The sequence below is a fragment of the Roseomonas sp. WA12 genome (assembly GCF_054165765.1).
Genome location: NZ_JBSTUI010000003.1, coordinates 1 through 113,738, shown reverse-complemented (window position 1 = coordinate 113,738; position 113,738 = coordinate 1). Strand labels below are relative to the sequence as shown.

The 113,738-nt window shown below is 65.7% G+C and carries 97 protein-coding genes and 4 pseudogenes (1 of these 101 running past the window's edge); 61 read left to right on the top strand and 40 right to left on the bottom strand.

The features are described 5' to 3' along the window. Positions 1 to 962, top strand: the 3' portion of a protein-coding gene (locus ACVBD7_RS26400) for an MFS transporter (protein ID WP_458098490.1). Its footprint begins 253 nt before the window's first position; 962 of the gene's 1,215 nt are visible here — the last part of the coding sequence; its start codon lies beyond the left edge, outside the window; the stop codon is at positions 960 to 962. Positions 963 to 1,159: 197 nt separating this feature from the next. Here the strand turns inward: ACVBD7_RS26400 and ACVBD7_RS26395 are convergent, their stop codons facing one another. The 4 genes from ACVBD7_RS26395 to ACVBD7_RS26380 form a co-directional block, all read right to left on the bottom strand. Continuing rightward, positions 1,160 to 3,076: an NACHT domain-containing protein gene (locus tag ACVBD7_RS26395; protein ID WP_458098489.1), complete on the bottom strand. Its 1,917-nt coding sequence runs from the start codon at positions 3,074 to 3,076 to the stop codon at positions 1,160 to 1,162. 484 nt (positions 3,077 to 3,560) lie between these two features. Continuing rightward, on the bottom strand, positions 3,561 to 4,562 hold the full coding sequence (locus ACVBD7_RS26390; protein WP_458098488.1) for a hypothetical protein: 1,002 nt from the start codon (positions 4,560 to 4,562) through the stop codon (positions 3,561 to 3,563). A gap of 645 nt (positions 4,563 to 5,207) precedes the next feature. After that, positions 5,208 to 6,158: an IS481 family transposase gene (locus ACVBD7_RS26385; protein WP_458098487.1), complete on the bottom strand. Its 951-nt coding sequence runs from the start codon at positions 6,156 to 6,158 to the stop codon at positions 5,208 to 5,210. Between the two features lie 221 nt (positions 6,159 to 6,379). Then, positions 6,380 to 6,982, bottom strand: coding sequence for an NYN domain-containing protein (locus tag ACVBD7_RS26380; RefSeq protein WP_458098486.1), 603 nt, complete (start codon positions 6,980 to 6,982; stop codon positions 6,380 to 6,382). 37 nt (positions 6,983 to 7,019) lie between these two features. Between ACVBD7_RS26380 and ACVBD7_RS26375 the strand changes: the two are divergent. Both ACVBD7_RS26375 and ACVBD7_RS26370 read left to right on the top strand, forming a co-directional pair. Next, positions 7,020 to 7,171, top strand: a pseudogene (locus ACVBD7_RS26375) (YrrC family ATP-dependent DNA helicase); the annotation flags it as partial. 580 nt (positions 7,172 to 7,751) lie between these two features. After that, entirely contained in the window at positions 7,752 to 8,930 is a 1,179-nt protein-coding gene (locus ACVBD7_RS26370) for an alpha/beta hydrolase (protein ID WP_458098485.1), read from the top strand. 179 nt (positions 8,931 to 9,109) lie between these two features. On the opposite strand, the pseudogene ACVBD7_RS26365 reads toward ACVBD7_RS26370, so the two are convergent. After that, a pseudogene (locus ACVBD7_RS26365) lies at positions 9,110 to 10,031 on the bottom strand (IS5 family transposase). Further along, positions 9,971 to 10,471 carry a hypothetical protein gene (locus ACVBD7_RS26360; RefSeq protein ID WP_458098484.1) on the bottom strand — a complete coding sequence of 167 codons (501 nt, stop codon included), beginning with the start codon at positions 10,469 to 10,471 and terminating at the stop codon, positions 9,971 to 9,973. Before ACVBD7_RS26360 ends, ACVBD7_RS26365 begins: the two are co-directional and overlap by 61 nt. 202 nt (positions 10,472 to 10,673) lie before the next feature. Here ACVBD7_RS26360 and ACVBD7_RS26355 point away from each other — a divergent pair, with 202 nt between their 5' ends. Beyond that, entirely contained in the window at positions 10,674 to 12,206 is a 1,533-nt protein-coding gene (locus ACVBD7_RS26355; RefSeq protein ID WP_458098483.1) for a M81 family metallopeptidase, read from the top strand. A gap of 448 nt (positions 12,207 to 12,654) precedes the next feature. Here ACVBD7_RS26355 and ACVBD7_RS26350 read toward each other — a convergent pair whose 3' ends face one another. The 3 genes from ACVBD7_RS26350 to ACVBD7_RS26340 form a co-directional block, all read right to left on the bottom strand. Next, the gene (locus tag ACVBD7_RS26350; RefSeq protein ID WP_458098553.1) at positions 12,655 to 13,602 is read right to left on the bottom strand and encodes an SMP-30/gluconolactonase/LRE family protein; all 948 of its coding nucleotides are present in this window, start codon (positions 13,600 to 13,602) and stop codon (positions 12,655 to 12,657) included. Between the two features lie 132 nt (positions 13,603 to 13,734). Further along, on the bottom strand, positions 13,735 to 14,601 hold the full coding sequence (locus tag ACVBD7_RS26345; protein ID WP_458098482.1) for an SDR family NAD(P)-dependent oxidoreductase: 867 nt from the start codon (positions 14,599 to 14,601) through the stop codon (positions 13,735 to 13,737). Between the two features lie 40 nt (positions 14,602 to 14,641). Further along, entirely contained in the window at positions 14,642 to 16,219 is a 1,578-nt protein-coding gene (locus ACVBD7_RS26340) for an AMP-binding protein (RefSeq protein WP_458098481.1), read from the bottom strand. A gap of 117 nt (positions 16,220 to 16,336) precedes the next feature. On the opposite strand from ACVBD7_RS26340, the gene ACVBD7_RS26335 reads away from it, so the two are divergent. Genes ACVBD7_RS26335 through ACVBD7_RS26325 form a run of 3 tightly spaced genes read left to right on the top strand, consistent with a single transcriptional unit; the run spans position 16,337 to position 19,394 of the window. Continuing rightward, positions 16,337 to 17,503, top strand: a complete 1,167-nt coding sequence (locus tag ACVBD7_RS26335) for an iron-containing alcohol dehydrogenase (protein WP_458098480.1) — start codon at positions 16,337 to 16,339, stop codon at positions 17,501 to 17,503. Further along, on the top strand, positions 17,503 to 18,567 hold the full coding sequence (locus ACVBD7_RS26330; protein WP_458098479.1) for a CaiB/BaiF CoA transferase family protein: 1,065 nt from the start codon (positions 17,503 to 17,505) through the stop codon (positions 18,565 to 18,567). The genes ACVBD7_RS26335 and ACVBD7_RS26330 overlap by 1 nt, the downstream gene beginning before the upstream one ends. Next, positions 18,564 to 19,394: an SDR family NAD(P)-dependent oxidoreductase gene (locus ACVBD7_RS26325; protein ID WP_458098478.1), complete on the top strand. Its 831-nt coding sequence runs from the start codon at positions 18,564 to 18,566 to the stop codon at positions 19,392 to 19,394. The genes ACVBD7_RS26330 and ACVBD7_RS26325 overlap by 4 nt, the downstream gene beginning before the upstream one ends. An 81-nt stretch (positions 19,395 to 19,475) precedes the next feature. Here ACVBD7_RS26325 and ACVBD7_RS26320 read toward each other — a convergent pair whose 3' ends face one another. Together ACVBD7_RS26320 and ACVBD7_RS26315 are read right to left on the bottom strand one after the other, a co-directional pair. After that, on the bottom strand, positions 19,476 to 21,587 hold the full coding sequence (locus ACVBD7_RS26320; RefSeq protein WP_458098477.1) for an acetate--CoA ligase family protein: 2,112 nt from the start codon (positions 21,585 to 21,587) through the stop codon (positions 19,476 to 19,478). Next, on the bottom strand, positions 21,584 to 22,732 hold the full coding sequence (locus ACVBD7_RS26315) for an acyl-CoA dehydrogenase family protein (protein WP_458098476.1): 1,149 nt from the start codon (positions 22,730 to 22,732) through the stop codon (positions 21,584 to 21,586). The genes ACVBD7_RS26320 and ACVBD7_RS26315 overlap by 4 nt, the downstream gene beginning before the upstream one ends. A 200-nt stretch (positions 22,733 to 22,932) precedes the next feature. Between ACVBD7_RS26315 and ACVBD7_RS26310 the strand changes: the two genes are divergently transcribed. The 3 genes from ACVBD7_RS26310 to ACVBD7_RS26300 all read left to right on the top strand — a co-directional run bounded on the left by ACVBD7_RS26310 (position 22,933) and on the right by ACVBD7_RS26300 (position 25,821). Continuing rightward, positions 22,933 to 23,751: an IclR family transcriptional regulator gene (locus ACVBD7_RS26310; RefSeq protein WP_458098475.1), complete on the top strand. Its 819-nt coding sequence runs from the start codon at positions 22,933 to 22,935 to the stop codon at positions 23,749 to 23,751. A gap of 97 nt (positions 23,752 to 23,848) precedes the next feature. Then, entirely contained in the window at positions 23,849 to 24,823 is a 975-nt protein-coding gene (locus ACVBD7_RS26305; RefSeq protein WP_458098474.1) for a Bug family tripartite tricarboxylate transporter substrate binding protein, read from the top strand. Between the two features lie 11 nt (positions 24,824 to 24,834). Next, positions 24,835 to 25,821 carry a Bug family tripartite tricarboxylate transporter substrate binding protein gene (locus ACVBD7_RS26300; RefSeq protein WP_458098473.1) on the top strand — a complete coding sequence of 329 codons (987 nt, stop codon included), beginning with the start codon at positions 24,835 to 24,837 and terminating at the stop codon, positions 25,819 to 25,821. A 90-nt stretch (positions 25,822 to 25,911) separates the two neighbouring features. Here ACVBD7_RS26300 and ACVBD7_RS26295 read toward each other — a convergent pair whose 3' ends face one another. Then, positions 25,912 to 26,892 (bottom strand): Bug family tripartite tricarboxylate transporter substrate binding protein, encoded by a 981-nt coding sequence (locus ACVBD7_RS26295; RefSeq protein WP_458098472.1) that lies wholly within the window; start codon positions 26,890 to 26,892, stop codon positions 25,912 to 25,914. 77 nt (positions 26,893 to 26,969) lie between these two features. Further along, the gene (locus ACVBD7_RS26290; RefSeq protein ID WP_458098471.1) at positions 26,970 to 27,617 is read right to left on the bottom strand and encodes a TetR/AcrR family transcriptional regulator; all 648 of its coding nucleotides are present in this window, start codon (positions 27,615 to 27,617) and stop codon (positions 26,970 to 26,972) included. Positions 27,618 to 27,861: 244 nt separating this feature from the next. On the opposite strand from ACVBD7_RS26290, the gene ACVBD7_RS26285 reads away from it, so the two are divergent. The 9 genes from ACVBD7_RS26285 to ACVBD7_RS26245 all read left to right on the top strand — a co-directional run bounded on the left by ACVBD7_RS26285 (position 27,862) and on the right by ACVBD7_RS26245 (position 36,641). Next, the gene (locus ACVBD7_RS26285; RefSeq protein ID WP_458098470.1) at positions 27,862 to 28,866 is read left to right on the top strand and encodes a Bug family tripartite tricarboxylate transporter substrate binding protein; all 1,005 of its coding nucleotides are present in this window, start codon (positions 27,862 to 27,864) and stop codon (positions 28,864 to 28,866) included. Next, on the top strand, positions 28,863 to 29,834 hold the full coding sequence (locus tag ACVBD7_RS26280) for a Bug family tripartite tricarboxylate transporter substrate binding protein (RefSeq protein WP_458098469.1): 972 nt from the start codon (positions 28,863 to 28,865) through the stop codon (positions 29,832 to 29,834). The genes ACVBD7_RS26285 and ACVBD7_RS26280 overlap by 4 nt, the downstream gene beginning before the upstream one ends. Before the next feature lie 5 nt (positions 29,835 to 29,839). Continuing rightward, the gene (locus ACVBD7_RS26275) at positions 29,840 to 30,244 is read left to right on the top strand and encodes an OB-fold domain-containing protein (protein WP_458098468.1); all 405 of its coding nucleotides are present in this window, start codon (positions 29,840 to 29,842) and stop codon (positions 30,242 to 30,244) included. Continuing rightward, positions 30,241 to 31,389 carry a thiolase family protein gene (locus ACVBD7_RS26270; protein WP_458098467.1) on the top strand — a complete coding sequence of 383 codons (1,149 nt, stop codon included), beginning with the start codon at positions 30,241 to 30,243 and terminating at the stop codon, positions 31,387 to 31,389. Before ACVBD7_RS26275 ends, ACVBD7_RS26270 begins: the two co-directional genes overlap by 4 nt. A 5-nt stretch (positions 31,390 to 31,394) precedes the next feature. After that, positions 31,395 to 32,195, top strand: coding sequence for an enoyl-CoA hydratase/isomerase family protein (locus tag ACVBD7_RS26265; protein ID WP_458098466.1), 801 nt, complete (start codon positions 31,395 to 31,397; stop codon positions 32,193 to 32,195). 69 nt (positions 32,196 to 32,264) lie between these two features. After that, positions 32,265 to 33,080 carry an SDR family NAD(P)-dependent oxidoreductase gene (locus tag ACVBD7_RS26260; RefSeq protein ID WP_458098465.1) on the top strand — a complete coding sequence of 272 codons (816 nt, stop codon included), beginning with the start codon at positions 32,265 to 32,267 and terminating at the stop codon, positions 33,078 to 33,080. A gap of 11 nt (positions 33,081 to 33,091) precedes the next feature. Continuing rightward, entirely contained in the window at positions 33,092 to 34,108 is a 1,017-nt protein-coding gene (locus tag ACVBD7_RS26255) for an NAD(P)H-dependent flavin oxidoreductase (protein WP_458098464.1), read from the top strand. After that, a complete protein-coding gene (locus ACVBD7_RS26250; RefSeq protein ID WP_458098463.1) occupies positions 34,105 to 35,625 on the top strand; it encodes an AMP-binding protein in 1,521 nt (506 codons plus the stop codon). Before ACVBD7_RS26255 ends, ACVBD7_RS26250 begins: the two co-directional genes overlap by 4 nt. Beyond that, positions 35,622 to 36,641: an MBL fold metallo-hydrolase gene (locus ACVBD7_RS26245; RefSeq protein ID WP_458098462.1), complete on the top strand. Its 1,020-nt coding sequence runs from the start codon at positions 35,622 to 35,624 to the stop codon at positions 36,639 to 36,641. The genes ACVBD7_RS26250 and ACVBD7_RS26245 overlap by 4 nt, the downstream gene beginning before the upstream one ends. Positions 36,642 to 37,341: 700 nt before the next feature. Here the strand turns inward: ACVBD7_RS26245 and ACVBD7_RS26240 are convergent. Then, on the bottom strand, positions 37,342 to 37,875 hold the full coding sequence (locus tag ACVBD7_RS26240) for a hypothetical protein (RefSeq protein ID WP_458098461.1): 534 nt from the start codon (positions 37,873 to 37,875) through the stop codon (positions 37,342 to 37,344). A gap of 197 nt (positions 37,876 to 38,072) precedes the next feature. Continuing rightward, on the bottom strand, positions 38,073 to 38,939 hold the full coding sequence (locus ACVBD7_RS26235; protein ID WP_458098460.1) for a hypothetical protein: 867 nt from the start codon (positions 38,937 to 38,939) through the stop codon (positions 38,073 to 38,075). A gap of 3,054 nt (positions 38,940 to 41,993) precedes the next feature. On the opposite strand from ACVBD7_RS26235, the gene ACVBD7_RS26230 reads away from it, so the two are divergent. From ACVBD7_RS26230 to ACVBD7_RS26215, 4 genes are all read left to right on the top strand, one after another. Continuing rightward, complete coding sequence (locus tag ACVBD7_RS26230; protein ID WP_458098459.1) at positions 41,994 to 45,176, top strand: MobA/MobL family protein; 3,183 nt, start codon at positions 41,994 to 41,996, stop codon at positions 45,174 to 45,176. Between the two features lie 386 nt (positions 45,177 to 45,562). Then, positions 45,563 to 46,561, top strand: coding sequence for an ABC-three component system protein (locus tag ACVBD7_RS26225; RefSeq protein ID WP_458098458.1), 999 nt, complete (start codon positions 45,563 to 45,565; stop codon positions 46,559 to 46,561). 1 nt (position 46,562) lies between these two features. Continuing rightward, complete coding sequence (locus ACVBD7_RS26220; RefSeq protein WP_458098457.1) at positions 46,563 to 47,060, top strand: ABC-three component system middle component 2; 498 nt, start codon at positions 46,563 to 46,565, stop codon at positions 47,058 to 47,060. A gap of 2 nt (positions 47,061 to 47,062) precedes the next feature. Beyond that, a complete protein-coding gene (locus tag ACVBD7_RS26215) occupies positions 47,063 to 48,892 on the top strand; it encodes an AAA family ATPase (protein ID WP_458098456.1) in 1,830 nt (609 codons plus the stop codon). Between the two features lie 571 nt (positions 48,893 to 49,463). Here the strand turns inward: ACVBD7_RS26215 and ACVBD7_RS26210 are convergent. Then, on the bottom strand, positions 49,464 to 49,817 hold the full coding sequence (locus tag ACVBD7_RS26210; protein WP_458098455.1) for a GNAT family N-acetyltransferase: 354 nt from the start codon (positions 49,815 to 49,817) through the stop codon (positions 49,464 to 49,466). A gap of 205 nt (positions 49,818 to 50,022) precedes the next feature. Here ACVBD7_RS26210 and ACVBD7_RS26205 point away from each other — a divergent pair, with 205 nt between their 5' ends. From ACVBD7_RS26205 to alkB, 5 genes are all read left to right on the top strand, one after another. Beyond that, entirely contained in the window at positions 50,023 to 50,718 is a 696-nt protein-coding gene (locus tag ACVBD7_RS26205) for a flavin reductase family protein (RefSeq protein WP_458098454.1), read from the top strand. 224 nt (positions 50,719 to 50,942) lie between these two features. Beyond that, complete coding sequence (gene ada, locus ACVBD7_RS26200) at positions 50,943 to 52,016, top strand: bifunctional DNA-binding transcriptional regulator/O6-methylguanine-DNA methyltransferase Ada (protein WP_458098453.1); 1,074 nt, start codon at positions 50,943 to 50,945, stop codon at positions 52,014 to 52,016. 100 nt (positions 52,017 to 52,116) lie between these two features. Next, positions 52,117 to 52,644, top strand: a complete 528-nt coding sequence (locus ACVBD7_RS26195) for a methylated-DNA--[protein]-cysteine S-methyltransferase (RefSeq protein ID WP_458098452.1) — start codon at positions 52,117 to 52,119, stop codon at positions 52,642 to 52,644. Continuing rightward, the gene (locus ACVBD7_RS26190; protein WP_458098451.1) at positions 52,641 to 53,345 is read left to right on the top strand and encodes a 2OG-Fe(II) oxygenase; all 705 of its coding nucleotides are present in this window, start codon (positions 52,641 to 52,643) and stop codon (positions 53,343 to 53,345) included. Before ACVBD7_RS26195 ends, ACVBD7_RS26190 begins: the two co-directional genes overlap by 4 nt. Then, positions 53,335 to 53,991 (top strand): DNA oxidative demethylase AlkB, encoded by a 657-nt coding sequence (alkB, locus tag ACVBD7_RS26185; protein WP_458098552.1) that lies wholly within the window; start codon positions 53,335 to 53,337, stop codon positions 53,989 to 53,991. The genes ACVBD7_RS26190 and alkB overlap by 11 nt, the downstream gene beginning before the upstream one ends. A 211-nt stretch (positions 53,992 to 54,202) precedes the next feature. On the opposite strand, the gene ACVBD7_RS26180 is transcribed toward alkB, so the two are convergent. Further along, complete coding sequence (locus tag ACVBD7_RS26180; RefSeq protein ID WP_458098450.1) at positions 54,203 to 54,445, bottom strand: hypothetical protein; 243 nt, start codon at positions 54,443 to 54,445, stop codon at positions 54,203 to 54,205. A gap of 257 nt (positions 54,446 to 54,702) precedes the next feature. Between ACVBD7_RS26180 and ACVBD7_RS26175 the strand changes: the two genes are divergently transcribed. The 13 genes from ACVBD7_RS26175 to ACVBD7_RS26115 all read left to right on the top strand — a co-directional run bounded on the left by ACVBD7_RS26175 (position 54,703) and on the right by ACVBD7_RS26115 (position 63,014). Then, positions 54,703 to 56,013, top strand: a complete 1,311-nt coding sequence (locus ACVBD7_RS26175; protein WP_458098449.1) for a hypothetical protein — start codon at positions 54,703 to 54,705, stop codon at positions 56,011 to 56,013. Then, positions 56,010 to 56,243 carry a hypothetical protein gene (locus ACVBD7_RS26170; protein ID WP_458098448.1) on the top strand — a complete coding sequence of 78 codons (234 nt, stop codon included), beginning with the start codon at positions 56,010 to 56,012 and terminating at the stop codon, positions 56,241 to 56,243. The genes ACVBD7_RS26175 and ACVBD7_RS26170 overlap by 4 nt, the downstream gene beginning before the upstream one ends. Positions 56,244 to 56,570: 327 nt before the next feature. Further along, positions 56,571 to 57,764, top strand: a complete 1,194-nt coding sequence (locus ACVBD7_RS26165; RefSeq protein ID WP_458098447.1) for an antitoxin Xre/MbcA/ParS toxin-binding domain-containing protein — start codon at positions 56,571 to 56,573, stop codon at positions 57,762 to 57,764. Positions 57,765 to 57,927: 163 nt separating this feature from the next. Continuing rightward, positions 57,928 to 58,416 (top strand): hypothetical protein, encoded by a 489-nt coding sequence (locus ACVBD7_RS26160; protein WP_458098446.1) that lies wholly within the window; start codon positions 57,928 to 57,930, stop codon positions 58,414 to 58,416. Positions 58,417 to 58,590: 174 nt separating this feature from the next. Continuing rightward, positions 58,591 to 58,944 (top strand): DUF6634 family protein, encoded by a 354-nt coding sequence (locus tag ACVBD7_RS26155; protein WP_458098445.1) that lies wholly within the window; start codon positions 58,591 to 58,593, stop codon positions 58,942 to 58,944. A 118-nt stretch (positions 58,945 to 59,062) separates the two neighbouring features. Next, a complete protein-coding gene (locus ACVBD7_RS26150) occupies positions 59,063 to 59,545 on the top strand; it encodes an antitoxin Xre/MbcA/ParS toxin-binding domain-containing protein (RefSeq protein WP_458098444.1) in 483 nt (160 codons plus the stop codon). A gap of 240 nt (positions 59,546 to 59,785) precedes the next feature. Beyond that, positions 59,786 to 59,974 (top strand): hypothetical protein, encoded by a 189-nt coding sequence (locus ACVBD7_RS26145; RefSeq protein WP_458098443.1) that lies wholly within the window; start codon positions 59,786 to 59,788, stop codon positions 59,972 to 59,974. 14 nt (positions 59,975 to 59,988) lie between these two features. Then, a complete protein-coding gene (locus tag ACVBD7_RS26140; RefSeq protein ID WP_458098442.1) occupies positions 59,989 to 60,570 on the top strand; it encodes a tyrosine phosphatase family protein in 582 nt (193 codons plus the stop codon). A gap of 424 nt (positions 60,571 to 60,994) precedes the next feature. Beyond that, on the top strand, positions 60,995 to 61,642 hold the full coding sequence (locus ACVBD7_RS26135; protein ID WP_458098441.1) for a transcriptional regulator: 648 nt from the start codon (positions 60,995 to 60,997) through the stop codon (positions 61,640 to 61,642). A 111-nt stretch (positions 61,643 to 61,753) separates the two neighbouring features. Then, a complete protein-coding gene (locus tag ACVBD7_RS26130; RefSeq protein ID WP_458098440.1) occupies positions 61,754 to 62,242 on the top strand; it encodes a hypothetical protein in 489 nt (162 codons plus the stop codon). A 63-nt stretch (positions 62,243 to 62,305) separates the two neighbouring features. After that, on the top strand, positions 62,306 to 62,512 hold the full coding sequence (locus ACVBD7_RS26125) for a hypothetical protein (protein ID WP_458098439.1): 207 nt from the start codon (positions 62,306 to 62,308) through the stop codon (positions 62,510 to 62,512). Further along, entirely contained in the window at positions 62,513 to 62,764 is a 252-nt protein-coding gene (locus tag ACVBD7_RS26120; protein WP_458098438.1) for a hypothetical protein, read from the top strand. 58 nt (positions 62,765 to 62,822) lie between these two features. Beyond that, positions 62,823 to 63,014 (top strand): hypothetical protein, encoded by a 192-nt coding sequence (locus ACVBD7_RS26115; RefSeq protein WP_458098437.1) that lies wholly within the window; start codon positions 62,823 to 62,825, stop codon positions 63,012 to 63,014. Between the two features lie 408 nt (positions 63,015 to 63,422). On the opposite strand, the gene ACVBD7_RS26110 is transcribed toward ACVBD7_RS26115, so the two are convergent. The 7 genes and pseudogenes from ACVBD7_RS26110 to ACVBD7_RS26080 form a co-directional block, all read right to left on the bottom strand. Further along, a complete protein-coding gene (locus tag ACVBD7_RS26110) occupies positions 63,423 to 63,926 on the bottom strand; it encodes an RES family NAD+ phosphorylase (protein ID WP_458098436.1) in 504 nt (167 codons plus the stop codon). Next, positions 63,923 to 64,417 carry an antitoxin Xre/MbcA/ParS toxin-binding domain-containing protein gene (locus ACVBD7_RS26105; protein ID WP_458098435.1) on the bottom strand — a complete coding sequence of 165 codons (495 nt, stop codon included), beginning with the start codon at positions 64,415 to 64,417 and terminating at the stop codon, positions 63,923 to 63,925. Before ACVBD7_RS26105 ends, ACVBD7_RS26110 begins: the two co-directional genes overlap by 4 nt. Before the next feature lie 530 nt (positions 64,418 to 64,947). Continuing rightward, a pseudogene (locus tag ACVBD7_RS26100) lies at positions 64,948 to 65,877 on the bottom strand (IS5 family transposase). A 176-nt stretch (positions 65,878 to 66,053) separates the two neighbouring features. Next, the gene (locus ACVBD7_RS26095; RefSeq protein WP_458098434.1) at positions 66,054 to 66,623 is read right to left on the bottom strand and encodes a hypothetical protein; all 570 of its coding nucleotides are present in this window, start codon (positions 66,621 to 66,623) and stop codon (positions 66,054 to 66,056) included. After that, a complete protein-coding gene (locus ACVBD7_RS26090; RefSeq protein ID WP_458098433.1) occupies positions 66,607 to 67,272 on the bottom strand; it encodes a ParA family protein in 666 nt (221 codons plus the stop codon). The genes ACVBD7_RS26095 and ACVBD7_RS26090 overlap by 17 nt, the downstream gene beginning before the upstream one ends. A gap of 415 nt (positions 67,273 to 67,687) precedes the next feature. After that, positions 67,688 to 68,161, bottom strand: coding sequence for a transposase (locus ACVBD7_RS26085; protein ID WP_458098432.1), 474 nt, complete (start codon positions 68,159 to 68,161; stop codon positions 67,688 to 67,690). Between the two features lie 1,519 nt (positions 68,162 to 69,680). Then, a complete protein-coding gene (locus ACVBD7_RS26080) occupies positions 69,681 to 69,818 on the bottom strand; it encodes a hypothetical protein (RefSeq protein ID WP_458098431.1) in 138 nt (45 codons plus the stop codon). Positions 69,819 to 70,895: 1,077 nt separating this feature from the next. On the opposite strand from ACVBD7_RS26080, the gene ACVBD7_RS26075 reads away from it, so the two are divergent. Then, positions 70,896 to 71,888 (top strand): hypothetical protein, encoded by a 993-nt coding sequence (locus tag ACVBD7_RS26075; protein ID WP_458098430.1) that lies wholly within the window; start codon positions 70,896 to 70,898, stop codon positions 71,886 to 71,888. Positions 71,889 to 72,999: 1,111 nt separating this feature from the next. Continuing rightward, positions 73,000 to 74,031: a tyrosine-type recombinase/integrase gene (locus ACVBD7_RS26070; RefSeq protein ID WP_458098429.1), complete on the top strand. Its 1,032-nt coding sequence runs from the start codon at positions 73,000 to 73,002 to the stop codon at positions 74,029 to 74,031. Between the two features lie 46 nt (positions 74,032 to 74,077). On the opposite strand, the gene ACVBD7_RS26065 is transcribed toward ACVBD7_RS26070, so the two are convergent. Beyond that, a complete protein-coding gene (locus tag ACVBD7_RS26065; protein WP_458098428.1) occupies positions 74,078 to 74,272 on the bottom strand; it encodes a hypothetical protein in 195 nt (64 codons plus the stop codon). 19 nt (positions 74,273 to 74,291) lie between these two features. On the opposite strand from ACVBD7_RS26065, the gene ACVBD7_RS26060 reads away from it, so the two are divergent. The 5 genes from ACVBD7_RS26060 (at position 74,292) to ACVBD7_RS26040 (ending at position 78,476) form a co-directional block, all read left to right on the top strand. Beyond that, positions 74,292 to 75,032: a hypothetical protein gene (locus ACVBD7_RS26060; RefSeq protein ID WP_458098427.1), complete on the top strand. Its 741-nt coding sequence runs from the start codon at positions 74,292 to 74,294 to the stop codon at positions 75,030 to 75,032. Then, a complete protein-coding gene (locus tag ACVBD7_RS26055; protein WP_458098426.1) occupies positions 74,998 to 75,855 on the top strand; it encodes a segregation and condensation protein A in 858 nt (285 codons plus the stop codon). Before ACVBD7_RS26060 ends, ACVBD7_RS26055 begins: the two co-directional genes overlap by 35 nt. Before the next feature lie 484 nt (positions 75,856 to 76,339). Then, positions 76,340 to 76,816, top strand: coding sequence for a nuclear transport factor 2 family protein (locus tag ACVBD7_RS26050; protein ID WP_458098425.1), 477 nt, complete (start codon positions 76,340 to 76,342; stop codon positions 76,814 to 76,816). Between the two features lie 40 nt (positions 76,817 to 76,856). Continuing rightward, positions 76,857 to 78,158, top strand: coding sequence for an NAD(P)/FAD-dependent oxidoreductase (locus tag ACVBD7_RS26045; RefSeq protein WP_458098424.1), 1,302 nt, complete (start codon positions 76,857 to 76,859; stop codon positions 78,156 to 78,158). A 45-nt stretch (positions 78,159 to 78,203) separates the two neighbouring features. After that, on the top strand, positions 78,204 to 78,476 hold the full coding sequence (locus ACVBD7_RS26040; RefSeq protein WP_458098423.1) for a hypothetical protein: 273 nt from the start codon (positions 78,204 to 78,206) through the stop codon (positions 78,474 to 78,476). Positions 78,477 to 78,770: 294 nt separating this feature from the next. Here ACVBD7_RS26040 and pdxR read toward each other — a convergent pair whose 3' ends face one another. The 4 genes from pdxR to ACVBD7_RS26020 all read right to left on the bottom strand — a co-directional run bounded on the left by pdxR (position 78,771) and on the right by ACVBD7_RS26020 (position 82,977). Next, positions 78,771 to 80,264 carry a MocR-like pyridoxine biosynthesis transcription factor PdxR gene (pdxR, locus tag ACVBD7_RS26035; RefSeq protein WP_458098422.1) on the bottom strand — a complete coding sequence of 498 codons (1,494 nt, stop codon included), beginning with the start codon at positions 80,262 to 80,264 and terminating at the stop codon, positions 78,771 to 78,773. Between the two features lie 3 nt (positions 80,265 to 80,267). Beyond that, positions 80,268 to 81,008: an NAD-dependent epimerase/dehydratase family protein gene (locus ACVBD7_RS26030; protein WP_458098421.1), complete on the bottom strand. Its 741-nt coding sequence runs from the start codon at positions 81,006 to 81,008 to the stop codon at positions 80,268 to 80,270. Between the two features lie 135 nt (positions 81,009 to 81,143). Then, positions 81,144 to 82,367, bottom strand: a complete 1,224-nt coding sequence (locus ACVBD7_RS26025; protein ID WP_458098420.1) for an NAD(P)/FAD-dependent oxidoreductase — start codon at positions 82,365 to 82,367, stop codon at positions 81,144 to 81,146. A 43-nt stretch (positions 82,368 to 82,410) separates the two neighbouring features. Continuing rightward, entirely contained in the window at positions 82,411 to 82,977 is a 567-nt protein-coding gene (locus tag ACVBD7_RS26020) for an RrF2 family transcriptional regulator (protein WP_458098419.1), read from the bottom strand. Positions 82,978 to 83,047: 70 nt separating this feature from the next. Between ACVBD7_RS26020 and ACVBD7_RS26015 the strand changes: the two genes are divergently transcribed. Further along, positions 83,048 to 83,284 (top strand): hypothetical protein, encoded by a 237-nt coding sequence (locus ACVBD7_RS26015; RefSeq protein ID WP_458098418.1) that lies wholly within the window; start codon positions 83,048 to 83,050, stop codon positions 83,282 to 83,284. Positions 83,285 to 83,478: 194 nt separating this feature from the next. Here ACVBD7_RS26015 and ACVBD7_RS26010 read toward each other — a convergent pair whose 3' ends face one another. From ACVBD7_RS26010 to ACVBD7_RS26000, 3 genes are all read right to left on the bottom strand, one after another. After that, positions 83,479 to 85,158 (bottom strand): electron transfer flavoprotein-ubiquinone oxidoreductase, encoded by a 1,680-nt coding sequence (locus ACVBD7_RS26010; protein WP_458098417.1) that lies wholly within the window; start codon positions 85,156 to 85,158, stop codon positions 83,479 to 83,481. 404 nt (positions 85,159 to 85,562) lie between these two features. Beyond that, entirely contained in the window at positions 85,563 to 86,177 is a 615-nt protein-coding gene (locus ACVBD7_RS26005; protein ID WP_458098416.1) for an FMN-dependent NADH-azoreductase, read from the bottom strand. Further along, on the bottom strand, positions 86,174 to 86,680 hold the full coding sequence (locus tag ACVBD7_RS26000; protein ID WP_458098415.1) for an N-acetyltransferase family protein: 507 nt from the start codon (positions 86,678 to 86,680) through the stop codon (positions 86,174 to 86,176). Before ACVBD7_RS26000 ends, ACVBD7_RS26005 begins: the two co-directional genes overlap by 4 nt. 1,221 nt (positions 86,681 to 87,901) lie before the next feature. Between ACVBD7_RS26000 and ACVBD7_RS25995 the strand changes: the two genes are divergently transcribed. Genes ACVBD7_RS25995 through ACVBD7_RS25985 form a run of 3 tightly spaced genes read left to right on the top strand, consistent with a single transcriptional unit; the run spans position 87,902 to position 89,174 of the window. Continuing rightward, complete coding sequence (locus ACVBD7_RS25995; RefSeq protein WP_458098414.1) at positions 87,902 to 88,255, top strand: hypothetical protein; 354 nt, start codon at positions 87,902 to 87,904, stop codon at positions 88,253 to 88,255. Positions 88,256 to 88,297: 42 nt separating this feature from the next. After that, a complete protein-coding gene (locus ACVBD7_RS25990) occupies positions 88,298 to 88,702 on the top strand; it encodes a cupin domain-containing protein (protein WP_458098413.1) in 405 nt (134 codons plus the stop codon). Between the two features lie 10 nt (positions 88,703 to 88,712). Continuing rightward, on the top strand, positions 88,713 to 89,174 hold the full coding sequence (locus ACVBD7_RS25985) for a carboxymuconolactone decarboxylase family protein (protein WP_458098412.1): 462 nt from the start codon (positions 88,713 to 88,715) through the stop codon (positions 89,172 to 89,174). A 361-nt stretch (positions 89,175 to 89,535) separates the two neighbouring features. On the opposite strand, the gene ACVBD7_RS25980 is transcribed toward ACVBD7_RS25985, so the two are convergent. Both ACVBD7_RS25980 and ACVBD7_RS25975 read right to left on the bottom strand, forming a co-directional pair. Further along, positions 89,536 to 90,540, bottom strand: coding sequence for an alpha/beta fold hydrolase (locus ACVBD7_RS25980; protein WP_458098551.1), 1,005 nt, complete (start codon positions 90,538 to 90,540; stop codon positions 89,536 to 89,538). A gap of 122 nt (positions 90,541 to 90,662) precedes the next feature. Continuing rightward, positions 90,663 to 91,076 carry a cupin domain-containing protein gene (locus tag ACVBD7_RS25975; protein ID WP_458098550.1) on the bottom strand — a complete coding sequence of 138 codons (414 nt, stop codon included), beginning with the start codon at positions 91,074 to 91,076 and terminating at the stop codon, positions 90,663 to 90,665. A 634-nt stretch (positions 91,077 to 91,710) separates the two neighbouring features. On the opposite strand from ACVBD7_RS25975, the gene ACVBD7_RS25970 reads away from it, so the two are divergent. Continuing rightward, on the top strand, positions 91,711 to 92,172 hold the full coding sequence (locus ACVBD7_RS25970; protein ID WP_458098411.1) for a carboxymuconolactone decarboxylase family protein: 462 nt from the start codon (positions 91,711 to 91,713) through the stop codon (positions 92,170 to 92,172). A 74-nt stretch (positions 92,173 to 92,246) separates the two neighbouring features. Beyond that, the gene (locus ACVBD7_RS25965) at positions 92,247 to 93,107 is read left to right on the top strand and encodes a sigma-70 family RNA polymerase sigma factor (RefSeq protein WP_458098549.1); all 861 of its coding nucleotides are present in this window, start codon (positions 92,247 to 92,249) and stop codon (positions 93,105 to 93,107) included. 26 nt (positions 93,108 to 93,133) lie between these two features. Here ACVBD7_RS25965 and ACVBD7_RS25960 read toward each other — a convergent pair whose 3' ends face one another. Together ACVBD7_RS25960 and ACVBD7_RS25955 are read right to left on the bottom strand one after the other, a co-directional pair. Further along, positions 93,134 to 93,841: an FCD domain-containing protein gene (locus tag ACVBD7_RS25960; RefSeq protein WP_458098410.1), complete on the bottom strand. Its 708-nt coding sequence runs from the start codon at positions 93,839 to 93,841 to the stop codon at positions 93,134 to 93,136. Between the two features lie 33 nt (positions 93,842 to 93,874). Beyond that, a complete protein-coding gene (locus ACVBD7_RS25955) occupies positions 93,875 to 94,735 on the bottom strand; it encodes a Bug family tripartite tricarboxylate transporter substrate binding protein (protein WP_458098548.1) in 861 nt (286 codons plus the stop codon). A gap of 180 nt (positions 94,736 to 94,915) precedes the next feature. On the opposite strand from ACVBD7_RS25955, the gene ACVBD7_RS25950 reads away from it, so the two are divergent. From ACVBD7_RS25950 to ACVBD7_RS25925, 6 genes and pseudogenes are all read left to right on the top strand, one after another. Then, complete coding sequence (locus ACVBD7_RS25950; protein ID WP_458098409.1) at positions 94,916 to 95,695, top strand: HpcH/HpaI aldolase family protein; 780 nt, start codon at positions 94,916 to 94,918, stop codon at positions 95,693 to 95,695. Continuing rightward, positions 95,692 to 96,702 (top strand): NAD(P)-dependent oxidoreductase, encoded by a 1,011-nt coding sequence (locus ACVBD7_RS25945; protein ID WP_458098408.1) that lies wholly within the window; start codon positions 95,692 to 95,694, stop codon positions 96,700 to 96,702. Before ACVBD7_RS25950 ends, ACVBD7_RS25945 begins: the two co-directional genes overlap by 4 nt. A 273-nt stretch (positions 96,703 to 96,975) precedes the next feature. Beyond that, entirely contained in the window at positions 96,976 to 97,452 is a 477-nt protein-coding gene (locus ACVBD7_RS25940; RefSeq protein WP_458098407.1) for a Bug family tripartite tricarboxylate transporter substrate binding protein, read from the top strand. Further along, positions 97,382 to 98,023, top strand: coding sequence for a Bug family tripartite tricarboxylate transporter substrate binding protein (locus ACVBD7_RS25935; RefSeq protein WP_458098406.1), 642 nt, complete (start codon positions 97,382 to 97,384; stop codon positions 98,021 to 98,023). Before ACVBD7_RS25940 ends, ACVBD7_RS25935 begins: the two co-directional genes overlap by 71 nt. Before the next feature lie 8 nt (positions 98,024 to 98,031). After that, the gene (locus tag ACVBD7_RS25930; RefSeq protein WP_458098405.1) at positions 98,032 to 99,357 is read left to right on the top strand and encodes a hydantoinase/carbamoylase family amidase; all 1,326 of its coding nucleotides are present in this window, start codon (positions 98,032 to 98,034) and stop codon (positions 99,355 to 99,357) included. Positions 99,358 to 99,546: 189 nt separating this feature from the next. Beyond that, positions 99,547 to 100,256 (top strand): annotated as a pseudogene (locus ACVBD7_RS25925) (IS6 family transposase). Between the two features lie 137 nt (positions 100,257 to 100,393). Here ACVBD7_RS25925 and ACVBD7_RS25920 read toward each other — a convergent pair. The 4 genes from ACVBD7_RS25920 to ACVBD7_RS25905 are packed head-to-tail and all read right to left on the bottom strand — an operon-like array spanning position 100,394 to position 111,970. Then, a complete protein-coding gene (locus tag ACVBD7_RS25920; protein ID WP_458098404.1) occupies positions 100,394 to 103,564 on the bottom strand; it encodes a CHAT domain-containing protein in 3,171 nt (1,056 codons plus the stop codon). Beyond that, complete coding sequence (locus ACVBD7_RS25915) at positions 103,564 to 107,550, bottom strand: hypothetical protein (RefSeq protein ID WP_458098403.1); 3,987 nt, start codon at positions 107,548 to 107,550, stop codon at positions 103,564 to 103,566. Before ACVBD7_RS25915 ends, ACVBD7_RS25920 begins: the two co-directional genes overlap by 1 nt. Before the next feature lie 60 nt (positions 107,551 to 107,610). After that, positions 107,611 to 109,047: a surface lipoprotein assembly modifier gene (locus tag ACVBD7_RS25910; protein ID WP_458098402.1), complete on the bottom strand. Its 1,437-nt coding sequence runs from the start codon at positions 109,045 to 109,047 to the stop codon at positions 107,611 to 107,613. Beyond that, the gene (locus tag ACVBD7_RS25905) at positions 109,025 to 111,970 is read right to left on the bottom strand and encodes an Ig-like domain-containing protein (protein WP_458098401.1); all 2,946 of its coding nucleotides are present in this window, start codon (positions 111,968 to 111,970) and stop codon (positions 109,025 to 109,027) included. The genes ACVBD7_RS25910 and ACVBD7_RS25905 overlap by 23 nt, the downstream gene beginning before the upstream one ends. Positions 111,971 to 112,662: 692 nt before the next feature. Between ACVBD7_RS25905 and ACVBD7_RS25900 the strand changes: the two genes are divergently transcribed. Beyond that, positions 112,663 to 113,265: a hypothetical protein gene (locus ACVBD7_RS25900; protein WP_458098400.1), complete on the top strand. Its 603-nt coding sequence runs from the start codon at positions 112,663 to 112,665 to the stop codon at positions 113,263 to 113,265. The last annotated feature ends 473 nt before the right edge of the window (positions 113,266 to 113,738 follow it).

Sequence of the window (113,738 nt, the reverse complement as noted above, 5' to 3'; positions counted from 1 at the left end):
CCACGGTGGTCCTGGCCTGTGGGTACGTCCTCGCGGGGCTGTCGCCCAGCTTCACCGCCTTTACCCTGGCGCAGGGCCTGCTCATCGGGATGCTTGGGTCCTCCGCGGTGTTCGGACCGCTGATGGCGGAAGCCTCCCTTTGGTTCCGGCGCCGCCGGGGTATTGCCGTGGCCATCGCGGCGTCCGGGAACTACCTGGCGGGGGCCGTCTGGCCACCCATTCTGAGCTGGCTGATCTCGGCGCATGGCTGGCGCACGGCCCACCTGATCGTCGGCGCCACATGCCTTGTGCTGATGCTGCCTCTTTCCCTGATGATGCGGGCGCGCGCGCCAGGGTTCCAGGGTGGAGCGTCACCACAGGTCTCGGACGGGGTCAGGCCCCTGGGCCTCTCGCGCGGGGGGCTGACGTTCATTCTGGCCGCCGCCGGCATAGCCTGCTGCGTGGCCATGGCCATGCCGCAGGTCCACATCGTCGCCTACTGCGGCGACCTCGGCTACGGCGTCGCGCGTGGAGCGGAGATGCTCTCGGTGATGCTCGCCTGCGGGATCGTCTCCCGCCTGGGATCCGGCTTCATCGCCGATCGCATCGGCGGGCTTCGAACGCTGCTGCTCGGCTCCGCCCTGCAGGGATCTGCCCTGTCGCTCTTCCTGTTCTTCGATGGGCTTGCATCGCTCTTTGTGCTGTCGGCCCTCTTCGGCCTCGTCCAGGGTGGCATCGTGCCGTCCTACGCCGTGATCGTGCGGGAGACCTTCCCCGCTTCCGAGGCCGGGATGCGGGTCGGCATCGTTCTTATGGCGACCCTCGCCGGGATGGCCCTGGGTGGCTGGCTGTCCGGCGTCATCTTCGACGCGACCGGCAGCTACGCTGCGGCGTTCCTCAACGGCATCGCCTGGAACATGGCAAACGTGCTGATCATCACGACACTGGTGTTGCGCAGCCGCACTCGCCTTGCCGCCGCGTAGAATGAAGTCAGGGCACCCGATTAGGAAAAGTTATCGGAGTTCATCATAGGTGTTCAGCCGCCATCGCCGTGTTTGGCCGATATCGGCACTTCCGTTTCTGGACAAAGCCTTCGGGAAAGCAGCAGCGAGGAGGCGACCCTTCCCGGATGGTCTCTGACCTTGTCTTTGTCAGATGCATGGCCCTCCCAGCCAACTTTCTAAACAGGAAAGTAAAGATCCCGATCGAGCTGCATCGGTGGCCCAGATGCACCCATAGCAGTCACATTCAGTTGGAATTCCCGCACAATGTTCTCGTATGAATTTCGAGGGCAAATGGCCGTTTGAACTCTCGCGATATGATAATCTCCACGGTACTCAACTCGATTGCGCAGCACGACGTAGAGATTAGGATTGATGGGATGTTGCTTCAGGCCCCACGACGCTGGCGAGACTATTTCAACGCAAATTTCGGCCCCAGAAAACCCGTCCAGATCGAGGTTGTAACGAGGGATTACTGCCGCCAGCGATGCGCGCCATACTCGAGACTCCATAAGTCGTGGAAGCACGTCAGAAAGCGGTGCGGTTTGATCAACAATCCTTCGTCGACTAATCGAATCTAAGATATAAACTCCGACAGCCCCCAACTCTTCCGAAACGAAAAAATTTGGCTTCTCCAATACAATTCGATCGAGAAGTGGTACAAGTCGAACGCTCGACAGGCCTCCAGGAGGCCTATCGCGATGCAGTAAGACGTTTGCAAGCCATGCATTTGGGTTCGAGGATAGTGCCGTTGCAACAGCAACTGGCGCCGGGTATGCCGAGAGATACGATGCGAGCCGATCGGAATTTGGCTCACGCACGATGTGGTATGCGCAAAGATATTCCTGAATGGACAGGTGAGAGAATTCGAATCTGTCCCGAGACACGTCAACAATGATCCCGGTGTGGCTTTCGATTTCTTGCGCCACCAGTAGAGCTTCAGACTTCGGTAAGTTGAACCGCTCATGGTTTTTCTCGTAGAAATCATGAAAACTTTGTGCAGTAAAAGATTTATTTCCTTCCTCGTAGGTGACGCTGTACGCCAAGAGCGCAAGAAAATCCACCTTAGCCTCAGCTTCGAATTGTGAGTACACCGATCGACGCACTAATCCTCGACGCCTATCCCATTCCTCCAAAGCCAGTAACATGAAGCGACGGTAAACATCTACAGCTCGCTCGGGCAAGCGCTTCCGATCTTCGAATATGACCATCAAATAAATGAGAAATAGGGGCCTGTTTGCCAAGTCTCTATACGGAACCTCAAGTATTTCTTCGCGGAATTTTTTGGGGTCGCTGAGCGTCATTTCGCTTATTTGAAAAATCTGTTCATCCGAAAGCGGAATAATCTCAAGAATATCGAAACCTTCGACGGTTGCGTTATAATCGCCAGACCTGCAGGTTACAATAATCTGCGATGTATGAAGCCGGTTTGCCATTACACTGAGTGCTGCGACCAAATGCGCTCGCAGCTGAGTGTCTACCTCATCAAGGCCGTCCAGAAGCAGCAATGCACCAGTCTCATCTAAGACGGTCAGCACAGCATCCTCGAGTTGTTCACCACCAACGAAATACCGCGTTTCTTTCACGCCACTTTCGTTTTTGTCTTCGACCCTATCAATGCGTAGTCCAAGACATCTTGCAATGGCAACATAGATATTGGCATCATTCGCTAGGTCTCGAAGGATCAATCTAATAGGATAGTTGAGAGCGTCCCCATGATCTCCTTCAGTCAACATGTGCCGTACTAGGCGCTTAAACGTTGTCGTTTTGCCGGAACCTGGATCTCCTAACAAAACGATATGTCGCCCACTTCCGAGTATGCCGAGCTCATCTGTGGTTTCCATCGGAACAAACGCCCGTGAGAAACGCCGCGGAGCGTTCGAGATCTCAAGGCTGATTGTACGCTCACTGGTATTCAACGCACCTGGCATTTCAAATATCTGTACCCGCGCACTCCAAGCCTCAATCTCTTTGAGGTGAGACGAGAGGTCAGGTCCTCGGTCAGCCTGTGGAAGGCGAGCTAACTTCAGAAACTTAAGCAGCAGATCTACGCTAGACTTAATAATAGCTGGCGTAATCGCTGCATCGATTGCCACTGCCTACACTCCGCTGTTAGCCTAGTTTGTAGCCTAGCCTAGGCGCTTGGGAGTTCGGCTTGCAACTGTGACATTTTTCCGCATCTGAGTTGGCGAGAAATCTCCATGATGGACGCTCACCAGCCAGCCAGCCAGCCTGACAGGCTGGCACCCGAAGAATCAACTCCGCTGCTTATAGGGGAACGGCCGTAATGCACGGTCAATAAACACGCTCGACCGGTGGACGAAGCAGGCCGGATTTAACCAGCATCCTGCTCATGTGGGAAGCTCACTTGTCTTGAAACTGCTCCAGACCACTAGGGCCCAAAGTCCGCAACGAATTAATGACTGCCTTCGGGGAGTTCCTCCTGGTTTTTTTGTCGGAGCTGGGCGCTGAGCCGACATGGTCGGGTTTTGGCCGATAGCAGGTATGCAGCTTTAAGGCGTGGAGTGCAGCACAGCTATCGTTGACGCAGCGGGCCCTGCGCGCCCTACCAGCGCGGTTCTATGCTTCAGGTATTTGCATTTTGCAGCGCTTAAGAAATTTTTCAGAAAATGTGATAACTGGCTTTCTGCTACCACGCCCAACAGAGTAAGTGTATATTTTCACGGTGGCGGCATCGAGTGCGGCGGCCATGTCGGGCTTAAGCGGATCTGTGTCGGGTAAGAGCATCACCGGTTCAAGTCCCGGATCGAGTCCAATCAAAAACGGATAAAGTTTGAGCTGTCCCACAGCTTCGTAAAGATCATGCGCAACTATTCCGGTCTTTATCTCAATCAATAAATTCGCTGCTTTAATCATGCCGTCCACGGCAAAGCCGCCTCTGGTAGGTTTGGTCAGCTTTTCCCCAATCTGCTGCTTGAGTGCCTCCCAAACGTAGCCCTGCAACGCACAGACCTCGCTGTTGCGGCCATGACGTTCGACCAAGACGACGCGTCCCTTCTCGTCCATGCCCAAGCTGTAAGGTTCTTCTTTTGCTGCTTCCGTTTTCCCTCCGCCCGCTCTCAATCGCGCGTTCGCGCACGCCAACGCAAATGTAGCAGTCTGCTCAACAATTTCTGCCGGGCTGGCACTAAGATCAGCTACAACGAACCACTGGCGTTTTGACGTGACGCCGGAGACAGTTACGGGAACGGGCGAAAGTTCAGAGAGAAAAGCAAATTCGCTCCGAATCTCTCTCGAGAGAGCGTTTTTTCTTAGCCAACCTTCTCGTAGTAAGAGCAGCCTGCCTTCGTCGCGCCCGATGACTGTCAGCTTGCCTTTGTCTGCTTTGAACGTATCCGGCTGTACAATCTTGACAATACCACTGCCGAAACTTGAGTCGGCGCCCAGCATCACTTGGTTTGTGATGGTTCCGGGGTCACCATGACCGTAGTTCGTAAAGACGATACCCTTGCCCTCAATGATCCAGCCATAACCGCGAAGCGAGCCGCCACCGAGCATTGCACTAGTCCACAACCGAAACGCACGGTCACTCTCTTCTTGGCTTGTCAAAAGCTCAATCATCAAATTCCCCTTTCAGTGAACCTCTTGGCTACCCAGTCGCCTGCAGATGATTGCTGACCCAACGTCATCCGGCAGAGCGGGAAAGGTCTCCTGCCCTCATTTGGTATGCTTAAAGCTGGTCCAAGGCACGCGGACAGGACCCGACCTGCCTACCGGCGCTCGCGCAGAGAGACGCCTAATAACTCAAGTAGCATGGCCGACACTATGATGCCTGAAAACTCTGTGAGGAACGGCCTCCGCCGTTCCTCACAGAGCGGTTGATAGAGTACACCCGGGACTTGCGTAGGGATGGATGACCGCTCAGTCTGGAACGTACCAACTACTCCCTGAACCGCTATTATATTCGAAACTTCGTGGAGACCGAATGGCAACGCCGTGCTCGCCTCTAGGAACGCGAACCAGAATGCCAGGCAGCGCCATGGCCTTGCGGAAGAGACATTCAGAAACAAGCATTCCTAAACGCCTTTGGCTGCTACCGCCGATGAAACTGCTGCATTCGGGCGACGTAAGAGGACGAGTGAACCGCCGCTATGGGCGCTTAGCGGCACATTCCGTGCTCTCTTCGGCGCCGGTGGTTTGTGCCGTCAGGAACAGATTTAGACGGGCGGAGCTCATGCATCGAGGCGGTCTGAACTGCATTGGCTCCTAGGTGTACGGTCCCGGGGTGTGGTGTGAAGGATCGAGCCTGAAGCGTTTGGGCTCTTTCGTCCATGTTTGGTGGATGAATTCGTTGGGTGTGAGGCCGCGCAGGGTCTTGAGCCGACGGGCATGGTTGTAGGCATCGACGAAGAGCTGGAGGTGGGACCGCAGCTGCTCGTGGGTGTCGTAGTGGTACTGCTTGACGGTGGCGTCCTTGATGGTGCGGTTCATCCGCTCGACCTGACCATTGGTCCAGGGGTGATTGATCTTGGTCAGCCGGTGCTCGATGCCGTGCTGGCGGCAGACGCGGTCGAAGATGTGCTCTGTGTCCCAGATGTCCTGTTTGCGCGGGGTGAACTGCACACCGTTGTCGGTCAGCACGGTATGGATGCGGAAGGGGATGGCCTCGATCAGCTCGCGCAGGAACTCAGCAGCCTCCATCTTGCCCGCGCTCGGGACTAGGCGGACGAAGGCGAACTTGCTGGTGCGATCAATGGCCACGAAGAGGCGCAGCTTCCCTTCTTCGGTGCTGACCTCGGCAAGGTCGATGTGGAAGTAGCCGATGGGATAGGTAGCGAAACGCTGCCGGGCAGGCTTGTCCCCGCCGACCTGGGGTAGGCGGCTGATGCCGTGCCGCTCCAGGCAGCGGTGCAGGGTCGAGCGCGTGAGCTGCGGAATGGTGGGCTGGAGGGCGTAGAGGCAGTCGTCCAGCGGCAGCAGGGTGTGCCGACGGAAGGCGACGACAATAGCCTCCTGCTCGGGTATCAGGACGGTGGAGCGGGGCTCCTTTGGCCCCATGGCGGCATCGGCCGTGGTGGCCCGCTTGCGCCATTTCTGGACCGTGGTGGGGCTGACGCCGAAGCGCCGGGCCAGGGTCCTTACGCTCTCTTGTTGTAGCTGGATCGCGCGACGAACCGCCTCCGTCGTGCGGGCGCAGCCGTGAAGAACCTGGCCCATAGCGCGTCCCTCGCAGCATGGTGGTCAAACGTACCACCACACCCTGGGACCAAACACCCCTAGAGTGGCCCCATTTCGACCGGACAGCGTTGTCAGGCCCCAATCCCTCCCCTTCCGACCCCGTCTCGAATGCCGCCCTTCAAAGCCTCTGGCTCTAGTTTCACCAGCTGTCCGTAAATCCTTGGATCCGGACGGCCACCCCTTTCGACTTTGGTCCAGCGTTAGCCGAGGGCGAGGTCCCCGATGTAGTTATCGAGTGGGTGGAAGGCTGTCGCGGCCTCTCGAAGCTCGCGTCCAGCATGGGACCAGTACAGCACCGTGACGGGGAAGCCGTCCGCGACCAGCTGCGTCACGGCGGGCTCGTAGTCGCCGTCGCCCGCTACCAGCGTGATCCAGTCCTGGCGCGGGTTGGCGAAGCGGTAGGCGTCCCGGCACAGCCGCGTCACCAGGCTCGTGTCCACCCGCTTCTCCTTGCCCGAGAAGCCCCGCTCTACCGTGACCAGCTCGAAGCCGGCCCCGGCCGCGTGCCGCCACACGCCCTCGTTCGTGTCCGTGGTGCTGCCGAAGAGGACGGCCCTGACCGGCGCCTCAGCCTGGGTCAGCAGGGCCATGAGGCGGTAGAGGTCCAGGCGGTACTCGAAGTCGAGAATGCCCCGTTGCCGGGCATCGTGCAGGCTCCTGGCCATGCCGCGGGCGACCGCGCTGACCTTCTGGGCCTCGATAAAGAGGTTGCTGCTGTCGATGTAGGCGAGGTGGGTCAGGAAGAGGTCCCAGTAGTGGCGAGGGCGGGGACGGAGCAGCTCCGGCTCGGTGCCCCTGGTCATGCTCGCCCGGAACGCCGGGAAGCACCATCTCTCCCGCATGTGCGCCCCCCGCGCCTGTCTCCAGCCCGACCGGGGCTCGGCCGGGCTGGTGGAGCAGGTCACCTACCACAACGCCGGGAACGGCTTCCTCGTGCTTCGCGTTGAGGCGCGCGGGCATAAGGCCCCGTGACTGTGGTCGGGCACGCGGCCAGCAGCCGCGGCTCTAGCGAAGGGCGGCAGACCTCAGCTCCAGCGATGGTCCTGGACCGCCTTGCCTCGCAGTCCGGCCAAATACAGACAGGCGAGTAGCCCGCCGGGCAGGAGAGCGTGGAAGATGCCGCCACTAGGGACGTGCGCTGGCCGAGCCGCGTTCAGCTGGCAGATCGCAAAGGCGACATCCAGGCCGACTGCGCCCAGACCCGTTTTCCATTAGAAGCCCAGGTAAGACGCCGTGTCGATCATGCCCGCCATCAGCCAGTGCGGCCGGTGGCATGGACATGGCCGGCGGTCACGGGGGCGGGCGGGGAACACGCGGCGGACGAGATCGACCGCTGCCTCCATGCCATGGTTCGGGACCACCCTAGCCGTAGACTGTTTGTTGCCCATGGCGGACCCTGCATAGAGCAAGGCGGTGACGCCTCCGCCCCATTCTGAACCATAGCGCCGCCTGGGCGATGAACCGGACGCACTCCGGCACGCACCCGAGACGAAGCGGCAGGAACCGCCCCGACTATTGCGCGTCGTTCCGTTATCGTTTTTTCTAAGGCAAAGTGAGGCGAGGGCGCGGTCGGTGGCGGGAACCTATACAGTCTATTTCGCCACAAACCGCATGCCGATCACCGCAGGCGCAGGCGAGCCTATTACCGGCTTTTCCTCCGACCTGGGCCCTATCGACGGCACCACTATCCGCTTCGGAAGTGCTCGGGTTCAGGTAACAGGCGGCAAACCGACTTACGTGGAAGGCTCCCTGCACGTAGAGGACGAGCAGCTCACCGGTCCGGCTATCGTGGTGGGCAGCGCCACCATCTTTGAGAAGCTGCGAGTGGATATGAAGGACGGCGGCAAGCCAACCCTCGTGCTCATCCACGGCTTTTCTAACAGCTTCCAGGACGCCTTGGAGCGGGCCGGCACCATCCGCGACTTCTACGGCATCGACCTGAACCTGTTCGTGTTCAGCTGGCCGTCGCGCGGCACGATCGGTCCCCTACCGCTCCCGTATACCGACTACATCCACGACCGGGAGAATGCCCGGGCGTCCGGCGTGGCTATGGCGCGCTGCATGCGCATCCTCTTTGAATACGTCGACAAGCTCGACCCAGCACAGGTGTGCCGTCAGCCGATCCACCTCATCGCGCACAGCATGGGCGTCTTCGCTCTGCGACACGCCGTCCAGGCACTGCTGCTCGCCCCGGCATCGCCGCCCCGGGAATACGCGCTCCCGGCGGGGTCCCAGGACAGTGCAAACGGGATGGAATTGCCGGCGCTCACCGCCCTGCCGACCGAAAGCGCCGATCCGAACCGGCTACGGCGAACCTTCGAGGAGGTCATCCTTGCCGCCGGCGATGAGGACGAGGATGCTTTCGACGATGTGAGGGAAATGAAGTACCTGCCGCGGCTCGCCAAGCGGGTCACCGTGTATCACACGGACCGCGACTGGATCTTGTCGACCCTCAGCCGGTTCACCAAGTTCAATGGGCCACGTTTGGGCATGAACGGTCCTGACAACATGGGGTCGATCAGCGACAAGATCACAGCCATCGACGTGACCGATGTCATCGACCCGACGCAGGACATCCAGAGCCACCAGTATTACCGCATTTTCCCGGCGGTGCGCGATGATGTCGTGCAGGTCCTGCAAGGTGTGAGGCAGGAGCTTGTCACCGCGCGGACGCCAACTGCGACGCAGCGCTACTGCATTGTGAAGTCATACGCGCGATCGAAGTCGCGGACAAATAGTAAGCCGGGCTAGACGCCGTCGCCTGCGCCGTTCGGAGGCAACCTGGCCCGGTGAACGACACTAGCCATCGCAACCGATCGGCCGACGCTGATCAAGGCAAGAGCTGGAGGGCCTCGTGAGCTTTCTACAGATTGCGAGGGCGTTGTTGCAGAAATTAGTGTGAGGACGCGGTTAGGTCTTTAATGTCCTGATCAGGCGCGGGCGATTGTGTGGGGCATACCGAGGGCGTTGAAGGTGTTCAGGAAGGCGCAGCGGATCTGCACCTGAGCGACCGGGCGGGCGGGATCACGAGCTGACAGGCGTTCGAGGCGTGACATGGCGGTCTCGGCCCGACTACGCTGATGATAGCCGCTCCACCGCTTCCAGAGCCGCCGCCCGATGTGCCGGATCGCACGCAGCGTCTTGTTCCGCTCGGTTGCTCCGGTGGTCCGCCTTTTCCACGGCTTGCCGTTGCGGCGCGGTAGCACGACCAAGTCGGCCTGGCGGGCCGCAAAGGCCTCGTAGACGCCGCGGGTGTCGTAAGCCCCATCGCCGCTGATGACGCCGATCCGCTCGGCGTTCGGTAACTGCGCCAGCAGGCCCGGCACGATCTCGCCGTCCCCGTGCCGGTGGTCGGTCCTCTCGAAGGCCCGCACCTCGTGGCTATCCGCGTCGATCACCAGGTGCATCTTGCGCCAGATCCGGCGCTTGTCGGCGCCGTACTTTCTGACCTTCCACTCGCCCTCGCCGAGCACCTTGAGCCCAGTGCTGTCGATGACGAGGTGCAGTGGCCCGCCCCGGGGGCGGTAGGGGATGATGACGGTGCGGTCCTTCTGACGTCGGGAGAGGGTGCTGTAGTGAGGTGTTCGCCAGTCCAGCCCAGCCAAGTCGGATCAGGCCTCCCACCATGCCCTGGGCCGCCCGCAATGGGGGCTGGTACAGCACCTTCAGCGTCAGCACCGCTTGGATCGCAGCATCCGTGAAGACCTGCGGCCGACCTCGCTTTCCTGTCCCCTCGGCGGCGTGCCAGGCCAGGCCTGGCGAGATCCACACCGTCAGATCCCCACAGGAGATCAGCCCCCGGTCGTACTCACGCCAGTTCCGCGTCCGGTAGCCGGGGCCGCGTGCCGCCACACGCCCTCGTTCGTGTCCGTGGTGCTGCCGAAGAGGACGGCCCTGACCGGCGCCTCCGCCCAGGTCAGCAAGGCCATGAGGCGGTAGAGGTCCAGGCGGTACTCGAAGTCGAGAATACCCCGCTGTCGGGCATCGTGCAGGCTCCTGGCCATGCCGCGGGCGACCGCGCTGACCTTCTGGGCCTCGATGAAGAGGTTGCTGCTGTCGATGTAGGCGAGGTGGGTCAGGAAGAGGTCCCGGTAGTGGCGAAGGAGGGGACGGAGCAGCTCCGGCTCGGCGCCCCGGGTCATGCTCGCCCGGAACGCCGGGAGGCACCATCTCTCCCGCATGTACGCCCCCGCGCCTGTCTCCAGCCCGACCGCGGCTCGGCCGGGCTGGTGGAGCGGGTCACCTACTACAACGCCGGGAACGGCTTCCTCGTGCTGCGGGTCGCCGCTCATGGTCGGCCCCACCCTGATGCTCCTCCCAGTTCCACCCGGCTTCGCCATGGACGGCGGCCACGTCCCGCTAACCACGGGGCGGGGCTCACGCCCTGGGGAAGGAGAAGTGGCTGTGGCTGCACGGGCTGGCTGGGAGGGCCTCCAGGCTCGACAGCCCGCCGGGAGGGGTGGAGGCTCCAGGCACTCAACACGGAGGCCTGATTTGCCCAAGCCGCGCGTCGCCGTCCTCGGGCTCCACCTGGAGGTGAATGCCTTCGCGCCGCTGACGACGCGGCGCGACTTCGAGCAGCTCTCCTGGGCGGAGGGTGAGGCGATCACCGAAGGTGGACGCGCGGCCGTGACGGGGCTGCCGGCCGAGGTTCCGGGCTTCTACGGACGCATGGACGCGACCGGGGACTGGGAGCCGGTGCCGCTGATCGTCATCGCGGCGCCACCGGGCGGGATGATGGAGCCGGGGCTGTTCCCGGAGTTCCTCTCCATCGCGCGGCGGCGGCTGGAGACGTCGGGGCCGGTGGACGCCGTCTATGTCGGATCGCACGGTGCCAGCCGGTCCGTGGAGGAGGCGGACACGGACGGGGCGGTGCTGGCGATGCTGCGGGAGGTGGTGGGGCCGGAGGTGCCGATCGTGGGCACGCTGGACCTTCACTGCAACGTCTCGGACCGCCAGGCGGAGCTGGCGGACCTGCTGATCGCCTACCGGACCAACGCGCATGTGGACATGCGCGAGCGGGCGGCGGATGCGGCGGACGCCATTCGGGCGCGGCTGGTGGGAATGGGGCGCCCGGAGACGCACTTCATTCGGCTGCCGATGGTGGCGCCGAGCGTGACGCTGCTGACGAGCGGCGACCTGCCCTATGCGCGGGCGATGCGGGAGGCGGCGCGGCTGCGGGAGGCGGATCCGGATCTGCTGGAGATCTCGGTGACCGGTGGGTTCGTCTACTCTGACATCCCGAAATGCGGGCTCTGCGTCTGGGCCTCGGCGAGGCCGGGACAGGGGGTGAAGGCGCGGGCCGCGGCGGAGGCGATCGCGCGGAGGATGTGGGAGGAACGCGAGCGTTTCCGGATCAACCTTGTCTCCATCGGGGATGCGGTGGCGGAGGCGGTGGCGACGGGGCTTGATCCGTCGAGGCCGCGCATGATCCTGGCGGACGTGGCCGACAACCCGGGCGGTGGCGGCGGGGGGAACACCTCGGCCATCCTGGCGGCGCTACACGGGGCGGCGACGAAGGACGTGGTGCTCGGCGTCTTCGTCGACCCGGCGCTGGCGGAGGACATCCATGCGGCGGGGGAGGGGGCGCGGATCGAGGCGGTGTTCAACCGCGTGCCGGCGCCCTTCGCGGAGACGTTCACGGCGCCGGCAGTGGTGCGGCGGGTGTCGGATGGGCATGGCGTGGGGCGGCGCGGGACGAATGCGGGGCGCGCCTTCGACCTGGGGCCGGCGGGGCTGCTGGAGTTGGAGGGGAGCGGGATGCTCGTCCTCGTCGGCTCGCTGCGGCGGCAGTGGCACGAGCCGGCCATGGCGGAGATGATGGGCGTGGAACTGGAGGCGATGCGCTGCATCGTGGTGAAGTCGCGCGGGCATTTCCGCGCGGGATTCGGCCAGCTGGCGACGGATGACCGCATCCTGGAGGTGGACGGGCCCGGGATGGTGAGTCCCGTGCTGTCGAGGGCGCCCTTCACCGGGCTGATGCGACCGGTCTACCCGCTGGATCCGGAGACGCGCTGGGAGGGGTGACGGGGCAGCAGGGTTATTCGAAGATCCAGTCCTGGGCCCGCCCGATCCGCGGGGCCAGGGTCACGGCGCGTGTCACGGGACGCTGAAAAGTCATGACGTGGTCTTGCCCTGACAGCAAGGCGAGCCGGCTTCAGCTTCGCGCTCCCCCGAGCGTCGTGAACAGGCCCTGAATGTCGTTGGCACCAGGGATCGATGACGCTGATCACGGCGGGGGCGGCTACGCCCTGGGGAAAGAAAAAGTGGCCAGAGCTTGAGAGGAATGCTGGGGGCAGCGTGACAGGATCAGAATGCAGATGCCGCAGCCGGGTCTGGCCGGAAGCGGCAGTTCCGCTTCCGGCTAGAACTCCCGGAAAAGCGGCTGATAGGGGGAGCACAATCCTCGGCCGCTTCCGACCTGTTGCGAGCATTTGAGCGTGGTACAGGGGCGAGACCGCGGTCAGGAGAAGTTCTAGGATGTGTTAATGAGGGCCTTTTGGAACGATTGCAGCGCCGCGCCCGCCTCGCGCCACGGCATGGAAACGAGCCGCCCAGTCGTCGAGAGCGTGATCCATGCCGTCCGCAGATCGACACCGCCGAAGCAGATATTCGTGGGCATCAGATCCGGAAAGCCGACTGTGCCGAGGATCTCGCCGGAGGGCGACACCGTTGTGACCTCTCCGGAGACAAGCGTTGCCACGCAGACATTCCCCGCCGCAGTTACCGCAAGGCTGTCCAGTCGCCGAAAGCCTGGCAACTGCGCCACCAGCCGCCCGCCATGTGGGCTGGGCCATACATCCTTGCGCAACTCGCCCGGCCCGATCACCTCGAAGGCCCAGAGCCGCGCGGTCTCTGTCTCCGCCACGTAGAGCGTCCCACCATCAGGCGAGAGGCCGATCCCGTTCGCACCACCCGGCACCGGATAGGCTGCCTCGACAATCCGGCTGCCGTCCATGGCCGCCCAATACACTCCGCCGTGGTCGCGCTCACGCGCACGCACCTTGCCGAGGTCCGTGAACCAGAAGCCGCCGTGGCGGTCGAACACCAGGTCGTTCGGGCCGCGCAGCGCGTGCTCGCCGCAGCGGTCATACAGGCGAGTCACACGGCCGGTCGCAGGGTCGATGCGCTCGATCCGGCCAGTGTCGTAATCCGCGGCCTGTCCGTGCGGCCGGATCAGTCCGTTCCACTCCGTCCAGCTGAAGCCGCCATTGTTGCAGCAGTACAACTCACCGTCTGGTCCAAGTGCCAACCCATTGGGGCCGCCACCCGAATGGGCCAGCGTGGACGCGGTGCCATCGGGTGCAACGTGCGTGACGCGGCCGGCCGCGATCTCTACCAGCACGATGCTGCCATCCGGCATCGCCACCGGTCCTTCGGGGAACCGTAGACCCTCGGCGACGACACGAAATGTCGTCTCTATTCCGCTCGACAACGCTCTCTCCATTTCCTTCACCCCTCGCCCCGCCTGCCGGCCGAGTCCCGGGGAACGATGGGCCAAGGATTGCAGGGGGGTCTTCCCTATATCCGGGCTACGACAATCCTTCCCCCACGTTCAGCTGCGCGAGATGCCCACGCCAAGACCCCCGTCTACCATCAAGCAGTGCCCGTTCACGTATGATGCCTCATGGGAGAGCAGGAACAGCGCGGCGTAGCCAACCTCCCACCCCGTGCCCTGACGCCCGAACGGGACCATCGCGGCGCGATCCGCGCGGTTGCGACTGGCGTCACGACCCATGGGGGTGTCCATCAGTCCCGGTGCGATGCTGTTACAGCGGATGCCCCGCGGCTCCCCGGCGCGTGCGATGCTACGGGCGAGCGCGACCTGCGCTGCTTTGGAGGATTCGTAGGCGGGGTTGCGTGAGGTGGCGCGTTGGCTGGCGAGAGATGAGATGAGCACGATTGCCCCGCCCGGCTCCATCACGCGCAATCCCTCCTGCGCGAACAGCATATTGCTGCGAACGTTGACGGCGTATACGCGATCCCAGTCCTCCACCGTCAGCGCGTCCAGGGATTGGCGGCTGGAAACGCCGACGTTCAACACCAGGCCATCCAGCCCGGCTAGCAGGCCCTGCGCCTCCGCTATGGCGCGCCAGACGGCTTCAGGATCCGACACATCGGCAACAAGCGGGGCGGCGTGCCCACCATCACTCGCGATTATCCGGCAAGTCTCCTCCGCAGCAGAAGCGACTAGGTCTAGGCAGGCGATCGATGCCCCCTCTCGCGCGAAGAGCACGGACATTGCGCGTCCATTTCCTACCGGCGGATCGGATTCGTCACTCGCACGCTGGCCGCCGCCGACAACAAGGATGCGGCGCCCTGCCAACCGGCTGGAGCGAGGGCCGCGACCCAGCGTCTCTGGGTGCACTTGTCGGCAAGGGTCCAGCGCATCGGGGGCGTGGTTCACGCCTGGAGGATTCATATTGTCAACTCTCCTCAATCATTCCTGCGGCTGGGGCGAATTAACCGACGGCGCGCGCGCGCCCTTCCCAGAAGGGCGCGCGTAATGCCTTCTTGTCGGGCTTGCCGAGCACGGTGAGTGGCAGTTGCTCTACGAAGTCTACGGTCTTTGGCGCCGACACCGCGCCCTTGCGATCGCGCACATGGCTGGACAGCTCCGCGGCCGAGACCTCCATGCCGGGGCGACGTACCACGATGGCCTTTACCGCCTCTCCCCATTTCTCATCGGGTACGCCGATGACGGCGGCGGTGGAGACGGCAGGATGGGCGGTCAGCACGTCTTCCACCTCCTTCGGATAGACGTTGAAACCCCCGGAGATGATCATGTCCTTCTTGCGGTCAACGATGTGGAAGAAGCCACGCGCGTCCTGGCGTGCCATGTCTCCCGTGTGCAGCCAGCCGCTGCGCAGCGCCTCCGCGGTCTGCTCGGGCTGCTTCAGGTAGCCGGCCATGACCAGCGGTCCGCGAACGCAGATCTCACCTATCTCACCCTGTGGCACCTCCGCGTCGCTGTCGTCGAGCAGACGCACGGTGATGCCGGGATAGGGCTTGCCGGCGGAAGCAAGGATGCTGTCGTCGGGATCCTGATGGTCCTGGCGGGAGAGGGTGAGGATGGCGCTCGGGGCTTCAGTCTGGCCGTAGCCCTGCTGCAGGATGGGGCCGAACACGTCCAGTCCCTCGCGGATGCGCGCGGGCGACATGGGGGCGGCGCCGTACATCAGGGTTTCCATGCGCGAGAAGTCGGTACGGCGCGTGCGCGGATGGTCGAGCAGCTTATACACCATGGTGGGCACGAGGAAGGTGGAATTGGCCGCGTGCTCCTCCATCGCATCCAGGAATCGGTCGGTGTCAAAACCCTTCTGCAGGATGATCGTGCCGCCGCGCCACAGCACGGGAATGAGCGTGGCGCCGGCCCCGTGCGAGATGGGGGTAGGGCAGAGCAGGCGCGGCGCGTCGCTCCATGCGCGGCCGGCCATGAGCAGCAGGGTCTGCGTCATCACCGCGCGCCCGGGCAGCATCACGCCCTTGGGACGGCCCGTGGTGCCGCCGGTATAGGCAAGGCGGATCACGTCCTCCGCCGTGGCTTCCGAGGGGAGCGGCGCGGGGGTGAAGCGGGCAGCGCCGTCCCAGAAGCCCGGCAAGTCGCCGTCGCCTTCGTGCAGGGCCCAGTGCGGGATGCCCGGCAGCCTTTCGCGCAGCGCCCTGGCGCGTTCGGCATAGGCGGGATCGGCCAGCATCAGCCGCGTCTCGGCATGGTCGAGGATATAGGCGTGGTCCTCAATTCCCCCCATCGCCTGCAGCGTCATCGAGCGCAGGCCGAGCAGGTACGAAGCGGCCATTACGAAGAACACCTCCGGCCGGTTGCCGGAGAGCTGGGCCACCGTGTCGCCCTTCCGCAGCCCGAGGGCGCGCAGGTGCTGGATGGCGCGGCTGATCGCATCGCGCGTCTCGGCATAGCTGAACCGGCGCGCGCCGTCGATGAAGGCGATGCGATCGGGGAAGCGGTCCAGCAGGGTCACGATCATGTCGCCCACCGTGCCGCTGTCATACACGGAAGGGGCCTGCTGTCTCTCGCTCATCGCCTTTGTTTCCCCCCGCGGAAGCGACCGCTTGACTACGAAGCATCGTAGAGTTCTACAGCATATCGCAAGATTACGGCAGCACAACAGCCCGATCCGGCAGCAGGAGGAACACGCATGGTGGACGGGGCACCGGCCGTTCTCGCGATGAGCTGGCCCAATCCGGCCAGCGTCGGGCCCGGCAGCGTCGCCGTGATCGGCGAGCGGATGCGCGCGCTCGGCGCAACGCGCGTGCTGCTGGCCTCCGATGCCGGGATCATGGCGGCGGGGCTGGTGAACCGCGTGGCCGGCCTGCTGCACGGGGCGGGGCTTTTCGTCGCCATCTATACGGGGGTGAGCCCCAATCCGCGCGAGGTGGAGGTGGAGGCGATCCATTCGCTCTGGGGGGCCGAGCGCTGCGACGGCGTCGTCGCGCTGGGCGGCGGCAGCACCATCGATGCGGTCAAGGGTGCCTGTCTCCGGCGCTTCACCGGCCGCTCGCTCGACAGCCTCTTCGACGAGGGCATCCATGAGGTGCCGCGCGAGCCGCTGCGCTTTGTCGCCGTGCCGACCACATCCGGCACCGGCAGCGAGACGACGCTGGGCGGCGTGCTGAAGACGCCGCGGCGCAAGCTGGTGCTGCGCAGCGAGTATCTGCGGCCCGCCTTCACCATCCTGGACCCGGAGCTGGTGATGTCGCTGCCCCCGCGCGCGACGGCGGCGACGGGGTTCGACGTGCTGATGCATGCGCTGGGCGTGCTCACCTCCAACCGGCCGCATCCGGTCGGCGACATGGTGGGAGCGGAGGCGATGCGGCGCGCCGCCGGCCACATTCTGCGGGCCGTGGAGGACGGGCGCGACATCGAGGCGCGGTCCGAGATGATGCTGGCGAGCTACCTGGCCGGGCATGGCATCACGCTGAAGGGGGTGGATGCGATCCACGGACTTTCGACGCCGGTGGAGTCGCTGACGGATTGCACCCATGCGGATTCGCTCGGCGTGATCGCGCCCCATGTGATGCGTTTCAACATGCCGGCCTGCGCGGGGCGCTATGCCTGGATCGCGCGGATGATCGGTGTCGCGGGGGAGGGGGAGCCGGAGGATGCGGCGGCGGAGGCGCTTGTTGCGCATTTCGCGGGAATGCGGGACCGCTTCGGCATGCCCGGCCGGCTCGGGGAGCTTGGGGTGGAGCGCGGCATGATCCCGGAGTTGGCGCGGCAGGCGCAGCTGAGCGCGGCGACGAAGGGCAATGCCCGCCCGGTGAGCGCAGCGGATGCTGCCATGCTGTATGAGGGGATGATCTGATGCCCGGGCCGCTGGAGGGGATCAGCGTCCTCGATTTCTCGGAGCTGCTGCCGGGGCCGTTCCTGACGGGATGTCTCGCGGAGCTCGGCGCGCGGGTGCTGAAGGTGGAGCGGCCGCCCGGCGGCGATCCGGTGCGGCGCATGTCGCCGGGCGTCTTCGGCGCGGTGAACCGGGGCAAGGACAGCGTGCTGATCGACCTGAAGCAGCCGGAGGGGGTTGCGCAGGCGACCTCCCTGGCGGCTGAAGCCGATGTGCTGGTCGAGAGCTTCCGGCCCGGGGTGATGGCGCGGCTGGGCCTTGGCTATGGCGAGCTGGCGGCGGTGAACTCACGGCTGATCTATGCCTCGCTGAGCGGCTACGGGCAGGACGGGCCCTATGCCGCGGTGCCCGGGCATGACCTGAACTACCTCTCGGTCGCGGGGCTCAAGGCGATCTCGGGCGGCAGTGCGGGGGTGCCCGTGGCCGATCTCTGCGGCTCGGTCTATGGGCTGGCCGGTGTGCTCGCGGCGCTGGTGCAGCGCGGCGTCACCGGGCGCGGGCAGCACCTGGACGTCTCGCTGACCGAATGCGCGCTGCACTGGCTTAATCCGCGGCTGGGCCGCTTCGCGGGGGCCGGGGCGGAGACGCTGGAGGAGCAGCGGCGCATGTCGCTGTCGCGCCCGGCCTATGGCGCTTTCCCGTGCCGCGACGGGCGGGCCATCAGCATCGCAGCGCTGGAGGATCATTTCTGGTCGCGGCTGCTGGGCGCGATGGAGCTGGCGCCCTTCGATACGCCCGATCATCAACGCATGGCCCAGCGCGTGCCGCTCACCGAGGAGATCAATGCGCTGATCGGCGCGCGCTGCGCGGAGGAGGAGAGCGAGCCCTTGCTGGCGCGGCTGCTGGCGTCCGATGTGCCGGCGGCGCCGGTGCTGGCGCCGGGCGAGGTGGCGGGATTCCCGCAGCATGTCGCGCGCGGTGCGATGCAGGAGACGGCGCTGGGCCCGTTGGCGCGATTCCCGGTGAGGCTGGAGGGCATGGCGCCGCTGGGCGACGCGCCGGCGCTGGGCGAGGCTCGCTCGTGAGCGGCGGGGCGCTGCCGCCGCGCATCGCGCGCGAGCTTGAGGGCAAGGTCGCGATCGTCACCGGCGCCGGGTCCCAGGCAGAGGGAATCGGCAACGGGCGCGCCGCCGCCATCCTGCTCGCCGAGGCGGGGGCGCGGCTGGTGCTGGTGGACCGCAACCGCGGCTGGGCGGAGCGGACGGCGGAGATGATCGCGGCCGAGAGCGGCGAAGCCCTCGTGGTGGAGGCGGATGTCACGCGGCTCGAGGACTGCCGCAGCATCGTGGAGCAGGCGGTCGCACGCTTCGGCGGCGTGGATGTGCTGGTGAACAATGTCGGTATCGGTGGCGCCAAGGGCACGGCAGTGGAGACTGATCTGGAGGAGTGGAACCTCGGGCTGCTGGTGAACGTCACCTCCATGATGCTGACGGCGAAATTCGCCATCCCCGAGATGGTGCGCCGAGGCGGCGGGGCGATCGTCAACATTGCCTCCGTCGCCGGGCTGCGCGGGGGGACGCCGAACCTGCTCTATCCGACGTCCAAAGGTGCAGTGGTGAACATGACCCGGGCGATGGCGGTGCATCACGCGCGGGACGGGATCCGCGTGAACTGCGTGTGCCCGGGGATGCTGCACACGCCCATGGTCTATGCCGGCGGGATGACGGAGGAGATGCGGGAGGCGCGGCGCAACCGGTCCCTGCTCCGCAGCGAGGGCACGGGGTGGGATTGCGGGGCGGCGGTGCTGTACCTTGCTTCCGGTCACGCGCGCTGGGTCACGGGGGTGATCCTGCCGGTCGATGCGGGGGCGACGGCGACGACCTCGCTCGATCTGCCGGACCGGCGGGGGTAGGAAAGCATGCCTGGGAGAAAGTGTTCTCCCAGACCCTCTTCTATTTCTACCAGTCAACAGAAGGAGGGGGTCTGGGGGAGCTCACTCCCCCGGCCTTGCTTCGCCCCGCAGAGTCACGACAGCATCGAGTGCCCAGGCGCCCTCGCCCTTCGCCCCGACGCGGAGAGGGTTGATCTCGATCTCCTCGACCGCGTCGGGCCGGGCCTCCACCAGCGCCGAGAGTGCGGCCATCGACTGGCACAACGCCTCGATGTCGAGGGGCGCCGCGCCGCGCATGCCGTCGAGCAGGGGGAAGCCGCGCAGGTCGCGCAGCATGCGTGCGGCCTCGGCGGTGTCGACGGGCAGCAGGCGGTGGGCGACGTCCTGCAGCAGCTCCACATGAATGCCGCCCAACCCGCAGGTCATGACATGGCCCAGCACGGGGTCACGCGAGATGGAGAGCAGGAGTTCCACGCCGCCCGCGGGCGCCATGCGCTCCACCAGTGCACCGTCGATGCGTGCGGCGGGGTGGTGACGGGCGGCGGCTTGCGTCACCGCCTCGTAGGCGGCTTCCGCGGCGGCGGTGTCGCGTAGGTCGAGGAGCACGCCGCCGATATCGGATTTATGCAGGATCTCCGCGCTGGCGATCTTCACCGCGCAGGGGAAGCCGAGGCGGGCGGCCGCAGCGCCGGCCTCGGTCCTGGAGCGGGCAAGGATACCTTCGGGCACGGTCAGTCCGGCCTGCTGTAGCATCGCCTTGCCGTCGGCTTCGGACAGGGTGCGGGTGGGTCCGTCGGGCAGGCCGGCGCCGAGGCCGGGGGGCATGAGGCCGGCGCGCCATGCGCCGGCGTCGATGAAGCGGCGGAAGGCCTTGGCGGCGTTGCGGAGGCTGCGGATCGGAACCATGCCGGCCTCCGCGAAATGGCGGTAGGCGGCGCCGGTGCGCTCGCTCATCCAGACCGGCACGAGGGGGATGGGCGTGAGCGTCTGCGCGGCCGCCATGCGCTGCGCGACCGTGAGGGAGACCGGGCCGTAGTCGAGCGGCATGGGCATCATCACCAGGGAAACGGCGGGGTCGTTGGCGACGGCGGCGAGGGTTTCCTCGATCACGCCGGGATTGGTCAGCGTGACCGTGGTGGTGTCCACGGGGTTGCCGAGCGCGGCGAAGGGCGGGAGCTTCGAGGCGAGGAGGCCGGTGGTTTCGGGGGCGAGTTCGGCCAGGACGAGGCCGGCCTGGCCGACCATGTCGGCGGCCAGGGCGCAGGCGCCGCCGGAGGAGCCGAAAACGGCAATGCGCTCGCCGCCGCGCGGGGTTCCACGGGCGAGGAGGGAAGCGACGTCTACCAGCTCGTCGATGTCGTCCACCTCAATGATGCCGAGCTGGCGGAAGGCGGCGCTGTTCACCTCCGCCGAGCCGGTGAGGGAGGCGGTGTGGGAGGCCGCGGCGCGCATCCCATATTCGGAGCGGCCGACCTTGAGCGCCACGATCGGCTTGCCGGCCTCTGCGGCGCGGCGTGCGGCGGCGAGGAAGCGCGGGCCGTCCTTGATGCCCTCGAGGATGGTGCCGATGACGCGCACATCCGGTGCGTTGGCCATGTAGTGGATGAAGTCGGCGACCTGCAGGTCCACCTCGTTGCCGGTGGAGCACCAGAGGGCGAAGCCGGTGCCGCGCTCCATGGATTGCAGCAGGTTGCGGCCGAGGCCGCCGCCCTGGGTGGCCAGGCCGATGGGGCCGGGGCGCAGGTCGTCCTTGAAGGCGGGGGAGAAGGTGAAGCCGATCCGCTTGTTGATGTTGGTGATGCCCGGGCAGTTCGGGCCGTAGAGGCGCATGCCGCTGGCCTCCGCCAGGGCGGCCATCTCGGCTTCCACCGCGCGTCCTTCGTCGCCGGTTTCGCCGAAGCCGGAGGTGAGGATGACGCAGAACTTCACGCCGAGCGCGGCGCAGTCGCGCAGCGCGTCCATGACGCCAGCGGCCGGGACGGCGATCACGGCGAGGTCCGGCACGGTGGGGAGGTCGGCGACACGCTTTTGGCAGGGCAGGCCGCGGATTACTGGGCGGGTGGCGTTCACCAGGTGAAGGGTGCCGGCGAAGGCGGAGTGGTCGAGGATGTTTGCCAGCGTGCGGCCGCCGACGCTGGCCTCGCGCTCCGAGGCGCCGACCAGCACGACGGAGCGCGGGTCGAACAGATGGGTGAGGTCGGAGAAGGGCTTCATGACAGCGCCGACAGCCCGAGGATCTCGCGGCCGGCAATGAGGGTCTGGATCTCCGTGGTGCCCTCCGGGATCATGCCGCCGCGGGTGTCGCGGAAGATGCGCTCGATCGGGTAGTCGGTGGAGTAGCCGAGGCCGCCATGCACCTGCAGCGCCATGTTGGCGACCTCATGCGCGGCTTCGGTGGCGTAGAGCTTGGCGATGGAGCATTCGGTGCGGGCATCCCGCCCGCGGTCCAGCGCGACGGCGGCGTTGTAGCTGAGGGCGCGGGCGGCCTCGGTGCGGATGGTCATGTCCACGATGTGCTTCTGGATGAGCTGGAAGCTGCCGATAGGCTTGCCGAACTGCTTGCGGGTCTTCGCGTACTCGATCGAGAGATCCAGCGCCGCCTGGGCCGCGCCGACCGCGCCCATGGCGATGTTCACCCGCGCGGCGTTCAGGCCCTTCAGCACCTTGGCGAAAGCGCCGCCCTCCTCGCCGAGCAGGTTCTCGCGCGGGATCACCACGTCGCTGAAGCCGAGCTCCGCCGTGCCGGTGCAGCGGAGCACCATGGTGTCGAGCGGGCGTATGTCGTAGCGGGCGACGTCGCGCTCCACAATGAAGGAGGAGAGCTTGCCGTCGCAATCCGGGCTGAAGGTGCGGGCGATGACGATGGCGAAATCGGCATTCGCGCCGTTGGTGATCCACATCTTGCGGCCGTTCAGCACATAGGTGTCGCCGCGGCGGTCGGCGCGCATCTGCACGCCGGCGGCGTTGGAGCCGGTGTCGGGCTCGGTCAGGCCGAAGCAGGCGCGGCGGGTGTTCTCCAGCAAGGGCTTGAGGAAGCGCGCCTTCTGGTCCGCGTCGCCGTAGGCGTGGAGGCGGTTTATGGCGCCGTTGGTGATGTTCACGAGGGTGCGGAGCGACATCCAGTAGTAGCCGGTCTGCTCCAGCAGCATGCCCCAGGTGACGTAGTCGAGCCCGAAGCCGCCATCCTCCTCGGGCAGGCGGCCGCCGAGATAGCCGAATTCGCGCAACTCGCCGAGCAGCTCGAAGGGGAAGGTCTTGGCAGCTTCGTGCCGGTTGATCACCGGGGCGACGGAGCGTTCCATGAAGCGGCGGACATTGTCGCGCAGCAGCTCCTGCTCGGGGAGGAGGTCAACGGCCATGCCGGCCTCCGCGATGCTGGAGGCCAGTCCGCAATTGCTGGATGCGCGCCGCGCGAGCCGCCATGGTCACTTCCTCTCCGCCGCCCGGCGTTGGCCGCCGTGGTCCCCTCGGGGGTGGCCGGGGGTGCGGCGATGGTAGATCGCGTGACTTTCAAGTCAAGTCAGATGCCCGAAGGGTCATTCTGCGCCGGGCTGGAAAGATGGCTGCGGGTCCTCTAACGCCCTGGCAGGCGCTGCCCGCAGCCCGCGCCCGCAGCCTTGGGGCCACCATGCCAACCACCGTACCGGCGACGCTGAGAACCCTGGCCGTCTTCGAGACCTTCGCGCGCGAGCAGCGGGAGCTCTCCAATGCCGAGGTGGCGCGGCTGATCGGCCTGCCGGAAAGCAGCACCTCCGACCTGCTGCACACGCTGCACGAGGCGGGCTACCTGCTGCGTACCGTGCGGTCCCGCCGCTTTTACCCGACGCGCCGGCTGCTGGAGCTGGCCCGCCAATCCGCCGAGAGGGACCCGATCGCGACCTTCGCCGCGGAGGCCATCGCGGCGCTGAGCGAGCGCACGGGCGAGACGGCAATCTGCGGCCGGCCGGATGGCGTGCGGGTGCAGGTGGTGGGGGTGCAGGAGGGCAGCCACACGCTGCGCTACATGCTGCGCCCGGGGGAGCGGCTGGCGATGCATGCCTCGGCGCTGGGCAAGGCGCTGCTGTCGCTGATGCCGCCGGCGGAGATGCGGCGCGCCATCCGCGCCAGGCCGCTCCGGCAGTTCGGGCCGAACACCATCACGGACCCGGATGCGCTGGAACGCGCCATCGGGGAGGTGCGCGCGCGGGGCTGGTCCTGGGTGGCAGATGAGGCCGGGGACGGGGTGGCGGCCATCGCCATCGCCGGGCTGGTGGGGGACGAGCCGCTGGGGATCTCCCTGGCCGGCCCGACCACCCGGCTGGTCGACAGCCGGGACCGCTACCTGGCGGCGCTGGAGGAGATCCGCCCGCTGCTGTTCGGGCGCGCCGCCCCGGGCTGAACGCCATTGTTGATCTCCGCGTCGCCTTCGATATGCTGAAGGTAACTCCGGTTACTCGGAGGTCACGGCGGCGCACGCCGAGACGGGGAGGAAGGCGATGCGGATCACCCGGCGGGCCATGGGCCTGGGTTTGGCGGCGCTCGGCGCGCGGGGTGCGGGGGCGCAGGGCAATTATCCCAGCCGCTCCATCAACTGGATCGTCCCCTTCACCCCGGCGGGGATCACGGACATCAACTCGCGGCTCTTCGCCCGCAAGCTCGGCGCGCGGCTCGGCCAGAGCGTGATCATCGACAACCGTCCCGGCGCGGGCGGCACGCTGGGCACCGAGGCGGGGGCGCGGGCGGCGCCGGATGGCTACACGATGATGTATGGCACCCAGGGCACGCTCTGCACCGCTCCCGCCCTGTTCCGGCGCCTGCCCTATGACCCCATTCGCAGCTTCATCCCGATCCAGGGCCTGTTCGAGACGCCGAGCTTGCTCGTCGTCCATCCCTCGAGGCCCTATCGGACCGTGGCGGAGCTGATCGCCTATGCGAAGGCCAATCCCGGCCGGGTCAATTTCGGCACCTCCGGCGTGGGCACGGGCACGCATCTGGCCACCGTGCTATTCCAGACGATCGCCGGGATCGACATGACCCATGTGCCCTATAACGGCAGCGGGCCCGCCATCGCCGATCTCATCGCCGGCAACACCGACATCATGTTCGACTATGCGGTGGCCACGCGCGACCACATCGAGAACGGCCGGATGCGCGCCCTGGTTGTCACCGCGCGGGAGCGCATCCCCGTGCTGCCGGAGGTGCCCACAGTGGTGGAGCTGGGAATCCCGGACGCCGCCTCGGCCGCCTGGTCCGGCATCCTGCTGCCGGCCGGCACGCCGCCGGAGGTAGTGGAGAAGCTGGCCGTGGAGACCGCGGCGACCATGCAGGATGCCGAGATCCGCAGGAACGCCGAGAGCAATGGCAGCCGGCCGATGGTGGAGCTGAACCGCGAGCGCTTCGCCCGCTTCATCGAGGCGGAAATCCCGCGCTGGGCCGATATCGTCCGGCGTTCCGGAGCGCAGCCGAGCTAGGAGGGCCGAGGATGCGGATCACCCGGCGTAATCTCGGCCTCGGCCTGGCCGCCCTAGGCGCGCGCGGGGCGGCGGCGCAGGGCGCGGGCGGGGGTGCCTATCCCTCCCGGCCCATCACCTGGATCGTGCCCTTCACCGCGGCGGGGGTGACGGATTCCACCTCGCGCCTCGCCTCGCGCAAGCTCGGCCAGCGGCTCGGCCAGCCGGTGGTGATCGAGAACCGGCCGGGTGCCGGCGGCACGGTCGGCACCGAATACGCCGCGCGTGCCGCGCCGGATGGCTACACGATCCTCTACGGCACCAACGCCGCCATGTCCGGTGCGCCGGCGCTGTACCGGCGGCTCGGCTACGATCCCGTGCGCAGCTTCACGCCGATCCAGGGGCTGTTCGAATCCTCGAATGTGCTCGTGGCCAACCCGTCCCGCCCCTACCGCACGGTGGAGGAGCTGGTGGCCTATGCGCGCGCCAATCCCGGCCGCATCAACCTCGCCCATGCCGGGGTCGGCACCTCCACCCATCTCACTGCCGTGCTGTTCGAATCCATCGCGGGGATCGAGATGACGCATGTGTCCTACACTGGGGCCGCGGCGGCGCTGACGGATCTGATGGCGGGCAATGTGGACGTCATGTTCGACTACGTCGCCACCACGCGGGAGCATCTGGCCGCCGGGCGGATGCGCGGCCTCGTCGTTACGGCGAAGGAGCGCATCCCCGCGCTGCGCGACCTGCCCACCGTCGCCGAGGCCGGTCTCCCCGAGGCGGTGTCCTCCACCTGGTCCGGCCTGTTCCTACCGGCCGGGGCGCCGGAGGAGGTGATGGAGCGCCTAAGGACGGCGGCTGCCGCGGTGATCCGCGACCCCGAGCTGCGCGCCTTCGGGGAAGGCAATGGCAGCCGGCCGCTGGACGAGATGAGTGGGGACGCCTTCGGGCGGTTCGTCGAGGCCGAGGTGCGGCGCTGGGGCGAGATCGTGCGGCGCTCGGGGGCGCAGCCGGCATAGGGCCGGGCGAGCGAACTCCGGTCATCCTTCCGCGGCAGCCTTGCTGAGGAAGATGGGAGTCCGGGGAGAATTCCTTCTCCCCGGCCTTGCTCACTCCATCCGGATGTTCGCGCTCCGGATCACGTCCCCAATGCTTTTCCGCTCCGCCGAGAGGGCGGCGGTGAAGTCCGTCGGGCTCAGCCAGGCGGATTGGCCGCCAAGCTCGCGGATGCGGGTCGCGAAATTCGGGTGGTTCACGGTGCGGCGTATCACGTCGGTGAGGTAGGCCACCATGGCCGGCGGCATGTCGGGCGGGCCGCCGAGGCCGACCCAGGTGGTCATCACCACCCCGGGTACCAGGCTCTCCAGCGTCACGGCGCCCGGGAAATCCGGATGCGCTTCCGTGCCCGTGACGGCGACGGCGCGGAGGGAGCCGCTGCGGACGTGGGGCAGGGTGGGGCTGACGCTGTCGATCATGAAGTCGATCTTGCCGCCGATCAGGTCCGCGACGGCGGGGCCGCTGCCGCGATAGGGCACGTGCACAGCCTCGAAGCCGCCTTCCTTCTTCAGCATCTCCATCACGATGTGCTGGGAGGTGCCGGGGCCGGGGGTGCCATAGGTGAGGGGGGCGGAGCGGGAGCGGGCGGTCTCGATGAGGTGGCGGGCGTCGCGCAGCGGCGAGTCCTTGGGAACGACCATGACGAGCTGGCCGGCCGTCATCCGGGCGATGACGGTGATGTCCCGCTCGGGGTCGTAGGGCACGCGCATGAGCAGCGGGTTGGTGACGATCTGGCCGGGGGTGAGCATCAGCAGCGTGTAGCCATCGGCCGGGGCGCGGGCCGTCATCTCGGTGGCGACGTTGCCGCCCGCGCCGGAGCGGTTTTCGAGCACCACCTGCTGGCCGAGCAGCTCGGACATGGTAGGGGCGGCCAAGCGGGCGGCGATGTCCGTGGCGCCGCCGGGGGCGAAGCCGATGAGCAGGCGGATGGGCTTGCTGGGGTAGCCGGCGGGCGCGGCCGGCTGGGCGAGGGCGCCGTGCGCCCAGGGCGCCGCGGCGCCGAGGGCGACGATGCCCCGACGGGTCAGGCTCATGACGAGTCCTCCTGCCGGCGATGCGTGCCGCCGGCCGCTTCTGCGGTGACCCATTCGTTCCGGAGGTTACTCCCGAGTCAAGTCCGGGCTTGCGGCCCGCGCAGGCCGTTCAGGATGAAGCCCGCGAAGGCTTCCCCGATCTGCCGCCCCGTGAGCGGGCCGTCCGGCGTGTACCAACGGGCGATGTGGTTGATGGCGCCCATGAAGAAGGCGACCGCCAGCCTCGGGTCGCCCTGGGCCAAGGCGCCGGCTTCCATGGCGGCCTGCACCATGTCCCGCAGCGCCCGGTCCGCCTCGCGCATGCGGGCGCGGATGGGGTCGGCATACTCGGGGGGGAGGGAGGTGATGGGCTCGGCGAGCACGGCGTAGGAGCCGAGCTCGCTCGTCACCAGGTCGATGTAGTGGACGATGTAGAGGCGCAGCCGCTCCAGCGGGTCGTCGGAGGCGGCGAAGGCGATCTCGCGTGCCTTCGCGCCGGAATCGAAGGCGATCGACTTCGCCTCGTGCAGGATCTCGTGCTTGGTGCGGACGTAGCGGTAGAGGGCGGGCTTGGTGACCCCCAGCGCCTCGGCGATCTCCTCGAGCGAGGTGTTGTGGAAGCCGCGGCGGCCGAAGGCGCGGGCGGCCTCGCGCACCAGGGCGTGGCGCTTCGTCTCGAACTGCGCCTCGCGGGCCGGGACGGCATCCGCCCAGCGCGCCGGCTTCTTCGGCACCGCCTTGGGCAAGGCGGCCTTCAGGGTTGCCGGATTCTGCGGTGCCGGTTTCGGGGTTGCCGTCTTTGGGGGCGCCGTCTTCGATGTCGCTGGCCGGTTCATCTCGCCATCCTGCTTTCCGCCATCTGATCGACCGTGGGAAGGAGCGCAAGGCCGCGGATTGCACGCGACCGAGTTGACTTCAAAGTCACCTTGGATACCATGAGGTCACCAAGCCCAGTGGCGGACAACGCGGCGGGCGAGAGGAGGAACCTTCATGTCCATCCCGCGCCGTGCGGCCCTGGCGTGCCTGGCCGGCCCAGCCCTGTCCGGTGGCGTCCTCGCGCAGCCGGCCGGCCAAACAGGGGGCCAGACGGGGGGCCAGACGGGCACGACTCAGCCGATCCGCGCCGTCTGCGGCTCCTCGCCGGGCAGCATCACGGACCTAATCGCGCGCATCGTGCAACCGGGGCTGGCGCATCGGCTCGGGCAGCCGGTGATGGTAGACAACCGGCCGGGCGCGGGCGGCAACATCGCCGCCGAGTACCTGGCCAAGGCGGCGCCGGACGGCAACACGATTATGATCGTCTCGGGCGGGATCATGACGCTGAATCCCTATCTGTTCCGCGACATGCCCTTCGATCCCGTGCGCGACATCAAGCTAGTCTCGCGCATCACGGCTGGCGGGTTCCTGCTGGCGGTGCCGAGCGCCATGGGCATCACCGATGTGGACGGGCTGGTGGCGCATCTGAAGCGCATGGGGGATGCGGCGAATTACGGGTCGCCGGGCGTCGGCTTCGCCATGCATGTGGGGTCCGAGCTGTTCCTGCAGGCGGTGGGCGCGAAGGCAACCCATGTGCCCTACCGCGGCAGCGCCGCGGCCATCAACGCGCTGGTGGCCGGCGAAGTGGATTTCCTGTTCGACAGCCGCGGACCGCTGGCGCCGCATCTGCAATCCGGCAAGATCCGGGTGATCGCCAATGGCGGGTCGCTGCCGGACCCCGCGTATCCCAACCTCCCCCGGCTCTCGGACCGCTACCCCGATGTGGTGGTGCAGAGCTGGACGGCGGTGGCTGCACCGGCCGCGCTGCCGGACGCCCTGGTCCGGCGCCTCGATGCCGCCACACGGGCGACGCTGGAGGATCCGGAGGTCGTGACGCGGCTGGGGAGCGTCGGCAACGGCCCGGCCCATCTCGGGCCGGAAGAGTTCGTGCGCTTCTACGCCGAGGAGCGGGCACGCGCCACCCGCGGCGTGGAGATCGCGGGGGTGCGGCCGCAATGAGCGCGTCCCGCCGCTCCCTGCTGGCCGCGGCCACGCTGGCGCCATTCGCGCCGCGCCACGCTCGTGCCCAGGGCTTTCCGAGCCGGCCAATCAGGATGCTGGTGGGCTTTGCGCCCGGCGGCGCGACCGATATCGCGGCGCGCCTGCTGCAGCCGCTGCTGGGCCAGGCGCTCGGGCAATCCATCGTGGTCGAGAACCGTTCGGGCGCCGGCGGCAATGTCGCGACCGACCTGCTCGTCCGCGCGGAGCCGGATGGCTACACGCTGATGCTGGCCAGCCCCGGGCAGCTCGTGGTGAACCCGCTGCTGGACCCGAAATTCACCTTCGACGCCGCGCGCGACGTCACCGCCATCGGGCGGACGACGAACAGCCCGCTGGTGCTGGTGGTGCCCGCCAACTCGCCCTATCGCGACGCGAAGGCGCTGGTGGAGGCGGCGCGGGCACGGCCCGGGGCGATGAACTACGCCTCGGCCGGCATCGGAAGTTCCATGCACATCGCCGGCGAGATGCTGAAGGCCAATGCCGGCCTCGACGTGACCCATGTGCCCTATCGCGGCAGCGGGCCGGCGGTCACCGACCTGATCGCGGGCGGGGTCGACTTCATGATCGACAGCGTCTCCACCACCGCGACCCATGTCCGCAACGGCGTGCTGCGCGCGCTGGCCACGACGGGGGAGGAGCCCTTCCCGGAATTCGCCGAGGTGCCCCTGCTCCGTTCCGTGGTGCCGGGAGTGGTCCTGACGACCTGGCTGGGGCTGGTGGGGCCGGCCCGGCTTCCCGCGCCCGTCCTCGCCCGCCTGTCCGACGCGCTGCGCGACGCCGTGCGCGGGCCGGTCTTCGGCGCGCGCCTGAAGGACCTGGGCAGCCAGGCCTTCTGGGCGGGCTCGCAGGATTTCGCCGCCCATCTCGTGGCAGAGCGGCAGCGCGCCGCCGAGGTGATCCGCCGTGCCGGCATCCGACTGGAGTAGATGATTTGGACCTCCGCGATCCCACCCTCTACGCGCCGTCGGGCGCCGGCGACGGCGCCGTGCTGCTGGCGTTGCGCGATCCCGCCAGCGGGGGCCTTGCCTTTCCCCGCACCGCCTATGGCATCGGCGCTTCCGGCACGCCGTCCGAGTTGGCCGAGCCCGTGGAGCTGAGCGGGCGCGGCGAGGTGCTGATCTGCATCACCGTGCACCAGCCGCTCTCGCCCGGGATGGTCACGCCGCTCTTCGTCGCGCGGCTGCGGCTGGAGGAGGGCTTGGTGCTGGACGGCGTGATCGACGGCACCGAGGAGCCGCGCCCCGGCACGCCGGTGCAGGCCGTGCTGGTGCCGGAGGAGCGCGAGGGCGGCGCCGTGCTCGCCTGCCGCTTCCGCCCGGTGGGAGAGGCGGCATGAGCGGCCTTGCCTCGATGCGCCCGGTGCGCGTCGTCGGGATCGGGATGCATCCCTATCAGTTTCCGTCCGAGACGCCCTTCGTTACCCTCGGCCTGACGGCGCTGCGGCAGGCGCTGGCGGATGCGGGGCTGCAATGGCCGGACGTGACCATGGCCGCGATCGGCACGGGCGCGATCGGCATGGCCGCCGGGCGCGTGATGCTGCGCCACATCGGCTCGACCGGGCTCGAGGTGATGCAGGTGGAGAACGCCTCCGCCTCCGGCTCCTCCGCCTTCCGCATGGCCTGCCTGATGGTGGCGAGCGGCCAGCACGAGATCGCCCTCGCGCTGGGCGTGGACAAGTTCGGCTCCGCCCAGCGCGCCGCGCACAAGGACGGCATCCCGCGCCTGACGCCAGCGGCCGAGATCCCGGCGGTGAAGTTCGCCCTCATGGCCCGCGCCTGGCGCGACCGCTACGGGCTAACGCCGGAGGACATGGCCCGCGTCGCCGTAAAAAACCACGGCAATGCCGCGCGCAACCCCTATGCCCAGTTCCGCAAGCCGCGGACGCTGGAGCAGGTGCTGAATTCCAACAAGGTGGCCGGCGACCTCACCTCCCTGCAATGCACCCCGCGCGGCGAGGGCGCGGCGGCGGTGATCGTGGCAAGCGAGGAGGCCATCGCGCGCCACGGGCTGGACCGCGGCCGCGCCATCCGCGTCCTCTCCTCCGTCGCTTCCTCCGAGCATGCGGTGGCGGATGAAGGGTGGAGCCTGGTGGAGATGGTGCAGCGCTCCGGCATCGCCGCGCTGGAGGCGGCCGGGATCGGCGTGGGCGAGCTCGATATCATCGAGCTGCACGACGCCTTCACCATCGAGGAGATCGTCTATGCCGAGGCGCTCGGCCTCTGTCCCCTCGGCCAGGGCGCGGCGCAGGTACGGGAAGGACGATGGGACATCGGGGGGGGCGGCTGCGCCGTCAATCCCTCGGGCGGGCTGCTCGGCATGGGCCACCCGATCGGCCCGACGGGCGCCGGGCAGGTCGCCGAGATCGTGCGCCAGCTCCGCGGCGAGGCCGAGGGGCGCCAGCACCCGGGCGCGCGCACGGCGATGGCGCATATGATCGGGCTGGGCTCCGTGGCGGTCGGCCACGTGCTGCAACGGGACTGAGGGGCATGGCGATGCGCGAGGAACTGGGAACGCTCATCTATGAGTCGGCCGATGGCGTGGCGGTGGTCACGCTCAACCGGCCGGACCGGATGAACTCCATCGGCGGCACGATGAAGGAGGACCTAGCAACGGCCTTCTTCACCCTGGCGAAGGCGGATGCGGGGCTGCGCTGCGTGATCCTGACGGGCGCGGGGGACCGCGCCTTCTGCGCCGGCGCCGACATCAAGGAACGTGCGGAGCTGCGCCGCACCGGCCCGGAATACTTCATGGCGCAGAAGGCGACCCATTCGCTGATCCGCGGCATGCAGGAGTTGGAGCGCCCGCTGATCGCCGCCATCAACGGCGTCGCGCTGGGCGGCGGGATGGAGTTGGCGCTGACCGCGGACATCCGATACGCCGTCGCCCACGCGAAGCTCGGCCTGCCCGAGGTGCGGCTGGGCGCCATCCCCGGCGCCGGCGGCACCCAGACCCTGCCAAGGCTGGTCGGCGCCAGCATGGCCAAGGAACTGATGTTCACCGCCGAGCACATGACGGCGGAGAAGGCCCTCGCCATCGGCCTCGTCAGCAAGGTCGTCGGGAGCGACGTGCTCGGCGCCGCGATGGAGACGGCGCGGAAGATCGCGGAGATGCCTCCGCTCGCCGTCGCCTTCGCTAAACGCGCGGTGAACGCGGGCATGCAGGGCGGCATCGATGCCGGCCTCGAATTCGAACGCTACGCCGCCGGCATGCTGACGGACAGCGAGGACCGGCGCGAGGGATTCCGCGCCTTCGTCGAGAAGCGCAAGCCCGTCTATGTCGGGCGCTGAGACCGGATCGCGGGAGGCCGCTTCGGCCCGGCGCGTGAATCCGCTCTCCATCCATCAAGCGGGGACATCATGGAACTGAACCTGAAGGGCCGCGTGGCGCTCGTCACCGGCGGCGGCCAGGGCGTGGGCCGCGCCATCTGCAAGGAACTGGCGGCGGAGGGGGTGAAGGTCGTCGTCAACGACCTCTTCGCCGAACGCGCCGAGGCGGTGGCGCAGGAGATCCGCGCGGCCGGCGGCGAAGCGGTGTCGGCCGCCGGCGACATCACCGATTCCGCGGCCGTCGCCGCCATGGCGACCAGGGGGCGCGAGGCCTTCGGGCCCATCACCATCCTCGTGAACAACGCCGGCGTCACGCCGGAGCGCCGGGCCAAGGGCGGCATGCCGCCGACCTTCATCGAGACGCCGGACCGTGAGATGCACTCCACCGTCGAGCTGAACGTCTACGGCACCATGTATTGCTGCCGCGCCGTGCTGCCCGACATGGTCTCCGAGAAATGGGGCCGCATCATCTCCATCGCCTCCGAGGCCGGGCGCATCGGCGAGGCGCGGCTGGCCGCCTATTCCGGCGCCAAGGCCGCCATCATCGGCCTCACCAAGGCCCTGGCGAAGGAGCACGGGCGGGACCGCGTCACCGCCAATGTCGTCGTCCTCGGCGCGGTCTCGCATGAGGGCATCGCGCCCGGCCAGGCCACCAGCGCGGATGCCACGCCCGAGACCAACGAGCGCCTGGCGAAGATGCTGAACGCCTATCCCTCCGCCAAGGGCCTCGGCCGCCTGTCGCGCCCCGAGGATGTCAGCGGCGTCGTCGCCTTCCTCTGCTCCGACCGCGCGGCCTTCGTCACGGGCCAGCATGTCGGGGCATCGGGCGGCTACGCGATGCCCTGAGCGCCCCGGCCATGCACCCCCCGGTCTTCCGCACCCGCATCACGGAGTTGTTCGGCATCCGCCATCCCATCCTGGCGGGTGGGCTGATGTGGCTGTCGGATGCAAGATATGTCGCCGCCGTCGTGCGCGCCGGCGGCATGGCCTTCCTCACCCCGCGCTCCTTCCCCGAGCCGGGCGCCTTCGCCCGCGAGCTGGTGCGGGCCCGCGAGCTGACGGAGGGGCTGCCCTTCGGCGTGAACCTCAACGTCTCGCGGGTCGCCGGGCACAACCTGCACATCGATGAGTGGCTCGAGCTCTCGCTCCGGGCGGGGGTGCGGCATTTCGAGACGGTGGGGCGGGCGCCGGGGGACCTGATCCACCGCATCCACGCGGCGGGCGGGATCGCCGTGCACAAATGCCCGCTGCTGCGCCATGCGCTGAATGCCGAGCGGGCGGGGGCGGATGCCATCACGCTCATCGGCGTGGAGGCGGGCGGGCATCCCGGGGCGGCGGTGCTCTCCTCCATGGTGGTGGCACCGCTGGCGGCGCGGACGCTGCGCGTGCCGCTGATGATCGGCGGCGGCATTGGCACCGGGGACGGGATGCTGGCGGCGCTGGCGGCGGGCGCGGAGGGAGTGGTGCTGGGCTCGCGCCTTCTCGCCTCGGAGGAGATCTGGGCGCATCCGGCCTACAAGCAGCGCATCGTGGAGGCGCGGGAGGATTCCTCCATCCTCACCTTCGCCGGCGCGCATCCCATGGGGTCCTGGCGCGTGCTGGAGAACGAGACGGCGCGCGAGGTGCTGCGGCGCGAGGCGGCGGGTGCGACCGATTACGACTCCTTCTCCGACCTGATCGGCGGCACGCAGTCGCGCGACCATGTGTACCGCGACGGCGAGACGGAGCGCGGGATGATGTCCTGCGGGCCCGCCGCCGTCTTTGCCGAGGCGGTGCGGCCGGTGGAGGCGATCATCGACACGCTCATGGCCGAGGCGGTCGCGGCGCGACGCCGGCTCGACCGCCTGGGCGCCGAGGAGACCGCGACGGCATGAGCCAGGTGATCCTGTCCGGCGACCGCGCCATCGACGGCGCAGCGCTGCGGGACGGGGCGGCCCGTGCCGCCTCGGGGCTCGCGGCGCTCGGCATCGGGGCTGGCGACCGCGTCGCGGTGATGATGCGGAACGAGCCCGCCTACCTGGAGGTGATCCTTGCCGCCGACCGGCTCGGGGCGGCGCTGGTGGCCATCAACTGGCACTTCCGCGCCGACGAGGCCGGGCATGTGCTGGCGGATAGCGGCGCCAAGGTGCTGCTCGCCCATGCCGACCTGCTGCCGGGGATCGCGGCGCTGGTGCCGCCGGGTGTCGCCGTGATCGCGGTGCCGACACCGCGCGAGGTGGTGGAGGCCTATGGCATCGCTTCCCTGCCGCCCGTCCCGCCCGGCGTGATGGACTTCCCGTCCTGGCGGGACGCGCAGGAGCCCTGGACGGCGCCGACGCCGCCCTCACTGGGCATGATGCTCTACACCTCCGGCACCACCGGGCGCGCGAAGGGCGTGCGGCGCCTGCCCGGCACGCCGGAACAGCATGATTCCGCCCGCCGTATCCGCGTGCTGGTCGGCGGCGCGCGGCCGGGGATGCGCACGGCCGTGGTCGGGCCGCTCTACCATGCCGGCCCGGCCTCCAGCGCGCGCGTGGCCCTTCTGCAGGCCGAGCTGATCGTGGTGATGCCGCGCTTCGACGCGGAGGCGCTGCTGCGCGCGGTGGAGGCGCACCGGCTGACCCATCTCGCCCTCGTGCCGATCATGCTGGTGCGGCTGCTGAAGCTGCCCGAGGCCGTGCGTGCGCGCTACGATGTCTCCTCGCTCGAGGGCGTGACCCATGGCGGCTCCGCCTGCGCGCCGGAGGTGAAGCGCGGCATGCTCGACTGGTGGGGCCCGATCCTGACCGAGACCTATGGCTCGACCGAGGTGAGCCTTATCGCCGCTTCCCGCTCGGAGGACTGGCTGCGCTTCCCCGGCACCGTCGGGCGCGCCCTGCCCGGCACCTCGATCCGCATCCTGGACGAGGAGGGCCGCGTCCTGCCGCCCGGCCAGGTGGGCGAGGTGTATGTCGATTCCGGCCCCAACGCCCTGCCCTTCACCTATCACCACATGGAGGAGGAGCGGGCGCGCATCGAGCGCGACGGCCATGTCACCAACGGCGATGTCGGGATGCTGAACGAGGAGGGCTTTCTCTTCATCACGGACCGCAAGCGCGACATGGTCATCTCCGGCGGCGTGAACATCTATCCAGCGGAGATCGAGGCGGCGCTGATCACGCATCCAGCCGTGATGGATTGCGCGGTGTTCGGCGTGCCTGATGTCGAGTTCGGCGAGGCGCTGGTCGCGGCCGTGCAGCCCCGACCCGGCCCAGTCCCTACCGCGGAGGAGTTGCGCGCGCATCTGCGCGAGAGGCTTGCGGGCTATAAGGTGCCGCGGCGGATTTGGCTGGTGGGGGACATGCCGCGCGACAGCATGGGCAAGGTCTTTAAGCGGTGGCTGCGCGAGGCCTATGCCGGCGCGCCGGCATGAACCCCGCCCCAGCCACGCGCCCGTTGCCCGGGGAGGCCGTAGAAGTGGCGCCCGGGTTGCTGCGGGTGTGCATGCCGCTTCCCGGCCCGCCCTCCCATGTGAATTGCTGGCTGATCGAGGATGGGGCGGGCTGGTTGCTGGTGGATACCGGGCGGGGGGACGAGCCGACCCGGGCGCTATGGCGGACGGTATTTGCCACGGCACTTGCTGGGCGGCCGGTGACGCGCGTGCTGGTCACGCATTTCCACCCCGACCACGTCGGTTTGGCCGGCTGGGCCTGCGCCGAATGGGGAGCGCCGCTTCTCATGCCCCGCAGCGAGTGGCAGCGCGCTCGGCTTCTCCTGCTGGACGACCAAGCCGTGCTGGCGGCCATGCTGGTGGAGCTGCAGCGGCGCGCCGGAGCACCGGCGGAACACTTGCGGCAGATAGCCGGAGAGGGCGTGACTTATCACAATGCGGTTGAGCCCTTGCCACGCCAGTTCCAGTCGATCGCGGATGGACAGGCAATCCGGATCGGCGGGCGGGACTGGTTGGTGCGGGTGGGCGCAGGACACTCGCCCGAGATGGCCTGCCTACACGAGCCTCGGGCGGGAGTCCTGATCTCGGCCGACCACGTGCTGCCGCGGATTTCGCCGCATGTGGGCCTGCATCCCAGCGAGCCCGATGGGGATCCTCTCGGCGTGTTCCTCGATCACCTCACGCTCTTTCGCGCCATCCCGGCAGACAGCTTGGTGCTGCCCTCGCATGGGGAGCCCTTCCGACACCTGCACGAGCGGATTGACGCGCTGCTTCACCACCATGCCAGGGCCCTGTCTCGCATTCTCTCTGGAGCGGGGGAGGGGCTCAGCGCGCTGGATGCGGCGGCCCTCATGTTCGAGCGGCCCTTCAGCGGCCGGCAACTCACCTTCGCGCTCTCGGAGGCCCTGGCGCATCTGAGTCACCTGACACATCAGGGCGCGTTGGTCAGACGCGTGACGCCGAAGGGCGTGTGGCAGTTCGAAGCCGCGGCACAGTAAAATCGAGGCGAGGCCGATGTCCACAGTTCAGGTCCGTAGCCGTTTCGCACCAGACGTCGATGGTAAGCGACAGCGATAGCGACCGCGCCGGATAAGCCGCTCAGGCTGGTCAAAAGCGGAGTGTCATGCAGGTGCGCTCCGCGCAGGCGATGGGTGGGAAATTCAACCTCCGCTCGCCATGCCCCTCAATGACGCGCCACCAAAGCCGCGGAGCCGCCGTAGGTCCCCAACACCGCCTCTCGGTATGTCGCATAATACATCTTATGTAAAAAACTAGGCAACTGAACGAAGCTGGACCTTGTCAATGACGAAGTGTTGCGTGCAGGTGAAAAGTCATTCAAGCGACAATTTCCGCACAAGCCATGCCATCCCAACATGCACTTCCTACACTGTAGTCCTCAGATATCCTGAGGTGCAGAACGCATTCTTCAAGGTCAACACGATCCCAGATTCAAGGTGCAAGTTCCAGGCGAAAAATCCTTTTCAGCTCCGTCCTACATGCATTCGAACGAGTCTAAGACTTGGTGGTGTAGCATTCGTCGCTTATCTTAGAATACGAGTGCACACTTGGTTGGTCAGCTTCTGGCGTACCCAGCCGCGGTACAATAAGGTGTTGACAGAGCGAGACCAACTCCCGTCAGCCACCGTTCTGTATTACCTAATTTTAGCCGATCCGAAATCGGCGGCGTTCGCACGCGCACTAAATGCGACCTACCAAGATCCCCAGAACAAATATGAGGAAAGCAGGGATTAATATAGCAGAGCCGAGCAGCATGGCAGAAGGTGTGCCACGACGAAAAGCTGGGTCCGTTTGCCGCCAAGTTCTCAGTTCGTCTAGTGCGGCCTGCCGCGCAATTGTCTGGGCGACGGCGGACGTTACCGCCTCGGCACCTTCGAATTGTCGGCGTAGATCACTGGCATGATCTGCTAAAATTGCACGCAGTCGAATTGGTATCTCCTCGTAGGATTGCTGAACCGGAAAAACTTTCTCCTCGACATTCCGAACCAAAGAATCGAAGTGAGTTAGAAATTCGCGTCTTTCGTTCCGCGCGACGAGATGTTCGTCTTCAAGTAAATGCAGCAGTGCGGCTGCATCATTTTGAAATTGCTTTGACGTCGAAGCAGTCGTTCGTTGAAAGTCCACTATAAAAGATTTGATCTGATCAGGGACGCGACGCATTAGGACCGCGTTTTGCCGCACCTCATCCCTGAAGGTGTGCAGCTCGACGATCAAGCCCCAGGTTGGATCGCCAGGCTCCGCACCAGCGCGCTGCGCGATCTTCAGCAGGTCGGTTGGTACCTCGCTAGCAAATGCCTCTTCCGGTCGGCCCTGAGGTGGAAGCAGCTTGGCAGATGGTGCCCGAGCTGAGGCAGGCCGCCGCGGTGGATAAATCGCGGGCGGTCTTGGCAACGCTGGCCCAGCGGTAAGCGTCACGGAAGGAGGCCTTTAATCGGTTCTAGTTGTGAAGCCACTTTTCGCAAGTACCTTGCGAGTTCCTGACGATCCCATAAGGGTAGTACTTTTCCGACTTTTCCAGGTTTAGCGGCGACTGCCTCGAAGAAACCCATGCGACCTTCCTCAACGAACCGGGCGGTGTTGGGTGAGAGCGCTGGAAGTCGGAGCACTATGGCTCCGCGCTTTATGGCAGCGACCACTGGTTGACTTGCCAAGTTTTCTGCAAACGGGTCGGCCTTACCCCGGAGCTTTGGGGCCAATCCCTCATTTGCGACAATGACCAACGGCAGAGAGGAAAGGCTCGTGGCGTTCAGACGCTCGAGACCGCGTTCGTCATCGCTGTATCCAGCCAGGAAATACAGCATTGTCATGTCGACACGGCTCGATAATTCAGCGATGGCGTGCAATCCCCAGACGTCTTCCCCAATAGCCGGGCCTGAAACTCGTTGCGTTATGGCGTCTGCACGGGAATCGACACTCTGGTCCCCACCGGCGAAATCCATGTAGACGCTAACCCGATGTGTGGTCGCGTAGTCGACGACCTCCTCAAGCCAGGTCGCGACCGCTTCAGGCGTGTCGTCTTCGGGCTTCATCGCGTCTCCCAGCCCTGGATAACGTGACAGCCCCTGATTGATGATGTCGCCATCCGCTGGGAACACCGCTTTCCCTTCGCGAAGTGCGAACTCAACCAGGAGACGCCCTAGATAGGTCTTGCCGCCATGGCCACGGCCGAGCGCGGCGACGATCAGGCCGCGATCTCGCTGATAGTGTGAGGCATGGGCGTTGCGAGCTGGAAGGCCTGCAACGATGACGGGAGCTGACCCGTTCTCAGCTGGGAGCATAGCCATAATAGTCCTCGTCCCCTGTTTTAGGGGCTACTCGGGTTGCGGCATCCCCCGGATCACCGCTCCCCGCCGAAGACCTTGACCGGTCGGGGCAGAGCCGACAGGTCGATCTCGCCCGACGAAGGGCTGTCACGATCCGGCGGCTTCTGCCAATGTTGACCTTCATCTGTTGGCGGCACTGCCGCCTCCAGATGAGGACCAGCCACTTCAGTGGCCGGATCTATGTACCTTGTTCGAGTCCGAGATGCACGCCCATTTTGCAGTTCGGTGATCAAGCCCAGAAAATCGCGCCGCAGACCCTCGACCGACTGGCTAAGGCCCTCGATGGCAGCGAACAGCGCCGGCAGCGCCTGTGGTTCGCCCGTGCTACCCGACCTAGTAGATGGCCGGTGGGGTGCTTTCGGACCGCCTTTCCCAAGTATCTCCCTGGCCATGGTCACATGCTCCGGAGAGACTGACCGCGAGTTCTCTTCCAGCCCGAGAAGCACAACCTCGGCCCAAATACGCCGTCGCTCCCCTCCAACTACACTTCGGAGTAGACGGGAGCCTTGTAACGTTCCTTTCGGGCCGATCTCGACCCGGACGCCCTTGCTTCGCAGGCCTTCCACAGCGGCTCGAACCGCTTCAGTTGTCGCTCGCATCGGGCTGCCTGGCACCACTCTGTTCCTCAGTCAGTCCGGTAAACTTATAATGCGGTCGGTAAGGTTACCAGGTCAGCGTCAGCTTTTCGATGGGTATGCCTCACCCGATCCCATTGAGCACACTGGACGCTGAGGTCCGTCAGGAACGAGGCGGCCCGACGGGGTGGTTACGCATCCGCACTACATCGCCGTGCGGTGAACTGGCGACATGCATAGTGCGGAGGCTCGGAACAGAATGGGACAAGCTACCGGTGACGGAGGACTTCATCGTACTGGATTGGCGGTAAGCTTCCCTATGTGGCTTGGCTTACCTGGATGTTACAGCGGTGATCCGACTCCTGGTGGGAATGCTCCAGTCCCTCGACGCGGATTCATCGGTGCAGCGCAAGTGGAACCACGCAGCAAGCGCACCTGCCGCATGGGAAGCTTACCATTCAGCATTAAAGCTCTCCGCCGACACGCAAAGCTCACCCCGCGTATGGTAAGCTTACCGCCGTAGTGCTACTTAGATCTGGTGCGCGGGCGTAAGTGTTGTTTGCGCTAAACGAAGTTGATCAGGGTAGCGGAGCACGTCTTCCAAGCCGCGCTGAGCCGAAAGAGCAACGGTTCAGAGACCCGGATCCCGTCATAATCTTCCTAAGTTGCTGGATGGCTGTTTAGATTCCTGAGCGGCCATAGGGCTGAGGCGTGGCCGATCCCCGGAATCAGTCCTCCAGGATCCAGCCTTGGCCACCTCGTCGGCCGCAACCCGACTTCTACCAGACCGAAATTAGAAGATCCAAAACCCTCCCTTCCCGGGCCAGCGATGCCAGCCACGAGGAGAGGAAGCAGGTCTCCGCCTGCCACGCCCGCCAAGGGCGGGTACCCGACGGTCTATACACAACATTGTTCATGGTGTCTCAGGGCTGGACCTCACGGCTTCCTCAGGATGCGCTGAAGGGCAACTCAAACTGCGGACAAGATTGTTCATGGTCCGATACCCGGCACTCCCAAACGCGGAGGGCCCAGCCAACGACATTGTTCATGGTTCGTCGGTAGAAGCCGGCCCAGCCCCAGGGCTGGATCACGGCCAGGCAGGGAAGGACGCCCCGAGAAGGCTCCCTCCCCGCCATGAGGGGAATGGAACCAGAGCTTCCGACCGGGCGGAGACCGGCCGTCTAGCCAAGGACAGGAAAGAAGGTGAAGTGGGACCCGCTTTCCGGGCCCACTCAACTGGGCAAAAGGCCCAACAAAATATGGACTTTGCGGCTTACTAGCGAAGCGCCGGAACCCCCAAGAGAAAGGGACATCAGCCGCAGCAGAGCGCGGCCTCATCCAGGTCCTTCCGTGGCCAAGTCCACCAGGACCCACACGCCAGAGGCGAAAACCCGTGCCAAGGAGGGGTGCCGCATCGGTCAGGAGACCTTCGCACCACCCGTCCTTCTGGCGACGGGCTGAACGATCCTTAGGGCTCGAAGGAGAACCTCCCTCCGCGCTCTGGACGACCCCCTAACACGGCTCACCAGACCACTCCAGGAGCCCCTCCCAAGGGCTCCCCGGCCGACCAGGAGGCCAGCTCGGGAAGCCGAGAAAGCGGAATGTCCCCCCTCCCCCATTCGCCCCAGGAGCAGGGTCAAAAGGAGGGGGAGAATTCCGGCGCAATACCGCAAACTCGGGGGAAATAGGTCTCCGACCGATTTCCCCCGAGTTTGCTGGTTGAGGTCGGGCGGCTACGCCACCCTTCCTCGCCCCCTCCGGCCGGGGGAGGCCCATGGGTCAGCCCGTCGAAGACGGACATGTCCCACGACCGCGCTTCACCTCCGATGAAGGCTCCGCACGGCTTCGCCCCTACCCTCGCGCTGCTCAGTCCGTGGCTCCCGGGATCGGCCCGTTGGCCCGATCCCGGCTCCGGCGTGCGGGTCCACCGCACAACCGGAGCGCGTTGCGCGTCTCCCCGACGATGTCGGCTCGACAAGCGTCACGCCGCCCGCCTCCGACGGGCGTGTGCCGATCAGCATGTTGCGGATCGGCAAAGAGGCGGAGGCGGGGCCCCTCGGCCGGCAATGCCCGCCTTCCAGGGTTCCCCGCCGTCGCTACAAAAAGGAAACTCCGCCACCGGCGGGACGGATCTAACCGGATCGTCCGAACCGACCGAAGAACGGGACCGCAACCTCCCGCCATGTTACCCATGCCGGGACGGCAGCATGCCGCACTCAAAAAAGATGCCGCCCGATGAGCGGAGAAAGACAACCTCCCTCCGGCAGATCAAACGAGGGAATGTCCGCTTCTAGCGGCACCACCCATCCGGTCGTGACGAAGGGGCGCTCAGTGCGCCCCTTCGTCACGACCGGATCACCCCACCCCTCATTTTGAGGCACAAAGCCGTGGGAGATCGCCACCGCCGGGCTCGGCAGCGCCCTATGATCCCGACATGGCGAAACGTGGCCGAAAACCGAAAGCGTCGGTCGCCCGCGCCGCCGCACCGAACCTCTCCCTCCGCGCTCTGCGCTCGAGACGGCAGTCGGCTGGCAATAAAACGCCCATCCACTTCAGGCATGTTTCGTTCAAGCGAGACGGTCGGGCCACGAACGGTCTCCGTAAGCGCCAGACCTATATCGAGAGAGACGGCGCCGCCGAGACTCTCGACATCAAAGATCTGGAAAAGGCAGACCTCGCCCAGTCCGCCGACAAGTTCATCGATGCCGATGCAAACTCATTCGACCCTGCCAGGGCCTCCTTCGGAACGCTCGGTCAGACTGCGGAAGAACGTCGGCAATTCTGGTTAACGGCCGACGACCTCGAAAAGAAGAATGCTCGAACCCAGTACGGCATCATCGCCGAGCTGCCTCACGAGGTATCGCCAGCCGGCCGGCTGAAGATCGTCAAGATCTTCACCGAGGCCGAGTTGGAGAAGAGGGGCCTGCCATACTGGGCGGTCACGCATCGGCCCGATGCCCACAATGACCCGCGGAATTTCCATACCCACATTCTGTACTATGCCCGCCCAGGAAGGCTAACCGACGATGGGTGGAACTTCACAACCACCTCTCGGCCAAACAGTCCCGCAGGTCCAGAACCCCTCGTCGCGGGCGAATACCCATGGGGCACGGAAAAGCCGAGCAAAAGGATCAAGCGCATGGAGGAACGGATCGCGTTCCTCAGCGATCCGAACGAGCTGGCAAAGATAAAGGCCAACATCGAGGTGGCGGTCGCGACGCCCGCATCGTCAGGTCCTCCCTACCTCTGGGGGAAGGCGCTACCCAATAGCAGGCTCGGCATGTTGAATGCCGCGGCCGAAGAGTTTTCCGATCCGTCCATCATCGCCAAGGCCAGGGCTGACCTGGCTGAAGCCAAGGACATCGCCGAAGGGCGCGCAACGCGCCGCCCGGAAGACCGGGGGGGACCAAACAACAAGTCACGGCGCGACTACCCCTGGGGCCAAGAGGCCCCTGGAAGCCGCAAGAGGCGGTTCGAGGATCAAATCCAGAAGGATCCCCGGAACCGCAAAGCCCCGAAATGGGCGGCCGCAGTCGCGGAAGTCGACACCTTCCTCGCCTCACCCGAGGCGAACATGAGGACCATCACAGCCAAAGAGCCGGTCCTCACAGCTAAGGTGGATGACAAGGACTGGGTGATCTCCATCAAGGACGCGTGGTGCCGGGCTTGCAACGAGGTCCTGGAAGAAGAAGGCCACCAAAAGCGATACCACCCTGGTGGCTACAAGGACCTCGGAATCGAGGCAGAAGCCTCGAAGCACCTCGGCACCAAAGCGGCCGCCCTCGAAGCCCAGGGGTTCATGACGGCCGCCGGCCAGGCAAACACAGAACGCGCTCTCCGAAACATGCTGACCGCCGGTGTCGACATCGATGACGCTGCCGCCGAAGCAGCCCGCCAGACGATCGCGCGCCGCGAGCAATGGGCGGAGATGGAGGCAGAGGCCGCTAGAAAAGCCGGACGCCCCGATCGAGTAGCCCACTGGGAAGTCGAGGCAGAAACCGCACGGCAGGTCGCTCAAGCGATCAATGAGCGGATCGAAGCGCCCAAGCCAGAACCGGCGCGCATCATCCTGGCGGACCGCCTCCGCGAAATCCTCGACCTGCGGTCAGCCCTGCCGGACGAACAGCCGATCGAGCCGACCCCCGCGGTGGCCATCACATCGGCCCCTGCAGGCCTTGCCGCCCTCCTCATGTCTAGGATGGACCCAGAGGCCCTGGCCGAGCACGCCGCTGGTGGCCCGGCACCACCAAAAGAAAAACCCCCCGCCAAGACATCGGCGACCCCGGTGCAGCCCCTGGTCCAAGTGCGGGCTCCCGCCGAAATGACAGCCATGCCCTCCACGTTCGTCCCCGCGGCGAAAGATGAGCCGGCAGCCAATTCCTCTGTGCCGGTCGCCGAGGCTCCCGCGCCGCATATCGCGATCGACCCGGCGGCACCGATTATGCCCCGCGGGAAGGAAGCTTCTACCCCGGTCGCGGCCGAGCCACAGCTTGCCCCGTCCGGCCCGGCCCCCGTCGTGGGAACTATCCCTTCAACCACTCCTTCGGTCGCGCAAGACGTTCCGTCCGTGCCGCAACCTCCCGTCGCGACCGAGACCGGCGGCGCGGCCGGATTCCCGGCCGGGTCCGGAACTGCCGGCGATACCGGCGCAACCCGCGGCAATGCGGCGACAGCCGTTGTGCCTGCCCAGAACAACACTTCTCTCGCCAGGGGAGCATCCCGACAGGAGACCGCCAGGGCGGTCGAGGATCGGGCGAAGCGGATCGCCGAACGGCTCGCCACCCACGACACCAGCAAAGCCATCCGTGTCCGCCCAGACGCAGACAACCAGGAGCGCGCCGCTATCAGGGTTAGCCTGATGGCCAAGCCACCAGAGGCCCTCCGCCTCAACGGCCGCCACACGCGCATCGCCCTACAGACGCCCCAGGATCCCTATGATCGGGCGTCACTTCAGGCCGGCCTTGAGGTCATCACCGAGGCGGTCACCATCACGACAGCGGCCAAGCGCGGGCCCGAGATTGCTCGCAAGATCGGACTGGACGGGGCTGTCCGCCACCTTCGGGCCGCCGCCCGCGCCGTCACCAGGACGGCCGACGCCCTGGCGGAAACCCTCCCCGCTATCCGCGGACGCGTGGCGCAACTGGCAAAGGAAAGAGGCACCCCCGAGGTCGCCATCGCCCCGGAGGGGGCCAAAGCCTACCGAAAGCTTCGGGACCGTGACCCCGCCGCGGCCAAGGCGGCCCAAGACATCGAAGCGGCCATGACTCGCCTTGAGCATGCTTGGACGGTCGCCCGGACTGAAGCTCTCGCTCATCAGGGATTCACCCAGCCCCACCGCGCCCAAATCAACCAAATCAAGGCGGCGACAAGCGCCGCGACAGCATGGATTCCGCCTGAGCCCGACAACCCCCGCACGGTCGAGCGGCGCGCATCCAACCTGCTCAGCAGTCGAAACCTCCCTGCCGGCCGCCAGCTTCTGGGGTCCGTCATTGCCGGGGAGAAGATGTTCCAGACAATGAACGAACAGCGCCTGCAGGACGAGCAGATGGAGCGGGACATCGCCGAAGCTGACGCCAAGGAACATTCATCAGAACGGGGATCGCCAGCGCGGTCTTAGGTAGCCGAAGTTTCGAATTAAGCGGCCATTGCTGAGCGGCTGGCCGCCATGGTCGCAATAACAGCGAATGGCGAGGTTGGGTGGTTTGCGGCTGTAGAAGGCTCGCCGCCCGGATGTCTGCTCCACCCTCTTAAGCGAACATAGAGCAGCCCGCCCGCGTCGGTGCCCGCCACACGACGAAACGCACGCTGCCGTCGGGCCATTGCCGCGGCATCTGCTCCATCCAGTTCCACCCAGCAAGGCAGGCGCCTGCCGGAAGCGGACAGTCCGCCCCGAAAATGTAACTCGGACGGGTCGGACACTAGGAAGCCATTACGCCCGATTGTGCCATTCGGCACGATACGGCTAGGGTTCGACCAAGACTGTGAGGGGCGGGACCGACCGACGTGCTGCTGGCGCCAATCATTAAGCTGGTCCGCGCATACGATTCGACCGAGTGGGAGATTTTCATTCGGGAGTGGCAGAAGGGGCTGAAGAGCTATGACGCGGTCAAACGGCTGGGCGGCCCCGGCGATCTCGGCCGCGATGTGATCGGTTTATACAGTCCGCAGGCCTGCGAGGGCGTGTGGGACAATTTCCAGTGCAAGCATTACGAAACCACGCTGGGCGTTCCGGCCGCGTGCGAGGATGCCGGTAAAATCATCTTTCATGCTTTTCGCGGCGAGTTCACGCCGCCCCGGATGTGCTCGTTCGTCGCCCCGCGCGGGCCCAGCACCGCGCTTCGGAAGATGCTGCTCAATCCGAATCTCTTTCAGGACGAGGTCATCAAGACCTGGAACATCCGTGTCGCGCCGAATGTGGTTAGTAACGAGCAGCACACCCTGATTGGCGACCTAGCGGCTTACGTGACCAACTACGACTTCACATCGTTCACGTTCGCGACGCTGGAGGAAGTGCTCGACGACCACCGGAAAACGGCGTACTGGGCCTCCCGGTTCAGCGGCGAGCTACCGCCGCCGAACGTGGGACAGGCGCCGGTTGAAATCACGCCGGATGAGACCGTTTATGTCACCAAGCTGTTCGATGTGTATGCCGAGGAGACCGGCATACCGATCGGCTGCGCGGGAGACCTGACGGCTTACGTCGAATGGCTGGATGATCTACAAAAACAGCGCGTGCGTTTCTACGATGCGGAGGCGTTCATGGCGACCTACCGCGATCAGACCGAACCTGGGACCATCGAGAGCTTCGCCGATGAGATTATGGATGCGATCGATCCCGCCATTGCCATGGCGAAGTCCGCTCATGTCCGATTGTCCACAGCTCTCGTGACCGCGGGAACGACGACGCCAGCGAGCGTGCTCTCCCCACGTGCGAAGGTCCGGATGAAGCAGGGCGTTTGCCATCAGCTGGCGAACCTCGACCGGCTTACGTGGAAGGTCTAAGATGGGCCATATCCATCCGCCCCGACGGCGGCCCCGCATCTTTAACACGCCGTTCGAAACCGGTCTGCGGTCGGTCGTCATCCTGACCGCCTGCTATCCAGAATCGCTGAGCCTGCATAAGCTCGTCGTGTTCGATCACCTGATCGTCCATAGCGGAGACTTCGATGGGCCGGAGAGCATGCACCCCGAGGATCGTTCGCGTGCGGCGGAGATCCTCGTGCGGCGCGGCCTTGTCGCTTCGGGGCTGGCCCTGATGGGGACGCGCGGCCTTATCACGCGCGCGGCGACGCCCGAAGGCTTCCGTCACCAAGCAGGGGACGACGCTGGATCGTTCGTCGACCTGCTGATGACGCCCTATTCTGAAGCGCTGAAGGAGCGCGCAGACTGGATCGCCGAAAGCATCCTGCGGCTCGGCGACGACGAGCTGGCCGCACTCGTCCGCAGCCGGATGGATGAATGGGAGCCGGAGTTTCAGTCCGATCAGAGCCAGGCGCCCTGATCGTGCAGCTGCGCTTCCTCATCATCAGCGGTCCTCAAAGCAAACCGGCCGTCATCGATTTCTTGCCGGGCCTGAATGTCATCTATGGCGGCTCGAATACCGGTAAGTCGCACATCCTGCGGATGATCGATTACCTCCTTGGGGCAAGCAAACCGCCGCGCCCAATCGCCGAGCAGGCCGAATACGACCTCGCCCATCTTGGTGTGGTTTGCAACGACGGCACGGAGAAGACGCTGGTCCGTGCCCTGAAGGGCGGCGATATCCGCATTATCGACGGCCTGCTTCGCGGGCGGCCCACGGCGGATCAAGGAATTACGGTCTCAGCCCGTCACGGTGCCAGGGCCTCGCTTTCGAAGACTCTCCTCGAGCAGCTCGGCGCGGCCGACAAGCGCATCCAGACAAACGCCGCCGGCGCGACGCGCGATCTCAGCTACCGCGACCTCGAGCGCTTTGCCATCGTTAACGAGACCAAAATCCAAGAGGACACGTCGCCGGTCCTTACCGGGCAATACACCACGAAAACGGCCGAAACGGCGGTGTTCAAGTTTCTGCTGGTCGGCGTTGATGATTCGGCGATCGACATGGCGAAGCCGGACGCCAGCCGACCCTTGCGGCAGGCGGCCCAGCTCGAGTTGCTCGATCAGCAGATTCGCGAGGTCGAGCGCGAGATCGCGGATGCAGACCAGGATCATGACGAGTTGCGGCAGCTCGATTTGACGCTGGACAACGAATTGGCGGACTCGTTCACTGTTCAGGAAGCGGCGGAGCGGGATTATCGCGTGCTGACCACGCAGCGCCGTCAGCTGCGCCGCGAGCACGAAAACATCCGCGACCGCATCGACGAGATCGACACGCTGCAGGCCCGCTTTACGCTTCTGAACGATCACTATGCGTCGGATCAGGAACGACTGGCCTCCGTCATCGAGGCCGGCACACTCTTCGCCCTTGGGGATGGGCAGACCTGCCCGACCTGCGGTGCGGACTCAAAGCACCACAGGCCTGAATTCGCTTGCGACGGAAATGTTGACGAGATCGTGGCAGCCGCAAAGGCCGAATTGGCCGAGCTCGGCAGACGGGCTGCAGAATTAAAGTTGACGAAGCAGGGGCTCACGGATGAGCGGCAGGAACTGGCCGCCCGAGCCCGCGAAATCCTGCCCGCGCTCGAAGCTCTACAGGCCGATATACTGCGCGAGGTCCCTTCGGTGCAGACCATCCGCACGCTGACGAACACGGTCATCGCACGCAAGCTTACTGTCCAGAAAAGTCTAGAGTTTGTGCGCCGCCTCGACCGACTAAACCAGCAGCGCGCGCAACTCGGAATCAGCCCAGGGTACGACAGCAGCACCATGGTCGCGGCGCAAAGCCTTGACGGGACCGTACTCGACGAATTCTCCCAAGTGGTCGAATCCGAGCTGAAGTCTTGGGAATTCCCGAATGCGCGCCGGGTGTTCTTCGACCTAACTCAGATGGACATCTCCGTCGCCGGCAAGGCACGCGGATCAAACGGCAAGGGGGTTATGGCGCTGTTGCACGGCGCGTTCAGTATTGGGCTGATGCGCTTCTGCGTCGACCGCAAACGGGCTCATCCCGGCTTTCTCGTCCTCGATTCGGTGTTCGTGACCTATAAGGACCCGGACAGCCTCGAGGACGTTGCCATTAAGAATACGCAGCTGAAGGACCGGGCGTTCGAGGCCTTCGCTCAGTTGTCCGACGAATACCAGTTGATCGTGCTCGACAACGTGGACGTGCCGGACTGGCTTTCGTCCCAGCCGCGCTGCACTCATTTCACGGGACGGCCCGGTCAGGGCCGGGCGGGTCTTTTCCCGTCATGAGTTTGGCGCTGGATAATCTGTCCGTCGAACCTAGCATGCGCATCGCCTTGTAGCTGTGTTGCCCGTCCAAGAGGTCAACACACGCTCAGCTTTACCTCATCCAAATCGGTAGCGTCTCAAAGGTGTCCAGCGCAAAGGCGAAGAGGCCGCCTCGCGGTGGCCTTGTCGTGAGGGCCGTTTCCCCTTGGAGCAAATTAGAACGGGCTAAGGGACTCGAACCATTGTCTCCAACCTTGGCAAGGTTGGGGATCGCGAGTTGCCGCTTTTGGCAGGCAAGTTAGCTCGATCTAGCGTCCGAGATGGGGCGCGAAGCAGCCGCTTGTACCCGTGGTGACGCAATGTCTGCTTCCACGTTCATGTCCGACTTAGCGTCAAGGCGCACCAATGTCGTGGAAGGGTTGGAAGCCGGCGCAGGCAGCCTGGCTGGGCCAGCGCCGGGTCGGTTGGTGGGCGAACGAGTGCCCCTACTCAGGTCGGACCGCTGCCCGCCTGACTTGAAAGCCCGTCTTGGATTGCTCGAAGCCCGCCGCCTCGTAGAACGCCAGCGTGGACGCCTTCTTTGAGCCGGTCATCAGCATGACTTTGTAACATCCGGCTTCCCAGGCGCGCTCGACGCCGCGGAGAGAACCGCTCGCCCGAACCCCGCTCCCCTGTGATCGGCGTGGGTTACAACGTTCTCTACTAGCGCGTAGGGCCTGCCGCCGCGGGTCAGGTTTGGGATCACGACGAGCGTACAGGTCGTGACCAACGTGTCTCCGATCATCCCCACGAGGATGACACTGCCCTCGTAATTTAGCAGGTCATCGAGAACGGCGACGGCATTCTTGGTCGGGCAGCGCGCATCGTCCGGATTGAGGTGAACGTAAAGGTCCAAGAGGCACGGCACGTCGGCGTGGTCTGCGGGCCGGATGACGAGGGCGGTCATGGCAGGATCACAGCTAGCGTCCACCCCGTCGCGAACAGCCGCTTTGGGTGGGAAGCGCCTGTAGAAGGCTACTGCGGGTACGTCCGCTTCACCCTCCTGAGCGGACCATCAATCGGATGCATCTCGATTCCAGCGCACGAAGCGGAGTTCCCCGGAGCATGCACACATCCATAAGTGGCCCGTAATTGAAACTACGGAGCCACTCATGGCCGATACCCACGTCACGATCGAGCCGTCGATCCTTTATCTCGGAACCCCGGTGGTACTGATCAGCACGCAGAACGAGGATGGTACCGCCAACCTGGCACCGATGTCGTCCGCGTGGTGGCTGGGATGGCGGTGCATGCTTGGTCTCCAGACCGCGTCGAAGACACCGCAGAACATGATCCGCACCGGGCAATGCGTCCTTAATCTGACGTCTGCCAAGCAGGCAGATGCGGTGGACAGGCTGGCACGGCTGACGGGCACCAGGGAGATACCGGCGCTCAAGCAGAAGCTGGGCTATTCCTACGAGCCGAATAAATTCGAGGCGGCTGGCTTGACCCCCATCCCATCGCAGACCGTGGCTGCTCCGCGTGCGCTGGAGTGCCCTATTCAGTTGGAGGCAGTGGTCGCGGCGCGTCACGGTCTCATGGAAGACGACCCCGAGGTCGCGGGTCTGATCTCGGCCTTTGAAGTGCGGATCACCCGCGTTCACGTACATCCCAGTCTGCTGATGGATGGACACCTAAACCGGATCGACCCCGCCAAGTGGCAGCCGCTGATCATGAACTTTCAGAAGCTCTATGGCGTCTCGAACATCGAGGTCGTGCCGTCCCGCCTCGCAGAGATCGCCGAAACGGATTATCGCATGCCCGACGTGGATCGGGCCCGCCATGAAGCTCTCGAACCGGCTCACTGAGCAGACCGCAAGTATCCTCAATCCTTTTCCATAGGCCGGCGTGAGAATAGGTCGAAGCCATGCCGGTTTAGGCACGGCTTCGACCAATTTCGTTGTGCGCTATCCGAAACGGCCAGCCGCACAACAGGCCAGAGGCGCGATATCTCGTTTCGAAAGCAAGAGCCGGAGTGCTGCAAGCCACTTGCCGGGATACCCTCAGGGTCAAGATGCAGGGGAACGACCCGATGAACAGTCAAGACAAACAGGCTGCCGCAACTCTCGCGGATCCGCGCTGGGCGCGTATCGTCGCCCGCGACAAGACCGCTGACGGCGAATTCTGGTACACAGTCAGCACGACAGGTGTTTACTGCCGGCCGTCCTGCGCCTCGCGCGGCTGCAACCCGAAGAACGTCACCATCCACGGCACTCTCGAGAGCGCGCAGAAGACCGGCTTCAGGGCCTGTCAGCGGTGCAGGCCCGATGGGCCGGCTGCTGAGGTCGTGAACGCCGAGATCGTCACCAAAGCTTGCCGGATTATCGAGACGAGTGAGGTGGCACCGTCGTTGGCTGATCTCGCCGAAGCACTTGCGCTCAGCCCTGGATATTTTCACCGCATCTTCAAGGCGCACACCGGTCTCACGCCCAAGGGCTATGCAGCCGCCCATCGCGCGAAGCGCGTGCGCGAAGCGTTAGGCGGCGAGAACAGCATCACCGAAGCAATTTACGATGCCGGCTTCAATTCTAGTGGCCGCTTCTACGAAGCATCCAACGCCATGCTCGGAATGACCCCATCGAACTTCCGCAAGGGTGGGGTGAAAGAGGAGATCCGCTTCGCCATCGGCGAAACGACGTTCGGCTCCATCCTGGTCGCATCAAGCACCAAGGGAGTGGCCGCTATCCTCCTCGGCGACGATCCCGAAGCGCTGGCGCGCGACCTCCAGGATCGCTTCCCGAACGCGACGTTGATCGGCGCTGATGCCGATTACGAGGCGATCGTCGCGAAGGTCGTCGGCTTCGTCGAGGCGCCGCAGGTCGGGCTCGACCTTCCGCTCGATGTGCGTGGCACTGCATTCCAGCAGCGTGTATGGCAGGCGCTGCGCGACATTCCGGTCGGGCAGACCTTGTCCTACACCGATGTCGCCGAGCAAATCGGCGCGCCGAGCGCGACACGCGCGGTTGCGGGCGCATGTGCTTCCAACAAGCTGGCGGTCGCTATCCCGTGCCATCGCGTCGTACGGAACGACGGTGCCCTCTCCGGCTACGCTTGGGGTGTCGAACGCAAGCGCGCGATTCTCGATCGCGAGCGTGCGTCGGCATGATCTCCTGCTCCGGCGCTTCTTTCGATTTGAGAGCAAGAGCCGGAGCGTCGATGAGGGCACTGCCATCTATCTTCCGTCCATGAGAGATGGAGCAAACAACATGGGCGACCACCATCTGCCATTCGCGGCCGAAACCATCCACTACGGCTATCACCCGACCACCACCGGGCTGGCAGCCGTTGCCGTCAGCCGGCGCGGCGTCACCGCGGAGCTCCTCGGCATCGACAGGAATGAGCTGAGCGGCAGGCTTGCCGACGCGCTTTCGGGTGCCAATCTCGTCGAGGACGAGACCGCCATCGGTTCCGTGCTTGCCGCCGTCGTTCACTACCTCGGGGCGCCAACCGGCGAACCCGGTTTCGACTTGGACCTGCGCGGGAACGCCGGCGAACTCGCCGTTTGGGCGGCACTGCGCGCCATCCCGAGTGGCGAGACCCGCACCTATGGTGCGCTCGCCAAGGCGATCGGCACCGGTCTCACCGCGCAGGAGGTGGGCGCAGTATGTGCCGCCAATCGTCTCGCCGTGGTGGTCCCGTGCCACCGCGTCCTGAAGGCGGACGGCTCGATCTCCGGCTACCGCTGGGGCGTCCACCGCAAGCGCAAGCTCCTCGCCATGGAGAGAGCGGCATGACCGTGACACGCATCGAGGACTTCGACTGGACGGCGCTCACCGGCGATCTCGACCGGCAGGGCTGGGCGGTGCTGCCGGAGCTGCTGACGGCCGAGCAGAGCGACGCAATCGCCGGCATGTACGGGGACACCCCCGCGTTCCGCAGCCACGTCGTCATGGCTCGGCACGGCTTCGGGAAGGGCGAATACCGCTACTTCTCGTACCCCCTGCCCGATCTCGTGCAGAAACTGAGAACCGGCCTCTATCCGAAGCTCGCCCCGATCGCGAACGCTTGGCACGAGCGCATGGGGATGGACGTGCGGTTTCCCGCCACGCATGCGGAGTTCCTGGAGCGGTGCCACGCCGCCGGCCAGCGCCGCCCGACGCCGCTGCTGCTGCAATATGGCCCGGGCGACTATAACTGCCTCCACCAGGACCTCTACGGCGAACACGTCTTCCCCTTGCAGGTGGCAACGCTGCTGTCGGCGCCGCATGAAGCTTTCGAAGGCGGCGAGTTCGTCCTCACCGAACAGCGCCCACGCATGCAGTCGCGGCCGGCGGTCGTGCCGCTCACCAAAGGTGATGCCGTAGTGTTCGCCGTCAACAGCCGCCCGCACCGTGGCACCAAGGGAGATTACCGGGTGATGTTGCGGCACGGCGTCAGCGCGCTGCGCTCTGGGCGCCGACATACCGTAGGGATCATCTTCCATGATGCAGCCTGAGGAGACTCTTGCGCCGGACCTGTTCGAGGAAGGACGACGTGCTATGCCCTTGCGGCCGGGCGCCATGCTGCTGGGCGGCTTCGCTGCTCCGGATGCGCCTGCCCTGCTGGCTGATGTTCGTCGCATTGAGGCCAGGACGCCGTTCCGGAACATGGTCACACTGGGCGGATGGCCGATGTCGGTCGCGATGACCAATTGCGGTAGCCTTGGTTGGGTGACGGACCGGACCGGCTACCGCTACGATCCGCTTGATCCGCAGACCGGTGAGCCGTGGCCGGCGATGCCGGAGACGTTCCGATGCCTCGCCGGGCGGGCGGCCGAGGTTGCTGGCTATCTCGGGTTTGAACCGGATTCCTGCTTGATGAACAGATACGAACCGGGGTCCCGACTCTCGCTCCACCAGGATCGTAACGAGCACGACTTCGACGCTCCGATCGTCTCGGTTTCGCTGGGGTTGTCCGCAACGTTCTTGTGGGGCGGCGCAACCCGCGGTGACAAGCCGATGCGAATGCGCCTGTTCCACGGCGACGTGGTGGTTTGGGGTGGTCCAGCCCGGCTTACCTTTCACGGCATCGATACGCTGCACGGCGGCGAGAGCCCTGTGGGCGAGCTACGATACAATCTGACTTTCAGGGTCGCTCGGTGACCTGCTGACCCACGATGTTCGCTTTCCTGCCAACACCGGACATTCCCATGTCGGACCTGACGGTCGCCTTAGGGTCGATGCCCGCTATTCAGCGCCTGGCTGCATGATACTCTGACATGATCGTGCTGCGGTCAGGATCAGCTTGGCAGCACCGATTCGAGCAGATCTGACCAGCTCCGGGTCATCCAACTCACCGCAGTCATAGACCACCTCACGTCTGCCAAAGCAGCGTGAGTTCGGCTCGGTACATACACACGAGGGAGACGCATCTCTCCCAGTCCAGGGTGTTAGCCATCATCTCCTTTGCGAGCTTTAATTCGAGGGCTGTTTCAACGCGCCCGGGCGGCATTGCGGCTAGCGCGGTGGTCTGGGCGGTCAGCTTGTCCAGCACGAGTATGCTGCCCTTCCGCACCCTGATCATGGCCGTGGGCTCGATGCCGAGCTTTCCGGGCACGAGGTCGGCCGCGCCGAACCAAAAATGCGAATGTCGCGGGCGAGTTGGCAGGGGTTCTCAGTGATGATCTGCGCCGTACTCGCGCCGTAGGGCTCGTAAGTACGCACGTGCAGAGACCTGCCGATCCCGAAAAGGGAGCCCTGCCCCCCGGGCTGGGCCAGGTAGAAGGTTTGTCTCCTGCGTCAGCGCGGTGTGGTGGTCCAGCCCCGTTCGGGCCGGCCCATCCACCCCGCCGCTGCCCAGGGAGTACCCTGATAATGAAGGTTTTCCGTGATCCTCACGACATCCTCCGTCGCGCCGCCGACCGGCTGCTGGCGCGCCAGCTCGTCCTGAAGCTGAAAGGCGGAAGCGCTAAGCGACGGCGCCCGGCGCGGCCGATCGTGCCACGGTCCTACCCAGATCTGCCGCCGGTCGAGTTAGAGGTCGTCGCCGATGGTGACCTGCCCACCGGCGCCCTGCCATCTGGCTGGTCCGCTCTGTACGAGATCGGCGCGTCAGCGGCTGAACCGCCGGTCTATGTCGGCCAGACCAGGCGAGGCCTTCGCGCACGGTTCTCGGCCCACCTCACGGCGGCCCGGCACCGACGGGGCAGAAACCGGCAGATGGAGGCTTGGCTCCGCCACCGCGCCGAGCGAGGTGAACCGGTGGTGATCCGGGTCGTCGGGCTCTACCCGGCCGGAAAAGCCATCGACGATGCCGAGCGGGCCCGCATCGCCGTGCGACGCGCCGAGCTCGGCGCGCACCTGCTCAACCAGGGCCCGGGCGGCGAGAGCGCGCCCGCCGGGCAGCTCGTGTCGGCGGAGGCGCGTGAGCGGGCCCGCATCGCGCGCCAGGTTCTGCAGCGCATGCCCGGGTACCGTCTGCACCAGTCGCGCGTGTCCAGCCTTCGGCGCCACGCGCCCGCGGCCCTGGAGGCGCTGCTGGTCGCCTTCGCCACGGCGGACCTCAGCGTCACTACGCGCGCCATCTGCGGCGCCCACGGTGTCAGCGAGACGGTGCTGCTGGGCCTGCTGGACGGGACCGCCAACGCGCTGATCGTCAACCACGAACTGCTCGCACCGGCCCGGGCCGCCCAGGCCCGTCGCCAGGCGGTGCGGCTGGACGAGAGGGAGGGTGCCTCCAACGCCGTCGCCTCCGTCCTGCTGGCCTACCTCGCCGCGCCCGCCGGGACTGCGCTGGCCGACATCGCGCGCGAGCGCGGGCTCGACCCCAGGCGTGTGCAGGAGGTCGTGCGCCGCCGCGAGCGGGGCGTCCCCGACGATCTCGCCCGGGCTGTTCGCGCCCGCATGGACGAGGATCTGCGCCACCGCATGCGGATCCGGCGTCACGATGAGGAGGCCTCCCGGCCCGAGCGGCAGCAGCTCCGCTGGTTGCTGACCGCCTATGCCCGCCCGGGATCGTGCCTGACGTTGCAGGCGATCGCGACCCAGCTCGGGATAACCCAGAGTGCAGTGTCCCATGTCCTGGCCGGACGGCGGGGCCGCCCCCTGCCCCGCCAGCTTCTTCGCGCCTGCCGTGCGCGGGCTAAGGCTCGACATGCGGGTTCTCGCACGGGAGCTCGCTTGTGACCGCCGCGTCATCCCGCAGCGATGGGGTGCTCGCCGATGGTAGCAGAATCGGGCGATTTCTCGTCGTCCGTGATGTCGACGGGCGGCGCCACGCGCTGGCAGCGAGCGCGGTGATCGCGGTCTCCGAGACCGAGGACAGCGATACCCTGCTCCTCCTCCCCGGCGGGCGCGCACTGCGCCTCTGTGTCTCCCTTCCCCAGCTCCTGGCTTGGCTCGACGGCCGGGGCTGATCCGCCGCTAGCTACATCGACACGAGCAGGCCTTTCCCAGCGCCGGCACATGCCAGCGCACTCTCCTACACCTGTCGCGGGCGGCACGGGTGCCAGGGCCGGGCCATGGGCCGGCCTCCGGCATTCCGCCGCCGCCGCGTTCGAGAAATCCAACATGTCATCGATACTCACTGCACTCCCCACGCCCTCGCGGCGCGGGACCTCATGCCCCCTCGCCCAAGCGGACGAGCAGGGCCTGGGAGGAACCAGCTCTCCGGTCCCTCTCACGCCTGCGCACAGACCCTCGGAACCGATCCTCAGCCCCTCGAAGGCGGGGGAGACCACCTGATGTTACCGCCCACTTCCGAAGTCGGAGCCTTCTCCGTTCCCCTTTCACCGGAGGCGCGCCTCCTCGGCCTCTGTGCCCGCATCTCGACTGTGCAGCGCCACACCCTGAAGCTGGCCGGGCTCGAGCTCCAGGCCGAGCTGTTGGGCGAGCGCGACGCCGCCGACCACCTGCACCGGCGGCAGGTGCGGCTCGTCCAGTTCCGCCATCGCCTCATCGCGGAGCTCTGCGAGATCCCAGCCATCAGCGCCGAGGCGTGCCGGGCCAAGGCGTTTGCGCTTTTCACCCTGGTCACCCTCGGTCCTCAAGGCCGGCCCGAACAGCCCGAGGAACTCGCCCTGTGGTCGGTCTGCCGCGACCTGGCCGCCGCGGCCGATGCCCAGCTTTTCGGCGGCGAGCGCTTCCCGCCCGAGGCGTTCCGCACGGCCCTGCACCTCGTGTGGCGGGCTGCGTGGCAATGGGGGCTGGACGAGGTGCAAACCCGGCGCCTGCTCGGCAGCCCGGCCGAAGAGACGCTCCAGGGCTGGTTCCGGGGCCCGGCACCACGCGGTGCGCCGGGGACGCGGCGCCGCATCGGCCTCGTCATCGCGCTGCACCGGCGGCTGCGCCGGCGTTACGCCTGGCCCGACCGGGGCTTCGACTGGATGACCCGCTCCAACCTGCGGCTCGGCGGCCGCAGCCCGCTGGCGCGCATGCTGGACGGCGGCGTCGACGACCTGCTGGCCGTGCACAGCGTCCTCGATGGCGAGGAGAACGCCGACGGGCTGGAGCCACCAGGCAAACGCCTTAGGCCCGCCTCCGGGCTGCTCGAGGCCGATCTGGAAGCAGCGTTGGCGGCCTTCTGTGACCGGGAGCGCGAGGTACGGGTCCCCGCTGGGAAGCGGGAGGCAGCGTCGCCCTTCTCCTTCCCGTCCTGGGACGCGGTCGAGCGCTGGGTCTGGACCAGCGACGGGAACGACGACGCCCCGGTCCGCATGCGCATCGCGCGCCTGCTCGTGCTTGCCCGCCGTGTGATCGGCGACGAGGACGCCCTGCGCCGCTGGCTCACCGCGCGGCAGGTCTGGATCGGCAACAGGAGCCCGCTCGCCGCTGCTACAACGCCGGGCGGGCTTCACCGGGCCGAGGGACTGCTTCGCATCGTTGAGGAGCAACGGCGGCGTCTGCGCGGTTCCAGCATCCCGCCCGACGACAAATAGCCCGAGCCGCGACGCAGCTGCTCCGAAACGGCGGCCGCCCGGCCGCCGAGCACAGCACGAAGAGACATCCCCCTGTGGGCGGCGCGGGATGCCGTCCCGGGCCCCCTGGGCCGGGCCGACCATCCCGCCGCCACCCACACCGAAACAACGGACAGACAACATCATGAACGATCTCATCATCCGCTTCCGCCGCTTGATCGGCGGCTCAATCTCACCGCGGCGCTCTGCCGGCGCTCCCGAACCCATCCTCGACCTGCGGTGCGAGGTGGTCGCCATGCCCGGCCACGCCGCCTGCGCGCCACCCAGCGGAAAGGCCTGGATCTACGACCTGGCTCCTCTCCCAACGGGTGAGCCCTTTTACGTGGGCCAGACCTGCAGTGATCCGTTTGCGCGGCTCTCCCGGCACATCGGCTTGGCACAGCGTGGCGCAGGCCGGAACCGCAAGCTTGAGGCACGCCTACGCCGCATGGCCGAGAACGACGAGACGCTGGTTCTGCGCCTTGTCGACCTCCTGCCCGCGGGCACTTCAGCGGCCGTCCGCGAGCAGTCCCGAATCACAACCATGAGGGAGCGTCTGGGAGCAGGCCTGCTCAACCTTGCCTCCCGCAATGCTCACCCGGTCGATCGGCTCGTGCTTCCGGCACGGCGCTAACGCCTTCAGCGCTGAGCCGCCCACCACAACGCGGTGCGGAGGCAAGAGCCTGCGAGACAGGCGGCTCCAGGCCTCTGCCCCACTCCAAATTTGTCCTGCTGCCCCACCATCGCGGGCACTCCACCACCTTTGCCCGACTGTTCAGCACCGCCGGGCCATCTCCTGAAAGCCACCATGATCCGTATCGACGGTATTCCCGACCTCATCACCTGCCAGGACCTCGGAGGTGAGGCCGCTCGCCTTGAGCGCCTCGCCGCCGACCTCCGCCGACTGACGGGAGGCATCATGCCGACACCCGAAGAACTAGAAGCCTCTCCCGCCCTCCACGCCTGGCAGCTGACCACGCGCCCCGTGCCCTGCCTTTCGGGCATCGGCCTCGGTCACCCGCGGCTCCGCCAGGGGCCAATCGTTACCACGGATGTATGGGTCATCGACGCGGGCGCGGGCTGGGCACGGACGCTCTCCCGCTACTACCGGCTGGAGGCGCCAGCGCTGTCGCAAGGTCCGCTCGGGAGCGAGGGCGAATGACCTGTGTGCATTCCGGAGATGCGGGCCAACCGCCGAGCGCCGGTCAAATCGCCTTCGCGAGGTCGATGGAGCAGCAGATGGCGAGAATTGGACGGCTGCAAGGATGCGGGAACCCGACATGAACCCCATCCCAACTGCACGGGATACCCGCCTCGAACTTCTGGTCGATGCAGCCACCACGCGGGCCCTTTCAGAACTGGCGGATCAGGACCTCGTCGGCGAGCTGGTGATGCGCCTGGTCACACCCTGGGACCATGATGACCCGCTCAGTGGGATCCTCGATGGGGAAAGGGCGCTTCGCGATGAAGCCGCCAGGCTGGTCACCGGACTGACCATTGGCCAGGTCGAATGGTTGCGTGGCGGACGGACACCCGCCCTTGCCAAGATACACCTCATCCCGGCCGATCCGGCGCCTGTCACGGTGGCCGATGTTGTCGCCGCCGTGGAGCGCGTCACCGGCAGTCCGGCACGCGCAAGACGCTGGCTGCTCAGGCCCCATTCAAGGCTGGGCGGAAGACCCGTCGATCTGTTCGCCACGAACGAAGGAGCAATCGCGATCGTCCTTGCGGCCATTTACATTGAAGGTGCAGCACCTCCGTAGCTGCATCGTTCAGGCCTTCGTCGTCGCACATGATGAAGGTCGACAATCACGGCCTCCGCAGCCTCGGGTGGCGAAGCGGGCGAGATGCCACTCCTGTACCGCCGCCCGGTGATGCGCCGACAAGACGCGTCAGGTGCCGAGCGTTTCCGCAGCGCAACCCCTCCCACTCCGGCCACCATCAGTGCCCTTATCGGCAGGCCTTGCAACGGCGTGCCGACGGGCTCTCTCAAGGACCCATCCATGATCAAAATCAGCTGCCGGTCCAACGGCCTCGTTCGCCGGGACCTCACCCCCAATGCCCTTCTCAAGATGCACGTCAAGAACCATGAGATCGGGGCGACACGCACGAAAGCAGTGACCCGAGACGACTTGAACAACGTCCAGCACGCAGCCGCTTCGATGCCGCTGGGTATAGGGCTCGCCCGGTGAGCGGGAGCGCTTCAATGGACGCCCAAGAGCCCGTCACCGTCTCCGGCCTGAACTGGGCACTGCGGCACAAGCGGGACTTTTCCGCTGTGCTCTCGCTGGAGGATCCAGACGCACGAGGCGGGCTGCGCTTTCATCGCCAGCCTGGGCCCAGGCACCTGGTGCTCCGCTTCGTTGATTTGGACATCCCGCCCCCTGCCCGCTACGCGGGGATGCCGCTCTTTCGCATGGCGGATCGCGCGGACATCGAGCTTGCTCTGGAGTTCGGCCGCGCCGTGCAGGCTGATGGCGGGCACATGCTGGTCCACTGCCATGTCGGGATCGGACGATCGACAGCTGTTGCGCTCGCCATCCTGGCGGATCGTCTTGGCGAGGGGCATGAGGAAGCCGCTCTTGCCGAACTCCTCCGCATTCGGCCACAGGCTGTTCCCAACCTGCACGTCGTGAGCCTCGCGGATGACATCCTCGACCGCGGCGGCGCTCTTCTTCGCACCGTCCAAGAATGGGAGCGGGATCGGCCCGAGAACCATCGCCGGCGTGCCTACAACCGCACTGCGCATTTCGTCTTCTACGGCCTGACGCTCGGGCCAGATGAGTGAACGAGATCTGAAGCGTGGATGCCGCGGGGAGCTTCGGACAATGTTCTCCCAGGTCCTCTGCAGGCACGTCCATAGAATGGCCAGAGAGTCCGTTATCATGCAGCGCGGAGCGGCACGATGGTTGCCGGTCCGAGCCCGCGAAGTGCGGCGCGACGAGAAAAGTCCAATCCTCAATCTCTTCGATGATGTGGGCCCCGTCCGCCGGGATGTTGGAGGTGAGCGCGTGCGATCTCAGGACCTCGGCTTGCTCCCGGGACCAGTCGTGAGATTCGCCGTCGGAGAGGTCGTCAGGCACGGGATACTTCCGCTCACTATGATCTCAGCCGAATCTTCTGGCCGTACAAAACAGACGAAAGCCTGGAACCCTGAACGGCGTGGAAGCGGTCCAGGGTGTAAGCTGCTTGTGGATCAACCGGAGGTCTAATTGATCATCTTTTTGGACTTCGAGGCCTCGTCGTTGTCGGAGGGATCGTTCCCTGTCGAGGTCGGTTGGGTGACGGAGGACGGCGAGGCTGAGTCGTATCTCATCCGGCCTGCGCCTGAGTGGGACGAGTGGTCCCCGGAATCCGAGAGGATCCACGGGCTCTCCCGCGACCGCCTGGAAAGGGAGGGCAAGCCGGTGGCCGAGGTGGGGCGGCGAGTGCTCGACGTGCTCGGCGCTGAAGGAGTGGTGGTCACCTCCGATGCGGCGTCTTGGGAGCAGCGCTGGCTGGATCGGATGTTGCTCGCGGCTGGGCTGTCGCACTCGGTCAAGGTGGTCGAACTAGAGGAGGGGATCCTGCTCCCCGAAGCCCGGCGTCTCCTGCGGATGGCCCCGCCGGAGGGCACGCCTGGCGCTCATCTTGCCCGTGGCGCCCTCCTGGACCGTGCAAGCGAGATCGTGGGGGATGCCCAGCACGTCATAAAAAACCGGACGAGGGTCCGCCATCGCGCCCTTCAGGACGCCGAGGGTATGCGCTGGTGGTGGCTGGAAGTGAGAGATCGGGTCGCGCAAATCGTGGGAGACGACTTCGGCAACCGCCTCCTGGCGCGCAAAGGGTCGGTCCGCCACGGCCTTCTAGGGGAAGGGTGACCGGGCGGCCGCACCGCCCGCACGACTAGGGAGCCACTAGCTTCGCACGGCGCTGGTGACGCCCGGCGGCATCACCTCCGTGCTGCTAGTGAGGGGAGCGAGACGCAGTTGGTGGATGCTGGCCTGGCCGCCAGGGTGTCCCGTGTGGCAGAGGCGCTGGCCACCGCGCGCGGTGAGGGCGAGAGGCTGATCGAGGTGGTGCTGCGCGGCCAGGGCGCGCGGGAGGTTTCCCTCACCAGCGTTCTCCCCACCCCTGCCGGGAAGCCGAGCTGGCGCTTGGTGGTGCTCTCCTCGGGCAGGAGTGACGGTCGGGCGCAACTGCAGGGCTGGGCGGTGGTGGAGAGCCTGGCGCGGGCGGATTGGGACGGGGTGCGGCTCACCCTAGTTTCGGGAGAGTCGGCCAGCCTGCACCAGGGCCTCTACGAAGCCATCCGCCTGCCGCGGCAGGAGCTGCCGGTGCGCGTGGCAGAGGTTGTGCGGGTGGAGGCCGATATCGGCTCGCACCCATCGCCGCCGCTTGCGCCGGCCGCAGCGCCGACAATGCGAAGCCGCGCCTATGAGGCCTCGCCTCCCGGATCGGCGCCGATCGCCCAGGCATAAGCGCCGGCGCTGGCGTCGGCGTCGGCAGGGCGGATCCCCTTCTCCCTCGCCTTCCACGTGTCCATGCGGGCCGGGACTACCGCGAACCTGCCCTTCCTGAATGCCGAGGTGCCGGCCGAACGGGTTTGTTGGATCCAGGACCCCTCGGCGCGGCATCCCCTGCCGGCGGTGCGGATCACCAACGCCACGCCAAACACGCTGCTGGACGGCATCGTGACCGTCTCCTGCGCCGAGGGGGCAGAAGGCGGCGCGTGGCTCGGCGATACCTAGATGCGGGCGCTGCTGCCTGGTCAAGTCTGGCTGCTCGCCTTCGGGCGGATCCGGGACGTGCTGGTGACCGCCTCCGGCCACGAGGCGCAACGGACCGTGGAGGCAAGCTTCCGTCCGGGCCAGGTCGTGCTGAGGAACCTGCGCACCGAGGAGACGGCCTTCGCCCTCGAACCGCGTGGCGCACGCGGCACTGTGCTGATCGACCTGCCTCGTCGCGAGGGAGCCAAGCCTCTCTTTGCCGTGGAGAGCTAGGGCGACTTCGGACTACGCCATCGGGCGTCGCTCGACGGCGGCGCCACCACCCTCCGCCTTGCCTTCGAGCGGGGAGGGCGAGCAGCAGGTCACGATCTGGGACGCCGGGCTGGGTGACCCGCTGCTCCTCTCCTGGCGAAGCATCGAGGTGCAGCCGACGCTACATCGCCTGCCCGGTGGATCCGGCACCCTGCTGACGCTTCGCAGGGCCTTGGAGCGCAAGCCGGCCGATGCGCCGGGGCGGGCGTAGCTCGCCCAGGTGATGGAGGGCGTGGCGCAGGCGCGCTCGCCGCTGGACGCCTTCGGGGCCCAGTGGCGGGCCCACACGACAGCGAAGGCGGCGCTGAGTCGGGCGCTGGCGGCGGCCGAGGACCGCAGCGGCGCAGCGAGGGAGAAGGCGCGGCGGGCCCTGAACCGTGCGAGCCTGGAAGCGGAGCAGGCTGGCGCTCGCGCGGACGCCGCCTGGGAGGCATGGCAGCGCGCTCATAGAATGGTCCACCGCCTCCCAGGTCGTCACTGGGCGCGGCGGCGTGGCCAGGGCGGGCGTCTTCGCTTGCAGGGGCGTCACTGCGGCGGAGAGCAGAAGGACAGGGATAAGGAGGTGCTTCATGCCCGCTGTCCTGGACGAAGCGGCTCGACCGGAGCACTGGCCGGATATTCACAACGCCTTGGTGAGTCGGGGATCGTAAGTCCACAGGCGCAGCTTCCGCGCCCTGATGCGGGCACTCGCCGGGTGCAACGGATTGATGATCACGTTCCGCTCCTCCGGCACGATCACCGAAGGTACGACGAGCACCGCCGTGCGCCGGCTCCGCAGCCAGGCCGTTCCCCAGCCGATGCTCGTGCGGCTCGACGGGCGAGCGTCCCACCCCACCGGCAGCGCGGCCGCCTCGTGCTCCTCGCGCGCCTCCCAGACCTCGTCTGAGATGGCAACCTCGACGAGGTAGCGGTTCAGCGGCAGCCCGCCCGCGTTGAGGTGTGCCATCGTCTCCAGGCAGGCGAGCGACCGGTTCTCTGCGGCGTAGACCGCCGGCGTGTCACGCTCGTTCCATCGCCCACCCGTCAGTTTGGCCCCCGTACCGGTCAGGTCGTCGGCCTCGTAGGCGGGCGCATCGGTCGCGATGCGCCACACCCGGCGCGGCTCACGTGCCGCCCGCGTCACGCGTAGGCGCTGCCCTGGACATGAGCGAGGGTGCTGGAGACCAGGGCCTGGCCCTCCATCGTGTCCAGCAGGTCTAGGGGGCGGGCTCCGCCAAGCGCCGGCAGCGGCTCGCTTAGCCAGCGGGACGTCCATGCGGCGGCGTCGAACCCCACCGGGTTGCCCGACTCCTCGACGATGGCTTGGACCTGCCCGACCAGCCGGGCGATGCCGAGCACGCGCTCGCTCTCGGCAGGCGGCAGCCGGTCTTCCCCCCTCACCTTGCGGTTCATGGTCGCGGCCGAAATGTTCAGGGCCCGCATAGCCACGGCCTGGGTAACCGCCAGATCGGACAGAATGCGTTTGGCCTCCGCCGCACGCAGCCCGTGCTTGATCATGCCGATCCGCTTGATCGGCTCGGCTCGGAACATCTCCACGTAGGACACGGCCGACCCGACCGGGCGCTGAGCCGACATCCGACGCGGGCGGCTCGTCGTACCCGCAGCTTGACCCATCTCGATTGCTCCTCTGACCACTTCATAATATCAAATGAGCAGTGACGCGAGCAGTTTCTAGAGCTTTGCCACGCGACCGAGTTACACCTCTACCAAGGAGCTTAAAATCCGCATCGAACCCTGCGTTCAACGAGGGGACACCCTTCCCGCCCGCCTGTAACGGTCGCCCGGAGGAAATTAAATCTGCATAGGTGGGGAGTGGATTTCATCCTTCCGCATGCGGGAGCATGACCGGTACCATCAGGATGCGTTCGCAGTCCTGGGCATTTTCGCAGTTGACCATCAGCCCATCGCGCAGGAACCGATCTCGAGGCTTGTGCTAGATCCCAACAATAGGGCGCCACCATCGCTGTTCCTCACCGGCGACCCCATGATCGTCATGACATCGCCCGGTGAGTTTTTGTATCTTAGCCTGCCTTCGGATCGCCAGTGTACGGGCTCCGTAGCGGTAAGGACGATCTTTGGGCTGCGGGTAGACTTTGTTGCATCGATCGGAGCGTTGGACGCCTCTCTCCCAATAGCCCTGACGATCAGATGGTGCGCACGTACTCCGGGCGACCCAGGTCCATCATGCGGTTCAGCACCGCGGACGTGATATCCACTTCGATCGCTTGGCGTCCATCTGTTTGCGAGCGCAGACCAACACCGATAACGCGTTTCCAGCGCGACACATCGGCCTCCACCAGGGCCCGCTAATTGTAGCCAAACGCTCCTTGCCAGCCCATGCGGCCGCGCTCGGCAATAGACTGCAGGTGGCGATCATGTGCCGTTGGATTAATCTCAGCTGACGCGCTTGGCATAGCGCTGGACCGCGGCGGCACGATGACCTCCGCCTCAGGGTGACGTGCCGCAACCTCGGCATGGACGTCGTCGCGGTCGTAAGCCCCATCAGCGGTGAAGGACGCGACGGGTCCGTCCACTCTCTCGAGCAGCGGGCCGACTTGCCCGCCGTCATCGGCATCGTGACCCGTCAAAACCGAAGCGACGATCCGCCCCGTGTCGGCGTCAGTGGAGAGGTGCAGTTTGCGCCATGACCGGCGTCGTCGTGTCACATGCTTCTCCATCAGCCACTCGCCCGGCCCGCAGAACTTCAATCCCGTGCTGTCCACCAGCAGGTGTACGAGCGCTTGCCCGCTCCCTGACCGCAACACCTCGAGCGTCTCCGCACGGCGGCTCAGGGTGGTGTGGTCCGGCACGGTCAGATCCAGCCCGAGCAGGGTGATGATCGAGCCGATCAGACCTTCGGTCTGGCGCAGCGCCAAGCGGAACACGGTCCGAAGTGTCAGGGCCGTGGTGATAGCCAACTCCGAATATCGCGCCTGCCCGTCCCGCGTGGACCGCGGTTCAGCCTGCCAAGCCGCACTCGCAGCGTCCGTGAACCAGATCGTCAAGCTGCCACGCGCACGCAGGGCAGCATCATACCCCGCCCAATTCACCGCACGGTGCCGCTGCTTCGAGATGTGCTAGCGGTGGCCGGCATTGATCTCGAACGGCAAGCTGGTCACCCCTGAATGACCAGGGCACGCCCCGCTTTCATCCTACCCCGGGCCGCTCTCCGACCTTATCCGTGCATCAAACTTTGTCGCCGCAACAACACGGCCAGCCTCGTAATAAGGTGCCGCCTAACGGCGGGCGCTCATTCGCCCTGCTCCAGTTCCGCCTCCAGCTGCCGCATTTCCTCTTCGATCCGCGCCCGCTCACGTCGCAAGCGCTCCAATCGTTCGCGTTTCTCAGTAATGGAGTCGGCGCCCCCTACCCTCTTCCGCCGCCACTCGATCAGTTCCGCCCGCTTCAGCTCAGGCCGGATTAGGCCTTCCTTCTCCGCAGCTTCCAGGATCGGCGGCTCCAGCGTCGAGAGCAGGTAGATCGTGGAGTAACTGCCAGGCAACCGCTCGACTGGAACTGGTCCACCCATAGCCCACCTAGCCGCTTCGCGGAGCTGGTACGCTGTGCGGCTTGAGAACGGCAGCTCCGCCTCCACGGCAGCGACGTACATTCCGTGCGGCAGCCTATCCTTGGCCTGGATCAGAAGACGGCCGATCTCGAGGAACGCACCCTGCGCGCGGCTCCACAGGCGGGAGATCTCGGAAACGTAATCCTCTGGCCTTTTCGGCTCCGAGCGGGCGGACTGAAGCGCTTGCACACGCGCGTCGCCCTCTATTAGGACCGGCAGAGGGGGCGCATCGAGCTTAAGCCGCCGCGACATGCTTCTTCCCCCGCTTCTCTTCGCGTCCCCACACCTTACCTCGGACAAAGCTCCACACGGCTTGCATCTCATCCGCTCCGGCATGACCAGGCACATCGACCAGCCCTAAGCCCTTAGCCCCTGCCCGAGCGTAGTCCGTTCGATCAGCTACCTCCACGGGGCAGAGTTCCCCCGCTTCGAGCAGGAATAGCTTCACCGCGTTGATGTTGACCCTCGGCTTTACGAAATTCAGGACGGCCACTGCTGGTCGGCGCTCCTCGCGCAAGTGCTTCAGGAACGGCGCGACGGATTCGGCGTCATCGAACGTGGCGCGGGTTGGCACCACGATTAGATCCGCTCTGGACAAAAGTGCTTGAAATGCTGTTGGTTGAGTTTCGATGGAGGGCGGAGTGTCAATGAAAAGTGCGTCATAGCCCTCCAATTCACCGTCATCGAGTAGCGCATCCGCTTCGGACCAGGCGACCTTGAAATGAGGGATAGGGGGCACGGTTTTGGGCCTACGACGGGACCAGATGGTCAGTGTGGCTTGCGGATCTAGATCGGCGGTGAGGGTCTTCAGGCCGCTACGAGCAGCAGCAGCGGCGAGGTTGCGGCAAAGGGTGGTCTTACCGACCCCCCCTTTCCCGGCCGAAAATAAGATGCGCTTCATGTCGCCCCCCGACGGTTGCTACGGCCAACCTCTAGCGGTCACATTGCCACCGACGCAACACCGCAAAAGACTGACCGGTTAAACCTCCCCATTCACCTTGTTGCATGGCTCGCGGTTGTGGGCGGACAACGCCCCACCCTGATCTGGGCTCATGCGAGGCGGACGTACTCCGGGCGTCCGAGATCGATCATGCGGTTTAGCACGCCAACGGCGATGGCCATCTCGGCTGCCTAACGTCGACTGGTCGGCGTGCATAGGCCGTCGCCTATGACGCGCTTCCATCGCGAGATGTCGGCCTACACTAGGGCGCGCCAGTTGTACCCTGGCGCCCGCCGCCAGCCCATGTGGCAGCGCTCGGTAACGGTCTGCATAGGTAGTTCCCGTTGCGTCGACGCGGTCTCGGCCGTACCGCTCTTCACCGGCTTGATCGAGGCGGGACGATGACGCTGGCCGCCGGATACCGCGCAGTGACCCCGGCGTAGAGGTCGTCCCGGTCATACGCTCCATCGCCGGTGAAGTACGCTACCGGCCCGTCGACCTGGTCGAGCAAAGGCCGGACCCGCGAGCCATCATAGGTATCCTTGTCGGTCAGTGCCGACGCGACAATCCGCTTGGTGTCGGCATCGGTGGCGAGATGAAGCTTGCGCCACTCGCGCCGCGTCCTCGTGCCTTGCTTTTCCACAGGCCACTCGCCCGGGCCGCAGAGCTTCAGTCCCATGCTGCCCACCAGCAGGTGCACGGGCTCGCGCCTCGGGAGAGGACGCTGCACCTCCACCGTCTCGGCCCGTTGGCTTATGGTGCTGTGATCGGGTACGGCGAGGTCGAGCCGGAGCAGGCCGATGATGGAGGCGATGAGGCTTTCCGTCTGCCGCAGCGCCGGGCGAAACACCGCCCGCAGTGTCAGCGCCGTGGTGATTGCCAGGGCGGATTAGCGGGGCTGTCCACCACGGCGGGTGCGGGCTTTGCGCCCCACGCCTCGATGGCCTTTGCCGTAAACCACACAATGAGGCTGCCGCGGGCACGCAGACCAGCCTCGTAGGAGGGCAAGTTCGTCACCCGGTGCCGCTGCCTTGGGATACGCTGCCGGCAGTTGGCATTGGCCTTGAACGGCATGGCGGGCGAATCATTAGCCATTGATGAGCAGCCCTCACGCAAGCCTACCCGAGGATACCTAACCGGACGACCCATGCACCAAGGTCAGCGGACCCGCATTATGAATAGTTGCGCACTCTTTTGATCCCGTGCCCGAGGCGGGGCAGGAGTCGTCGGGCACCGATGCCAGCCCTGGACCGGAATGCCAGGCCGCTATTTGGCCGGGGGTGCGCGCCGTCGCGTGTTGCGCTCCTCGCGGCGGGCATTCAGGGCCTTCCACTCGTTGCGGATCCGGTCGCCCATGCCCGGAACTGAGGGAGCACCGCCAACCGCGTCCGGCGCTACGCTCAACACGCGCTTCACCTCTTCGTACAGCTGGCCCAGGCCTTAAGCGTCGTGGAGGTCGCGGCACTTGTTTCCACCGAAGCGTTCCTCAAACATCCGCGCCGTCAAACCCTTCCAGACAAGCGCTCCAGCTTTTCTGGTCTGGATCCCGCTCTTTTCTCTGTCCACCGCCCGCTTCAGGGTATCACCTCCCATGAACAGCCTGTTCGAGTTGCCTTAGACGGCCGGAAGCTAGCGGGCGTCCACGGACGCCCATGACCGGCATCGAGATGTGGAGCCGGTAGCTGCCTTGGGACGAGTGGTAGGCTGGGACGGTTTAATGGCGATAACCCGTAAGGATCTACGCCCGTCACCTCAGCACAGAGCCGTTTAAGTCTCTCGGTCAGGTCCGCCCGGGTGTTGATTACCCTGACCCGAGACTGAACCTTCTTAAGCAGCTCGTGGGCTTCTGCCGCCGGTCAGGCTGCCCGGTTTTCGATGGGCATTGAGGAGTCGTCGCGGAAGCGAGGGTGCATGTGCTCCGGATCGGGACGGTCTATGCCGTTGCTGACGTCGGAATGCCCTCTTGCATGGCCGGCTCGCAGGTCGCCCATGCCCACTCGGCGGTTGATGGAGCTCTTCATTTCCTCCGCCTTCTGCATTCCCCGCAGGGCCATTCTCGTCCACCCCATCTGCTGTGGCGTCGGGCATGTGGTCGGCGGCCGCTACTGCCTAGCGCAGGATCTCCCACGCACCAGGACGGACAGCGGCATTGCGGAGGCGCTCCGCGAGGAAGCGTGCCGCTTCCCTCAGGTCTTCCAGTCGGTCGGCCGAACAGGTCCGAGTCCTCTGGACTATCGTGGGTGGCATCAGCTCAGGTTGTCCGCGACGGGAAGGGATCGTTGATCACAGTCCAGGCAATGCAGTAGTGCGAAGGTCTTCGAGGAAACAGCGGCGCGGTGTGCGATCGCCTGGATCGGTGATTCGATCAATCAGGCCATGCCCTTGAACTCCGTGTCTTCCGGGAGCTCCCTGAGGGCTGTGGCGATCCGTCCGGCGTCCTCGATGAAGGCTTGCCAGAACTCTGGCGAGTATACCTGGGTCAGCCGGCCTTCCATCTGCTCCGCCATACTCTAGAGATGCCGGGCCCCGACCATAGCGGGGTGTGCCGCTTGATGGGCAAGGGTCAGCGCCTCTTCGAGGGATCTGGTCCGCGCTGATAGAACGGGATCGCCCCTGGGCCAGAAAGCTCAGAGAGGATGAAGCGTGGATTCGTAGTCTTCGGCCACTCGGGCCTACTCGAGATTAGGTCCTCCCCAGGAGGCCAACGCGACTGGCAACACGCCATTAGGTTCTCGCGGCGGAGTGAGGAGGCGGTTCACTGATTCATGCTCTCTCTGTTACGGACTGCTCTGCCAACGGCGGAGGGTATGATCCTGCTCATGGGCCAACCCGAATGAAGACCGCATCCATGGATGCGCCGTTTGCGCCACGCCACCATCGCGGACCGGGCGGAGGATGACCGCTGCCGCCACTGCGACACTTGGCCTGACCAGCGTCCGGCCTCTCTGGCGACTGCCTGATTCATCCCCTCCGCCTCTGCTCGCGCTGCTTGGTGCGGGTCTCCTATCGGTCCGAGGCCGAGGGGCCTTGATTTTGGAGAAGCAGGGCGATGCCGTCCTGCAGTTCTCCCAACGATCGCTACGGGCGGTCTCTTCCATACCGTAACTCGTGCACCCTCGATTCCCTCTTTTGGACCGGAACCGGCCTCCCAGCCCGCGCTCTTTCCCGAGCTTCTGCTTCATCGGCCATCGGCGCAGACGCCTGGAGGGTTGTCCACAGCCCCACGTCTTTAGAAAGTCTTTCGTAGTCTTTGATTCGTCAGTACGTGGATTTGCTTGGCAGATCAGGGACTTCCACGCGATTCGTGCTCCCACCTCTACGCCCTGTGCTCCCTCTCTTCCCGCTGGTGCTCCCTGGCCTACCGTTCGTGCTCCCTCTCCTACGTTCCACGGCCATTTATACACAGAATGCGACCCTTTCCGGCCGTTCAGGGCACCTTCCCGGCCATTCCTGAGCATTCATGCTCTCTCGATTCCAGCTTCCAGATACCCCTGAGGTCCGGCTTTGAAGGAGCAGAAAGCCGTTCGTGCTCCCTGGATTCCCAACTGTTGGAGGGGACTCCGAAGTCCGGCTAAACGGGATCCATGCTCCGGAAAGCCCAGACCGCCGAAGAAAAGGAAATTGCCCGCCTCCAGCGGTTCGAGAGGACCCATGCGAACCGGCGCGGCCGCCAGAACCCTGCCGTCCTGCCTGCCAAGCTGACCCGGACCTCGGCCTTTGCGCCGCGGAAGAAGGGCCTAGACCTGGACCACACCACCCGGATTTATGCGGTGAAGCCGCACAGTGTGGTGGAGGTCCACGGTCGCGAGCTGGGTAGCCAGCACCGGGACGCCCTCTACGCGCTGTTCAGGGTCAGGGCAGCCCGGTTCGAGCTGAGCAACCCGGAGTGGCGGGATGGTGCCGATTTCCGGGTGCCCAAGAACATCGTCATCTACGAGACGTCTACGACGTGGAGGGCGCTGCTGCAGGCGACGGGCCGGACAGCGCACGTCAACAATCTCGCTACGCTGCTCCGGTCGTTGGAGGAGATGCGGTCCGTGTCCTTTCGGATCTACCCCGGGACTTACGAGCAGTACGAAGCCGGGATCGCAAAAGGACGGCTCCCTGGCGCAGGTTTCTCCGACACGCTGATTAGTGAGATCTCGTGGTCCGGCGTCGATCTCGATAGTCGCCTGAGCATTCGCTACGGCAAGTGGGTGAGGGACATGTTCGAGAGCCGGACGCTCGTTTCTCTCGACGGTGACACATACTTCAAGCTCAAGAGCGACTACGCGAAGTCGATCTGGCCGTTCATCGACGGCAAGCCCAGCCACAGCTGGATCGACGATGTGGATATAGCGGCGCTATGCGGCGAGGATTACCTGAACGCTCCGATCAAGAGACGGGTCAAGTTCAGGGGCGAGATCCGCCAAGCCTTCGACGACCTTGTCCGCGCCGGTGGTCTGGCATCGTGGAGCTGCGACGCCATCGGCGCCGGGCGGGTGAAGACTTACAGGTACCGCTGGAACCACCAGCGCCTCCGCCAAGCCGAGCTGGATCTCCAGCTCGACGCCGGAGAGGCGCCCCAGGCGGGGTGACCGGGGCTTTGTGCTCCCTCGACTCCCGCTCGTGCTCCCTCGATTCCCGCTCGTGCTCCCTCCTTTCCGGAGGTCAGCGGGCCGGATAGTGATGGTCGATAGAACCGCCACGCCGAACTTCAAGGCGCAGGAGCTGCCGTCGTCCACGAGGCGGTGCCCCGGGGAGGTGGTCGATCAGCCGGGTGAGAAAGCCGGCGCCTCAGGTGCTCCTCCGCGGGTCGAGGCTTCACCGAAGCCTCGGTTAAGGTTTACAGCTCGCGCTCATTCAGGTCAGCCCCGGCCTTCTGGAGGCTCTCCTGCAGGTCGGAGTTCCAGCCGTATCGCGACTGGATCTAGTCCTCCTTCGCCTCCACCGCTCCAAAGCGGACTCTACGATGCGTGGACAATTGTGACGGCAGGGGAGGGCGGCATTCCGGTCCCGTGGCGCGGCTTGCTGTGCCAAGCTGGCTGCATGATCGACGCGGCCCTTTCCCGCTTCATTCGCCTCCGCTCCTTCCGGAACGTCGTCCGCGACACCGACCGCACTTTCCGCTTGACGCCCGGTGTAGATGTCCGGGCCGCGATGAAGCGCGCCGCCCAGGCTGCTGTTCAGAAGTTAGAGGGTTAGGCACTTCGCCTCTTCACTTTCGAGCGAACTACGGCAGGCGAGCGGATCGTCACCGTGCTGGACGGCCTCGCACGTCGCGGGATGGGAGGCCTGGACTACGCCGCCGCCCTGGTCGCGGCCCTCGACGGCGGGTTCGCCGTCCTGGCGGTCACCCCCAGCGAAGCCGGACGTGTGGAAGCGATCAGCTCCGGGGTCAGCAGGGCAGGGCGCTAGCCGGCCGGTCCCCCGCCGCACAACGGAAAGCCAGTGATTCCGACGCGATCAGCGTCTCTGGGCAGGCACTTGGGCATGATAAACATCTATTATCGTGCCGACGTTGGACTGCGGGGCGGATTGCCATGAGAGGGGCTCTCCTGGCACTCTGATCCTGGCCGGAACGGCGAGGGCGGCCGCGCTGAACCGGACGGCCGAAGAGGGCAGGGGGTGTGGGGGGATGACCGGGACAGGAACGCCGGGCCCAGTAAATGCGGAGCTTTCGCCGCGTCGGCCCCAGAGGTCCTGGCGTTGACGCCGCCTGACGAAACTGGCCGGGCACCGCTGCCCACTGCCGTGCGGCGGCTTGTCCAGCAGACACTCCCACCCGAGGCGCTGGCCATGCTCTCCGGCCCGGTCGGCGAAGCGGTGGCGCAGGCGGCCGGCTACGCGGGCCGGGCGCTCTCGGACAACACCAAGCGCGCCTATGAGAGCGACTGGCGTGCCTTCTGCGCCTGGTGCGAGGCGGGCGGCATCGCCCCCCTCCCGGCCGCTCCCGTTGTGGTCGCCGGCCACCTCGCGAGCCTGGCCAAGACGCTGGGCCGCAGCGGGCTACGCCGGCGCCTCGCCGCCATCGCCCACCAGCACCGTCAGGCCGGCCACCCCTGGGAGACCCGGCACCCGGCGATCGCAGCGACGATGCGCGGCATCCTCGCGACTCACGGCAAGGCGTCCCGCCCTGCCGCCGCCCTCACTTCAGTCGAGGTGAAGCGGTTGCTCGCGGCCTGCGGCACCGACGCGGCCGGCACCCGCGATCGCGCGCTGCTGCTGCTGGGCTTCGCCGGCGCGCTGCGGCGCTCCGAGCTGGTCGCGGTCGACCGAGAGCACCTGCGCTTCACGACCGAGGGGATGACCGTGTTCATCCCGCGTTCCAAGCGCGACCGGGAAGGGGAGGGGGCCACGATTGGCATCCCTCGAGGCCTGAACCCGCTCTCCTGCCCGGTGCGGGCCATGGAGGAGTGGCTCCGGCAGACGCGCACGGAGTGGGGGCCGGTGTTCCGTCGCCTCAGCGCTGGGGGCGCACTGGAAGACCGGCTGAGCCCGCAGGGGGTGTGGAAGATCCTGCGCCGTCGGGCGGAGATGGCTCGACTCACGGTGGATGAGACCGAGCGCCTCTCGCCGCACGGACTGAGGGCCGGGTTCATCACCGAGGCGTATCTGAAGGGCGCCCTCGACGAGCAGGTGATGCACCACGCGCGGCAGCGGAGCATTGCCACCACCCAGGGCTACCGCCGGCGCGCCAAGATCACCCAGGACAGCCCGGCACGGCTGCTCGACCTGTGAGGGAGGTTCGGCGGCTGGATCGGGACCTCGTCAGAGAGCGCGCTGGTCAGCGGTTCAGGACGCGGCGTCCATCCTCATACGCGGCCTCGGCACCCGCAAAGCCCTGCGGCGCGCGCGAGACCAGCGTCGACCCGCGCCAGATTGACCAGCGCCAGTTGTTCCGCCCTGCTCCCTCCTTGCTGACCTGGATCTCCAGCGTATCCAGAGGGTCCTTCGTGGGAGCGGGCGGCTTGAACAGCATCGTGGCTTCCTAGAAGCGCATGAGCGCGATGCCAAGCGATGAGAGCGCCACCGTCGCGCCGGAGCAGAGAGACCCCGCGTCGCCCCTCTGGCAGCCCACACCTGTGCCAGTGGACTGGTTGTGGAACGTCGTGACTGCCGGCGGGCCCTCGGAACGCGTGGAGGCGTTCCGCCAGGCCGCGGCCGGCTCAGGCGTGATCCCCTGGGCGCTGGACCTTGCCTCGCTGGAGGAGGAGTTCCTGCTGCCCATGGCCGGTCCCCAGGACGGGGTGCGCGCGATCAGCCTCTCCGGCGCCAAGATCCTCGCCCGGAGGCTGCGGGACGCCGCGGCCGCCAACCATCAGGCGGCGCTGGCCCGGCTGGCCATCGACCGGCGCTGTCCCTTTGACCTGCAACGGCTCCTCCCGGTGCCGTCACCCATCCTCGCCCTCGGGCCGGAAGAGGCCGTGAGTCGGGACTGGCTCCGCAGCCACTGGGGCGTGACCCGTCCGCTCCGGCACGTCGAGGCGCTGCCGAGCACGCTGGATGGGCGGAAGAGAAAGATGGGGCAACTGCGGATCGGGTTCTGGTCGGCCGACTGGTCGCCCTGGGCCGCGATCGTGCGCCTCCGCCGTGCATGGCCCGACCTCTCCGTAGAGCTGCAGCCGCACTACTCGGGTTCAGCACGGGGCGAGACGGTGGAGCAGGACAGCCGGGTACCCGCACGCGAGAGGGTCGGGCGGAAAGATGAGCCGCGAGTCGGGGCGCGCCGCGGTGGCTGAGCTCCCGGCCACCGCGGCGGCTGAGGTCTGGGAAGGGGAGGGGAGGGCAGCGCAGTCCCAGCTGACCCATGCCACGCCGCGGCTGAGCGTGGAGGGCTTCGAGGGGCCGCTCGACTTCCTGCTGGAGATGGTGCGGCGCCAGCGCGTCGACCTCGGGCGGCTCTCGATCCTGAGCCTGACCGATCAGCTGGTCGCCGCCATCGAGGACGGGGGAGGCCGGATCCCGCTGGAGCGGCGCGGGGACTGGCTGGTCATGGCGAGCCAGCTCCTCCTGCTCAAAGCCCAGCTGCTCGCGCCCACGAGCCCGGGGGAGGCCGAGGACGCGAGGGTCGCCGCCGCGCGCCGGCTCGAGCTCCTGGACGAACTCGCCCGCATGCGAGCCGGTGCCGACTGGCTTGCAGCGCGGCCACAGCTCGGGCGGGCGGTGTTCGGCAGGGGCCAGGGCACGCCACCCCAGGCCCGGCCGCAGGCGGAGCTGTATGTGGCCTTTCTGGAGGCGACGCTCGCCATGCTGGAGGGGAAGGAAGCGATTGGGGCCGAACCGGTGTCGATCTACAGGCCCAACCCGCCCGACCTCTGGCGTATCCCGGATGCACTCCGGCGCATCGCCGAGCTGCTCGGGCAGCACCCAACCGGATTAGCGCTGGAGCGCTGCATGCCACAGCTCCCGGCGCATGCACCTGACCGCGCAGTCCGTCTACGGACGGCGTATGCGAGCACCCTCGTCGCCGGGCTCGAACTGGCGCGAGATGGCTCGGTCTCCATCGAGCAGGTGAAGCCTTTCGGAGCGATTACAGTCATGTCCGCGAGTGCTGTCACCTGATCGAAGAGCTACAGTAAATGCTTGACCCTACCTGGCCTCATCCGCGATTCGGGGCGCTCCCTTGCTGAGCAATGCTCGCGTCGTTTTTCAATACGCCCCAATCGTCTCCTTACGGTCGTAGATCGTCCATCCCCTTCGATAGCACTGCGCATCTGTGCTGAGTGACCTCGTCGATTTCGATGGTGCAGTGACTTACTAGATTATCGGTCCTACCTCGCCCCAAAACGGACACCCATACTCCGGGGCATGGGAATGAAAACGAACCTGATCAGCACGGCTTAGATACGCGCCCAACCCGTTGGCTGCCGCCGTGTACGCCGGAAAAACACTCCATGACAGAACAGACCAGTAGCCGGTCACCAATCATGACAATGATCGGGCGACCCGGTTCACCGTGCCCACTATGAGACCATCACCCCGACCAAGTGTCTTTAGAGGCACTAAGATTAGCTCTTTTTTTAAAAAGAGGAAATTGGAGATTACAATGACCAATCGACCCGTCGACATCGTGCGACGTCTTCTCGAGAACAGAACGAATGACGAGATCGTACGAAAGTTAGTGACGGACGATGCGGTCTATATATCTCTTAACTTCGAGAACTCGGAGCTGAAAACGCTTCTGCCGTGGGTCGGAACCACACAGGGCCCCCGTGCGGCGGACGCTATAATCGACATGTTCAGCAGTGCTTCCTTTTACTGGGATGTCGAGGATTTTGTTATCACTGACATCTTCGGCGTCGGTGATCATGTCGCCGCATTTGGTAGACTTTCTTACCGGTCAGGTACACTGGGCAAGCTCGCTACATCGCCATTTGCCGTCCATGCGAAGGTAACCGACGGTCAAGTTTCTTACCTCCAGTTTTTTGAGGACACTTACGCAACAGCCTCCACCTTTCGTGCTCGAGGCTCGTGGTACGTCCATTCCGACCCAGAGGGAAAGGGCTTCGATTTCGGGACCTAAACCTCCGCACAGGTATACTGACATTGAGGGAGCGGATTTTATGTTTGGCGAAACTAGTCGAGGGCGAGCCAGGGTGGTGATCGTCGGCGCAGGCTTCGGCGGTTTGCGTGCTATAAAAGCCCTAAAAGGCTCGCACGTTGACATCACCTTGATTGACCAGCGTAATCACCACATCTTTCAGCCACTCCTATACCAAGTTGCAACGGCATCGTTAGCTCCATCCGACATCGCATGGCCGATACGATCGATGCTCCACGATCGCGAGGACGTCCGCACATTGCTTGGTACGGTGGAAGGCGTTGATGCCACTGCCCGCCAAGTCCGCCTGGCGGACGGCTCAAGCGTCGCCTATGACTTTCTGGTCTTAGCAACAGGGGCACGACACGGATACTTTGGTCATGATGACTGGGAGGTATCCGCTCCGGGCCTAAAGACGATCGAGGATGCGACCGCGATCCGTAGCCAGATACTACGGGCCTTTGAAGACGCAGAGAAGGAGCCCGACGCCGACCGGCGTATAGGACTCCTCACGTTCGTCGTCATCGGAGGAGGGCCGACCGGGGTCGAGCTTGCCGGCACAATTGCGGATCTTGCCCGAGAGACACTTCCGCGAGACTTCCGTCGGCTGGATACCCGAACGGCACGAGTGGTCCTGCTTGAAGCAGGGCCGAGACTTCTGAACGGCTATCCCGAAAGCTTATCCCACTACACGAAGCTTGCCCTGGAGGAACTTGGGGTGGAGGTCCGCCTCAATGCGGCGGTAAGCCAAATCCGCCAAGGAGTAATCTCGTCCGGCAGCGAACAACTTCATGCCAGTACCATAATCTGGGCCGCTGGAGTACGGGCCTCTCCTGCCGCTGAGTGGCTTAACGTTCCAGCTGATAAGAATGGTCGCGTCGTGGTGCAGCCCGATCTCAGTGTTCCGGGCTACCCCGAAATTTTCGCTATCGGCGACACGGCAGCTGTTATCAGATCAGATGGTACATTGGTGCCGGGCATAGCTCCCGCAGCCAAGCAGGAGGGAAATTTCGTAGCTAGCGTCATCCTGCGAAGAGCATCAGGGAACTACGAAGAAGTAGCATTTCGGTACAATCATGAAGGTAGTTTGGCTCAGATTGGCCGGTCCAAGGCGGTCATCGACTTTGGATGGGTGAGGCTGCGCGGGGCGATCGCTTGGTGGCTCTGGGGCATCGCACACATTTACTTCCTTGTAGGCGTGCGCTCCCGTCTTGGTGTGGCCATCAGTTGGTTGTGGATCTACTTCCGTGGTCAACGCGGCTCCCGCCTTATAACCGATCCAATTAACAGGCAGACCCAACTCAATCGCTCCCAACATTCCTAACGCTCTGTCAATTGGATTGTTCGAGCATCGAAGGTGATTCCAATCATGAGCACGCTCTCGATGCGGGTAGGTGCGCCGGTAAACGGCCGAACCCTGCCCAGCGCCGACGACGGTCGTCCTGCGCAGCTCGGGCGAGTGCTTTTCCACCTCGGCCTCGTTGTCGGCCAGGCTCGCCTCGACCTCCTCGAACGCAGACTACATCTGGTCCTCGGGCAGCTGCTCCGACCGCCAGGCAAAACGCATGTGCTGCAGCTTGTCCAGCAGGTGCCCCGCCGTCCGTTCACTGCCGCCGGTGTGTCGCGCTCGGCCAGGGTATAGCTACGTTCGCCTATAATGGCGTCGCGCTCGGCTAGTGCGCCGCCCCGCTCCACCCAGGCCCTTAGCCGGATCGCGTGCGGCGCCCCAGGAGACTTCGGCTGTGTCGGCGTATCGTCAGCAGCGGCGCGCATCGTGGCGCCGAAGGCACCCTTGGTCCGGGAACCCTTTTGACAAGAACATCGCTCTTCGAGCAACGGGTGCGGTATACCCGCCCGGAAGGTCAGCGCAGGCCGCCAGCACGATCTAGGTCTCAAAGTCGATCGAGCCGTCCCAGGTCATGCCGCGTACAGCTAGTTAAAGATTCACGCTGTCGTGGGTTCCGCTTCCTCGCCTTGCGCCAATCAGCAGCCTTGGGCTCTTCACGCGCCTCTCCAGCGTACCGAGCATCGCTATCAGTCGCCGGCAGTCCTGCTCGACTTTTCGTTCGAGGACGTTTGCAACGCCGAGGAGCAAGCCCGAGCGCGGCTGAGAAGCTGACGAAAACCAGGGCGATAAAGGCGCCGGCCCAAGTTCAACAGCTCCGGCGTCGAGCGCGATCTGCTGATCGTCGGAGCCGTCAGGCAGGAGCAGCATGACCGACAGGGCTGCCGGCACAGCTGTCTCGACGCCCAGCCTCACCAAGGTGTCCAGCAGGCACTGCCGCCGCTGCCCATAGAGCCGCCGCATCCGCCGTAGATGGCGCAGGTAATGGCCCTCGCGCAAGAATGTCGAGAGGGCAAGCTGGAGGGCGGCGTTGGGGGGGGCTCCCAACCACGTCGCCACGTCAATCAGGCGGCGGGCAAGCGGCAAGGGCGCCACGACGAAGCCGATGCCCACCATGGGCGCGATAGTCTTGCTGAAAGTTCCGACATGGATGACGCGATCGGCTCCATTGCCAGAGGCCAGAGCGTTTGGCGATCGGCCTGAAAGGTGCAATTCAGCAAGGTAATCATCCTCGACGATCCAGCCTCCGCAAGACGCCGCCCATTGCAGCAATTCTTGCCTGCGATGTTCGGCCAAGGCGACGCCGCTAGGGGCTTGTTGGCCCGGCGTGACGACCGCCAGCGCAGCATGCGCTGCCAGCTCGCGGCCTCGCTCAACGATCAGCCCGTCACGGTCCACCGGCACGGGAACCGAATGGACGCCCGCCAAGTCAAGGGCGTAGCGGGTGACGGGATAGCCGGGATCCTCAACCCACGCCTGTCTCCCCGTGGCTCCGATGGCCCTTAATGCGACCCCTAAGCCGCCCCGGAACCCGGTCGTTACGATGATCTGTTCAGGCGAGCATTCGATCCCGCGCGCTATGGCTACATGCGAGGCTATCGCTGACCTGAGTTCGGGGAGGCCGCGCGGATCGCCATAGCCGGTCCGCAACGATGTCGATTGTACCGCCTGTCGATGTAGTCGAACCCACAGCGTTGCCGGAAAGGCATCATGTGCAGGGACGCCCATCTGAAAAACGAGCGCCCGCGTCGAGCGGAAATGGAAGTCTTGTGGGAGCAGGCTTTCCACGTCCGCCGTGACCGGGATACTCGTTGCAGGCAGGTGCTCGGCGACACGGGTGCCTGCCGATCCGGCCGCAATCAGCAATCCCCGATCGATCAGCTTTTCATAGGCGGCGCGCACCGTGCCACGAGCGACGCCGAGCTGGCCGGCGAGATCGCGCCAGGATGGAAGACGCCCGCCCGATTGCAGCGAGCCCTCGGCTATCGCGACCTCGACATGGCGCGCGATCTGGTCGACGAGCGTGGTCGGGCTGACGCGTTCGAGCGTGAACTCAGGCTTCTCCCAAGGCGCGCCGGGCCGCATTGCCTATGCCTGCTGGCTGATGCGGAAGTCAGGCCGCCAACCTAACTCACTTAGCGCCTTGTCGACCGCTAGCGCCCCGCCAGGCTCTGCGATGTTGTAAGCGCCAGGCCGACCATGATCGACGGCAAGAAGCGCGGCAAAGGCCGCAGCTTCGACGTGCAGCGGTGCACCGCCACAGGGCTCAGTCGACCACGTTCCAGGGCCGTAAAGCTGCCCGTAGCGGAGGATCACGCCCTCGAATGCATCCCGATCCAGGATCGCGCTTTCGAGCGGGATAACACCTTCTGAGACCGTGACACCGCGTAGCCCTGTAGCCTGCACATCCAGCGGATCGGTTTCGACGAAGCAAGGATCCTTGGGTGCGTATGCCCAACCGATGCTCTGAGCGATGACCCGCTTCACGCCCGTCGCCATCGCCGCAGCGACCAGGTTGGCGGTCCCTTCTCGCCGAAGGCGAGCGTTGCCCCGCGTTCTTTCTTCGAGGACTGCGGGACCAACGTCACCCGATAAATCGGTGAGCTGGTGGATCAGAACGTCCGGCGAAGCCGCCCAGACAGCTTCCTCCAGGGCGCCAGCGTCGAACACATCAACGACTACCGCGTTAATGCCCATCGCTACTAGCTTGGCTTTGCCCTCAGGGCTTCGGCTCGTTCCGGTGACGGTGTAGCCGGCATCCCGAAGGCAAGGGACGAGCGATCGACCAATGACGCCAGAAGCGCCAGCCACGAATACTTTGGTTGTCATATCAACTCCGCAAATCTGCGGCGTACCGAACCTGCATCGTGTGCGTTCATTCGCCAGGCAAACAATGCGCGGCAGCGACGGGCACGGTGAGGTTCGGTTTTGCGCCTAGTGACTATACCAAGGCGGGCTGACGGCTCAGGCCGCCATGCTGTCGGGGACGACGCTAGTCATCGGGTTTGCAGCCGCGAGCGCCTTCTCCCGAACAGGCGGCGGTGCAGCGATAGCAACCGTGTTGATGAACACCTTGGATGCTTTCGCCTCAGCCCCGACCGACTGGACCTCCCGATCCCAACCGGACGTTACAACCGATCCCCACGGGCCCAGGTCGAGGCAGGTGACATATTGCTCCTGCCTGTACGGCAGCAGGCCGGAGCCGATCAGGTCCGCGGCGGCGTTGTGCCCGGCAAAGCGGCCAAGGTTGCAGGCGTGCTGACACGACATGAGCGCGTGGTTGCCAGCATCGTCGGTGGCCGCATATGCGGTGTCACCGGCGGCGAAAATCTCCGGAGCTTCCGGCAAGCGCAAATTGCGATCGACGTGAAGACGCCCGAGGCCGTCACGGTCGCCCGGTAGCAGCGCCGTGAGCTGGTTCGCTCGCATCCCGCCGGTCCAGAGGACTGCAAGGCTTTCGATACGCTCCCCATCCGTCGTGCGAACGCCGCCGGCGTCGATCTCCGTCACGGAGGTGCCGACTAGGCACTCGACGCCTTGCGATTGCAGCGCCTCGATAATCACGGGACGGGGCTTCGCGCCGAGTTCCGGTCCGATTGCCTTCGCCTGTTCGATAACCACCACACGCACCGGCGCGTCCTCGCCCAGGATCGAGCGCATCCGCGCCGGAAGCTCCGCCGCGATCTCGATGCCCGTGAAGCCGCCGCCGATGACGATGGCCGTGTTGCGCGCAGGGCTATCAGGCTGAGCCGCCAAGCTATGAAGATGTGTCTCGAACTGCGCCGCTTCGTCGAGCTGATCGATGCTGAATGCGTGCTCAGCCAAGCCCGGGATTCTCGGCTTGGCGAGGCGGCTGCCCGCCGCCAAGATCATTCGGTCATAGACAAGGGTTGCTGCCTTCCCTTGGTCATCGACGATGCTGACGTTCTTGGTGGCCGTGTCGATCGCTTCGACGGTTCCCGCCACGAACTTGACCCCGACCGCCTCGAAAAGCGGTCCCAGCGGGCTTACCATCGTCCGGGGATTGGCCTCGTAAAGCCGAGGGCGATAAACCAGCGACGCGCGGGGCGCGACGACCGTGACCTCGATTTCGTCCTTCCTGATGCCTTGCAGATCAATCAGTCGAACCGCCGACAGCGCGCTCCACATGCCGGCAAACCCGGCGCCCACGATCACGAGTCTCTGCATGCGAACTACTCCATGAAAAACGAATGGCAGGCTGCGACGCGCGCTACGCACCCTCTTCATCGGCAGGGGACGAGCGAGAGCGCATTCCGGAGACGCGCGCGTCTTCGCGCGCGAGTTGGCGGCCGGCGAACCACTCGCGGACCTCGCCGGCGAAACCTGGGGGCTGAATCTTAGTAACCAGCGGCCCCATCAGCGCGGCGAGGCTGGTCTTGGCCAGTTCGTCACGCATGACCTTCTCGGCCCGGATCATCACGGCATGAATACCGCAGACGCCCCTGGTGGACCACGCGGGCGGCTTGCCCTCAAACAGGACGCAGCGGCCCCTGATCTCCTGGCAATCGAACAGCTTTCTCGGACCCTCGACGGCATCCACCACGTCAAGGACGCTGATCTGCTCCGGAGAGCGCGCGAGCCGGTAACCGCCCCGGATCCCGCCGCTGGCTTCGACGATCCCGGCCTTCTCCAGCTTCGGGAAGATCTTTTTCAGGAATGCGGGCGGCACGCCCTGCATCTCAGCGAGATCACGGCTGCTCGGCGGCTGCTCAAGGGGAGCGGCGATCCAAGTCAAACAGTGCAAGGCGTACTCGACGCCAGTTCCCATGTAGGCCATAACGGAGACTATGACGGTCCCCGTTATAAGGTGCAAGAGGGAAATCGTGAGAACACGATCGACGTCAGCGATGCGCGAAGAGCTAGTACGGGTCCTTGGCGCCATCCTTGCTGGCACGCATGTCACTCAGCCGCAGAGCGGCAACGCGATACCAAGTCTGGCCTTCGATGCCGCGATCACTCTCATCTCGTTCGCGGCGGCGATCGTGCGTGGCTCTGCTCAAAGTTGCTGGCACGGGATCGGCGTTGTCGCGCTGCTAACGATCGCGGTCGGCAATGCGAAGGAAGGGCAGGGGTCTTCCTGCTAGCACCAAGCCGCAGTGATCCGCAGCGTCTGGACGTTGCCAATGCTCCTCGCCGATGCAGGAGGCTCGGATCAGGTCGTTCAAGACGCAAGGCGGACGTTGTGGTGGGCGCCTGTCTACGATGGTGTTCGCCGGCGTCGTTGCAACTTTCACAACAGGGCGCCGCGAAGCTAGTTATGGCTTTAAGCCGTCTGACCTTACATGTCCGAATAATTCGGGCCACCGCCGCCCTCAGGCGTGGTCCAGGTGATGTTCTGCGCCGGATCTTTGATGTCGCAGGTTTTGCAATGAACGCAGTTTTGCGCATTGATGACGAAGCGTGGCTCAGTGCGAGCTACCTCATCAGCGTAGACGACTTCGTAGACGCCAGCGGGACAGTAGAGCCGTGCCGGCTCGCCGAAGATCGGTAGGTTGCTCCGGACCGGAATGTATGGATCGGCAAGCTTCAGATGCACCGGCTGATCCTCCTCATGGCTCGTCGCTGACAGAAACACGGACGACAGCCTGTCGAAGGAAACCCGGCCATCGGGCCGGGGATACGTGACTGGCGTCACATCCCGCAGCGGCTTCAACGTCGCATGGTCAGGTCTGCCGTGTTTTAGAGTACCAAACGGCGACCAACCGGTAAGTTGGTTGGCCCACATGTCGAGGCCGCCGAGCAGGGTGCCGCGGATCGTGCCGAGCTTCGACAGGAACGGTTTGACGTTGCGAACCCTGTAAAGGTCGCGGACGATCGCGGACTTGCGCCAGGCGCTCTCGAGCCCCGCCGGCTCGTCATGCCCGCGACCTCGTGCGAGCGCCGGAGCCAGATGCTCCGCCGCGAGCATTCCGGAGAGGACCGCATTGTGGCTCCCCTTGATCCGGGGCACGTTCACGAACCCCGCCGCGCATCCGATCAGCGCGCCGCCGGGGAACGTCAGTCTTGGCACCGATTGCCACCCACCTTCCGTAATGACGCGTGCGCCGTAGGACAGTCGTTCGCCACCCTCTAAGGCCGGACGAATGCGCGGGTGCGTTTTGAAGCGCTGAAACTCGTCGAAGGGCGAGAGAGTCGGATTCTCATAGTTGAGGTGGACGACAAATCCCACGGCCACGAGATTGTCGCCGTAGTGATAGAGGAACGAGCCGCCGCCGGTTCGATCGTCTAGCGGCCATCCGAAGGTGTGTTGAACGCGTCCAGCCTGAAACAGCTCGGGCCTCACCCGCCAGACCTCTTTCAAGCCGATCCCATATTTCTGAGGCTCCCTTCCGGCATCTAGTCCGAAGCGTGCAATGGCGATCTTCGCGAGCGACCCGCGTGCGCCCTCGCCGAGCAAGGTATATCGGCCGCGAAGCTCCATCCCACGCGTGAAGCGGCTTGAGATCGCCCCATCCTTGGCAATGCCCATGCTTCCGGTGGCCACGCCGATGACGGATCCACCTTTGTCAAACAGCAGCTCGGATGCCGCGAAGCCGGGGTAGATCTCGACGCCCAGCGCTTCGGCCTGGGCGGCGAGATAGGCGGTCAGTAGGCCCAGCGAGCCTATGAAGTTGCCGTGGTTGTTCATCAGCGGCGGGATGATGAGGTTCGGCAGCGGGAAAGCGCGACCGGATGTGAGGAAGCTAAAAACGTCTGCCGTCACTTCCGTCAGCGGGGGACGTGCCTCGTCCGTGCGCCAGCCCGGCAGCAACGCGTCGAAACCCGAAGGATCGATCACAGCGCCCGAGAGAATATGAGCTCCGACCGTGGATCCCTTCTCGACAACGACGACCGAAATGGACGAATCGAGTTGCTTGAGCTTAATCGCCGCCGCCAGCCCGGCGGGCCCGGCGCCAACGACCACAACATCGTACTCCATACTCTCGCGAGGAGTTTCACAAGCGCTCGCGACATCCATCGCACTTACTCCATTACCCTGCGCGGGAAGCGACGCCAGCTTTGGCGTCAATCCGAAGCGAGGACCTCGATGGCTTGTAGCGAGCAAGCCTGGCGAAAAGGCCAATCCGTCAAGCCGTTGGGCATGATGAAGGGGACGTTGGTGAAGTCCCTGTTCCATCTGTACTCATCACCGCCGGGGACGGTGTGCGCCATTTCAGGTAAAAGAATCGGCTGCGAGCACCAAGGCCACTTCCGTTTCGGCGGGGCCGAGGACCATTCTGCCGTTGCCCTAAGGGTTAGTGACGCTTGATGCCGTCGACGCGGCCTGAGCTGTGCGAGGGAAGGCCAGCATTGTCGACCCCAATCCCATGTTGACGGTCTCCGCAGGGCGAGATGCGCCGTGGTCTGTAGCATCGTCGCTCATCAAGTCCTCTCCATCACGGTTAGGTCTATGGCCTCGAGTGCCGTCTGCCTCGCTAATGCCACTTGGTCCTGGTCGAGGAACGCTGTGGCTTGCACCGGAAGGTACTGGAGCGTCGTGAGACCCACGCAGCCTAAGGCGAGCGATAGGTAAGGGGTGAGGAAATCAGGCTGATTAGCCCTCTCGCCGGCAAAGACCCCACCTGAGGCGATCCCAATGAAAACGGGCCGGTCATGCAGCATTCCGACCTTGCCGTCCGGTGTCGACATGATCGTGCGGCCGACTCTCAGGAGTTGATCGATCCATGCTTTTAAGACTGAAGGAACGGTGAAGTTGTTCATAGGCGTGCCAATGACGATTGCGTCGGCCGTCTCGACTTCGCGGATGAGCGCCTCAGACAGGTCCAACGCGCCGCCCGAAGCCGCCATCATCGCTGCCTGGGACGAGAGGGCGGTGGCGTAATCGGATGTGGCGTGGGGCAGCGGCTCAGTTCCAAGGTCTCGCCGGCTAACGGTTGCGCCGGGAGCAACGGCGAGGAGCTTTTCGACGATCGCCGCCGAGAGCTGGCGGCTGTGCGAGCCTGGACGCGGGCTGCAATCGATGTGGAGTATGTTCATGCTGGGTGCCTCAGGGGTTTCACGAAACCGATGACAGCGTCGATGAGTCCTTCGCGCTTGTAGAACCGCCGCGCGCTCTCGTTTGTCGCTGCTGTGTCGAGGACCAAGCGGCCGCAATACTCATCGATCCCGATCGCGGACAGCTCTGTCAGGAGGGCCGATCCAAGCCCCTTTCCCCTCTCGTCCTCTGCCGTCACCAAATCATCCACGTACAGGAAGTGATCGTGGATCAGGTTCTCCATCCGCCGATATCCGGCGATCGCTACGACTCGATCGTTCTCCCAGGCGGCGAGGACGCGATAGCCCTCCGTCGACATATCCGAGGCGCGCTCGACCCACTCTTCCACACCTTTGAGGTCCGGGCGGAGTTGCGAAATTACGGGAAAGCAGGCGGTCAGTTCCTCCGGACCATGTGCGTGACGCAGGACGATCCCGTTCGGCAGAATGACCGGCTTGGTAATGTGGTCGGACATGGGCCCCTCAAAAAATTTGGCGTTGTTCATGATGAGTTACCGCCAGCGCGCCACGCCGGTCAGAACCAGGAACCGCCAACCCGAGTGGACCAAGCCGGCCCATGTCACCCTACGCGGCTAGTATCTCGTCCGCCGGTCCAAAGGACTCGTAGCGGATGCGATCGGCCGCGACGCTCGCCAAAAAGAGCTCGACGACAAGCGCGCCCAGGAACAGTTTCGGGCCGCAAGATATGATGTTCGCTTTGAGAAGCGGGGCATTTCTCCACAACCAATGGACGTTGATAGATCCGATGACGATTGTGGGTGGAAGCGGAGGAGATCGAGTAGGTTCATTTCATTGGCGGCCTGCAGCAGGCGTCGAGGCGGACTGTCAAATATTGGCCGGGTCTGTGCAGGAGGGTCAGTTCGCGATCCTTCGTTTGCACGATGAACGACGTGACGATATTACTCTCCTGTCGCTCTCCTATTGCTCTTCAACGATCGCTAGCGTGCGCCAGTCTGTCCAGGCGGCCGTGACAGCCTCGATCCGCTCGCGGGTTGCCGGCTCAGCAGTCCTTGATGATGTTAGCCGGAGAACAACAAGCTACACCCCAGGCCGTCAGCACGTCGACAGAGGCAGCCTCGCCCTCGCAGCAACCGGCATGGTCCACTGCGGCGCGCCGATCCTGGTTCTATTAGCCACCTTCGACTGGGTTCATCTTCGGGCAAAGGAGATATCCGAAAAGATGAAGCACATAGGTGCAGTAAAAGTCGTTTGCGCGGCACTGGCAGGCCTTTCCACATCACAAGGCTTGGGAAGCGCAGCACCGTCGCCCCTAGCGACCAGGCCGGCGACGGTGAATCCTTTATCGACACGGCCGGCAGACGCTAGCGAGTTGGTTCCGACGAACACGCTCTCCGATCTTAACTTCAGGCTGGCGTCGGTTGCCGGCCGGTCAGACCGGATGACCTATGGCTTCCGGCCACACACCATGAGCCCCATCGTCGTGAGCTGCACCGTCCCAACACCAAAGGGTCAGCCGCTCAACTGCTACTGGCCGGGGTTGCCAGCAAGGTGCGCCGACGTGGGGACACGGCCACAAGTCTTGAGGCACCGTTGGATTGGCTCCGGTCGCGAAAGTCGAGGCCGCCCACGACTATGGCTCTCCCTGTCCGGTGGACCGCGGTTTCTATCTGCAGGGGCTTCAGGGCGTGAGAACGCAGGACGCCACCCTGCGACGTGAGGACTGTCAAGGCAGCAGGGTGCTATGAATGTCTCTGGGCGCTGCAAACGACTGCACGCTGAAAATCGGGGAAGACATTTCCGCCAACCCCGGCCTGAAAAAGACCGACTTCCAAATCACCCTGCAGTCGCCAGCCGCCGCGCTCAAGCTGAATCTTGGATGCGCAGCCTGCCGCGTGTCGCGTGGGCGCTTCCTAAGGCCGATGCTGCTCCTCCAGGACGGTCATGACCCCTCCGGCAGAATCGCTGTCACCCAGCAGGCCGTTCAAGACGCGCACGCTGCCGACGCTGCAGCCGACGCCTGCGTTCACCCCGGCAAAGTCCAACACTCTGTCGTGGCCGCAAGCAGTCACGCCGACGTAACGACCGATGCTAGCGAGTAGCTCGACAGCCACATGCCCAAATAGCGACGGAGAAGATCAAAGATGGAGCCTATATCTTGGGCAATCGTCGCAAGCGTACCTTTGGCAGGCCCAGGTTTTGCGCGCGGACCTCCGAAGACAGGTGATCACGTCGTTCGAAACTGCTCGCACGTCATTCCGGGCAAATCGCTCGTTGCGGTCGAGGTGGTCTACCCGCCGGGCAGCGTTTCGACCCTGCATCACCACGCAAAGTCGGCGTTCATCTCCGCCTATGTCGTGTCTGGCAGCATCCGCAGCCAGCTCGAGGGCAAGCCGCCGCGGGTCTACAAGGCCGGTGAGAGCATCTTCGATGAGCCTGGCGCTCATCATCTGGCCGGGGAGAACGTCAGTGAAACCGAGCCCGTAAAGCTGCTCGCGGTCTTCGTCGTCGACACCGACTACAAGGAACTCGCCACGCTCAACAAGTAAGGAGTGATTTATGGCTATTCGAGTTGATTATGAGAAAGTCGCTCCTGCCGGTTACAAGGCTCTATGCGGCATCTACACCTACATCAAGCAGTGCGGCCTCGCTGCCATTTTGGTTGAACTAATCTTCCTACGTATTTCGCAGATCAATGGCTGCGCCTACTGCCTCGATCTTCATACCCGCGACCTTATCAAAAATGGCGTCGCACCCGAAAAATTGGCCTTGGTCCAGGTCTGGCACGAAGCTGGCCCGGTGTTCGACGATCGCGAGCGCGCGGCGCTTCGCTGGGCCGAGACCGTCACGCGCGTGGCGGAGACGGCCATCCCCGACGAAGAGTTTCAGTCCGTCTCCGCGGTTTTTGGCGAGAAGGAGATTGTGGACTTGACCATTGCGATCGGCCTGATGAACACATTCAACCGTATCGCGATCGGCTTCCGTCGCCCCCCACAGGCCGCTCTTTCGGCTGCCGCCTAGCTCGCTCCAACACCGGAATCGCTCCCGATTTCCGTTCGCAAATCCAGCCTGGGCCGGCGTAGCCCCCACACCCCCGTCCGCTCAGACTGGAGGCGCCCGTGCTTCGCGCACGGACGCCAACCCAGCCAACAACCGTTGGAGTTCATATGGTGGTGAAGTTGAGGGACGATCAGGCAGTAGCGATTTGTCGGATGCGGGACGCCCTGACCGTTTTGGACTGGCCAGAGATGGCAACGCCCTCTGATCCGCTCACCAACGCCCGAGCCCTTGCTGCGGCCAGTGGCCGTGTCCCCGCGCCAGGACCGGCCGATGACCAACAGCTCGCGCTGTCCTACTACCAAATCACTAACCAGAAGCGATCTCAGGCCTGATCGATGTCGATGATGGCTTGCACGAAGCCTTGTGGCGCCTCTTGGGGCAGGTTGTGGCCAACGCCCCCAGTCACCAAACGGTGCTCGTAAGTACCGGTGAATTTGGTGGCATAGGCCGACGGTTCCGGATGCGGCGCGCCGTTCGCGTCACCTTCCAAAGTGATTGCCGGCACGTTGATCGGCGGGAACCTCGCAAGACGCTTTTCCAGATCGTCGTACTTACGCTCACCGTCAGCAAGACCAATCCTCCAGCGGTAGTTGTGAATCGAAATGGCGATGTGATCCGGATTCTCGAGCGCAACGGCGCTCCGATCGAACGTGGCGTCGTCGAAGCTCCACAATGGAGAAGCAAGCTGCCAGATGAGCTTAGCGAACTCGCTACGGTTCTGCTCATACCCGGCACGCCCGCGGTCCGTTGCGAAGTAAAACAGGTACCACCAGGCGAGTTCCGTCCGCGGGGGCAAGGGGGCCTTGCCCGCCTCTTGGCTGCCGATCAGGTACCCGCTGACGGAGACCATGGCTTTGCACCGCTCCGGCCACAGTGCAGCGAGGACGTTCGCCGTTCGCGCGCCCCAGTCGCAACCTGCGATGATCGCCTTCTCGATTTTGAGGGCGTCCATCAAGGCTAGGATGTCGAGGGCAAGCACTGATTGCTGGCCGTTGCGCAGCGTGCCTGCCGACAAGAAGCGCGTCGAGCCGAACCCGCGCAGATAGGGCACGATGACCCGGTAGCCGCTCTGTGCGAGCAGTGGCGCTACATCGACATAGGTGTGGATATCATAGGGCCAGCCATGCAGAAGTATGACGACCGGAGCTTCCACCGGACCGAGTTCAGCAAACCCGGTATCGAGTAGCCCCGCCCTAACCTGCTTCAAGGGCCCGAAGGAGGTCGGTCGGCCTGGCTGGGCTGAAGCTTCTGACGCGACCGCCCCGGCGTTGATGGCCAGGGCTGCGCAGCCTAGCAATTGGCGGCGCGAAGGACCGGCGCCGATCATCTCATCCATCATTGACGCCCTTGTTGTTGCGGAAATGCCTTCGCTACCGTCCCGAAAAAAAGGGAGGGGCTCGCACTTCGACGTTAGGACGCCGGACGCAGCCCCACCCTCATCGCTACCGGTCAGTAAGGCAGCACAAGCACCCGCTCATCGCTGTCGACAACGAAAACGGCGAGCAATTTTGCCGGCTCGGTCGCGCTTGCGTTGCGGCTTACCGCATGCCGATCGCCCGGATTTTCGGAGAAGTTCTGCCCGGATCGGTACACCGTCTCGGCGCCGTCGTTCACCTGACTGACGATCGCTCCCTCAAGAACGGTCGCGTAGATGAACGCCGAGCCTGGATGGCGATGGGCTGCCGACGAGCCACCGGGCCCATACTCAACCAGCACGCCCATGAGGCTTTTGCCTGGTACATTCGGCAGGGGGTGCTCGTACACGAGGGTAACGGTCGCCTCTCTGGGCTCCGCGGAAAATGCCTGAGACACAGTGAGGATCGTCGTGGCCACCGCGGCGAAGAGGAATTGGCGAAGCATGATTGGGTTCCATTTTCATGGGGTTGAGGAGGCAGTAATGACGACTGCGGCAGTGGGCCGAGGACGCGATGAACTGTCGGCGCGCACGTTCGACATCCGGGCCACGGGAGGCTGGGACAACCCCATGTCAGACACCGTGCAGCTGCTCCATTGTTCTTGAGCCAGCGAGGCCGCTGCTCCGATCACGACACCGTTCATCTGCTTCATCGTTGCTTGCTCGCGACGCCCCTTCGAGGATCGCTTGCTTGCTCGATAGGACGAGCGGGAGACGGCGGATGTGACGTGCCGTCGCTACTTTTCTTCCCAAACTTAGAACTGCGATCAGAAGCCTGCTCGGAGAGCACCTAGTATAGGGGGAGAGCCGACCCTTCTGAGGTGCAGAGGAACTCCGGGAACGGGCGACCCGGAGGTCGAGTGCTGTTGCACGTGTGAGTTCGGCTTCAGACTACGGCGGCGATAGCGGAAGACACACCGGCCAGCTTTGTGTCGTCCGCCAGAGTCCTGCGCTCCGGGCGTTCCGCCTGCCATGGCTGTCAGCCAGTCACCATCCAAGCTCCCAAAGAATCTTCGTCGGAGATGTCACATCTGGCCGTGCCACTTCGTCCTATGGGCGCAACCCTGGATAGGACGAACCTTCATGACCCCGCGCTTGAACTACTTCGCCGCCGCGCCCAAGCTCCTACAGGCGATGATGGCATTGGAGAACGCCGTGCTCTCCAGTGGCCTGGAGCACAGCCTTATCGAACTCGTGAAGACCCGCGCCTCTCAGCTCAACAACTGCGCGTTCTGCATCGAGATGCACACGCGCGACGCCATGAAGGCTGGCGAGAGCCCAGCCCGGCTCCTTCTGCTGGATGCTTGGCACGAGGCGCCGCACTACACAGACCGCGAGCGCGCTGCCTTGGCCTGGACCGAGGCGCTGACCCTGGTCGCCGAGACCCATGCGCCTGACCAGGTCTATGAGGGGCTTCGTGCCCACTTTTCCGACGAGGAAACGGTTCAGCTCTCCGTCCTGATCGGTACAATCAACGCCTGGAACCGCCTCGCCATCGGTTTCCGCAGCGTCCCCAGCCAGCTTCCCGTCGCAGCGGCCGCCTGACCGTGACTGGCGAGCCCGATCCCACGGAATCCTTCAATCCGGTGCGTGCCGACCTGATCGGGCTCGCCTATCGTATGACCGGCTCCTTCGCCACGGCGGAGGATATCGCCCAGGAGGTCTTCCTACGCTGGAACGGCGCTGATCGGACGCGGATTGAGATACCCCGCGCGTGGCTTCTGAAAGCTGCGGCCCGACTCAGCCTGGACCACCTGAAGTCCGCCCGTCATCGCCGCGAGACCTATGTTGGCCCTTGGCTTCCCGAGCCCCTGGTTGAAAAAGGGGAGCCGCCTCAGCAGGCCGCCCTTGAGCAGGCACAGGACATCTCTGTTGCCTTCCTGCTCACCCTCCAGCGCCTTTCTCCAGCCGAACGCGCTGCGTTCATCCTGCACGACCTGTTCGAAACCTCCTTCGCCGAGATTGCCTCCCTTCTCGGCCGGAGTGAGGCTGCCTGTCGCCAGCTCGCCACGCGCGCCCGCGTGCATCTTGGCGAGGCCCAGCCGCGCCAAAGCGTGAGCGATGACGAAGCGAGGCGCATTGCCCAGGTCTTCTTCGCCGCATCACGCAACGGGGATGAGGAGGCCTTGCGCCAACTCCTCGCCGGAGATGTGGTCCTGCACTCAGATGGCGGCGGTATTCGCAGTGCCATTCTCAATCCAGTCAAAGGTGCCGAGAAAGTCACCCGCTTCTTCACTAGCCTGTCCCGCAAAGGTCGCCTACCGCCCGTGCCGTTGCTGTACCTCGGCCGCATTAACAGCCTGCCGGGCTACATTACTTTGGAAACAGACGGTCTGCCTCAAACCACAGCGCTGGATGTGAAGGATGGAAGGATTGTCGCAATCTACGTCGTGCGCAACCCGGAGAAACTGGCCGCCGTGCAAACAAGCTTGAAGGACCACGCGACCATCGCTCAGCAAGGGAGCGCTCCGATACGCTAGTCCTTCCATGGCTTGTACGCGCTCATCTAGGCGCGCTGATGAGTGCCGTAGAGGCTGGACGATCGTAGGAGGTGCGCTCGCATTGCGCACGCTGCCGCGTCCGCATCGCCGGCTCGCATCGCCGCGAAGACGGCACGATGCTCCTCCAGAGCGAGTCCCTCGAAGCCGGAGAGGCGAACGGTGGAGGCGTGGAAGGCGCCAAGCCAGTCTAGCATGGCGCGAAGGAAAATAGGGAGAAGGGGGTTCCCCGCACCAACGGCGATTGCGACGTGGAACTCCACATCGGCGATGAAAAAGCCTTTCCCGACCCGGATAGCCTTCTCCTGCTGTAGGAGCGAGTCTTCCAGTGCTGTCAGGGCCACGCCGCGACTGACGCATCGCCGAACCATCGCCTCCTCGGCCAGCAGCCGCACCTCCTGCAGATGCGCGATGTTTTCAGGCGCAGCCGTCAGAAAATGCACGAACGAGGCGGCCATCCCTTCGAGCACTCGGCTGGCCGAGGGTTCGATGACTCGCGCGCGCTCGCCGTGGGTAATGGCGATGACACCCATCCCCTCCAGCTTCTGCAGCGCCTCGCGCACCGTAGGGCGGCCGACATTGTGCCGGGCCGCCAACTCTGCCTCAGAAGGAAGCACCTCGCCCGGAGCAGGATCGCCCTCCGCGATGCGGGCGAGGAGCCGTTCGGCCAGGAGCTCGTGCAGGCGCCGACGGCGGATGGGATCGGCCTGGGTCATGGACCGCCTATTGCCATCGGCGCGCGCCAGGGATCAATCCTGCCTGGGAATACCGGCCTCGCGTACTATGCGTCCGACCTCCTCGTGCTCGCGCTGAAGGAAGACGGCATAGTCGGCGCCGGTCTGGAAGTTCGGCAGCACCTTCATCCTCGCCAGCGCCGCCAGCGCCCCCGGATCCTGCAGCACCGATCGGCACGCGGCTTCCCACCGTTGTACGATCGGCTCCGGTGTAGCTTTCGGCACGAAGATTCCGCCGTGGATGGAGAATAGGAAGTTGTAACCGAGGTCCCGCATGAGGGGCAGTTCGGGTGCCATGGCCAGCGGCTCGCGTGCAAAGACTGCGATGGGGCGCAGTTCCAGTTGCGTTGCGATGTTGAAGGCATCAGCGAAGAACTGCACCTGCCCCGCGCGCATGGCCAACGCGATGTCGGCCGAGCCGCGGAAGGGCACGTGCTCGATCTCTAGGTTAAGGGCGCGGGTCAGGCCGGCCATGGCGATATGCGCCGGACTACCGGCGCCCGGCGTGCCGTAATAGAGGCTGCCCGGCTTTGCGCGCGCCGCTGCGATGACCTCCTGCGGCGTGCGAAAGGGGCTGTCGGTCGCGACCATTAGCGTGCCGGGCCCGTCATACACCGCGCAGACCGGCCGAAGCGCATCTGGCGCGAAGGGAAGAGGGAGCACGTGCGGCATGTAGACGGTGCCGCCGCCGAGTGGCGCGAAGAGCGCGATGTGACCGTCCGGCTGCGCCTGAGCGACCTGGGCGGAGGCGATAGTGCCGCCTGCTCCGGTGACATTGCGGATCACCACGGGCTGGCCGAGACGCGCCTGGAAGGTGCTTTGCAGCGAGCGGGCGATCAGGTCCGCGCCGCCGCCCGCAGGAAAACCGATCAGCATCTGCACGGGGCGGCTGGGGAAATCCTGTGCCGGTTGTGCCAGGACGGGCCCGGACAACATTAGGGCAAGCGCGGTCAGGCCGCACCTCATGGACTGAATCGGCATGTTTCCTCCTTCACGGCCCTGCCGCTTACTGTCAGGTTGTCCGACATCAGAATGACAGGTCAAGCGGAGACGTCCATGCCCCATGCCGAATGGAGAAAGCGCCTCACCTCCCCCGGGCTGAAGCTCGGCCTTTTTGCGATGGAGTTCGCCACGCCGGGCCTACCGATGATTGTGCAGCAGGCCGGCGCCGACTTTCTGGTGCTGGACATGGAGCATTCCGGCTTTGGCTTCGAGACCGTGAAGGCCGTCTGCATGGGGGGCCGCGCTGCCGCGCTTCCCGTGGTAGTGCGCGTGGCTCATCGCCATCCCCATGAGGTATCGCGCGCCCTGGACATGGGAGCGGACGCGCTCATGGCGCCACTGGTCTCGACTGTGGATCAGGCGCGGGACTTCGTGGCCTGGGCCACCTATCCGCCCTCCGGTGGCACGCGCGGTGTGGCGATGATGGTTGCGCATGACGGCTACGCACCCGGTCCAGCGCCGGAGAAGATGGCCGCGACGGACGCGCGCAAAGCCATCCTCATCCAGATCGAAACCCGCGCCGGCACCGAAAACGCCGAAGGAATCGCCGCGCTGGAAGGGGTGGACTGCCTCTGGATCGGACATATGGACCTTTCCTGCTCCCTCGGAATTCCCGGCCAGTTCGATCATCCCGACTTCCTCGCCGCGGAGGCGCGGGTGCGAGATGCGGCGAAGCGCCACGGCAAGGCGTTTGGCCGCCTCGCCGCCTCTGCTACCGAGGCGCAGGCCCTGGCCGCACGGGGCTACGACACGCTCGGCCTTTGCTCCGACATCGCGGCCATCCATTCACGCGTGGCCGAGGGCGTGGCGCTGTTGCGGGAGTCTGCGCCATGAGCTTCCGCGTCGCCCTCTCCGGCGGCTTCCTCAAGCCTGACGGAACGCCCGCCTATCCGGATTTCGACCTCTCGCCACTGGAGCGCGATCCGGGCATCGAACTTGTCCGCCTGTCCCCCGGCCCGGTGATCGCGCCTGAGCAGGTGGCGGGCATCGACGCGCTGATCCTGCTGGGCGAAAGCTTCGAGCGCGGCAGCATCGCACCGGATGGCAGGCTCCGCATCATCGCCCGCTACGGTGTGGGCTTCGACCAGGTGGACACAGCTGCCTGCACCGAGGCCGGCATCGCCGTCGCTATCACCCCCGACGCCGTGCGGCGGCCCGTTGCCGTCGCCATCATCACGCTGATGCTCGCCCTGACCGGCCGGCTGATGGTGAAGGACGCGCTGACGCGCGAGGGCCCCGCCGGCTTCGCCCGGCGTAGCGCCTTCATGGGCGTGGGGCTGGTCGGCCGCATACTGGGCTCGATCGGTATCGGAAATATCGGCGCTGAGATGTTCCGCCTCGCCGCCCCGCTCGGCATGCGTATGATCGCCCACGATCCCTATGCGGATCTGGCCATGGCCGCGAGCCTGGGCGTGGAACTCGTGGAGCTGGACGAGGTGTTCGAGCGCAGCGACGTACTAACGGTGAACTGTCCGCTGAACCACGCCACGGCCCGCATCGTCTCGCGCGAGCGGATTGCCCGGATGAAGCGCAGCGCGTTCCTCATCAACACGTCCCGCGGCGGTACCGTGGACGAGGCAGCGCTGGCCGAGGCGCTGGAGGAGGGCCGGTTGGCCGGAGCCGGGCTAGACGTCTTCGACCCCGAGCCTCCCGCACCTGACACTCCCATTCTACAAGCACCAAACGTTATCGCGACGCCCCATGCCCTCTCCTGGACTGACCAGAGCTTCGCCGCCATTGGCACCTCCTGTACTGACGCGGTTCTTGCAGCACGGGCGGCTCGCCTACCGAATTTCCTTGCTAACCCAGCTGTCAGGATTCGAAGTCGGCACTTCCACTGAGCGCCCTCGGAGACGAGTTCCTGCAAGCGCAAACACTCGAAGCAAGTGCCGAAGACGTCAGCGCCGACACTGTTCACCACCCACCAACAACCGTTGCTAGGTGGTGAACACCCCCGGAGACGAAGTGTCCTACTTCGGCGGAAACGACAATTTCAGCCGCCATAGAGGGTCAGCCTATGGCTGTTGGAAATTTTGGAACTTCCATGCTCGCGAGACAGTTGGTGAAGGTCTGTACGGCGCATAAGGTGCGCGGCAAGGTCGGAGGAACGTGCAATGATGTCGGGACAGCATGGGCGTCGTTCGGTGCTGCTGGGCTCTGTGCTCGCAGGCATGTCCTCGGCGGATGTTGGCGCACAACCAATTGCAGGTGGTCGTCCGATCCGCCTCATCGTGCCGTTTCTGCCGGGTGGCGCCATCGACACCCTCGGCAGGCTCCTTGCTGACCGGCTGATGCCCGTGCTGGGACAGTCGGTCGTCGTCGAAAACCGAAGCGGTGCCGGAGGTATTATCGGCAGCGACGCTATTGCAAAGGCCGCACCCGACGGAACGACAGTCGGTATCGTCGGCGTTGCTGTGCTGTGTGCTGCTCAGTTCCTCTACAGCCGCCTGCCCTTCAATCCGCAAGCCGATCTCGCGCCCGTGACGCAGATTTCGGACGGCTCACGTTTATGCGTGGTCAATGCACAAACAGCTGCGCGGCTGTTTATGCGTGGTCAATGCACAAACAGCTGCGCGGCGCGGCTGGACTGATTTTCGGGCACTCATCACATGGGCGAAGGCCAACCCGGAAGGGGTGAGCATGGCGTCCTCGGGTGTCGGAACCTCCAGCCACCTGACCATTGCCGCGGTCAACGAGGCAGCCGGGGTTCAGATTCTACACGTTCCGTACCGCGGCGGCGGCCCTGCAATCAACGACCTCGTCGCGGGTCGGATCGACATGATGTTCGATTCACCCCCTGGCCTTATGCCGTTGATTGAGCGTGGTGCGGCGAAGCCGCTGGCCGTTAGTACTCGTGGGCGCCAGTTCTTCGCGCCGGATGTTCCCGGCATGGGTGAGTTTGATGATATTGGCCTGGGCGACCTAGACGTGGACACCTGGAACGCCGTCATGGTGCCCGCCGGTACGCCCGCTCCGATTATTGCGCACCTGGCTCAAGCCATACGGGTTGCGGCGGCGCAGTCCGACATCACGGAAGCATTGCGGCCGCTGGGTTTCCGCACAGTGCTCAGCGACACGCCTGAGGCATTGGCGAAGTTGATCCGCGACGACGCGCCGCGGTGGCAGCGCATCGTACATTCTTCCGGCGTGAAGCTGGATTGAGCCGTCCCGTGACAGTCAGCAATCTTGGCAGCGCAGATCCCTTAATGACCTCAAACCAACCATCGCCCGACATCGATCTCGCGGTCGCGCTGCTCCAGGCCATTCATGAGGCGACGCAGGATCCCCTCGGTGGCGTAACCCGAGAGGGTTACGGTCCGGGTGAGCAGAAAGCTCATGACATCGTTCGTGCCGCGGCAGAACACGAGGGCCTACCCACCCGGGTCGATCCAGCCGGTAATCTGTACATGACGCTTGCCGGGACCGACCCGTCGGCAAAACGTATCGTCATCGGTAGCCACCTCGATTCCGTGCGCCAGGGTGGGGATTATGATGGGGCTGCCGGCGTCATGGCAGGGCTGGCGGTAGCAGTGGGCCTGCGGAAGGCCGGCTTTGTGCCGCGCTGCGACGTCGAGGTGATGGCAATCCGGTCTGAGGAGGGAGGTGCGTGGTTCCCGACGCCCTTTCCCGGCAGTCGCGCCGCCCTCGGGCTGCTGCATCCGGACGCGCTGGCGACACGTCGCATGGACGGCAGCGTGACGCTGGAAGAGGCAATGCGACAATCAGGCTTTGATCCGGACTGGTGCCGGTCGGGCCAGCGCGAGCTCGGGCTCGACAACGTTCAGGCCTATGTCGAACTGCACATTGAGCAAGGCCTGGAGCTAGAGGAGGAGGACCGTCCAGTCGGCGTCGTGTTCGGCCTTCCCGGCAACCGTCGCCACCGCTTCGCTCGGGTGGCCGGAGAGTACAACCACTCCGGCACCACCCCACGCCGGCACCGCCGTGACGCGGTGCTGGCCGCAGCGGAACTAGCGCACCGCCTGGAGCAGTCGTGGATCCGGTTAGAGGGGGAGGGCCACGAGTTGGTCATGACCTTCTGCGTCTTCGATACCGGGCCCAGGGCTGGCTTTGGCAAAGTGCCTGGCGAAGTCAGCTTTAAGCTGGATGTGCGGAGCGGAAAGCAGGCCGCACTGGACGCCCTGTACCGGGACCTCCGTGCGCTAGTCGACGAGATCGAGACGCGCCGCGGCGTGCGGTTCGACCTGGGACCGGAGCAGGCACGCGCGCCCGTATCGATGGATGCCGGAATGGTGGATGCGCTCGCCCAGGCGGCCACAGATGCCGGAGTGCCATTCCGCCGTATGGCCAGCGGCGGCGGACATGACGCGCAGAGCTTCGCCGCAGCCGGGATCCCAGCCGGGATGCTCTTCGTCCGCAGTCAGAACGGCAGCCACAACCCCGACGAGGCCATGCGGCTAGAGGATTTCGACGCGGCGTGCCGTGTATTGATGGCATGGACGGTGGCCGCGGCTGTCAGAGATCCTCAACCTGGATAATGCAGTCTGGCCGATAACAATCGGTTGCCGCGACCGATTTGCTTGCTTCCGATTGATCTCGTCCTCAAACAAGAGAATAGTTGCAGATGGGTTCCGTTTGACGGCGCCAGCCTAGTCGTTGGATTCAACAGCTCTTTGTACGGCCTCGTCAGGTTGGCGGCTTAATCGGGCAGTGGCAGGGTCCTTGGTATGCCGACCTCGCTCAATCCCTTCCGCGGCTTCCGGTACCCAGCCGAGGTCATCCAGCATGCAGTGTGGCTCTATCACTGCTTCAGTCTGAGCCTGCGGGATGTCGAGCTGATCCTGGCCGCCCGAGGTATTGTGGTCAGCTACGAAAGCATCCGTGAGTGGGGCCTGCGCTTCGGCCGGCTGTTCGCAAACGAGCTGAAGCGACGTCGGCCACAGCCTGCGACAAATGGTACATGGATGAGGTGTTCATCCGCATTCGCGGCAAGCAGCACCTCCTCTGGCGTGCGGTGGATCAGGACGGCAACGTGCTCGACGTCCTGGTGCAGAGCCGGCGTAGCGCCAAGGCCGCCAAACGGTTCTTCCGCAAGCTGCTGAAGGGCTTGCAATACGTCCCGCGGGTGATCGTGACAGACAAGCTGAGGAGCTACGCCGCCGCGAAGCGCGACATCCTGCCCGGGGTGGAGCACCGGCAGAGCCGGTATCTCAACAACCGGGCCGAAGTGTCGCACCAGCCAACAAGACGACGAGAGCGGCAGATGCAGCGGTTCAAGTCAGCGCGCCACGCGCAACGTTTCCTCTCCACACACAGCCGGATCCACAACCACTTCCAGCTCTTCCGCCACCGCCTGACCGCCACTGCATACCGGACCGTTCGTGATGCCGCTTTCGGCACCTGGCGAGATGTGACCGGAGTTGCATCCGCCGTGTGAAACCATCACCGGTGGTAGGTCCGCGACGTCGCCGTCGTCGTCAACCTGACAACACCGTGACAGGCTTCCGCTTTGCAGGCAGTTGCGCTTCGCTGCGCCCGGCGCATCTGCTGTACGTAAGAGGGCCAGAACACCCCTTACCCGCCGATTACGACGAAAGGGGACCAGTACGCGGGGTGTCCCAGAACGGGATCGCCGGTGCCCACGAAGCGCAGCATCGATTGCCGAAGCGCCTCTGCCCGCGTGTGGCCAGTCGCGACGGAGCCGTCCTGCTGCCGGGCATTCTCGAAGAAGCCGGTCGTCAAGGCGACCGTAGCGCGGCTATCCACCGCCCAGTGGCTGACCAGCGTCGCCCTAGCACCGGCCTGCAGGAAGGCCCTGGCAAGGCCGGAAAGGCCTTCAGCATAGGGTCCTGCTTCCGGCGCCGCCGTGTTGCAAGCCGACAGCAGCACGAGTTCGGCGTCCAGCGACATGGTCGCGATGTCTGAGGCAGTTAGTAGGCCCTCCATTGGCGGTTCCTGCCCCGGCGTCAGGATCACGGCCGGTTCGGTCAATCCCTGTAGCTCGCCCGCCATGATGGCGTGGGAGGCGAAGGCGAGGACGCGGTAGCGGCCAGGCTGCGCTGCCTGCAGCTCGGTTTCGGTAGCGTCCGCTCCGAGGAGGACGGTGTTGGCCTCGCCGCGGCCGAGCGTCGCCGCGATGCGGTTCAGCTCCTCCGCCGTCTCTGGAAGTGGGGCAAGGGCCGCCAGAGCGCGGCGGAGTGAAGGCGGGGGTCCACGTCGTGGCGATGCGCCCTCAGCCTCGCTGCCGAGCCTGTAATCGTTGAGTTGCGGGTCTCCGATGCCCAGGAAGGCACGCGAAGCCTTTGAGGGTCGGTCCGCCACACCCCGGGCCGCGACTAGGGCGGCGACAGTGGGCATGACTGTCACGGCGTAGCGCTCCGCCAGCCAGCGGCCTTGCGCGTCGAGCAGGAGATGCGGCGGCAGCGAGCCGAGAGGCCCATCCGGAACGATGATCAGGTGTTCGATACCATCCAGAAGCCCGCCCTCCATCGCAGGGCCGAGCAACGCTGTGTGCAGGTCCCGCGCGGCAGCCCGATCGAACGCCGGTGGGCGGCCGTCGGGGCCGATGGTGACGCTGGCCCTGACGCGCTGCACGGCCTCCCTCAGGGCCGCGCTGCCGCCGGGGACCGAGCGCAGGCTCGCCCCGGCACGCGTCACGATCCAGAGAAAGGGAGCCTCATCGGACAGCACCGGCGCGACCACGGCCTCGTTCGTGGCAAGGACCGCGCGAAGCGCCGCGAGGGAGGCGGGCCGCGGGGCAAGATAGCTGGCCCAGGACGGAAACCGGCGCGCAAGCTCGCCCTCTGTCCCGGTCAACCGCCAAGCCGCCGCCTCGCGGGCCACGCGCACCCGTGCCGTCTCGCGCGCGGCCTGTCCCGTGTTGATGGGCTGAGCCGCAAGATTCAGGGCAAGAGCATCGGCCTGACGAACCGCCTCGACCGCTGATTCGCGCTCGCGCAGGAGCTGCGCCAAGGTGCCGTCCCCGAGGGCTAGCCGAGCCGCCGCGCGCCTCAGCGCGTCCCCGGCCCGCGAGTTGAGCGCCTCCTGCGAGGCCGCAAAGGCTCCGTCGAGAGCGCCTTCGCCACCATCACCTTGTTCGGCCAGGAGCCGCCCCATCGCGGCGAAAATCTCGCGGCCCCCCCGCCGCTGGGCCTCGCCGCCGACGCTCTCGGCCGTCGCGCCGCCCTCGATCCGTCCCCGGAGCAAGGCGAGTGCACGCTCTGCCTCCTCCAGCGCGCCTCGGCGCTCGCCCGCGTGGGCGCGCAGCTCGGCCCTGGCGGCGACCGCCTCGGCCAGCCGCACGCTTCCGGCCGCACCAACCGATTCGTAGATCGCAACAGCTCGGTCGAGCGGCGGCACCGCTTCGGTGAAGCGCCGCTCCCGCGTGAGAAGGCGGCCCAAGCGGACGAGCGAGAAACCAAGATCGACGGAGCCGGCCCCTCGTGCTTCCGCCAGGATCACCTGCGCCCGCCTGAACGCGTCGCCCGCCTCGTTCGGCCGCCCGCGCCGCTCGGCTGCGAGCCCATAGGCGACGGTGGCTAGTCCCTCGAGACGGTGGTCCGGTGCCGGCACGACCCGCAACGCGGCGAGGGCTCCCCGTGCGCGTCGCTCTGCCTCCTCGACGTTGCCCTGCTGGGCGGCGAGTGCGGCGCGCTCGATCGAGGTGGCCTGGGTCTGAGGGGCGCGGGGTCCGAAGGCGGCGCGGAGCACCTCCTCGGCCCGCGCGTAGAGGCTGTCTGCCGAGGCGAGGTCGCCCATCTCGTGACGCGTGCTGCCAAGGGTGTGAATTGACCGCGCGAAGGCCGGGTGCCGGTCTCCCAGGATAGCCTGATATGCCTCGACGGCCCGCGCGGCAGCCTCGGAGGCCTCCGGCATGCGCCCCCGATCGAAGCGCGAGGTTGCGAGGAGCTGAAGCGCATGGGCGCGCACAGGGTCCCCGGGCGGCGCCTCCTCCGAGAGGCGCTCGAGATCGGCTTCGAGCCCGCGCAGGTCGAGCTCGCGCAGCCGGATCTGGGCGGAGACGTAGTCGGCCACGCGCCGCAGGGCAGGATCCCCGCCCGCGGTTTCCACGGCCGCCAACGCGGCGGCCCGCGCCTCCGCGATCTCGCCGAGCTCCAGCCAGGCCACGACTAAGTTGGCAAGCACGCCGATGCGGGCATCGGCCGGTCGGCGTCCCCTGTCCAGCATCGCGCGGGCGCGGCGAAGGCTGTCCACGGCGGAGCGCGGGCGGAACAGCTCGATACGCATCACGCCGAGCGCATTGGCCACGTCGGCCGCCTCCTCGTTCGGCGCGGTTCCTGCAAGATCCTCCAGTGCGGCAGCCAGCAGCGCTTCGGCCCGGGGCAGGTCCCCTAGACGCTCCGCCACACGCGCCAGCTCTCGCCGCAGGCGCCCGCGCAGGAGCGGCTCCGTCCGGAGCCCTAGCGGGGCGAGGCGGGCCGCCTCCGCCATGTGCGCACGGGCGGTCTGCGGATCGTCCGAAGCAGCGGCCAGCCTCGCCGCCTCAAGGCGCAGCACCGCCGCGTCCACCTGTCCCAGCCGGGACGCTCCCCGGCTGGAGAGGAAAGCCTCCAGGACGCGCCGCGCTCCCGCTTCGTCACCTCGCGCCCCGAGGGTGCGGGAGGCGCCCAGCGCCTCAGCCGGGTCCCGCGGCGCCGGGCTTCCCTGGGCGACCGCCGGCCCGTGGGCGAGTAGGATGGCGACACCCGCGGCTGCGGCCAGGCGGCGCAGCGCAGGGCGACGCATTAGCGGCGTGAGCCCACGAAGATGCCGTTCGCACCGTAACCCGGACCGCGCACGCCGAAGGCACCGCCGACAGCCGCCGGGTGCGCGGCGCCGCCCACAGGCCCGCCCACCGCCGGGTTGTGGAAAAAGCCGCCCTGCACCGCCATGGTCCGGTCGCCGGTGGCCCCGGTACCGGTGAACACGTTGGTGCCCTGCGGCATTGAAGCGGAAACGCCGTAGGTGCGGTTGTCGAAATCGGCGGTAACGGAGCCGGAGCGCGCCCCGAAATCCCAGCGCTGGGTAAAGGCCCCGGCAACCGTGCGCAGGCGCCCGGGCTCGGCGACCGATCCGATCATCCCGCCGCGGTAGGTCGCGCCTCCCGTCAGCGTCGCCAACGTGTCCGCCGAGACGGGCCGTCCGGCCGTCCAGAAGCCGAGGCCGACATGGTCGCGCTGCGTGCCGCCCGACTGATTGACGAGGTCGCCCATGAAGTAGCCCCAGGCGAGGTGCTCGTTGCTGGGCGCCAGGCCGTCCCTCGCCGGGAGGGTGGCGGTGGCGGGCTGCGGCCCGGCACCGCGCCCGTCCGGGTGGCGGATACCGCGCAGCAGATCGGAGTCGACGCTCACGAGGCCGGCCCGGCCCGGGTCGACGGCGGCGAAGGTGCCGGGCGAGACGACGGCCGAGCGCGGCGCGGCGCCCGCCGGCTGTGCCCCGCCGACGGCGACGATGCGGTCGGCACGGCGCCCGACGGGCGCGCGCCCCGCCTGCGGGTCGTAGGGCAGCTCCCCCGCGGCGCGCGGGCTGAGCGCGATCGTCGCGCGGAGCTCGTTCGCGCCCACGGGCTGGATGTCCACGCCACCCAGGCCGGTGGTCGCGACCGCAAAGGTCTGTCCTGCGCCGAGCGAGAAGGATTCGACCGTGCCGGCGGCGAAACCCTGCAGCCCGCCTACGGGCAGCGGGCCGAAGGGCACGCCCGCGCCTCCAGGCGCGCCGACGTTGGTGGCGAGACGCGTGAACCCGAAGATGTCGGTGGACGGTCCGCTGACCGTCGTGGTGTTGCCGGCCTGCGCGGGCCCGCCAGGGGCGCCGAGGGTCACGTCCGCCTCGCCGATCGCAAAGTGACCGATGGTACCCGCGCCGGCGGGGTTTGCGAGGGGGAAGATGTGCGCACCGGTCCCCGTCTCGTCGGTGCCGAGCGAGCCGAGGGCGGAGACGATGGCGAGTGACGCCCGGGCCGTGTCGAGGCGCGCCGATCCGTAGGTGCTGCCTGAGAGGACGAGCGAGCCCGAGTGGAGGCGGATGCCGCCGACGGACACGGAGCCGCTGCTGCGGCCATCGGCCGAGACCTCCAGGTCGGCCCGCATCGCAGGTGACGGCGCGCCGGCGGCGCCGGCCACGACGAGGAGGTGTGTATCGCCGCGGAGGGTCTCGCCGCGATAGACGGGTGAGCCGCGCGGGTCCGTTGGGCGGTTCACGAAGGTCTCGTCCGGACGGAAGGCGTTGAAGCGGTTGAAGGCGGTCGGCTGTGCAGGCGAGCCGGGGGCGACGAACTGGTCCTGGATCGTCAGCCCGGTCTGGAAGCCCCGGCTGCCGTCGGTGGTGACGCCGGCATTCGTCGGGTTCAGCCCGTCCGAGATAGCGAAGCGGGTGACCCGGCCGGCGGGTAGGCCGGGCAGACCGTCCGCCACCGGCGCCAGCGGCGTCCCGCCGATGACGAAGTAACGCTCGCCGCTCTCGATGCCGCGCTCGCGGAAGATAGCCTCGTTGCTCTGCGTCACCTTGTCGATGATGAAGATGCGCGGCAGCGCCGTCGTGACGTCGACGTTCGTATTGCGGCTGTCCGAGATGCCATCGGTGTCGACGCCTCCTTCCGTAGTCCGGATGGGCGGCAGCGCCTGGTCACCGCCGTAGACGATCAGGCCGATGTCGCCGAAGAGCCGCACAACCTGCCCTGCCGCAAGGCCTGGCGGCGCCGGCTGTACCACGGGCGGGGGGATTGGATTCGTCGGAGTATCCTGCGGGACGCTCTGGTCGTGCAGGCCGACCTCAAAAAGTGCGCTGCCGTTGTAGACGATGTGGCGGATGTCCTGGAGAGGGTTGAGGCCCCCGTAGCGGATGGCCGCTTCTACGGCGGCGGCGAACTGCGCATCCGTCAGGAGCTGGCCGTTAATAGTACCCGTCTCGGCCCGATAAACCCCGTAGCGAATGTAGCTGTCCCCGTTCGTCGCGACGTAATGCGGCGCTTCCCACGCCCGGATCACTCCGGAGATCACGCCGGCGCGGGTCCGCGTGATCGCGTCCTCCACGGCAGCGGCGAAAGCGACCGTATCGGAAATGCTCCTGCCGCTGAAGGATTGCACCACGCCGTCCGACCGTCGCTCGACATAGACGCCAGTCCGGGGCCAGAGGCTGCCGTCGGAGGCGGTGTAGTCGTTCGCGGATGTGCCGGGGTTGAACGGGGTGGAATAGATGCGCGCGACGGGAGTGCCGGCATCGGCAACGCTGACGCGCGGTACCTCCACGACGTTGAAGGCGGATGTCAGGTCGTAGGGGACGAAGTTATTTGGATTGACGATGCCCACCCGAGCCGTGGCGTCGTAGATCGGCCGCCCTCCCGCCTGCGACAGCGTCGTCGTGGCGAGCGGCGCGAAGAGGGCGCCGGTGACGCCGCGGACGGCAGGGTTCCCGCCCTGGGCTGGCACGGCGACGACGCCGCGGTCATCCCGCGTGGTACGGCCAGCGGCGCCCGAGGACGCGCCGGCGAAGCGGCGGACACGACCGGTGCCGAAGCGCTGCTGGGTGGCGATGCCGAGCAGGTTGGCGTCCGGATCCTGGGAGGTCGGGTCCACCTGCGAATTGCCCGAGCCGATGACGGTCGTCCCGCTGTTCGGGCGCGGCGCCGAGATGGACGAGCCGCCGACGCGGCTCGGGTCGAGCGCGAACTGGGCGAGGCTAAGGGAGGCGGCGGAACGTGGCCCCGTCGAGGTGCCACCGCCGCCCGTGCCACCGCCGCCCGTGCCACCGCCGCCCGTGCCACCGCCGCCCGTGCCACCACCGCCCGTGCCACCACCGCCCGTGCCACCACCGCCCGTGCCACCACCGCCCGTGCCACCGCCGCCCGTGCCACCACCGCCCGTGCCACCACCGCCCGTGCCACCACCGCCCGTGCCACCACCGCCCGTGCCACCACCGCCCGTGCCACCACCGTCCGTGCCACCACCGCCCGTGCCACCGCCGCCTCCGCTGGCGCCGAAGCTCCTGCCCTCGTTGCGCGTGCCGAGCGCCCCGAGGCCGCCCGAGCCGACAATCGTGGCGAGATCTCCCGACGCCGGCGCCTCTTCCTCGTTCTGGTTCCGCGTGGCGCCGCCGGACCGCAAAACGCCGCGCTCGACCGGCGCGAAAGGGCTGACCAGCGCCGCAATCTCCTCGCGGGTTCGCCGCCGCGGCCCGCCATTCTCGAAGGCGACGGTGAAGCCGGGCCGGCGCACCGCGTCCTCACGTCCGTTGGCGTGGCGCAGCTCCAGCCGGCCGCCGCCGACCAGCGTCGCCGATCCCTCCGGCCCGGCCTCAAGGACCGCGGAGGCGGCCACGACGCGCACCGTCCCGCCGGCCACCGCGACCATCACGTCGGTCGTGTCGGAGGCGTTGACCCGGAGCCGCCCGCGAGAAGATGTCCCGCGCACGAGGAAGCGCTGGGTGGTCGGGTCGCGGGTGACCGGCGCGGTCAGAGTGAAATCCGCGCCGGCCTCAAGGACGATCGAGGTTCCGTCGGTGAAGACGAGCTCCGCGTAGGATCCCGGGCGGGCGGCGACCCGTTCGCCGGGGAGAAGTGCGGCTGGCGCCGCCGCGCGGCCCGCCTGCGCAGCGCGCCCCTGCACGATGCGCCCGCCGAGCACGTCCTGCGACATGGCCGGGGTGGAGGCAGCCGCGACCAGCGTCGCGGCCGTCAGGAGATACGCGGCCCGCGTCCGGCGGATCGGCGCGGTCGTTCCGGAACCTGCTGACATCCCTTGCTACCCCTTGTTGAGCCCGTCCGGGCTGGCCGTTCCGGGTGGCCGGTGTCCGCGTCAGAGCGCGACGCGGACACCGAACGTCACGGCGTGGTTGTTGTAGCGGTAAAAGCCGTAGGTGCTGGTCTGGTCGTACCAGTCATACTCAAGCATGACGGCGACCGATCCCGCCACCGGCAGGATGAGCGAGACGCCAGTCGACCATCGCGTGTCGCGGCGGCGACGGTCCGGATTGATCTGGGGATCGGGCCCGTTAAAGGACAGGCGCCGGACGCCGGCGCGGGCCGAGAGGCCGACCTCGTAGGAGGCGGTAACCGGCATGAGGGTCTGGAAGGAGAGCGCCGCGCCATAGCCTTCCCGGTCGTAGTAGGACTGGCGGGCGCCGGCGGCGGTGTAGGACAGCGCCGCCGTTACGCGCGTCCCCGCCGAGACGGCATAGGTAGCCGCGCCGACCAGGTTGCCTTCCCGGCCGGTGTAGTCGCGTGCACGGGGGCGGAAGTCGGTATTCTCGTAGTTGCCGAAACGGCCGAGGAGGGACAGCTCAGCCGTCCAGCGTGGTGGAAGCCGCAGCTCGGCCGTGAGGCCACCTCCGTAGAGCCAGGAATAGGTCTCACCGCCATAGCCGATCCATGTCGCACTAAAGTAGGGACGGAGTGCGAGCTGCGCCACGTTGCCGCCGGAGCCGAACTCGGCCACGCCGATGCGAGGGCCGGTGTCGAGCGAAAGCACAGAGAGATCGTAGACGCGCGCAATCCGCGCGAAGCGCTGCTCGAAAGCTGCGAGATTGGTCTCCCAGGTGCCCTCGCGTTGCAGGCCGAGGTCTTGCCGATGAGCGAGCTGGCCGGAGAAGACCGCGCTCCAGTCTGAGCGACCGCGCACGTCCGGCGTGATGTCCACGATGCTGCCCGCAAAGGGGGAGAAGACGCCGACCGTGCCGAGCGCCGTGGCCTCGTTCGCATTGGTGTCGTAGCGCGTGCCGGCGAAGAGGGTGACGTCGAGCAGCGAGCGCGCAGAGCCGCGCTCGGCCTCGGCGAGCAGGCGGCGTGCCCGCTCGGCGACGGCAGGCGGGATCTCCGGGCTCTGCAGTGCCTGTCGGGCGTAGGTAGCGGCTAGGTCGGCCGAACCGGCGGTCAGGTGCAGCGAGGCAAGTTCAAGACGGATGTTGTCGAGCGACGGGTCGAGCCGCAGCACCTGCTCGAGGGCGGCGATTGCGGCGCGCCCCTGCCCACGCTCGGCCGCGAGGCGGGCGTAGCGGACGGCGGCGGCCGGTTCGCCGGGATTGTCCAGCCGCTCGGCAAGGGCGGAGTCGAGCGGATCGACCGAGGGTGAGAGGGGCGGCGACGGAGCCACTGGCTGGGCGAGTGCAATCGGCGCCGCTGCGAGCGCGACGAGCAGCGTCGCCGCGGCGTGAGCCAGGGACCGCGTCGCACGACGGCGAGAGGGCGGCGCGCCGGATTGCATGGCGTCGCACTCAGGCGAAGGCGAAGACATCATCCGAAACGCTTCCAAGAGGAAAATCCCGCAAGGTGATCGAGCTGTCCGGCCCGGTCAGGAGCAGGACGTCCGGGCCGGCCTGCCTGGCCGCCGCGAGCACGTCCGAGGCGCTGTCCAGGGACGGTCCGAAACCCACGAGGACGAGCACGTCTCCGTCAGAGGGATCGAAATCCGCGACGACATCGCGGCCATGGCCGGGGGAGAACTCGAAGCGATCGGCGCCACCGTTCCCGCGGAGGGCTTGGTCGCCGGCACCGCCCGTGATGGTGTCCGCTCCCGAGCCGCCGACGAGGGCATCCCGTGTGACACCGCCGACCAGGGCGAAGCCACCGTTGCCGGCCGCCGCAGCCGTGTCCACGAGAAAGAGGTCCTCGCTGAAATCAGCAGGAGAATCTGTGGTGAGGTTGGTGGCATCACTCGCGAAGGCGACGACGCGCCCGTCCGCCGTGATCGCTGGCAGCATGCTCTTACGGTCCGCCTGCGCCCCAGAAAAGCTGACACTGAGGCGCAGGAACTCGCCGGTCAGGAGATCCTTCCGAAAGATGTCGGCGACCCCGTTGGTATCGCCCTCGACGAGGTTCGTCGCGTCGCTGGAGAAGACCACAAAGCGCCCATCCGCCGAAACCGCGGCGTCCGAGCTTCCGCTATCAGCCTGAACACCGGTCGCGGAGGCGCTGACCCGAATGACCTCCCCCGTGGTTAGGTCCTTGCGGAAGATGTCCGCGGCATCGTTCGTGTCGCCGGCAATCAGGTTCACGGAGCGACTCGAGAAAACGACGAACCGGCCATCCGCCGACGCCTTCGCATCCTGCCCACCGGCATCCGAGAGGATGCCAGAGGTGCTCGCGGTGACGACGACGATCGCGCCGGTGTTCAGGTCCTTCCGGAACAGGTCAACCGAGGAATTGCCGTCGGGCGACCCGGTAAGGTTGGTCGCCGCACTCTCGAACACGACGTAGCGTCCGTCCGCGGACACGTCCGGTGCCCCTGGCGGAGACAAGGAATAAGCGTTCGCCAGTGTACCGGAGGCGGTGGTCCCGACCCGGACAACCTCGCCGGTTACGAGGTCCTTGCGGAAGGTGTCATAGCCGATGAGCTGGGCGGGGCCGGCGGTGAGGTTACTGGCGGCGCTGTTAAAGACGATGTATCGGCCGTCAGCCGAGATCGCAGGATCGAAGCTGTGGAAACCGCCCTCGCTGCCGGAGGATGACTCGCTCGCGCGAAGGATTTCGCCGGTCAGCAGGTCCTTACGGAAGACGTCCTCCCAGTTTCCGCTGTCGTTCGCGGTCAGCCCTGTCGCGCGAGACGTGAAGACGACGTAGCGTCCGTCCGAGGAAATGTCAGCTCCCCGGCTGTTGCTGAAGCTCGGCAGGTTGCCAGTCGAATCGGCGACGACCCGGTCCACCGCGCCGGTCTGCAGGTCACGCCGGAGCACCTCCTGTGAGGTGAAGGTCTGGCCGGGAAGGAATGCGCTCGCATCACCGACGAAGGCCAAGTAACGCCCGTTTGCGGAGAAGGCGGGCCTAATACCTAAGAAGTCCAAGTTGGTCGCGCCGATCCGCTGCACATTGAAGCTTTCGACCACGTCCGGCGCGAACTCGACCGCCTGGGACGAGGCTGCGACTAACACGCCCCCCGCGTCGAGTAGGCGCACGGTCGGGGCAAAGGCCTCGCTCCTGGCGCCCGGCGCCGCGTAGTGGTGGCTCGCAGTGACCGAGAAGGAGCGCCCACCGGCGGTCGGGGACAGGGTTCCCGTGCTGACCTCGCCATCGCCCCATAGCCACTGGACCTGAACAGTCGCGGCATCCCCGAAGCTCCCCGTTACGTCCAGCCGGACGGTCCGGGCCTCCGTCCCCCCCGGAAGCGAGAGATTGCTCCCCGTCAGGACGGGGACGTCGGTGCTGGAAGCCACCTCGAAGACGGTGACGGTGGTGGCCTCGCTCCCATCCGCGTCGCGCACGGCGTAGGCGTAGCGATCCGTTCCGTTGAAATCCGTGGCCGGCGTGTAGGTGAACGACCCGTCCACCGACACGATGATCGAGCCGCCTGCCTCGGTCGCGAAGGTGCCGGCGACCAGGAAGGGTCCACCCTCCGACGCTCTGTCGTTCGCGAGCAGCCCCACGGTCGCATCAAATCGGACGGGCGTGTCCTCGGATGCCCGGTAGGTTTCGCCGCTCGCAAAAACGGGAAGGTCGACGAACGAGCCATCGGCAAAGGATAGCCGGCCCTCGTAGATGCCGAAGCGCAGGAAGTGCTGAAGAGGATCGATGTATGTGGCAGCGACGTCGACATAGAATGCAAGGTAGGTCCTTGTATCGAACGCTGCCGAAGGGTCACGCCCTTCGCGCCAGCCGAATGTTACGTAGTGCTCCAGCGGGTCGAAACCTGCTGCCGCAACGTCGGGGTTGGCGGCGAGATAGCCCTCAGTGTCGAAGTACGCGTTCGGAGCGCGTCCCTCGCGCCAGCCGAAGGTTCGGTAGTGCTCAAGCGCGTCGACGCCTGCTGCTGCTACGTCGGTATTGTGCCAAAGATAATAATCACGGTCGAAACCGTTGCTGATCGAATGACCGATTGCAGGGAAGGCAGTTCGGCCCTGTTCAATGAAATGGTTGAGCGGCTCAAGTGCTGCATCGGCCACGGCTGGATTTGCTGCAAGATACCGCTCTACGTCAAAATGGCCGGAAGGGTCGCGTCCCTCGCGCCAGCCGAATGTTAGGTAGTGCTCGAGCGGGTCGACGCCTGCTGCTGCTACGTCGAGGTTGATGGCGAGGTAACCTGTGGTGCTGAAATACGCGTTTGGATCGCGTCCTTCGCGCCAGCCGAAGGTTCGATAATGCTCAAGCGGGTTCACCCCTGCGGCTGCTGCGTCGGCATAGCGGCTCAGGTAGAATTCGGCGTCGAACAGCGTGTTGCGTGCAACCATCGTCTCTTGGTTTCCGCAGAATTACGGTTCCATGTTGCAACGATTTTGTTGGCTTGCCAAGTACAAAACGAGCGCCAGCGAGACGCAAAGCTCTGGAGGAGAGCATTCAGCCCCGGGCAAAGCAGCAGTCCATTTTTCCTGCCTGGCCCGGGGCTAGGAAGCTGTCCCTCCGCGCCTCGCTCGTAGGTTGTGCTCCGGCTCACGGTCGTCTGAGACACTCCGCAAGCGGACGGTATCTGCGGATGGGGTGCATGATGAGTCCAGGGACGATGAATGGCGCTGAGGCGTGGCCGGGGTTGGCGGAGGTCACGGCACTGTAAGCGGGGCGCGGCGCTGCGGCTGCTCCAGACCGAGGCCCTGGATACGGTCTCGCGGGCGGGCACTGGGCGTCACGACGGCAGTTCTGCGCGGCCGGCGCGATATCTTCCTTGAGGGTGGCTAGGCGAGCCTGGGTACGCGACCAGCCTAAGGTGAGGCGTGAAGAGTGAGCAATCCACGGCGCGGCTGGGCGAGACGCTATGAAGCCGTCGTCGCCAGCCTGCGCAGGCCTGAGTTTGCCACCATTGCCCGCAGATTTCCGCTGGTCGATGAGCGCAGTCGCCCCTTGAAAGTTCTGTCTCTCTGGATTGTGCAGTCGTCTGCGATCAATCATGGTGATGTTGTAATAATTGTGCCGGCAGAAGGGGGGCAGAGTGTCTGGCAAGACTAAGATTCCTGATCCTGCAGAAAAATTCAAAGAGGGCGTGATCAAATTCGCCGTCGAGAAGACCTACAAAGCAGTTGCCGAGCGGCTCGCCGAGAGTTCGCAAAAATCTTCTGATTACTCGGACCAGAAAGTGGTGGCTGATCAGATTTACCTTGCAGTGAATATAATAACAGATTATGTCCTAAAGGGAGATAGTCTGAGTAGTACTGATGCAGGCATCCATCTTATCAAACAGAAAATGAATATTTCCAAGTTAAGCAGGAGCCAGCAGGTTTTATGCGGCGTGGCACTGACTGAATTGGCCATCAATGCTTACAAAGCCGTTGATGAATATATTTCTATGTTTAAAAACACACAGACTGCTATTGTTAACGGAGGCATTGCGGGACCTGAGGGCTCGGTCATCATGGGCGGTATTGTAGCTGGATCGCATTTTCCCGACGCGATCAACAAATCAATGAAATTGGTCGCCTCGGCAGTCGACGTGCACAATCAGTGTGATCCATTGGCACTTAGCAAAACAACAAAGCCACGAGTGCCTGATGTGCTACCAACGGTATACAAACCAGCTCAATTTACTCTTGATTGAGAATGGGGGCATAAGTCAGGGTCGGAGGTGATGGCCTGCGCCTATAAATCAATGCGGTGAATGGCCCATGCTTCAGAGCAGCGCTCGGCCAGGGTCACGGTCGTTGGTTGAACGCCGCGAACACCGATGCTGCATTGTTGCAAGTCCGCGTTCAGTTTTATCGCTGAACGGAGCAAGGCACACGAGCGCGGTGAGGCACTCCCCACCCATGCTACCCTGACTTGCCCTCGGCAAGACTTTGGGGCGCAGGACCTGATGAGTAGGCCTGGACCGGGAACAACGGCGACGATGCCTCTCTCGCCCACCCAGGCGCAGCTCCTCACCCGTCGCCCATCATCAGGCGCGACTGGCCGAAGCACCCCTGACCTACCCGTAGCGGCCCGACAAGCCGTCTTTTCAGGATATTCAGAGGCGAGGTGTTGCAGGATGTTTGTGTCAATAAGGAATCCCGCCTGCGAATTACCTAGGAGGCC

Coding starts and splice junctions, on each gene's coding strand:
- ACVBD7_RS26210 (WP_458098455.1), bottom strand. CDS start 49,817: ATGACCGCCCTCGTCATCCGGCCCGCAGACCACGCCGACGTGCCGTGC.
- ACVBD7_RS26175 (WP_458098449.1), top strand. CDS start 54,703: ATGAAGGTTTTCCGTGATCCTCACGACATCCTCCGTCGCGCCGCCGAC.
- ACVBD7_RS25955 (WP_458098548.1), bottom strand. CDS start 94,735: ATGCTGATCGGTTTTCCTGCGGGCGGCGGCGCGGACCTGATCGCCCGC.
- ACVBD7_RS26195 (WP_458098452.1), top strand. CDS start 52,117: ATGGGCGACCACCATCTGCCATTCGCGGCCGAAACCATCCACTACGGC.
- ACVBD7_RS25960 (WP_458098410.1), bottom strand. CDS start 93,841: ATGACCCAGGCCGATCCCATCCGCCGTCGGCGCCTGCACGAGCTCCTG.
- ACVBD7_RS25980 (WP_458098551.1), bottom strand. CDS start 90,540: ATGATCGGCGCCGGTCCTTCGCGCCGCCAATTGCTAGGCTGCGCAGCC.
- ACVBD7_RS25905 (WP_458098401.1), bottom strand. CDS start 111,970: ATGGTTGCACGCAACACGCTGTTCGACGCCGAATTCTACCTGAGCCGC.
- ACVBD7_RS26145 (WP_458098443.1), top strand. CDS start 59,786: ATGATCAAAATCAGCTGCCGGTCCAACGGCCTCGTTCGCCGGGACCTC.
- ACVBD7_RS26025 (WP_458098420.1), bottom strand. CDS start 82,367: ATGCAGAGACTCGTGATCGTGGGCGCCGGGTTTGCCGGCATGTGGAGC.
- ACVBD7_RS26315 (WP_458098476.1), bottom strand. CDS start 22,732: ATGGCCGTTGACCTCCTCCCCGAGCAGGAGCTGCTGCGCGACAATGTC.
- ACVBD7_RS26055 (WP_458098426.1), top strand. CDS start 74,998: ATGAGCCGCGAGTCGGGGCGCGCCGCGGTGGCTGAGCTCCCGGCCACC.
- ACVBD7_RS26345 (WP_458098482.1), bottom strand. CDS start 14,601: ATGAATCCTCCAGGCGTGAACCACGCCCCCGATGCGCTGGACCCTTGC.
- ACVBD7_RS26075 (WP_458098430.1), top strand. CDS start 70,896: ATGCTCCGGAAAGCCCAGACCGCCGAAGAAAAGGAAATTGCCCGCCTC.
- ACVBD7_RS26320 (WP_458098477.1), bottom strand. CDS start 21,587: ATGAAGCCCTTCTCCGACCTCACCCATCTGTTCGACCCGCGCTCCGTC.
- ACVBD7_RS26050 (WP_458098425.1), top strand. CDS start 76,340: ATGACCAATCGACCCGTCGACATCGTGCGACGTCTTCTCGAGAACAGA.
- ACVBD7_RS26380 (WP_458098486.1), bottom strand. CDS start 6,982: ATGACCAGGGGCACCGAGCCGGAGCTGCTCCGTCCCCGCCCTCGCCAC.
- ACVBD7_RS26155 (WP_458098445.1), top strand. CDS start 58,591: ATGATCCGTATCGACGGTATTCCCGACCTCATCACCTGCCAGGACCTC.
- ACVBD7_RS26300 (WP_458098473.1), top strand. CDS start 24,835: ATGCGGATCACCCGGCGTAATCTCGGCCTCGGCCTGGCCGCCCTAGGC.
- ACVBD7_RS26120 (WP_458098438.1), top strand. CDS start 62,513: ATGCGGGCGCTGCTGCCTGGTCAAGTCTGGCTGCTCGCCTTCGGGCGG.
- ACVBD7_RS26125 (WP_458098439.1), top strand. CDS start 62,306: ATGCGGGCCGGGACTACCGCGAACCTGCCCTTCCTGAATGCCGAGGTG.
- ACVBD7_RS26385 (WP_458098487.1), bottom strand. CDS start 6,158: ATGGGCCAGGTTCTTCACGGCTGCGCCCGCACGACGGAGGCGGTTCGT.
- ACVBD7_RS26260 (WP_458098465.1), top strand. CDS start 32,265: ATGGAACTGAACCTGAAGGGCCGCGTGGCGCTCGTCACCGGCGGCGGC.
- ACVBD7_RS26060 (WP_458098427.1), top strand. CDS start 74,292: ATGAGCGCGATGCCAAGCGATGAGAGCGCCACCGTCGCGCCGGAGCAG.
- ACVBD7_RS25965 (WP_458098549.1), top strand. CDS start 92,247: ATGACCGGCTCCTTCGCCACGGCGGAGGATATCGCCCAGGAGGTCTTC.
- ACVBD7_RS26335 (WP_458098480.1), top strand. CDS start 16,337: ATGGTGGACGGGGCACCGGCCGTTCTCGCGATGAGCTGGCCCAATCCG.
- ACVBD7_RS26220 (WP_458098457.1), top strand. CDS start 46,563: ATGGGCCATATCCATCCGCCCCGACGGCGGCCCCGCATCTTTAACACG.
- ACVBD7_RS26310 (WP_458098475.1), top strand. CDS start 22,933: ATGGCTGCGGGTCCTCTAACGCCCTGGCAGGCGCTGCCCGCAGCCCGC.
- ACVBD7_RS26140 (WP_458098442.1), top strand. CDS start 59,989: ATGGACGCCCAAGAGCCCGTCACCGTCTCCGGCCTGAACTGGGCACTG.
- ACVBD7_RS26150 (WP_458098444.1), top strand. CDS start 59,063: ATGAACCCCATCCCAACTGCACGGGATACCCGCCTCGAACTTCTGGTC.
- ACVBD7_RS26015 (WP_458098418.1), top strand. CDS start 83,048: ATGCGCGAAGAGCTAGTACGGGTCCTTGGCGCCATCCTTGCTGGCACG.
- ACVBD7_RS26270 (WP_458098467.1), top strand. CDS start 30,241: ATGAGCGGCCTTGCCTCGATGCGCCCGGTGCGCGTCGTCGGGATCGGG.
- ACVBD7_RS26165 (WP_458098447.1), top strand. CDS start 56,571: ATGTTACCGCCCACTTCCGAAGTCGGAGCCTTCTCCGTTCCCCTTTCA.
- alkB (WP_458098552.1), top strand. CDS start 53,335: ATGCAGCCTGAGGAGACTCTTGCGCCGGACCTGTTCGAGGAAGGACGA.
- ACVBD7_RS26280 (WP_458098469.1), top strand. CDS start 28,863: ATGAGCGCGTCCCGCCGCTCCCTGCTGGCCGCGGCCACGCTGGCGCCA.
- ACVBD7_RS26045 (WP_458098424.1), top strand. CDS start 76,857: ATGTTTGGCGAAACTAGTCGAGGGCGAGCCAGGGTGGTGATCGTCGGC.
- ACVBD7_RS25910 (WP_458098402.1), bottom strand. CDS start 109,047: ATGATGTCTTCGCCTTCGCCTGAGTGCGACGCCATGCAATCCGGCGCG.
- ACVBD7_RS26030 (WP_458098421.1), bottom strand. CDS start 81,008: ATGACAACCAAAGTATTCGTGGCTGGCGCTTCTGGCGTCATTGGTCGA.
- ACVBD7_RS26010 (WP_458098417.1), bottom strand. CDS start 85,158: ATGGATGTCGCGAGCGCTTGTGAAACTCCTCGCGAGAGTATGGAGTAC.
- ACVBD7_RS26235 (WP_458098460.1), bottom strand. CDS start 38,939: ATGCTCCCAGCTGAGAACGGGTCAGCTCCCGTCATCGTTGCAGGCCTT.
- ACVBD7_RS26285 (WP_458098470.1), top strand. CDS start 27,862: ATGTCCATCCCGCGCCGTGCGGCCCTGGCGTGCCTGGCCGGCCCAGCC.
- ACVBD7_RS26005 (WP_458098416.1), bottom strand. CDS start 86,177: ATGAACATACTCCACATCGATTGCAGCCCGCGTCCAGGCTCGCACAGC.
- ACVBD7_RS25935 (WP_458098406.1), top strand. CDS start 97,382: ATGCACAAACAGCTGCGCGGCTGTTTATGCGTGGTCAATGCACAAACA.
- ACVBD7_RS26160 (WP_458098446.1), top strand. CDS start 57,928: ATGAACGATCTCATCATCCGCTTCCGCCGCTTGATCGGCGGCTCAATC.
- ACVBD7_RS26205 (WP_458098454.1), top strand. CDS start 50,023: ATGGCCGATACCCACGTCACGATCGAGCCGTCGATCCTTTATCTCGGA.
- pdxR (WP_458098422.1), bottom strand. CDS start 80,264: ATGCGGCCCGGCGCGCCTTGGGAGAAGCCTGAGTTCACGCTCGAACGC.
- ACVBD7_RS26000 (WP_458098415.1), bottom strand. CDS start 86,680: ATGAACAACGCCAAATTTTTTGAGGGGCCCATGTCCGACCACATTACC.
- ACVBD7_RS25915 (WP_458098403.1), bottom strand. CDS start 107,550: ATGTCAGCAGGTTCCGGAACGACCGCGCCGATCCGCCGGACGCGGGCC.
- ACVBD7_RS26295 (WP_458098472.1), bottom strand. CDS start 26,892: ATGAGCCTGACCCGTCGGGGCATCGTCGCCCTCGGCGCCGCGGCGCCC.
- ACVBD7_RS26245 (WP_458098462.1), top strand. CDS start 35,622: ATGAACCCCGCCCCAGCCACGCGCCCGTTGCCCGGGGAGGCCGTAGAA.
- ACVBD7_RS25945 (WP_458098408.1), top strand. CDS start 95,692: ATGAGCTTCCGCGTCGCCCTCTCCGGCGGCTTCCTCAAGCCTGACGGA.
- ACVBD7_RS25940 (WP_458098407.1), top strand. CDS start 96,976: ATGATGTCGGGACAGCATGGGCGTCGTTCGGTGCTGCTGGGCTCTGTG.
- ACVBD7_RS26265 (WP_458098466.1), top strand. CDS start 31,395: ATGGCGATGCGCGAGGAACTGGGAACGCTCATCTATGAGTCGGCCGAT.
- ACVBD7_RS26255 (WP_458098464.1), top strand. CDS start 33,092: ATGCACCCCCCGGTCTTCCGCACCCGCATCACGGAGTTGTTCGGCATC.
- ACVBD7_RS25970 (WP_458098411.1), top strand. CDS start 91,711: ATGACCCCGCGCTTGAACTACTTCGCCGCCGCGCCCAAGCTCCTACAG.
- ACVBD7_RS26090 (WP_458098433.1), bottom strand. CDS start 67,272: ATGAAGCGCATCTTATTTTCGGCCGGGAAAGGGGGGGTCGGTAAGACC.
- ACVBD7_RS26330 (WP_458098479.1), top strand. CDS start 17,503: ATGCCCGGGCCGCTGGAGGGGATCAGCGTCCTCGATTTCTCGGAGCTG.
- ACVBD7_RS26250 (WP_458098463.1), top strand. CDS start 34,105: ATGAGCCAGGTGATCCTGTCCGGCGACCGCGCCATCGACGGCGCAGCG.
- ACVBD7_RS26105 (WP_458098435.1), bottom strand. CDS start 64,417: ATGGGTCAAGCTGCGGGTACGACGAGCCGCCCGCGTCGGATGTCGGCT.
- ACVBD7_RS25920 (WP_458098404.1), bottom strand. CDS start 103,564: ATGCGTCGCCCTGCGCTGCGCCGCCTGGCCGCAGCCGCGGGTGTCGCC.
- ACVBD7_RS26190 (WP_458098451.1), top strand. CDS start 52,641: ATGACCGTGACACGCATCGAGGACTTCGACTGGACGGCGCTCACCGGC.
- ACVBD7_RS26340 (WP_458098481.1), bottom strand. CDS start 16,219: ATGAGCGAGAGACAGCAGGCCCCTTCCGTGTATGACAGCGGCACGGTG.
- ACVBD7_RS26040 (WP_458098423.1), top strand. CDS start 78,204: ATGAGCACGCTCTCGATGCGGGTAGGTGCGCCGGTAAACGGCCGAACC.
- ACVBD7_RS25990 (WP_458098413.1), top strand. CDS start 88,298: ATGGAGCCTATATCTTGGGCAATCGTCGCAAGCGTACCTTTGGCAGGC.
- ada (WP_458098453.1), top strand. CDS start 50,943: ATGAACAGTCAAGACAAACAGGCTGCCGCAACTCTCGCGGATCCGCGC.
- ACVBD7_RS25995 (WP_458098414.1), top strand. CDS start 87,902: ATGTCTCTGGGCGCTGCAAACGACTGCACGCTGAAAATCGGGGAAGAC.
- ACVBD7_RS25985 (WP_458098412.1), top strand. CDS start 88,713: ATGGCTATTCGAGTTGATTATGAGAAAGTCGCTCCTGCCGGTTACAAG.
- ACVBD7_RS26065 (WP_458098428.1), bottom strand. CDS start 74,272: ATGCTGTTCAAGCCGCCCGCTCCCACGAAGGACCCTCTGGATACGCTG.
- ACVBD7_RS26020 (WP_458098419.1), bottom strand. CDS start 82,977: ATGGCCTACATGGGAACTGGCGTCGAGTACGCCTTGCACTGTTTGACT.
- ACVBD7_RS26390 (WP_458098488.1), bottom strand. CDS start 4,562: ATGATTGAGCTTTTGACAAGCCAAGAAGAGAGTGACCGTGCGTTTCGG.
- ACVBD7_RS26305 (WP_458098474.1), top strand. CDS start 23,849: ATGCGGATCACCCGGCGGGCCATGGGCCTGGGTTTGGCGGCGCTCGGC.
- ACVBD7_RS26080 (WP_458098431.1), bottom strand. CDS start 69,818: ATGGCGGAGCAGATGGAAGGCCGGCTGACCCAGGTATACTCGCCAGAG.
- ACVBD7_RS26360 (WP_458098484.1), bottom strand. CDS start 10,471: ATGAGCGGCGACCCGCAGCACGAGGAAGCCGTTCCCGGCGTTGTAGTA.
- ACVBD7_RS25950 (WP_458098409.1), top strand. CDS start 94,916: ATGCCCCATGCCGAATGGAGAAAGCGCCTCACCTCCCCCGGGCTGAAG.
- ACVBD7_RS26230 (WP_458098459.1), top strand. CDS start 41,994: ATGGCGAAACGTGGCCGAAAACCGAAAGCGTCGGTCGCCCGCGCCGCC.
- ACVBD7_RS26095 (WP_458098434.1), bottom strand. CDS start 66,623: ATGTCGCGGCGGCTTAAGCTCGATGCGCCCCCTCTGCCGGTCCTAATA.